The sequence below is a fragment of the Flavobacterium sp. N2270 genome (assembly GCF_025947225.1).
GTDB lineage: Bacteria > Bacteroidota > Bacteroidia > Flavobacteriales > Flavobacteriaceae > Flavobacterium.
In genome coordinates this window covers 1,499,456-1,614,798 of sequence record NZ_CP110005.1, presented here as the reverse complement: position 1 = coordinate 1,614,798, position 115,343 = coordinate 1,499,456, and the positions used below count along the sequence as shown (strand labels likewise).

107 protein-coding genes (2 of these 107 running past the window's edge) are annotated in these 115,343 nt (G+C 30.3%); 58 read left to right on the top strand and 49 right to left on the bottom strand.

Annotated features, from left to right (window positions below):
* Nucleotides 1–354, bottom strand: the beginning of a protein-coding gene (locus tag OLM55_RS07505; protein WP_264558299.1) for an HAL/PAL/TAL family ammonia-lyase. 1,164 nt of this gene lie to the left of the window's left edge; only the first 354 of its 1,518 coding nucleotides appear in the window; the start codon lies at nt 352–354; its stop codon lies off the left edge, out of view.
* A gap of 113 nt (nt 355–467) precedes the next feature.
* Between OLM55_RS07505 and OLM55_RS07500 the strand changes: the two genes are divergently transcribed.
* On the top strand, nt 468–1,715 hold the full coding sequence (locus OLM55_RS07500; protein WP_264558298.1) for an NAD(P)/FAD-dependent oxidoreductase: 1,248 nt from the start codon (nt 468–470) through the stop codon (nt 1,713–1,715).
* Between the two features lie 43 nt (nt 1,716–1,758).
* Here the strand turns inward: OLM55_RS07500 and OLM55_RS07495 are convergent, their stop codons facing one another.
* From OLM55_RS07495 to trxA, 5 genes are all read right to left on the bottom strand, one after another.
* Nucleotides 1,759–2,340 (bottom strand): hypothetical protein, encoded by a 582-nt coding sequence (locus OLM55_RS07495; protein ID WP_264558297.1) that lies wholly within the window; start codon nt 2,338–2,340, stop codon nt 1,759–1,761.
* 76 nt (nt 2,341–2,416) lie between these two features.
* Entirely contained in the window at nt 2,417–3,025 is a 609-nt protein-coding gene (locus OLM55_RS07490; RefSeq protein WP_264558296.1) for a hypothetical protein, read from the bottom strand.
* 74 nt (nt 3,026–3,099) lie between these two features.
* On the bottom strand, nt 3,100–3,315 hold the full coding sequence (locus tag OLM55_RS07485; RefSeq protein ID WP_264558295.1) for a DUF2892 domain-containing protein: 216 nt from the start codon (nt 3,313–3,315) through the stop codon (nt 3,100–3,102).
* A gap of 16 nt (nt 3,316–3,331) precedes the next feature.
* Complete coding sequence (locus OLM55_RS07480) at nt 3,332–3,721, bottom strand: rhodanese-like domain-containing protein (RefSeq protein WP_264558294.1); 390 nt, start codon at nt 3,719–3,721, stop codon at nt 3,332–3,334.
* A gap of 46 nt (nt 3,722–3,767) precedes the next feature.
* Nucleotides 3,768–4,070, bottom strand: a complete 303-nt coding sequence (trxA, locus tag OLM55_RS07475) for a thioredoxin (protein ID WP_264558293.1) — start codon at nt 4,068–4,070, stop codon at nt 3,768–3,770.
* 133 nt (nt 4,071–4,203) lie between these two features.
* On the opposite strand from trxA, the gene hemN reads away from it, so the two are divergent.
* From hemN to OLM55_RS07425, 10 genes are all read left to right on the top strand, one after another.
* A complete protein-coding gene (gene hemN / locus OLM55_RS07470; RefSeq protein ID WP_264558292.1) occupies nt 4,204–5,568 on the top strand; it encodes an oxygen-independent coproporphyrinogen III oxidase in 1,365 nt (454 codons plus the stop codon).
* A gap of 131 nt (nt 5,569–5,699) precedes the next feature.
* Nucleotides 5,700–7,055: a DEAD/DEAH box helicase gene (locus tag OLM55_RS07465; RefSeq protein ID WP_264558291.1), complete on the top strand. Its 1,356-nt coding sequence runs from the start codon at nt 5,700–5,702 to the stop codon at nt 7,053–7,055.
* An 82-nt stretch (nt 7,056–7,137) separates the two neighbouring features.
* Complete coding sequence (locus tag OLM55_RS07460; protein WP_264558290.1) at nt 7,138–7,710, top strand: pentapeptide repeat-containing protein; 573 nt, start codon at nt 7,138–7,140, stop codon at nt 7,708–7,710.
* 165 nt (nt 7,711–7,875) lie between these two features.
* Complete coding sequence (locus OLM55_RS07455; RefSeq protein WP_264558289.1) at nt 7,876–9,711, top strand: DUF262 domain-containing protein; 1,836 nt, start codon at nt 7,876–7,878, stop codon at nt 9,709–9,711.
* A 143-nt stretch (nt 9,712–9,854) separates the two neighbouring features.
* Nucleotides 9,855–10,268, top strand: coding sequence for an MFS transporter (locus tag OLM55_RS07450; RefSeq protein ID WP_264558288.1), 414 nt, complete (start codon nt 9,855–9,857; stop codon nt 10,266–10,268).
* A 48-nt stretch (nt 10,269–10,316) separates the two neighbouring features.
* A complete protein-coding gene (locus OLM55_RS07445; protein WP_264558287.1) occupies nt 10,317–12,161 on the top strand; it encodes a PLP-dependent transferase in 1,845 nt (614 codons plus the stop codon).
* Between the two features lie 131 nt (nt 12,162–12,292).
* A complete protein-coding gene (locus OLM55_RS07440; RefSeq protein ID WP_264558286.1) occupies nt 12,293–12,829 on the top strand; it encodes a DUF2975 domain-containing protein in 537 nt (178 codons plus the stop codon).
* A 3-nt stretch (nt 12,830–12,832) separates the two neighbouring features.
* The gene (locus OLM55_RS07435; RefSeq protein ID WP_264558285.1) at nt 12,833–13,045 is read left to right on the top strand and encodes a helix-turn-helix domain-containing protein; all 213 of its coding nucleotides are present in this window, start codon (nt 12,833–12,835) and stop codon (nt 13,043–13,045) included.
* Between the two features lie 95 nt (nt 13,046–13,140).
* Nucleotides 13,141–13,455, top strand: coding sequence for an HPF/RaiA family ribosome-associated protein (locus OLM55_RS07430; protein WP_264558284.1), 315 nt, complete (start codon nt 13,141–13,143; stop codon nt 13,453–13,455).
* Between the two features lie 140 nt (nt 13,456–13,595).
* Nucleotides 13,596–14,099 (top strand): hypothetical protein, encoded by a 504-nt coding sequence (locus OLM55_RS07425; RefSeq protein ID WP_264558283.1) that lies wholly within the window; start codon nt 13,596–13,598, stop codon nt 14,097–14,099.
* 74 nt (nt 14,100–14,173) lie between these two features.
* Here OLM55_RS07425 and OLM55_RS07420 read toward each other — a convergent pair whose 3' ends face one another.
* Complete coding sequence (locus tag OLM55_RS07420) at nt 14,174–16,804, bottom strand: valine--tRNA ligase (protein ID WP_264558282.1); 2,631 nt, start codon at nt 16,802–16,804, stop codon at nt 14,174–14,176.
* 286 nt (nt 16,805–17,090) lie between these two features.
* Between OLM55_RS07420 and OLM55_RS07415 the strand changes: the two genes are divergently transcribed.
* Nucleotides 17,091–17,519: a DUF1573 domain-containing protein gene (locus tag OLM55_RS07415; RefSeq protein ID WP_264560609.1), complete on the top strand. Its 429-nt coding sequence runs from the start codon at nt 17,091–17,093 to the stop codon at nt 17,517–17,519.
* A gap of 40 nt (nt 17,520–17,559) precedes the next feature.
* Here the strand turns inward: OLM55_RS07415 and OLM55_RS07410 are convergent, their stop codons facing one another.
* The gene (locus OLM55_RS07410; RefSeq protein WP_264558280.1) at nt 17,560–18,909 is read right to left on the bottom strand and encodes a retropepsin-like aspartic protease; all 1,350 of its coding nucleotides are present in this window, start codon (nt 18,907–18,909) and stop codon (nt 17,560–17,562) included.
* Between the two features lie 121 nt (nt 18,910–19,030).
* Between OLM55_RS07410 and OLM55_RS07405 the strand changes: the two genes are divergently transcribed.
* Nucleotides 19,031–20,224: a pyridoxal phosphate-dependent aminotransferase gene (locus tag OLM55_RS07405; protein ID WP_264558279.1), complete on the top strand. Its 1,194-nt coding sequence runs from the start codon at nt 19,031–19,033 to the stop codon at nt 20,222–20,224.
* A 74-nt stretch (nt 20,225–20,298) separates the two neighbouring features.
* Here the strand turns inward: OLM55_RS07405 and OLM55_RS07400 are convergent, their stop codons facing one another.
* Nucleotides 20,299–28,485 carry a T9SS type B sorting domain-containing protein gene (locus OLM55_RS07400; protein WP_264558278.1) on the bottom strand — a complete coding sequence of 2,729 codons (8,187 nt, stop codon included), beginning with the start codon at nt 28,483–28,485 and terminating at the stop codon, nt 20,299–20,301.
* A 6-nt stretch (nt 28,486–28,491) separates the two neighbouring features.
* On the bottom strand, nt 28,492–28,881 hold the full coding sequence (locus OLM55_RS07395) for a hypothetical protein (RefSeq protein ID WP_264558277.1): 390 nt from the start codon (nt 28,879–28,881) through the stop codon (nt 28,492–28,494).
* Between the two features lie 193 nt (nt 28,882–29,074).
* On the opposite strand from OLM55_RS07395, the gene OLM55_RS07390 reads away from it, so the two are divergent.
* Nucleotides 29,075–30,100, top strand: a complete 1,026-nt coding sequence (locus OLM55_RS07390; RefSeq protein WP_264558276.1) for a M28 family metallopeptidase — start codon at nt 29,075–29,077, stop codon at nt 30,098–30,100.
* A gap of 72 nt (nt 30,101–30,172) precedes the next feature.
* Here the strand turns inward: OLM55_RS07390 and glyA are convergent, their stop codons facing one another.
* Entirely contained in the window at nt 30,173–31,447 is a 1,275-nt protein-coding gene (gene glyA / locus OLM55_RS07385) for a serine hydroxymethyltransferase (RefSeq protein WP_264558275.1), read from the bottom strand.
* A 112-nt stretch (nt 31,448–31,559) separates the two neighbouring features.
* Between glyA and fahA the strand changes: the two genes are divergently transcribed.
* Both fahA and OLM55_RS07375 read left to right on the top strand, forming a co-directional pair.
* Entirely contained in the window at nt 31,560–32,846 is a 1,287-nt protein-coding gene (gene fahA, locus OLM55_RS07380; protein WP_264558274.1) for a fumarylacetoacetase, read from the top strand.
* A gap of 172 nt (nt 32,847–33,018) precedes the next feature.
* The gene (locus tag OLM55_RS07375) at nt 33,019–34,200 is read left to right on the top strand and encodes a hypothetical protein (RefSeq protein WP_264558273.1); all 1,182 of its coding nucleotides are present in this window, start codon (nt 33,019–33,021) and stop codon (nt 34,198–34,200) included.
* A gap of 31 nt (nt 34,201–34,231) precedes the next feature.
* Here OLM55_RS07375 and ytxJ read toward each other — a convergent pair whose 3' ends face one another.
* A complete protein-coding gene (gene ytxJ, locus OLM55_RS07370; protein WP_264558272.1) occupies nt 34,232–34,621 on the bottom strand; it encodes a bacillithiol system redox-active protein YtxJ in 390 nt (129 codons plus the stop codon).
* Between the two features lie 162 nt (nt 34,622–34,783).
* Between ytxJ and clpB the strand changes: the two genes are divergently transcribed.
* The 4 genes from clpB to OLM55_RS07350 all read left to right on the top strand — a co-directional run bounded on the left by clpB (nt 34,784) and on the right by OLM55_RS07350 (nt 40,880).
* On the top strand, nt 34,784–37,372 hold the full coding sequence (gene clpB / locus OLM55_RS07365) for an ATP-dependent chaperone ClpB (protein ID WP_264558271.1): 2,589 nt from the start codon (nt 34,784–34,786) through the stop codon (nt 37,370–37,372).
* A 168-nt stretch (nt 37,373–37,540) separates the two neighbouring features.
* Nucleotides 37,541–38,029 (top strand): T9SS type A sorting domain-containing protein, encoded by a 489-nt coding sequence (locus OLM55_RS07360; RefSeq protein WP_264558270.1) that lies wholly within the window; start codon nt 37,541–37,543, stop codon nt 38,027–38,029.
* An 11-nt stretch (nt 38,030–38,040) separates the two neighbouring features.
* Entirely contained in the window at nt 38,041–39,393 is a 1,353-nt protein-coding gene (locus OLM55_RS07355; protein WP_264558269.1) for a hypothetical protein, read from the top strand.
* A 128-nt stretch (nt 39,394–39,521) separates the two neighbouring features.
* Complete coding sequence (locus OLM55_RS07350; RefSeq protein WP_264558268.1) at nt 39,522–40,880, top strand: WG repeat-containing protein; 1,359 nt, start codon at nt 39,522–39,524, stop codon at nt 40,878–40,880.
* An 88-nt stretch (nt 40,881–40,968) separates the two neighbouring features.
* On the opposite strand, the gene OLM55_RS07345 is transcribed toward OLM55_RS07350, so the two are convergent.
* The gene (locus OLM55_RS07345; protein WP_264558267.1) at nt 40,969–43,170 is read right to left on the bottom strand and encodes a M1 family metallopeptidase; all 2,202 of its coding nucleotides are present in this window, start codon (nt 43,168–43,170) and stop codon (nt 40,969–40,971) included.
* A gap of 125 nt (nt 43,171–43,295) precedes the next feature.
* Between OLM55_RS07345 and OLM55_RS07340 the strand changes: the two genes are divergently transcribed.
* Genes OLM55_RS07340 through OLM55_RS07325 form a run of 4 tightly spaced genes read left to right on the top strand, consistent with a single transcriptional unit; the run spans nt 43,296 to nt 47,390 of the window.
* Complete coding sequence (locus tag OLM55_RS07340; RefSeq protein WP_264558266.1) at nt 43,296–43,847, top strand: GNAT family N-acetyltransferase; 552 nt, start codon at nt 43,296–43,298, stop codon at nt 43,845–43,847.
* Nucleotides 43,848–43,853: 6 nt separating this feature from the next.
* On the top strand, nt 43,854–44,996 hold the full coding sequence (locus OLM55_RS07335; RefSeq protein ID WP_264558265.1) for an ATP-binding cassette domain-containing protein: 1,143 nt from the start codon (nt 43,854–43,856) through the stop codon (nt 44,994–44,996).
* Between the two features lie 11 nt (nt 44,997–45,007).
* On the top strand, nt 45,008–46,543 hold the full coding sequence (locus OLM55_RS07330) for a hypothetical protein (protein WP_264558264.1): 1,536 nt from the start codon (nt 45,008–45,010) through the stop codon (nt 46,541–46,543).
* A 1-nt stretch (nt 46,544) separates the two neighbouring features.
* Nucleotides 46,545–47,390 carry an aldose 1-epimerase family protein gene (locus OLM55_RS07325; protein ID WP_264558263.1) on the top strand — a complete coding sequence of 282 codons (846 nt, stop codon included), beginning with the start codon at nt 46,545–46,547 and terminating at the stop codon, nt 47,388–47,390.
* A 28-nt stretch (nt 47,391–47,418) separates the two neighbouring features.
* On the opposite strand, the gene OLM55_RS07320 is transcribed toward OLM55_RS07325, so the two are convergent.
* Nucleotides 47,419–47,700 (bottom strand): hypothetical protein, encoded by a 282-nt coding sequence (locus OLM55_RS07320; RefSeq protein ID WP_264558262.1) that lies wholly within the window; start codon nt 47,698–47,700, stop codon nt 47,419–47,421.
* 150 nt (nt 47,701–47,850) lie between these two features.
* Nucleotides 47,851–48,525: an OmpW/AlkL family protein gene (locus OLM55_RS07315; RefSeq protein WP_264558261.1), complete on the bottom strand. Its 675-nt coding sequence runs from the start codon at nt 48,523–48,525 to the stop codon at nt 47,851–47,853.
* Nucleotides 48,526–48,663: 138 nt separating this feature from the next.
* Here OLM55_RS07315 and smpB point away from each other — a divergent pair, with 138 nt between their 5' ends.
* Nucleotides 48,664–49,116 (top strand): SsrA-binding protein SmpB, encoded by a 453-nt coding sequence (gene smpB, locus OLM55_RS07310; protein WP_264558260.1) that lies wholly within the window; start codon nt 48,664–48,666, stop codon nt 49,114–49,116.
* Nucleotides 49,117–49,133: 17 nt separating this feature from the next.
* Nucleotides 49,134–49,496 carry a helix-turn-helix domain-containing protein gene (locus OLM55_RS07305; protein WP_264558259.1) on the top strand — a complete coding sequence of 121 codons (363 nt, stop codon included), beginning with the start codon at nt 49,134–49,136 and terminating at the stop codon, nt 49,494–49,496.
* Here the strand turns inward: OLM55_RS07305 and OLM55_RS07300 are convergent, their stop codons facing one another.
* Nucleotides 49,497–50,138 (bottom strand): protein-L-isoaspartate(D-aspartate) O-methyltransferase, encoded by a 642-nt coding sequence (locus OLM55_RS07300; protein ID WP_264558258.1) that lies wholly within the window; start codon nt 50,136–50,138, stop codon nt 49,497–49,499.
* A 155-nt stretch (nt 50,139–50,293) separates the two neighbouring features.
* On the opposite strand from OLM55_RS07300, the gene OLM55_RS07295 reads away from it, so the two are divergent.
* From OLM55_RS07295 to OLM55_RS07255, 9 genes are all read left to right on the top strand, one after another.
* Nucleotides 50,294–51,262 (top strand): Gfo/Idh/MocA family protein, encoded by a 969-nt coding sequence (locus OLM55_RS07295; protein WP_264558257.1) that lies wholly within the window; start codon nt 50,294–50,296, stop codon nt 51,260–51,262.
* A gap of 52 nt (nt 51,263–51,314) precedes the next feature.
* Nucleotides 51,315–52,205, top strand: a complete 891-nt coding sequence (locus tag OLM55_RS07290; protein WP_264558256.1) for a 3-hydroxyacyl-CoA dehydrogenase family protein — start codon at nt 51,315–51,317, stop codon at nt 52,203–52,205.
* A gap of 74 nt (nt 52,206–52,279) precedes the next feature.
* Nucleotides 52,280–53,497 carry a DUF1015 domain-containing protein gene (locus tag OLM55_RS07285; protein WP_264558255.1) on the top strand — a complete coding sequence of 406 codons (1,218 nt, stop codon included), beginning with the start codon at nt 52,280–52,282 and terminating at the stop codon, nt 53,495–53,497.
* A 97-nt stretch (nt 53,498–53,594) separates the two neighbouring features.
* Nucleotides 53,595–54,059 (top strand): hypothetical protein, encoded by a 465-nt coding sequence (locus tag OLM55_RS07280; protein ID WP_264558254.1) that lies wholly within the window; start codon nt 53,595–53,597, stop codon nt 54,057–54,059.
* Complete coding sequence (locus OLM55_RS07275) at nt 54,059–54,712, top strand: YggS family pyridoxal phosphate-dependent enzyme (protein ID WP_264558253.1); 654 nt, start codon at nt 54,059–54,061, stop codon at nt 54,710–54,712. The genes OLM55_RS07280 and OLM55_RS07275 overlap by 1 nt, the downstream gene beginning before the upstream one ends.
* A 73-nt stretch (nt 54,713–54,785) precedes the next feature.
* On the top strand, nt 54,786–56,147 hold the full coding sequence (locus OLM55_RS07270; protein WP_264558252.1) for an exonuclease domain-containing protein: 1,362 nt from the start codon (nt 54,786–54,788) through the stop codon (nt 56,145–56,147).
* Between the two features lie 29 nt (nt 56,148–56,176).
* Nucleotides 56,177–57,019: an ion transporter gene (locus tag OLM55_RS07265; RefSeq protein WP_264558251.1), complete on the top strand. Its 843-nt coding sequence runs from the start codon at nt 56,177–56,179 to the stop codon at nt 57,017–57,019.
* Entirely contained in the window at nt 57,012–57,938 is a 927-nt protein-coding gene (gene miaA / locus OLM55_RS07260) for a tRNA (adenosine(37)-N6)-dimethylallyltransferase MiaA (RefSeq protein ID WP_264558250.1), read from the top strand. Before OLM55_RS07265 ends, miaA begins: the two co-directional genes overlap by 8 nt.
* Before the next feature lie 7 nt (nt 57,939–57,945).
* Nucleotides 57,946–58,683 (top strand): acyl-[acyl-carrier-protein] thioesterase, encoded by a 738-nt coding sequence (locus OLM55_RS07255; protein ID WP_264558249.1) that lies wholly within the window; start codon nt 57,946–57,948, stop codon nt 58,681–58,683.
* Between the two features lie 32 nt (nt 58,684–58,715).
* Here the strand turns inward: OLM55_RS07255 and OLM55_RS07250 are convergent, their stop codons facing one another.
* The 13 genes from OLM55_RS07250 to OLM55_RS07190 all read right to left on the bottom strand — a co-directional run bounded on the left by OLM55_RS07250 (nt 58,716) and on the right by OLM55_RS07190 (nt 73,911).
* Nucleotides 58,716–59,414, bottom strand: coding sequence for a response regulator transcription factor (locus OLM55_RS07250; RefSeq protein ID WP_264558248.1), 699 nt, complete (start codon nt 59,412–59,414; stop codon nt 58,716–58,718).
* 11 nt (nt 59,415–59,425) lie between these two features.
* Entirely contained in the window at nt 59,426–61,009 is a 1,584-nt protein-coding gene (locus OLM55_RS07245) for a sensor histidine kinase (protein ID WP_264558247.1), read from the bottom strand.
* A 71-nt stretch (nt 61,010–61,080) separates the two neighbouring features.
* Nucleotides 61,081–61,668 (bottom strand): dephospho-CoA kinase, encoded by a 588-nt coding sequence (gene coaE / locus OLM55_RS07240; RefSeq protein WP_264558246.1) that lies wholly within the window; start codon nt 61,666–61,668, stop codon nt 61,081–61,083.
* A gap of 3 nt (nt 61,669–61,671) precedes the next feature.
* Nucleotides 61,672–62,670, bottom strand: a complete 999-nt coding sequence (locus OLM55_RS07235) for a glycosyltransferase (RefSeq protein WP_264558245.1) — start codon at nt 62,668–62,670, stop codon at nt 61,672–61,674.
* A gap of 80 nt (nt 62,671–62,750) precedes the next feature.
* Entirely contained in the window at nt 62,751–66,074 is a 3,324-nt protein-coding gene (locus tag OLM55_RS07230; RefSeq protein ID WP_264558244.1) for a T9SS type A sorting domain-containing protein, read from the bottom strand.
* A 186-nt stretch (nt 66,075–66,260) separates the two neighbouring features.
* Nucleotides 66,261–67,451: an enoyl-ACP reductase FabV gene (gene fabV / locus OLM55_RS07225; protein ID WP_264558243.1), complete on the bottom strand. Its 1,191-nt coding sequence runs from the start codon at nt 67,449–67,451 to the stop codon at nt 66,261–66,263.
* Nucleotides 67,452–67,516: 65 nt separating this feature from the next.
* Nucleotides 67,517–69,169: a DNA repair protein RecN gene (gene recN / locus OLM55_RS07220; protein WP_264558242.1), complete on the bottom strand. Its 1,653-nt coding sequence runs from the start codon at nt 69,167–69,169 to the stop codon at nt 67,517–67,519.
* 23 nt (nt 69,170–69,192) lie between these two features.
* Nucleotides 69,193–70,086, bottom strand: coding sequence for a DUF4835 family protein (locus OLM55_RS07215; protein WP_264558241.1), 894 nt, complete (start codon nt 70,084–70,086; stop codon nt 69,193–69,195).
* Nucleotides 70,076–71,287 (bottom strand): bifunctional phosphopantothenoylcysteine decarboxylase/phosphopantothenate--cysteine ligase CoaBC, encoded by a 1,212-nt coding sequence (gene coaBC / locus OLM55_RS07210; protein WP_264558240.1) that lies wholly within the window; start codon nt 71,285–71,287, stop codon nt 70,076–70,078. The genes OLM55_RS07215 and coaBC overlap by 11 nt, the downstream gene beginning before the upstream one ends.
* 10 nt (nt 71,288–71,297) lie before the next feature.
* The gene (locus OLM55_RS07205; protein WP_264558239.1) at nt 71,298–71,612 is read right to left on the bottom strand and encodes a DNA-directed RNA polymerase subunit omega; all 315 of its coding nucleotides are present in this window, start codon (nt 71,610–71,612) and stop codon (nt 71,298–71,300) included.
* Between the two features lie 10 nt (nt 71,613–71,622).
* Nucleotides 71,623–72,417: an outer membrane protein assembly factor BamD gene (locus OLM55_RS07200; protein WP_264558238.1), complete on the bottom strand. Its 795-nt coding sequence runs from the start codon at nt 72,415–72,417 to the stop codon at nt 71,623–71,625.
* Nucleotides 72,418–72,512: 95 nt separating this feature from the next.
* Nucleotides 72,513–73,391, bottom strand: coding sequence for a 4-hydroxy-tetrahydrodipicolinate synthase (dapA, locus tag OLM55_RS07195; protein WP_264558237.1), 879 nt, complete (start codon nt 73,389–73,391; stop codon nt 72,513–72,515).
* A gap of 1 nt (nt 73,392) precedes the next feature.
* Entirely contained in the window at nt 73,393–73,911 is a 519-nt protein-coding gene (locus tag OLM55_RS07190; protein ID WP_264558236.1) for a DUF6913 domain-containing protein, read from the bottom strand.
* A 49-nt stretch (nt 73,912–73,960) separates the two neighbouring features.
* Here OLM55_RS07190 and OLM55_RS07185 point away from each other — a divergent pair, with 49 nt between their 5' ends.
* Nucleotides 73,961–74,743 (top strand): 5'-nucleotidase C-terminal domain-containing protein, encoded by a 783-nt coding sequence (locus OLM55_RS07185; protein ID WP_264558235.1) that lies wholly within the window; start codon nt 73,961–73,963, stop codon nt 74,741–74,743.
* Nucleotides 74,744–74,753: 10 nt separating this feature from the next.
* Nucleotides 74,754–75,668 (top strand): bifunctional metallophosphatase/5'-nucleotidase, encoded by a 915-nt coding sequence (locus OLM55_RS07180; RefSeq protein ID WP_264558234.1) that lies wholly within the window; start codon nt 74,754–74,756, stop codon nt 75,666–75,668.
* A gap of 690 nt (nt 75,669–76,358) precedes the next feature.
* Here the strand turns inward: OLM55_RS07180 and OLM55_RS07175 are convergent.
* From OLM55_RS07175 to rpsF, 6 genes are all read right to left on the bottom strand, one after another.
* Entirely contained in the window at nt 76,359–77,045 is a 687-nt protein-coding gene (locus OLM55_RS07175; RefSeq protein WP_264558233.1) for a lysoplasmalogenase family protein, read from the bottom strand.
* Nucleotides 77,038–79,038 (bottom strand): NAD-dependent DNA ligase LigA, encoded by a 2,001-nt coding sequence (gene ligA, locus OLM55_RS07170; RefSeq protein WP_264558232.1) that lies wholly within the window; start codon nt 79,036–79,038, stop codon nt 77,038–77,040. The genes OLM55_RS07175 and ligA overlap by 8 nt, the downstream gene beginning before the upstream one ends.
* A 14-nt stretch (nt 79,039–79,052) precedes the next feature.
* On the bottom strand, nt 79,053–79,526 hold the full coding sequence (locus OLM55_RS07165) for a DUF6495 family protein (RefSeq protein ID WP_264558231.1): 474 nt from the start codon (nt 79,524–79,526) through the stop codon (nt 79,053–79,055).
* 124 nt (nt 79,527–79,650) lie between these two features.
* Entirely contained in the window at nt 79,651–80,094 is a 444-nt protein-coding gene (rplI, locus tag OLM55_RS07160; RefSeq protein WP_264558230.1) for a 50S ribosomal protein L9, read from the bottom strand.
* 68 nt (nt 80,095–80,162) lie between these two features.
* Nucleotides 80,163–80,459 (bottom strand): 30S ribosomal protein S18, encoded by a 297-nt coding sequence (rpsR, locus tag OLM55_RS07155; protein WP_264558229.1) that lies wholly within the window; start codon nt 80,457–80,459, stop codon nt 80,163–80,165.
* Nucleotides 80,460–80,462: 3 nt separating this feature from the next.
* The gene (gene rpsF, locus OLM55_RS07150; RefSeq protein WP_264558228.1) at nt 80,463–80,804 is read right to left on the bottom strand and encodes a 30S ribosomal protein S6; all 342 of its coding nucleotides are present in this window, start codon (nt 80,802–80,804) and stop codon (nt 80,463–80,465) included.
* Nucleotides 80,805–80,954: 150 nt separating this feature from the next.
* Between rpsF and OLM55_RS07145 the strand changes: the two genes are divergently transcribed.
* Complete coding sequence (locus tag OLM55_RS07145; RefSeq protein WP_264558227.1) at nt 80,955–81,650, top strand: LytR/AlgR family response regulator transcription factor; 696 nt, start codon at nt 80,955–80,957, stop codon at nt 81,648–81,650.
* Here the strand turns inward: OLM55_RS07145 and priA are convergent.
* The 6 genes from priA to menD all read right to left on the bottom strand — a co-directional run bounded on the left by priA (nt 81,647) and on the right by menD (nt 88,756).
* Nucleotides 81,647–84,097 carry a primosomal protein N' gene (priA, locus tag OLM55_RS07140; protein WP_264558226.1) on the bottom strand — a complete coding sequence of 817 codons (2,451 nt, stop codon included), beginning with the start codon at nt 84,095–84,097 and terminating at the stop codon, nt 81,647–81,649. The two genes, OLM55_RS07145 and priA, sit on opposite strands and share 4 nt — an antisense overlap.
* 80 nt (nt 84,098–84,177) lie before the next feature.
* The gene (locus tag OLM55_RS07135; protein ID WP_264558225.1) at nt 84,178–84,744 is read right to left on the bottom strand and encodes a chalcone isomerase family protein; all 567 of its coding nucleotides are present in this window, start codon (nt 84,742–84,744) and stop codon (nt 84,178–84,180) included.
* 26 nt (nt 84,745–84,770) lie between these two features.
* Nucleotides 84,771–85,697: a YihY/virulence factor BrkB family protein gene (locus OLM55_RS07130; protein WP_264558224.1), complete on the bottom strand. Its 927-nt coding sequence runs from the start codon at nt 85,695–85,697 to the stop codon at nt 84,771–84,773.
* Between the two features lie 3 nt (nt 85,698–85,700).
* Nucleotides 85,701–86,558: a carboxylating nicotinate-nucleotide diphosphorylase gene (nadC, locus tag OLM55_RS07125; protein ID WP_264558223.1), complete on the bottom strand. Its 858-nt coding sequence runs from the start codon at nt 86,556–86,558 to the stop codon at nt 85,701–85,703.
* Nucleotides 86,559–86,673: 115 nt separating this feature from the next.
* Nucleotides 86,674–87,015 carry a DUF2853 family protein gene (locus OLM55_RS07120; RefSeq protein WP_264558222.1) on the bottom strand — a complete coding sequence of 114 codons (342 nt, stop codon included), beginning with the start codon at nt 87,013–87,015 and terminating at the stop codon, nt 86,674–86,676.
* An 88-nt stretch (nt 87,016–87,103) separates the two neighbouring features.
* On the bottom strand, nt 87,104–88,756 hold the full coding sequence (menD, locus tag OLM55_RS07115) for a 2-succinyl-5-enolpyruvyl-6-hydroxy-3-cyclohexene-1-carboxylic-acid synthase (RefSeq protein WP_264558221.1): 1,653 nt from the start codon (nt 88,754–88,756) through the stop codon (nt 87,104–87,106).
* Between the two features lie 73 nt (nt 88,757–88,829).
* Here menD and OLM55_RS07110 point away from each other — a divergent pair, with 73 nt between their 5' ends.
* The gene (locus tag OLM55_RS07110) at nt 88,830–89,327 is read left to right on the top strand and encodes a GNAT family N-acetyltransferase (RefSeq protein ID WP_264558220.1); all 498 of its coding nucleotides are present in this window, start codon (nt 88,830–88,832) and stop codon (nt 89,325–89,327) included.
* Here OLM55_RS07110 and OLM55_RS07105 read toward each other — a convergent pair whose 3' ends face one another.
* Nucleotides 89,328–89,915, bottom strand: a complete 588-nt coding sequence (locus tag OLM55_RS07105; protein ID WP_264558219.1) for a glutathione peroxidase — start codon at nt 89,913–89,915, stop codon at nt 89,328–89,330. It abuts the gene before it with no gap.
* 109 nt (nt 89,916–90,024) lie between these two features.
* On the opposite strand from OLM55_RS07105, the gene OLM55_RS07100 reads away from it, so the two are divergent.
* Nucleotides 90,025–90,435 carry a potassium channel family protein gene (locus OLM55_RS07100; protein ID WP_264558218.1) on the top strand — a complete coding sequence of 137 codons (411 nt, stop codon included), beginning with the start codon at nt 90,025–90,027 and terminating at the stop codon, nt 90,433–90,435.
* An 11-nt stretch (nt 90,436–90,446) separates the two neighbouring features.
* Here OLM55_RS07100 and ccsA read toward each other — a convergent pair whose 3' ends face one another.
* Together ccsA and OLM55_RS07090 are read right to left on the bottom strand one after the other, a co-directional pair.
* Nucleotides 90,447–93,581: a cytochrome c biogenesis protein CcsA gene (gene ccsA, locus OLM55_RS07095; RefSeq protein WP_264558217.1), complete on the bottom strand. Its 3,135-nt coding sequence runs from the start codon at nt 93,579–93,581 to the stop codon at nt 90,447–90,449.
* A gap of 98 nt (nt 93,582–93,679) precedes the next feature.
* A complete protein-coding gene (locus tag OLM55_RS07090) occupies nt 93,680–94,411 on the bottom strand; it encodes a biotin--[acetyl-CoA-carboxylase] ligase (RefSeq protein WP_264558216.1) in 732 nt (243 codons plus the stop codon).
* A 94-nt stretch (nt 94,412–94,505) separates the two neighbouring features.
* On the opposite strand from OLM55_RS07090, the gene rsfS reads away from it, so the two are divergent.
* The 7 genes from rsfS (at nt 94,506) to OLM55_RS07055 (ending at nt 100,014) form a co-directional block, all read left to right on the top strand.
* A complete protein-coding gene (rsfS, locus tag OLM55_RS07085) occupies nt 94,506–94,877 on the top strand; it encodes a ribosome silencing factor (protein WP_264558215.1) in 372 nt (123 codons plus the stop codon).
* Nucleotides 94,878–94,882: 5 nt separating this feature from the next.
* A complete protein-coding gene (gene ftsH, locus OLM55_RS07080; RefSeq protein WP_264558214.1) occupies nt 94,883–96,805 on the top strand; it encodes an ATP-dependent zinc metalloprotease FtsH in 1,923 nt (640 codons plus the stop codon).
* Nucleotides 96,806–96,913: 108 nt separating this feature from the next.
* Nucleotides 96,914–97,522, top strand: coding sequence for a lactate utilization protein (locus OLM55_RS07075; protein ID WP_264558213.1), 609 nt, complete (start codon nt 96,914–96,916; stop codon nt 97,520–97,522).
* Nucleotides 97,523–97,525: 3 nt separating this feature from the next.
* Entirely contained in the window at nt 97,526–98,332 is an 807-nt protein-coding gene (locus tag OLM55_RS07070) for a phosphatidate cytidylyltransferase (protein ID WP_264558212.1), read from the top strand.
* Entirely contained in the window at nt 98,322–98,975 is a 654-nt protein-coding gene (locus OLM55_RS07065) for a phosphatidylserine decarboxylase family protein (protein WP_264558211.1), read from the top strand. Before OLM55_RS07070 ends, OLM55_RS07065 begins: the two co-directional genes overlap by 11 nt.
* Nucleotides 98,975–99,256 (top strand): acyl-CoA-binding protein, encoded by a 282-nt coding sequence (locus tag OLM55_RS07060; RefSeq protein WP_264558210.1) that lies wholly within the window; start codon nt 98,975–98,977, stop codon nt 99,254–99,256. Before OLM55_RS07065 ends, OLM55_RS07060 begins: the two co-directional genes overlap by 1 nt.
* Nucleotides 99,253–100,014 (top strand): superoxide dismutase, encoded by a 762-nt coding sequence (locus tag OLM55_RS07055; RefSeq protein ID WP_264558209.1) that lies wholly within the window; start codon nt 99,253–99,255, stop codon nt 100,012–100,014. The genes OLM55_RS07060 and OLM55_RS07055 overlap by 4 nt, the downstream gene beginning before the upstream one ends.
* Before the next feature lie 56 nt (nt 100,015–100,070).
* On the opposite strand, the gene rocD is transcribed toward OLM55_RS07055, so the two are convergent.
* On the bottom strand, nt 100,071–101,315 hold the full coding sequence (gene rocD / locus OLM55_RS07050) for an ornithine--oxo-acid transaminase (protein ID WP_264558208.1): 1,245 nt from the start codon (nt 101,313–101,315) through the stop codon (nt 100,071–100,073).
* Between the two features lie 205 nt (nt 101,316–101,520).
* Between rocD and OLM55_RS07045 the strand changes: the two genes are divergently transcribed.
* Nucleotides 101,521–105,915: a CUB domain-containing protein gene (locus tag OLM55_RS07045; protein WP_264558207.1), complete on the top strand. Its 4,395-nt coding sequence runs from the start codon at nt 101,521–101,523 to the stop codon at nt 105,913–105,915.
* A gap of 35 nt (nt 105,916–105,950) precedes the next feature.
* Here the strand turns inward: OLM55_RS07045 and OLM55_RS07040 are convergent, their stop codons facing one another.
* Entirely contained in the window at nt 105,951–106,499 is a 549-nt protein-coding gene (locus OLM55_RS07040) for a DUF1697 domain-containing protein (protein WP_264560608.1), read from the bottom strand.
* Nucleotides 106,500–106,570: 71 nt separating this feature from the next.
* Here OLM55_RS07040 and rlmD point away from each other — a divergent pair, with 71 nt between their 5' ends.
* The 3 genes from rlmD to OLM55_RS07025 are packed head-to-tail and all read left to right on the top strand — an operon-like array spanning nt 106,571 to nt 109,158.
* On the top strand, nt 106,571–107,986 hold the full coding sequence (gene rlmD, locus OLM55_RS07035) for a 23S rRNA (uracil(1939)-C(5))-methyltransferase RlmD (protein WP_264558206.1): 1,416 nt from the start codon (nt 106,571–106,573) through the stop codon (nt 107,984–107,986).
* Nucleotides 107,987–107,993: 7 nt separating this feature from the next.
* A complete protein-coding gene (locus OLM55_RS07030; protein ID WP_264558205.1) occupies nt 107,994–108,497 on the top strand; it encodes a DUF6452 family protein in 504 nt (167 codons plus the stop codon).
* The gene (locus OLM55_RS07025; protein ID WP_264558204.1) at nt 108,469–109,158 is read left to right on the top strand and encodes a DUF6048 family protein; all 690 of its coding nucleotides are present in this window, start codon (nt 108,469–108,471) and stop codon (nt 109,156–109,158) included. Before OLM55_RS07030 ends, OLM55_RS07025 begins: the two co-directional genes overlap by 29 nt.
* Nucleotides 109,159–109,211: 53 nt before the next feature.
* On the opposite strand, the gene OLM55_RS07020 is transcribed toward OLM55_RS07025, so the two are convergent.
* The 3 genes from OLM55_RS07020 to OLM55_RS07010 all read right to left on the bottom strand — a co-directional run bounded on the left by OLM55_RS07020 (nt 109,212) and on the right by OLM55_RS07010 (nt 111,318).
* Nucleotides 109,212–109,838, bottom strand: a complete 627-nt coding sequence (locus OLM55_RS07020) for a hypothetical protein (RefSeq protein WP_264558203.1) — start codon at nt 109,836–109,838, stop codon at nt 109,212–109,214.
* A gap of 74 nt (nt 109,839–109,912) precedes the next feature.
* Nucleotides 109,913–110,146, bottom strand: coding sequence for a hypothetical protein (locus OLM55_RS07015; RefSeq protein ID WP_264558202.1), 234 nt, complete (start codon nt 110,144–110,146; stop codon nt 109,913–109,915).
* A 5-nt stretch (nt 110,147–110,151) separates the two neighbouring features.
* Nucleotides 110,152–111,318 carry a THUMP domain-containing class I SAM-dependent RNA methyltransferase gene (locus OLM55_RS07010; protein ID WP_264558201.1) on the bottom strand — a complete coding sequence of 389 codons (1,167 nt, stop codon included), beginning with the start codon at nt 111,316–111,318 and terminating at the stop codon, nt 110,152–110,154.
* Between the two features lie 143 nt (nt 111,319–111,461).
* On the opposite strand from OLM55_RS07010, the gene OLM55_RS07005 reads away from it, so the two are divergent.
* From OLM55_RS07005 to OLM55_RS06975, 7 genes are all read left to right on the top strand, one after another.
* Nucleotides 111,462–112,226: an SAM-dependent methyltransferase gene (locus tag OLM55_RS07005; protein WP_264558200.1), complete on the top strand. Its 765-nt coding sequence runs from the start codon at nt 111,462–111,464 to the stop codon at nt 112,224–112,226.
* A complete protein-coding gene (locus OLM55_RS07000) occupies nt 112,226–112,936 on the top strand; it encodes a ZIP family metal transporter (protein WP_264558199.1) in 711 nt (236 codons plus the stop codon). Before OLM55_RS07005 ends, OLM55_RS07000 begins: the two co-directional genes overlap by 1 nt.
* 168 nt (nt 112,937–113,104) lie before the next feature.
* Nucleotides 113,105–113,917: an N-acetylmuramic acid 6-phosphate etherase gene (murQ, locus tag OLM55_RS06995; protein WP_264558198.1), complete on the top strand. Its 813-nt coding sequence runs from the start codon at nt 113,105–113,107 to the stop codon at nt 113,915–113,917.
* 20 nt (nt 113,918–113,937) lie between these two features.
* Nucleotides 113,938–114,402 (top strand): hypothetical protein, encoded by a 465-nt coding sequence (locus OLM55_RS06990; RefSeq protein ID WP_264558197.1) that lies wholly within the window; start codon nt 113,938–113,940, stop codon nt 114,400–114,402.
* Complete coding sequence (locus OLM55_RS06985) at nt 114,402–114,629, top strand: DUF6095 family protein (protein WP_264558196.1); 228 nt, start codon at nt 114,402–114,404, stop codon at nt 114,627–114,629. Before OLM55_RS06990 ends, OLM55_RS06985 begins: the two co-directional genes overlap by 1 nt.
* Complete coding sequence (locus tag OLM55_RS06980; protein ID WP_264558195.1) at nt 114,616–115,191, top strand: DUF1572 domain-containing protein; 576 nt, start codon at nt 114,616–114,618, stop codon at nt 115,189–115,191. The genes OLM55_RS06985 and OLM55_RS06980 overlap by 14 nt, the downstream gene beginning before the upstream one ends.
* Before the next feature lie 23 nt (nt 115,192–115,214).
* Nucleotides 115,215–115,343: the start of a DNA topoisomerase IV gene (locus OLM55_RS06975; protein ID WP_264558194.1), read on the top strand. 261 nt of this gene lie beyond the right edge of the window; the window shows 129 of its 390 coding nt (coding positions 1–129); it begins with the start codon at nt 115,215–115,217; its stop codon lies off the right edge, out of view.

The following is a 115,343-nucleotide window of genomic DNA, read 5'->3' as shown; positions in this document are numbered from 1 at the left end:
TAAATGAATTACAGAAGGATGAACTCCTGAATTTCCTAACGAAAGTGTATTTAAACGAGCTAAAATTGCTGATTTAACGTTTACAGGACTTAAAGGTTTTCCTGTACCAGATGAATGACTTCTAATTAAATTATACTGTAATTGAATTCTATCTTCATCTTTGATTCTATATTGAGCCATTGGTCCAAAACCAGTATTTACTCCATATATAACCTTGTTTGTAGAAAATTCTTTTAAAAAATTAAAGCTCTCCATTACACGGTTTTGAACCGCATCACTTACTTCAACTTCTTTATTTTCAAAAACTATCGTTTTAAATTCCTTTAAACTCAAATACTCATTAATAATACTCATTCAATTATACTATTTATTAGCAGAAAACTTGTCTTCTGCTTTTTTATTTAAAATTTATGTGCTTAATTTGATGTGGCAAATATAATATAATTAAAAATAAAAATAGAGAATTAATGACTAAAGAAGAAGTAGATGTTTTAATTATAGGTGCGGGCCCTTCGGGTTGTGTTTCTTCGTCTTTTTTACATAAAAACAACATTAAAGTTAAAGTTGTTGAAAAAACTAAATTTCCACGACTTGTAGTAGGCGAAAGTTTAATTCCTAGAGTTATGGATCATTTTGATGAAGCTGGCTTATTACCTGCTTTAAACAAAATGAATTTTGAAAAAAAATTAGGCGCAAGATTCATTAGAGGTGAAGAAATTTGTGTTTTTGATTTTAGTAAAAAATTTGGCGAAGGTTGGGATTGGACTTGGCAGGTTCCAAGAGCCGATTTTGATAAAACACTAGCTGACGAAGTAATTAATAAGGGAATTGATTTAGAATTTGAAGCCGAAGTAACTGCTGTTAGATTTGAAGGAACAAACTCAATTACTACAGTTAAATCTAAAAACGGAGAAGTTAAAGAAATTCACGCTAAACACATTATAGACTCTAGCGGATATGGTAGAGTTTTACCTCGTTTGTTAGATTTAGATACGCCTTCTGGTTTAGATCCACACTCTTCTATTTTTTCACATGTTGTAGATGTTAATCGACCTGAAGGTGAAGAAGGTACTTTAATTTCATTTGATATTTTAGAAACTGAAGTATGGTTATGGGTTATTCCATTTTCAAATGGAAATACAAGTCTTGGTATTGTAGCACCTACTACTTATATAAATTCGCTTTCAGAAAATAAAGACAATGCAGAAGCCTTAAGAAATGCTATTCAATTATCTGAATTTTATATTAAAAGATTTGGTAATACAGAATTTCTTTTTGAACCAATAAAATTAGAAAACTATTCTCGATCTGTTAAGAAAATGTACGGCGATGGTTTTGTTTTAACCGGAAATAGTTCTGAATTTTTAGATCCAGTTTTTTCATCGGGAGTAGCTTTTGCTACCGAATCTGGAATATTAGCTGCAAAATTAATTATTAAAGAATTAAATGGCGAAAAAGTAGATTGGGAAATAGAATATTCCAAATACATGAAAGATGGAATTGGTGTTTTTACAACTTATGTAAAAGAATGGTATACTGGAAATTTACAAACCTTATTTTTCCACCAACCTGAAAACCCTGAAGTAAAAGAAAAAATATGTGCTGTTTTAGCCGGTTATGTTTGGAATAAAGAAAATTCTTTTGTTAAAAAACACGACAATGTTATTAAAAACATGGCTTATATGATTAATCTTGAAAAAGAAAAACAACAATAAAAAAAAACCTAGTATAATACACTAGGTTTTTTTATTCTTTTATTTATAAAAATCGTTTAAGTTGAATTGATAAGTTTTTAGCTAATTTTTCATAAGCATTTGTTACTCTACTGCTTAAATTATTATTAAAATGTTCTTTTTCAATTCCAATTACTTTTTCAAACATAACCTTCGTAAGAACTTTATTTGGGTTGTTTGTTTCAAAAACTGAAATGATTACTGAAATTTTTGAAGGCTCCATAAAGTATCCTGGATAAATCCAAACAGTACTTATGTTCATTGTATACTTAGTTTCATTGTTTTCTAAAAGTATAATTTCTCCATTAGAAAAACGATTATTAAAATAACTTATAAAAGCTGGTTGATATTTAGATGTTCTGCTTTCAAACCATTCTTTTTTAAATTCTTCTGCCTTTCCTTCTTCATTTTTTCTTTTATCCATTTTTTCATTCAAATACATCTCTTCTGATGCATATCCATGAACTTCAATATGTGAATAATCAAACGTAATATTATACTCTGAAATTCCTTTTAGATTTTTAAGATTACCACTTATTGTTTTATAGCGCTGAGCAAAACTAAATGATGAGATAAGAACAATAAATAATAACGTAGACTTTTTCATTATTGAATTTTAAAAAAACGAAAATAAAAAAAGCCTAGTAATAATTACTAGGCTTTTTAAAATTATTTAAAAAAAATTATTTTACATTTTTCAAAATTAATGCTGCTAATGTTTTTCCTGTTTTAGCAAAACCTTCTCTAATTCTATCTTCATTACTAAATGATCCGCCAAAAACATCTCCAGGTGCGTTTTCACTAGTTAATTCTAATAAAACATTACTTCTGTTTGCAGTTTCAACAAAACGTAAAACTGTAGTTACTTTAGCTCCTTTTTTAGCCATAACAACGTTATAACCTGGGTACATCCAAACAACATCAACAATTAAAGTATATTTAGCACTTTTTAAACCTTCTTGAAAAGTAAGATCTTTCTTCTTTTTAGTCAAAACAATATTTACTAATTCAGTAAATTTTGGTTGCCAAGCTAATTCTTTACTTGCTTCCCATTTTTTTGCCCAAGTATCACCGTTCCCTTTTGCTTTTTCATTTAAATCAGCAGTTCTTTCTGCAACATATTGATCTTCAGTTAATTCTTCTTTCATTAGTTTTAAGTTTTCATAAGAAAACTCTACATTAACTTCTTTTTGACCAGCTAAAAATTTATAATCTCCACTTTTAACTTTTACTTTCTGTGCCATTCCAATTGAAGAAACCAATAACACTGCTAAAATTGCAATTTTTTTCATTATAATTTGATTTAGATTAAATATTATGTAAATAAAATATTATTTTTTTATATAAAAAACTTTTAAGGAAAAAATTATTTTTTCTTAGCTTTTACTTTACATGTATTTATTCCAAAAACCGTGTATAAAGGACAAAACTGTATAGAAGAAGTAAGAATTAATACTAAACCAACTGCTAATAATCCCCATTTTAAATTTCCATCAAAAGAACCTGAAAGCGCTAAAATAACACCTATAATTCCAAGGATAATTCGCAAAAAGCGATCTCCATTACCAACATTTTTTTTCATAATTATTTTGTTTTAATTAGTTTTCAATTGGTTTATCTGCTTGTTTCCAGCTTGTAATACCACCGTCTAAGTCTGAAATATTTTTAAAACCCTGAACTTTTAATTTAGAAGCAGCTTTTGCACTTCTTCCACCTGATTTGCAATACACCATAACAGGTTTTTCTTTATCAAGTTTTGCCATTTCAGCATCAAAATTATCGTCCATAACATTAACATTTATTGCATTTGGCAAATGTCCTTCAGCAAACTCTTCTGGTGTTCTTACATCAACCAATTGTACGTTTTCAACGTCTAATTTTTGTTCAAATTTATCTGAATTTAAAAGCTCAACTCCATCTGTTTTAGTTTTTAAACAAGAGACTAAAGAAAATACTACTAATGCTAAAAAGGCAATTTTAAATTTCATAGGTAATAAGATTATTATTTATTTTGGAAACTAATATACAAAAAAATTAATTTAAATGTTCACGAATTATTTTAACCAAATCATTTCTACCTAAAACTCCAGATTGTCTCCATAACATTTGTCCGTTTTTAAACAAAAGCATTGTAGGAACACCTCTTACCATAAACTCAGAAGCTAAATCTTGATGTTGATCTACATTAATTTTAATAATTTTTACATCATCTTTTAAAACCGCTTTTACTTCTTGTAAAATTGGAGCTAAAGTTTTACAAGGTCCGCACCAATCAGCATAAAAATCTACTAATGTTAATTGTTCCTGACTTATTATTTCATTAAATTTTGCATTCATAATTTTAAATTTTAAACAAATTTACAACAACAATTAATCCAAATATGTAATATATGTTACATTTATGACAATATGACAATTATCATTTTTTATTGTTTTGTACTAAATTACTTTTGATTTAAATTCTCAAAGCATGCAATCTTCATTAGTACAAAAATATAATGTTCCAGGACCAAGATACACCAGTTATCCTACGGTGCCTTATTGGGAGGAAAATACATTTTCGTATTCTAATTGGAAAAAATCCTTAATAGAAACATTTAATCAATCTAATTCTACTGACGGAATTAGTCTTTATATTCACTTACCTTTTTGCGAAAGTTTATGTACTTTTTGTGGCTGTCATAAGCGAATTACAAAACGTCATGAAGTAGAAAACCCCTATATTAAAGCAGTACTAAAAGAATGGGAATTATATTGCGATTTGTTTGATGAAAAACCTCTAATTAAAGAAATTCATTTAGGCGGAGGAACTCCAACCTTCTTTTCTCCTGAAAATTTAAAAACTTTAATCTATGGAATTACTAAAGAAAGTATCATTGCAAAAGACCATGAATTTAGCTTTGAAGGCCACCCCAACAATACTTCACGCGAACATTTACAAACTTTGTACAATTTAGGCTTTCGTCGAGTGAGTTTTGGTGTGCAAGATTATTCTGAAAAAGTACAAAAAGCCATTCATAGAATTCAACCATTTCATAATGTGGCAAAGGTAACACTTTGGGCAAAAGAAATTGGCTACACTTCTATCAGTCACGATTTGGTTTTTGGTTTACCTTTTCAAACACTTGAAGATGTTTTAGATACAATTGATAAAACCAATTCTCTTCATCCAGATAGATTAGCATTTTACAGCTACGCTCACGTGCCTTGGATAAAAGGAAACGGTCAACGAGGTTTTAATGACGAAGATGTTCCTAAAGATGATGCAAAACGCCAATTGTATGAGCAAGGTAAAATTCAACTAGCAAAACATGGTTTTCACGAAATAGGAATGGATCACTTTGCATTAGAAAACGATTCTATGTTTACTTCTTTTAAAGAAGGAAAACTACATCGTAATTTCATGGGTTATACAACTACTAATACCAAATTAATGATTGGATTAGGCGTTTCGTCAATTAGTGATAGTTGGACAGCATTTGCTCAAAACGAAAAGGTTTTAGAAGATTACTATGCGCGTTTAGATAAAGATGAAATCCCAGTATATCGCGGACATATTTTAAATAATGAAGATTTAATCATTCGCAGACATATTTTAAACATTATGTGTCAATTTCAAACTTCTTGGCATAATGAAAGTGACCAATTTCCAGAATTAGAAGCTGTTGTAGAGTCTTTAAAAGAAATGGAAAAAGACGGTTTGTTACAGTTTAACAAAAATCAATTAATTGTTTTAGAAGAAGGAAAACCGTTTGTTCGTAATATTTGCATGGCATTTGACCTGCGTTTAAAACGAAAAGCACCACAAACGCAATTGTTTTCCATGACTATTTAGGCTTTGGTAAATACAAGAAATACTTAGACCTGACAGGTTTTGGAAACTTGTCAGGTGTATAAACAACTTTCTAAATTCTAAATTCTAACTTCTGATTTTAAAATACTACCTTTGCGGCAAACGCATTATACATGAAAACATTTCAGGATTTTGATTTACCAAAATCATTACAAAAAGCTTTAGATCAATTAGGCTTTGTTGCTCCTACTCCTATTCAAGCAAAATCATTCTCGGTAATTTTATCAGGAAGAGATATGATGGGAATTGCTCAAACAGGAACAGGGAAAACTTTTGCTTATTTGTTACCCATTTTAAAGCAATGGAAGTTTCAAAAAACAGACACTCCTAGGGTTGTAATTCTAGTTCCAACACGTGAATTAGTAGTACAAGTTGTAGAAGAAATTGAAAAGTTGACCGAATTCATGTCGGTTCGTTCATTAGGAATTTACGGAGGTGTTAACATTAATACCCAACGTAAAAACTTAGCCGAAGGCGTTGATGTTTTAGTAGGAACTCCTGGTAGAGTTATGGATTTAGCCTTAGATGGCGTTTTGCGTTTTGATGTTCTTCAAAAATTAATCATTGATGAGTTTGACGAAATTTTGAACTTAGGATTCCGAGTGCAATTAACTTCTATCTTGTCGATGATGAAAACTAAAAGACAAAACATTTTATTTTCGGCAACCATGACCGAAGACGTAGATGCTATTTTAGATGAATTTTTTGAATTTCCAGAAGAAGTTTCTTTGGCTCCAAGCGGAACACCATTAGAACAAATTACTCAAAAACTATATCATGTTCCTAATTTCCTTACGAAAGTAAATGTAATTAAGCATTTATTGGCAACAGATGAAACTACCGAACGTGTTTTAATATTCGTAAACAACAAAAAGTTAGTAGATGTTGCCCACGAATTGATTAATAAAGATTTTCCTGATCAATTTGGAGTAATTCACTCTAATAAAACACAAAACTATCGTTTGCAATCGATGGCGAGTTTTCAAAGCGGCGAATTGCGTGGTTTAATAACTACCGATGTTATGGCGCGTGGTTTGGATATTTCTGATATTACTCACGTTTTCAACTTACAATTTTCGGAAGTACCAGAACAATATATTCATAGAATTGGTCGTACCGGTCGTGCCGATAAAGAAGGTGTTGCCATAAGTTTTGTTGCGCCTTACGAAGAAGATAAATTATTGGCTGTTGAAGAATTAATGAATCAAGAAATTGATGTTGTTGAATTTCCTGAAGATATTATTATTGAAGAAAAGAAATTGGAGTTTGAAAAAGACAAACGCAAGCTAAAAGGAACTTCTAAAAAACCAGCTGTTGATGAACGTGGTGCTGCTTTCCATGAAAAGAAAGACAAAAACAAAAAAGTAAACCTTGGCGGACCTTCTAAAACGAAAACCAAAAAAACGGCTCCTCGTAACCGTGCTGTAGAAGCAAAACGTGCTGCAAAGTTTAAGAAAAAGAAAAAATAATTTAATAACACTAATTAGCACTAATTTTCACTAATCATTTCGTGGTAATTCGTGCAAATTTGTGTTAAGTCAAAAAACAGTAATGGCATCAGATTACATACAAGACGAACAATACAACGGAAATCTTTTCACCGAAGAAGATATAAAGTACAAAGAGTTTGAAAACTGCACGTTTACCAACTGCGATTTTAGAGCCTGTACCTTTCAAAGTGTGTATTTTTTTGATTGTGTTTTTGTAGAATGTAATTTTAACGATACCAAAATTAATTACGTTTCCTTGCGTGGTGTTGAGTTTAACAAATGTGACTTTACCAATGTTAACTTTGCCATGACCGACCAAGTAATTTACGATTTTAACTTTACCAATTGCTTACTCGATTATGCTAAGTTTTACAAACTAAAGCTAAAAAGAATGCGTTTTATAGGCTGTAGCTTAGTGGCAGCCGATTTTATGGAAAGCGACCTTACCGAAGCCATTTTTGATAATTGCGATTTACGCCGCACCGTTTTTATAAAAACCATTGCCAACAAAGCCGACTTTTCTACCAGTTACAATTTTACCATTGACCCAGAACAAAACAAACTAAAAAAAGCACAATTCTCTACTGAGGGCTTAAAAGGTTTGTTAGAAAAATACGATTTAGTAATACATTAGTTGTTGAAAACTTAACATTTATTACAGAAAATATAGCGCCATTTAATATGGCGTTTTTCTTATATTTGAATTTATAAATTTGTACAAACGAAAACAAATACTTATAAGCGTTTATGTATAGCGCATATAAGTTAGTTGGGCAACATTTAAGAAACATCAAACTAAATGATAAAAAATCATACTAAAACAGATAATTGGAGTGTCGAAAATTTAGTTAATGCTATAACCGATAATTCGAATAAGAATAAAATTTTAATTCCAAAGTTTCAAAGAACTTTAGTATGGAGACCAAATCAAAAAAAGGAATTTGTAGATTCAATTAAAAATGGTTTCCCTATAGGAGCCTTACTTCTATATAAAACAAAAACTGAATCTGACATCACTTACTACACGCTAATTGATGGACTTCAAAGGTCAACAACCTTAAAACAATATTCAGAAGCACCAACAAGTGATTTATTCTTTGATGATACCAATATAGAAACTTCTATAATTAAAGACTTAAAAAATTTAATAGACAATACTGTTGAAATTGAAGATTTAACAGAGTGTATTGTCAAATGGATTACTAGTTTAAAAGGTTTTGAAGAATCAAAAGGCTTTAGTTCATTCTCTTTATCTGATCATTTAAATGAAACTTTAGAATTAAATAAAGATCTGTCAGGAATAAAGGAAATGACGCAAAAACTTGTGCCTTATTTGGAAAAAATTAAAGACGATTCCAATATTTCATCCTTTAGTATTCCTATATTGATTTATAGTGGTCCAGAAGAAAATCTACCCACAATTTTTGAAAGACTTAACTCAAGAGGTACACAATTAAGTAAATATCAAATTTATGCAGCTGCTTGGCAACATTATGAATTATTTACAATTTCAAATACAGAGATTATTGATAAAATCAAAAAGAAATATGAACTTCTAATAGAAGAAGGTTATGAAGTAGAAAACTATGATGGTTCTAAAAAATTCTATACAACAAAGTTCTCTAAATTTGAATACTTATTTGGTTTAGGCAAGTTATTAGCAGATAAATATGTTTACCTTTTTTCAGGTAATTCCAAATCAGAACAAGAGGACTCTATTGGTTTCAATATTACAAATATCTGTTTAGGCAAGCCTTTTAGCGAAATGAATCTTTTGCCAAAATTTCTTGCTGAATACAAACTTGAAGATTTTGAAAAATGCATTTTCAATTCAATTGAATTTGTCAATGATTGTTTAAAAGGACAAATCGCATTGAAAATGAATACTACAAAAAGAATTTCAATTGTACACACAGAAATGCAAATAGTTTCAATGATTGGTAAAGCATTTCATTCACGCTATGATGAAAACTTAAAAGAAAAAGATAATTGGAAAGATTCAAAAACCAAATTAAAAAAGAATCTTAAATTTCATTACCTATTTGATATTTTAAAAGAATCTTGGAAAGGTTCAGGAGACACAAGAGCTTATAACTTAATAACCTCTGATCGTTATGAAAATGAAATTAGCAAAAAACAATGGGAAAATCTTTTTGAGGAGTGGCTAGAAAATGACTTACTTAAAAAAGAAAAAACAAGAGTTAATATAAAAGATAGTTCTATTCTTTTTTACAAATATTTGTACACTCATACACTTTCTGCATACGAAGAATTATCAGATAAATCGTTTGACATTGAACATCTAGTTCCTGTAGGTAGATTAAAAGCATTAGCAACTGATAATGGTCTACCAATAAGTGCTTTTCCAAACCTTTGCTTACTAGACAGTAACTTAAACAGAAAAAAAGGAGACGAAACTTATTATGAACATTATGATAAATTAATTGAAAAGGAAGAAAAAACAGAAGAACAAGCTAAAATTGAATTGAAAAATATTGAGGGCTATTCTTTCACAGAAGAAAATGATCTTGAGTTTGTAAAAACAGACTTTACTTCTGAAAACTATGTTACTTTTCTGAAAAACAGATTTAACGTTGTGACAGAAAAGTTTTATGAACATTATGAAATTAAATAAAAACTATTGCCAACAATGACTATAAGTAATTGCTTGTTCTCGCCTACTTCTGAAAATCCTCACGGATTTTCAGTTTGGTGTGTACTTGCAAAGTTAAGTGCTAACCCACGCAACTACTCATAGCCGAAACCGTTAAAAGCACCATGCAAGAAAAAATCAAAACACTTAAAATCATACACCTTGCCATTTGTGGTGGTGTTATACTAGCTTATGTTATTTTAGGGCAAATAACCTCGTTAGAAGCATTAAAACTTCCCGAAATAGATAATGATTCCATTATATATTTACTAATTCCATTTATGGCATTTTCAGTAAGTAACGTATTGTTTAAATCACAATTAAAAAAGGCACATCCAAAAGCCAGTCTAGAAGAGAATTTACCTGTTTACCAAACTGCTTGCATTATGCGTTGGGCAATATTAGAAGGTGCAGCTTTTGTTTTGTTAATCTTAAAAAAAGAATTTATCGTTTTTGGTATATTGCTAATTGCTTACCTCCTATTTTTACATCCTACAGAAGAGAAAATTAAGAAAGATTTAAACATTTCTCATTTTTAAAACTTAAGCATTTAACGTAACTTGCAGGCTTATCTAATAACGATACTCATGGAAGACCAAAATATGCTCAATTTTATAACAAATGTATTAGAAAATATGCCAACAGGCTGGTTAAACATTACCACGCATCGTTTGGATATTTATGAAGAAAAATTAGCCAAAACACAGTTTTTAGAGCAATTTGAAAACTTGTTTACAAGCAATAATGCTCAAGCAACTGCTTTAAATGAATTACCTACAGCTTACGATTATATTCGTTTAGGTCATCCTTTATCGTGTGTTTTAGAATGGGCAATTGCAAAATCGCATCAACTAAATGCTGAAAATGTAATTAGTTTTTCTTCTCAAACCATGCCTATTTTGGCTATTCTAAGAAAAAATGCTTTAGCAAATAAAAACACCCAAATTCTTTACACCGATAATCTACCTTCTTGTTTTGATGCAAATATTTTAAAGCAAGTATATGGTTATACTTTTGAAGTAAAACAAGTTCAAAATGCTGATGAAGTTGCTACTTTTAACGGAAGTACCGTTTTTATTTCTAATCCAAAAAAAATAGAACCTTTACAGTTAAACGAAAAAATTGATTTTTATATTAATTTATACGAAAATCTTGGAAGTGTTTTATTGGTTAATGGCAAACAAAACGAAAGTTACATTTCTGAAATTCAGCATGTAAGAAGAAGAGAAACCATTGCAATGACACCAGCCAATTGTTTTACTGCGTTAAAAATGATTATTGGCCAATCTCATTTTGAAAATACAAGCAGTAATGTTGCTGCAGATAAGTCAAAAGTGCTTCAATCAATAAAAGAAATCACAAAAGCGAGTACAAAAGCATTAGTTGCTTCAAGTGGTTTGTCTATTCAGTATGCCATTTTAATGGGATTAGTCGATGATGCTTTAGAAAAACACAAAGGAAAAGCTATTAAAATTATTGTGCCACCTAATTGCTATGGCGGAACAAACGATCAAGCAAGACGAGTTGCTGCCAGCATTAATAATGTTGAAATTGTCGATTTACATGTCGATGGCGGAAACGATATGGTGCAAAGCATTGATACTGTTTTAGCTAAAATAGCTAATGAAGATGCTGTTCCATATATTATTGCTGAAATTCCAACCAATCCAAGAGTTGAAGTTCCAAATCTTTTGCATTTAAAAGAAGTTTTAAGCGCTAAGCGTACTACTGCAAATGGAGCAACTGCCATTGAACCTGTTTTTATTTTAGATCAAACGTTTTGCCCTAATGTACACTTTTTAGGAGAAGATGATATGCTTTCAAGCGTTAAAACCATTTCGTTTGCAAGTGGTTCTAAGTTTCCTAGTGGCGGAAAATGTACTTCTGGTTACTGTGTAGGAAATAAAAAAGCCGAAGCCTTAATTGAAAAAATAGAAAAGCATTTATTACTTTGTGATAATGAAGCTACTCCGCTACAGTATGAAATTTTAGCAGAACAATTGCCTTCAATGAATCAACGAATTAACGATGCGTATAAAAACACGCGCGAGTTTGTAAATTTCATTCATGAAAAATTACCAACGGCTAAAATCAATTTCGTATCTGAAGAATTAGCGGCACAAGGATTTACACCATCTGTATTTTCATTAGATCTTCCAACAAAAGGAGCTACCGATGAAGAAAGAGAAACGTATAAAAGAGCGTTGAATCTTAAGTTGATTAACTTAATGATTACTGAAATTCCTAATGAAAGTAAATATTGTGTTAGTTACGGACAATTAAAAGGGTGTTATTGGACTATTCCTGCAACTTCTACACAAGGAACTACAAAAGAAGGCGACAAAGATTATATTGCTCGTGTGGCACTTTCTGCCAATATGGATTTAGAATTACACAAAAAAGTCTTTTTAGATTTTGTAGAAAGTATTTAGAAAATAGATCATTAGTAAACATTAAAAATCCTGATTCATCATCAGGATTTTTTTTTAATAAATAATTAATTTTTATTGTTTATCAATAAATATTTATTATTTTTGACCTTTATTTTAAATCATAATCGATTATGACAAAAACAAACAACTTCGTATTTAAAGCCTTAACAATTGTAGCTTGGATCATATTTGTTGGTCTGTGTATTGAAGCAGGAGGCTTAGTGGTTAATTTCTTTTTCAGCATTTACAAACCAGATTTTGTCCAAAATCTATATCAAAAATTAGATTTGAGTGAAATGTATGAAAGCAACAAATGGATTTTTTATAGTATGTATAGTTTTATTCTCTTTATTTCAATTTTAAAAGCAGTCTTATTTTATGTAGTTGCTAATCTGGTTACCAAAATTGATTTATCAAAACCGTTCAACAATTTTGCTTCAAAACAAATTTTACAAATTAGTTATTATACATTTTCAATTGGACTTATAAGTCACATCGGACAACAATCTGCAAAAAACTTAATACATTATGGTTTTGTTACAAATAACTTAAATCAGTTTTGGGCAGACAGTGAAGCATTTATTTTAATGGCAGCAGTAATTTATATAATTGCTCAAATTTTTAAGAAAGGTATTGAAATTCAAAACGAAAACGAACTAACTATATAAGTTATGGCAATTATTGTAAACTTAGATGTAATGATGGCAAAACGAAAAATGTCGTTAAATGAACTTTCAGAAAAGGTAGAATTAACATTGTCAAATCTTTCTATATTAAAAACTGGAAAAGCTAAAGCAATTCGATTCAGCACACTAGAAGCGATATGCAAAGCATTAGAATGTCAGCCTGGAGATATTTTAGAATATGAAATGGAAAGTAAATAAAGTATTATAAAATAAAGTTAATCTCAATGAAAAATTTGTTGTTTTGAATGAAAATTCGTAAATTCAATTAATTATTAATCTAATATTTAAACTATATGATTGTACAAATTAACACCGATAAACATATTGAAGGTTACAGTAGAATGAATGAATTTTTCTCTGAAGAAGTAAAAAAAGAATTTGCTCGCTTTGATAATAAAGTAACACGAGTTGAAGTACATTTTGGAGATGAAAATGGAGATAAATTTGGTAAAAACGACAAACGTTGCCTTATTGAGGTTAGAGTTGAAGGAAAAAGCCCTATTGCTGTTACAACTCATGCTGATAAATCAGAAAAAGCGTTTAATGAAGCAATTGTTAAAGTAAAACGCTCACTTGATAATACTTTTGAGAAAATGCGCGGACATTAATAAATAGAAAACGGACAACACTTTAGTTGTCCGTTTTTATTTTAAAAACCTTTATTGTACTAATATCGCTTTTTGTATCTTCGCCCAAAATTACGAATCTAGTTGAAGAAGATTCGGAAAACTTTAGAAAACAATTAATTATGTCATATCAAGTTTGTTCTTGCGAAGGTTTAAATCCGAAATGTGAAAAATGTTTTGGTAGTGGTTACATGAAAGTTAAAAATTCAGTAAAAACGGAAACCAAAAACAAAAAAATAATTTCTAAAGACCATCTAAAACCAGAAGTATTACTTTCAAATGATACAACGAACTTGCATCACAAAGAAATTCAAAATATTGCCGATAAAATTATTGCAACTTTAGATTTAAAATCGATGCAACAAATGCGAATGCTTCATTCTATTCCTTTTAACACTACCACTTTTCGAAGAGATTTTAAAGATAAGTTTGTAAGTTTTGGAATTATGGAAGAAGAAAAACGTGCTTTAAGAAGTGAATTAGATAAACTTGCGAAAGAATTGACTAAAAATAAATTTCAAGCTAATTTTAAATTCAATCATTTACTATCAGATATTGACATTGATGTAACTTCAAACCGACAGCTTAAAACCTTATTACGACAATATAAAAAGCTTAATAAATAAAATAAAAAAGGACAATCTTATCGATTGTCCTTTTTTTATTGAGATTCTGAAACAAGTTCAGAATGACAGTACGTTTATTTTAAACTAGCCAAACTTTGTTCAATTGTAGCAATCTTAGCTAAAGCATCAGCTTCTTTATTTCTTTCGTTTGCAATAACTTGTTCTGGTGCACCAGCCACAAATTTTTCATTATTTAATTTTCCTTGAACCGATTTTAAGAAACCTTGTGTGTATTTCAATTCAGCTTCTAATTTTTCAATTTCTGCAGCTACATCAATATTTCCAGCAATAGGAATAAAGTACTCATTCGATTTTACTCTGTAAGTTAAAGTTCCATCAACTGCTTCATTAACGTATTCTAAACTTTCAACATTACCTAACTTAAGAATAACTGCATCAAAAGTAGTCGCTACTTTTTCATTATTGATTACTTTTAAATCGATAACATCTTTAAACGAAATGTTTTTCTCTTTACGAATGGTTCTAATTCCAGAAATAACTTCAGCTGCAAAATCAAATTCAGTAATTAAATTTGCATTTGTATCTTTCATGGTCGGCCATTCTGAAATAATCAACGCTTGCTCTGGAGTTCTTTCAGCAATATGTTGCCAAATTTCTTCCGTTAAGAAAGGCATGAATGGATGTAATAATTTCAAATTAGCTTCTAACAATTCGATGGCTTTATCAAAAGTAGCTCTATCAATTGGTTGTTGGTAACCTGGTTTAATAATTTCTAAGAACCAAGAACAGAAATCGTCCCAAACCAATTTATAAATACTCATTAAAGCATCTGATAATCTGTATTTTTCAAAGTTATCTTCAATTTCCGCTAATGTTTGTTGCAACTTGGCTTCGTACCAATCGATTGCGATTTTAGATGCCTCTGGTTGTGCAATATCTGCTACTTCCCAACCTTTAATTAATCTAAAGGCATTCCAAATTTTATTAGCGAAAGCTTTACCGTTGTTACATAACTCCTCATCAAACATAATGTCGTTTCCGGCTGAAGCACTTAAAAGTAATCCAACTCGAACGCCATCAGCTCCAAATTTTTCAATTAATTCTAATGGATCAGGTGAATTCCCTAATGATTTTGACATCTTACGACGTTGTTTATCACGAACTAAACCTGTTAAATACACATTATTAAATGGTTTTTTATCGGTGTATTCGTATCCTGCAATAATCATACGAGCTACCCAGAAAAATAAAATATCTGGACCTGTTACTAAATCATTTGTTGGATAATAGTAGTTGAATTCTTCATTTTCTGGATCTAAAATCCCACCAAAAACAGCCATTGGCCATAACCATGAAGAGAACCAAGTGTCTAATGCATCCGCATCCTGCTTTAAGTTGGCAGTGGTTAAAGCAGCGTTTCCTGTTCTTTCTTTGGCTAAAATTAAAGCCTCTTCAATATTTTCTGCAACTACGAAATCTTCTTTACCGTCACCATAGAAATACGCTGGAATTTGTTGTCCCCACCAAAGTTGACGCGAAATATTCCAATCTCTGATATTTTCTAACCAATGACGGTATGTATTATTGAATTTACTTGGATATAACTTAATTTCTTCTGTTTCTAAAACCGCTTTGATGGCAGGTTTTACCAATTCTTCCATTTTTAAGAACCATTGATCCGATAATCTTGGTTCGATAACCGCTTTCGTTCTTTCTGAAGTTCCTACTTTATTCATGTGGATTTCAGTTTTCACTAAAACTCCAGTTTCTTCTAATGCTGCCGCAACATTTTCACGAGCTACAAAACGATCTTGACCTTCAAATTGTAATCCGAAACTATTTAGCGAAGCATCTTCATTGAAAATATCGATGATTTCAAGATTGTGTTTGTTCCCTAATTCTTTATCGTTAACATCGTGAGCTGGAGTTACTTTTAAGCAACCTGTTCCAAATTCAATATCAACGTATTCGTCTTCAATAATAGGAATCACTCTATTACAAATTGGAACAATAGCTTTTTTACCTTTTAAATGTGAAAAACGCTCGTCATTAGGATTGATACAAATGGCAGTATCTCCAAAAATGGTTTCCGGACGTGTTGTTGCAATGGTTAAAACATCGTTTGAACCTTCTACTTTATAGTTGATGTAATATAATTTTCCTTGACGTTCTTCGTGAATTACTTCTTCATCAGATAAAGTCGTTTTCGCTTCTGGATCCCAATTTACCATTCTGTAACCGCGGTAAATCATGCCTTTGTTGTATAAATCCACAAAAGATTTGATTACAGAAGCAGACATATCTGGGTCCATAGTGAACTTCGTTCTGTCCCAATCACAAGAACATCCTAATTGCTTAAGTTGCTCTAAAATTGTTCCACCGTATTTGTCAGTCCAATCGTATGCGTGTTTTAGAAATTCTTCGCGCGTTAAATCGGCTTTGTTTATTCCTTCCGATTTTAATTTTGCTACTACTTTTGCTTCGGTTGCAATAGATGCGTGATCTGTTCCAGGAACCCAACAAGCGTTGAATCCTTTAAGTCTAGCTCTACGAATTAGAACATCTTGAATGGTGTTGTTCAACATGTGTCCCATATGCAGCACTCCTGTCACGTTTGGTGGAGGAATTACTATTGTATAAGGAGTTCTATTGTCTGGTTTTGAATGAAAATAGTTATTTTTCATCCAGTAATCGTACCATTTTTGTTCTACTTCTTTTGGATTAAACTGTGCTGGAATTGACATTATTAAATTTATTTAATTTGTTTATTATTTTGTTTTACAAAAACGAAAATGGTTTTCTAAATAGCCCTGATAGCAGCTTGCTACCTTGTAGCGCGAATAGCAGGAAAATGGATCCCAAAAAAGCCAAACCTTTCGCTTCAAATGCATTAAATTTAAAGTTTGGTATTGTTTTTGCAATTAACTATTTGCAAAAGTAACGATATCAGCTAAAATAAAAAAGCATTTATATATTTGTTCTTTGCGAGAAAGTGATTAAATTTACAGAAACCTATTAATTAAAAAAATGATGAAAAAATTACTTGGATTGATTACTGTTTTAGTTATTAGTTTTAGTTCATATGCTCAAACTGGTGCAAAAATAGAATTTAAAGAAGAAACCATTAATTATGGTGAAGTTGTAAAAGGTGTTGATGATGGAATTCGTGTATTTGAATTTACAAATACTGGAGATGCTCCTTTGATTATTTCTAATGTAAAATCGAGTTGTGGATGTACTGTTCCTAGCAAGCCTAAAGAGCCTATTTTACCTGGGCAATCAGAAAAAATTACGGTTCAATACAATATGAACCCAGGTCCTATTAGTAAAACGATTACCGTTGAAAGTAATGCAGTTAATAAACCAAATGGTGTGGTGCCATTAAGAATAAAAGGAACTGTTATTGTTAAAGAAGTGGTTAGTCCGCTTGAGAAAAAGAAAAGTTTTCCTCAATCGTAACAAATAAAAAAAATCCCGATTTAAATTGGGATTTTTTATTTTATAATAATTTCTCCAGTTGGAATTTAAATTTTAAAACTTGTCCTTCTCTTTGAACTTCTATTGTTATTTCTTTTCCTTCTTCAGATTGAAATAAATTAGTTATTTTTTGAATAGAATACTGATAAGCTTTTTTATTATTTATACTCAATATTATATCCCCAACTTTTAAACCAACTTTATACGCAGGTGAATTTTCTCTAATTCCATAAATTTCAAAAACTGGTTTTAATTCATATTTTACATCAAAATATATTGCTTCTTCAGATTTTATAAAATCACTAGAAGATAATTGATTTAAATGAGTTTTTCCACTATTAGCGTTTTTTAACTTGTAATTTCTCTGTGTGGTTTTTATCCATTGTATGCCATTATGATGTAGTTCTATCCCAGACATATTGTAATTAAAAGAATCGTTATAATAACTATTTTTCTTAAAGAACAATTCTTGAGTTTGATAATTAATAAACCAGTTGAAACGCTTTATTAATTCACCTCCTAATGATCCGTTTCTTTTTTTAACAAAATCTAACTGACTTAAGGATAAACTATCAGGAAAAGAAACTAATGCTTGACTAAAGTTATAATTAGAAAAACTTAATTTATTAATTCTAGAACGTTTTCCTTTTATGTCTCCGCCTAGTCCTCTTCCAAGAAAATCTAAAAAATATTTTCTTGAACAATTAATAGAATCGTTCTCAAATAACCATAAACCATCTCCTAAACCTGTGTCAAATAATAATTTAAGCTTAAATGAATTTTCATCTAATTTAGAATTTAAACTTACATAAGGTTTATCATTTATAAGGTCAAATTTAATTTTAGAGTATTTTTTTATTTTTCTTTTATTTAAAATATTTTCGTTCTTATGAAGTATTATTTTTTGTTTTTGATAATTAACTTCAACTAAATAATCTTTAAAAAAACTATATCCAATTATCCCATTAATAGGCAATCCAAGCTTATTAACAATATGAATATCACTATCAGTAACTAATAATACTTCAAAATCATTATTTGTAAACTCATTTATTTGGAGTTTATTTTTATTTGAGACATATGCATCAATAGTTTGACCAATACCAAGACCTTTTAATTTTATTTTTCGAGTCTCAAAAAACTCAATAGAATCATTTTCCGGATAACTAAACAGTACATTTAAATCTGAGCCCGTATCTAAAAGCATACTCAGAGTTACATTGTTAACTAAAACATCAATAATTATTAAATTATTTGATAATTCAAAAGGAATAATAATTTTATCCTTTTTCGAATTCCATTCAATTTGAGAAGACATTGAATGAAATGAAAAAAGTGTTAACAAAATAAGTTTTATAATTTGAAATTTCATTATTACTCTTTATATAAATGTAAGAAAATAATTAATCGAAATGAAATGAAGTGTGAAATATTATGATTTAGCTTTTAGAATTCTAAAATTAATTGCAATTTTGCTAATCAAAACAAACAAAATGCCAAAAATATCTCAAAAAGGTGTGCAAATGCCAGAATCGCCAATTAGGAAATTGGTTCCTTATGCTGAAATTGCTAAGAAAAAAGGAAATAAAGTATATCATTTAAACATTGGTCAGCCAGATATTAAAACTCCCAAAGTAGCATTAGACGCTGTTAAAAATGCAAATTTAGAAGTTTTAGAATATTCTCATTCTGCAGGTTTTGAAAGTTATAGGGAAAAACTTTCTCAATATTATAAAAACCAAAATTTACCAATAGAAACTGAAAATATTATTATTACAACTGGTGGTTCTGAAGCTTTATTATTTGCTCTAGGAAGTACTATGGATGCTGGAGATGAAATTATTATTCCAGAACCATTTTACGCAAACTACAATGGTTTTTCTGTTGCATCTGGTGTTAATGTAGTTCCTGTAATATCAACAATTGAAACTGGTTTTGCATTACCACCAATTGAAGATTTTGAAAAATTAATTACTTCCAAAACGAAAGCAATTTTAATTTGTAATCCTGGTAATCCAACTGGTTATTTATATTCGGAAGCTGAAATTGCTCAATTAGCTGAAATTGTAAAAAAACATGATTTATTTTTAATTGCTGATGAAGTTTATAGAGAATTTACCTATGATGGTTACAAGCATTTTTCAGTTATGAATGTTGCTGGATTAGAAAATCATGCTATTATGATTGATTCTGTATCAAAAAGATTCAGCATGTGTGGAGCAAGAATTGGTTGTATTGTTTCTAAAAATAAAGACTTAATGGCAGCCGCAATGAAGTTTGCACAAGCTAGATTAAGTCCGCCTACATACGCTCAAATTGCAAGTGAAGCTGCTTTAGATACTCCTCAAAGTTATTTTGATGAAGTTATTTCAGAATATAAAGAAAGAAGAGATATCTTAATCTCTGAATTAAAAAAAATAGAAGGAGTTCAGGTCGCTACACCAAAAGGAGCATTTTATTGTATTGCTAAACTTCCTATCAAAAACGCTAATGATTTTGCTCAATGGCTGCTTGAATCATATGATTTAAATGGAGAAACGGTTATGGTTGCTCCTGCTGCTGGTTTTTACTCTTCTCCAAACGTTGGTTTAGACGAAGTTCGTATTGCCTATGTTTTAAAGAAAGAGGATTTAGTTCGTTCTGTTGAAATTTTAAAAGAAGCATTAAAAGTGTATAATACACTTTAAAATAAAAATTAATTCTAAATATAAAAAAGCAGTACCAAATGGTACTGCTTTTTTATTTTATTTAATTTCTTGTTTTATCTAATCAATGAGAAGTGAGCTTTAAATTCTCTCTGTTGTCCATTCTCATCAAATTCTATTGTAAACCAGTAATCTGTAGATGGTAATTGTTTATTGTTAAACGTACCGTCCCATCCATCTCCAGTAGTACTTATCTGCTTGATTAATTTACCATATCTATCGAAGATGTATAACTTCGCTCCTGGTTGATTCTTCAAGCCTATTACATTCCAATTATCATTAATTCCATCTCCATTCGGTGTAAAATATTTTGGGTAATCTATTACTGTAACCGTTTGGGTCATATAAGTACATCCTTGAGTATCTACAACTGTAATAGTATGAACTCCTGCACTTACTCCAGTGAAAATATTTGACGATTGTAATTCCTCATCATCTATCTGATACATAATTGTACCATTTCCGTCTGGAACACTTACAACAATTGTAGCATTATCTGTAAATGCATTGGTTACTGTTGTAGTAAATGATGTTGCCGGATTCGTCTCTATTACTGTTCCGAATACTCGCTCTGATACACATCCTGTCAAAGTATTTGTTGCAATTACAGAATAACTCCCTGCTCCATATGTATCATCTACTTCATAACTTGTTGATGTAGCTCCTGAGATAATACCGCCTTCATAATACCAAACAAAGGTATGTGTAGCATTACTTAAACCTGTATGGAAATAATATGTTTGGAATGTATTTCCTGATGAATCAACACAAATAGCACCATCTTCTAATACTGGTATTGGCAATGGATTAACTCGTACTCGAACAACAATTGGTGTTCCTGAACAATCATTTAATGTTGGAATAATTGTATAATCAACATATCCCGCAACATTTGTAATTGTAGTCAATTGTTGTACAATTGGAACTCCAAATGCAATTGTTCCATCTGATGCTCCTGTTACTCCTACAGCATTAACTGTATAATTAAAAACAGTTGCTGGATCCATTGCTGATACTGGAATATTTGTTGATCCTCCACTACAAATTGGAGCATGTGTTGGATTTCCTAATATCTCTGGTGTTGGATTTACGGTTATAGTCACTGTAACTGAAGTACCTGGACATCCATTTAAAACTGGTGTAACTGTGTAAACGGCAGTTCCTGAAGTGGTTAAACTTGTAGTAGACAATACTTGTTGAATACTTGTTCCACTTCCTGAAGTAGCTCCTATAACGCCTGACTGACTTACTGTCCAATTAAATACTGTACCTGCTATTGAACCACTAAACGAAATATTAGTTAGTGTTCCTGAACAAATAACATCTGAAGTTGGTGAAGCAACAACATCAGGAATAGGATTTACAAGAACCCTAACCTCTACTGGTGTTCCTGAACATCCATTTGCTGTAGCAATTACGGTATAAACTACTTCTCCAACTGAGTTAGATGTAGTTGTTAATAATTGATTAATTGTATTTCCTGTTCCACTTGATGAACCACTAACCTGAGCTCCAACTGCATTCCATGCAAATGTAGCACCTACAACATTACTCGTTAAAATAATATCCGTTGTAGAACCTGAACAAATACTTGGTGTATTATTGACAAAAGTTACTGTTGGACGTGGAGATATAATAACACTTGTTGTAACAGAATTAGAAGAACACGCTCCATTAGAAGGAATTGAATAAGTAACTACATAATTTCCAGGTGTACTTAAACTTGGATTTATCTCCCCAGTATTTATGTTTATTGACAATCCTGTAGTTGACGAATATATCCCTCCGGTATAATTTCCAGTACCACTAATGATAACTAACTCAGATGTGTTTGAAACACAGTACTGAGGTTGAGCGTAACTTATAGAAGCTGTCGGCAATTGTGAAATATTAACTGTAGCAACACTTGTTGAATTAACACATGGTGCTGTTCCTGTTAAAGTATAAGTAAACGTACTAGTTGTAGCGCCTGATGCAGGTGTATATGTTCCTGCTCCTGCATTAAACGTTCCACCTGTTCCTGTTGTTCTAGTCCACACTCCTCCTGTTTGTTCACCTGTTATTAAACTGAATAAATCAATTGATGCTACACTACTATCACAAATCGTTGTTGAACCACTTGTTCCTGTATTAGGCTGTGGATTTATATTTACTGTAGCAACACTTGTTGAATTGACACATGGTGCTGTTCCTGTTAAAGCATAAGTAAACGTACTAGTTGTAGCGCCTGATGCAGGTGTATATGTTCCTGCTCCTGCATTAAACGTTCCACCTGTACCTGTTGTTCTAGTCCAAACTCCTCCTGTTTGTTCACCTGTTATTAAACTGAATAAATCAATTGATCCTACACTACTATCACAAATCGTTGTTGAACCACTTGTTCCTGCATTAGGCTGTGGATTAATATTTACTGTAGCAACACTTGTTGAATTAACACATGGTGCTGTTCCTGTTAAAGTATAAGTAAATGTACTAGTTGTAGCGCCTGATGCAGGTGTAAATGTTCCTGCGCCTGCATTAAACGTTCCGCCTGTACCTGTTGTTCTAGTCCACACTCCTCCTGTTTGTTCACCTGTTATTAAACTGAATAAATCAATTGATGCTACACTACTATCACAAATCGTTGTTGAACCACTTGTTCCTGCATTAGGCTGTGGATTTATATTTACTGTAGCAACACTTGTTGAATTAACACATGGTGCTGTTCCTGTTAAAGTATAAGTAAACGTACTCGTTGTAGCGCCTGATGCAGGTGTATATGTTCCTGCTCCTGCATTAAACGTTCCACCTGTACCTGTTGTTCTAGTCCAAACTCCTCCTGTTTGTTCACCTGTTATTAAACTGAATAAATCAATTGATCCTACACTACTATCACAAATCGTTGTTGAACCACTTGTTCCTGCATTAGGCTGTGGATTAATATTTACTGTAGCAACACTTGTTGAATTAACACATGGTGCTGTTCCTGTTAAAGTATAAGTAAATGTACTAGTTGTAGCGCCTGATGCAGGTGTAAATGTTCCTGCGCCTGCATTAAACATTCCGCCTGTACCTGAACTTTGAGTCCATGTTCCGCCTGTTTGTTCGCCTGTTATTAAACTGAATAAATCAATTGATGCTACACTGCTATCACAAATCGTTGTTGAACCACTTGTTCCTGCATTAGGTTGTGGATTTATATTTACTGTAGCAACACTTGTTGAATTTACACATGGTGCCGTTCCTGTTAAAGTATAAGTAAACGTACTAGTTGTAGCGCCTGATGCAGGTGTATATGTCCCTGTTCCTGCATTAAACGTTCCGCCTGTACCTGTTGTTCTAGTCCACACTCCTCCTGTTTGTTCACCTGTTATTAAACTGAATAAATCAATTGATGCTACACTGCTATCACAAATCGTTGTTGAACCACTTGTTCCTGCATTAGGCTGTGGATTTATATTTACTGTAGCAACACTTGTTGAATTGACACATGGTGCTGTTCCTGTTAAAGTATAAGTAAACGTACTAGTTGTAGCGCCTGATGCAGGTGTATATGTCCCTGTTCCTGCATTAAACGTTCCGCCTGTACCTGAACTTTGAGTCCATGTTCCGCCTGTTTGTTCGCCTGTTATTAAACTGAATAAATCAATTGATCCTACACTACTATCACAAATCGTTGTTGAACCACTTGTTCCTGCATTAGGCTGTGGATTTATATTTACTGTAGCAACACTTGTTGAATTAACACATGGTGCTGTTCCTGTTAAAGTATAAGTAAACGTACTAGTTGTAGCGCCTGATGCAGGTGTATATGTTCCTGCTCCTGCATTAAACGTTCCACCTGTACCTGTTGTTCTAGTCCAAACTCCTCCTGTTTGTTCACCTGTTATTAAACTGAATAAATCAATTGATGCTACACTACTATCACAAATCGTTGTTGAACCACTTGTTCCTGCATTAGGCTGTGGATTTATATTTACTGTAGCAACACTTGTTGAATTGACACATGGTGCCGTTCCTGTTAAAGTATAAGTAAACGTACTAGTTGTAGCGCCTGATGCAGGTGTATATGTTCCTGCTCCTGCATTAAACGTTCCGCCAGTACCTGTTGTTCTAGTCCAAACTCCTCCTGTTTGTTCACCTGTTATTAAACTGAATAAATCAATTGATCCTACACTACTATCACAAATCGTTGTTGAACCACTTGTTCCTGCATTAGGCTGTGGATTTATATTTACTGTAGCAACACTTGTTGAATTAACACATGGTGCTGTTCCTGTTAAAGTATAAGTAAATGTACTAGTTGTAGCGCCTGATGCAGGTGTAAATGTTCCTGCGCCTGCGTTAAACGTTCCGCCTGTACCTGTTGTTCTAGTCCAAACTCCTCCTGTTTGTTCACCTGTTATTAAACTGAATAAATCAATTGATGCTACACTACTATCACAAATCGTTGTTGAACCACTTGTTCCTGCATTAGGTTGTGCATTGATTGTTATGCTTGTTGTAACAATAACAGCTGAACATCCAGCTGAAGCTGGAATTGTATAAGTTACTGTATATGTTCCCGCTGTACTTGTACTAGGCGTAATAGCTCCTGTAGATGAATTAATACTTAATCCAGCTGTCGAACTATATGTTCCACCTGTGTAAGAACCAGTTCCTGACAACGTTACTGTTTGTGCTGAAGTAGTACTAGTACAAAATGGGGTTGAATAATTTATTATTGCTGTTGGTGGAGTACAATTATTTGATGTACATATTAGAGTACTAAATGTAAAACACGTTCCCGTACCTCCAGTTGGAGTAAGTGTAAGTGTAACATTATCCCCCGGAACCAAACCAGAAACTGTATAAGTTAATACATTTCCAATAGCACCTGCATTTACTATTGTCCCAGAATTTATTTGATAACTAATATTATATCCTGTAGCTCCAGTAACAGCTGTCCAATTAAACTCAACAGCACTTGTAGTAGCAGAACCACAAGTAATTACTGGAGCTAATTCTGCATTAATGTTTACTGTAGCAACACTTGTTGAATTAACACATGGTGCTGTTCCTGTTAAAGTATAAGTAAATGTACTAGTTGTAGCGCCTGATGCAGGTGTAAATGTTCCTGCGCCTGCGTTAAACGTTCCGCCTGTACCTGTTGTTCTAGTCCACACTCCTCCTGTTTGTTCACCTGTTATTAAACTGAATAAATCAATTGATGCTACACTACTATCACAAATCGTTGTTGAACCACTTGTTCCTGCATTAGGCTGTGGATTTATATTTACTGTAGCAACACTTGTTGAATTAACACATGGTGCTGTTCCTGTTAAAGTATAAGTAAACGTACTAGTTGTAGCGCCTGATGCAGGTGTATATGTTCCTGCTCCTGCATTAAACGTTCCGCCTATACCTGTTGTTCTAGTCCACACTCCTCCTGTTTGTTCACCTGTTATTAAACTGAATAAATCAATTGATGCTACACTACTATCACAAATCGTTGTTGAACCACTTGTTCCTGCATTAGGCTGTGGATTTATATTTACTGTAGCAACACTTGTTGAATTGACACATGGTGCCGTTCCTATTAAAGTATAAGTAAACGTACTAGTTGTAGCGCCTGATGCAGGTGTATATGTTCCTGCTCCTGCATTAAACGTTCCGCCTGTTCCTGTTGTTCTAGTCCACACTCCTCCTGTTTGTTCACCTGTTATTAAACTGAATAAATCAATTGATGCTACACTACTATCACAAATCGTTGTTGAACCACTTGTTCCTGCATTAGGCTGTGGATTTATATTTACTGTAGCAACACTTGTTGAATTGACACATGGTGCCGTTCCTGTTAAAGTATAAGTAAACGTACTCGTTGTAGCGCCTGATGCAGGTGTATATGTTCCTGCTCCTGCATTAAACGTTCCGCCTGTACCTGTTGTTCTAGTCCAAACTCCTCCTGTTTGTTCACCTGTTATTAAACTGAATAAATCAATTGATGCTACACTACTATCACAAATCGTTGTTGAACCACTTGTTCCTGCATTAGGTTGTGGATTAATTGTTATGCTTGTTGTAACAATAACAGCTGTACATCCAGCTGAAGCTGGAATTGTATAAGTTACTGTATATGTTCCCGCTGTACTTGTACTAGGCGTAATAGCTCCTGTAGATGAATTAATACTTAATCCAGCTGTCGAACTAAATGTTCCGCCTGTGTAAGAACCAGTTCCTGACAACGTTACTGTTTGTGCTGAAGTAGAACTAGTACAAAATGGGGTTGAATAATTTATTGTTGCTGTTGGTGCCGCTCCAATAGTTACACTTGTTGTCGCAGTTACTACAGAGGCACAACAAGAACTACTAGGAATAGTATAAGTTACTGTATATGTTCCTGGTATGCTTGTACTAGGAGTGATAGCCCCTGTTGACGAATTAATACTCAATCCAGCAGTTGAACTAAATGTTCCGCCAGTATAAGGACCTGTACCAGATAAAGTAACTGATTGTGCTGTAGCAATACTTGAGCAAAATGGAGCACCTGTATAAGTAATTGTAGCAGTCGGACAAACAGCTGTAACATTTACGACAACATTTCTATTATATTGACAACCATATTCATCAGTAACAGTAAAAGTATATGTAAAAGCACCCGCTGTCGTAAATGGTCCTAAATTAATATCATTAGACAATTCATTACCTACACACGGACCCGGTGCTGGACATGATGGACCAGGGTTATTAACCACAACATTAGTTGTTGTTTGAGCTGGTACAGCAGGACCTGTGCCAGAATGGCTCCATGTTGCGGTAACTAAATCAGGTGTTTCTGATAATAAATTTGCATAACAAGATGATGGAAAAGTTAAAGACCAATTTGATAACACACCATCATCAGAACTAATATTATCAGTTACTCTTAAAGTCCATACTCCATTTAAAGCAGCTCCATTTAAAGCTGTAAATGGGGTTGTTGATGTGTAGGTTTGTGGTATATAATAACCTCCTCCTGTTTCACATACTCCTGTATAAGCACATGTTCCGTTTACTGTTGGAGGAGCAGCTGTTGTACTAGCTACAGCTGTCCAAGAGGCACCACCTGTATTCACAACAGAGTACGTTGCAGGACAACCTGCAACACCATCAGTAGCTCCATTTGAGCAAGCTCCAAAATGACCTGGAAATGACGGCGCATGCTGGTCAAAAAGTAAAACAGATTCACCCGTTGGAGAAATTAATGTAATATCTAAATCTCCTGTATATGAATGTTCCATATCAAAAGTTACTGTTGGATAACATCCAGCTGTCATAGTAGCACCTGGTGGAAACAATCCTGAAAAATCTAATGTAGAATTATAACTTGAGCCAGATCCGTCAGGCAGATTAATTGGCCCCGAAATTACTGAAGGCGTAGATTGAACAATAGTTTGCGATAATGCTTGACCATCTAAGGTAATTGAACTACCACAATTCACAGAAACTGGTGTACCAGATGTTCCTGTAAAAAGAGGTGTTGGCATCACACGTACCGTTCTTGTAACAGAATTAGAACTTAAACAACCGAGCGGATCGGTGGCAAAATTATTATTCCTAACTCTTAATCTAACTAAGTATAAACCTCCAGTGGTTGGAAAAGTATGGTTTGTTGTTGGTGTTGTTGTAATGTTTGTTGTACCATCACCCCAATCCCATTCATATCTAACTAATGAGCCACTTGGGGTTGTAGAATTTGATGCATCGAAAGCGACAGTTGTCGAGCCTGGGTTCAATGAATTTGATGAACAAATACTTACATTTGACGAATTTACTAAAGCAGCAGTAGGTGGAACACAAGGTGTAACACATGAAATTGTCGCTGTCCAGCCTGCATATTGAAAACTTCCATCTGAAATAAATCGAAATGAAACACAACCATCAGGACTAGTAGATGTAACCACAAAAGCGCCTAATGTCCCACAAAACCTATCACTTTGCGTGCCTGCAGCCCCTACTGCATTAGCGTGCCATAAATCTAAATAGTCATAACAAGATGAAAAACCAGATTCAGTATCAAAAGCTGTAAAAGAAACCCTAATTTTATCTGTTGGAGTAGTTGGACAAAAAGTAATTGTACTATTTTGAGACGCAGCATAATTACCCGTTCCTCCACCGTCTCTAAAGGTCCCCGAACATGTTGTTTTTGTTCCATTAGCACCATTTGCCATTGTATAAGTTTGACTATATAATGAAAAGTCAAATAACAAAACAATCCCTAAAACTAATAAGTATTTTTTTTTCATAGTAAATTATTTAATAGTTATTAGTTTGTTTTTTAAATCTTGATCAAAAACATATATATACCATAATTCTGTTATGGTATATATATCTTTCACTTTACTAGATAAACTATCAAAAAAAGATAGACCTTCTTTATAATAGTCATAATAGTTAAGGTCTATATTCTTATAATTTTCAATTTCACTAGATGGTATATCTTTTATGACCGCTAAGTCAGATTGAGAATAACTATAAATAGATGGTTTGTTTTCTAACTTGTAGGATAAATCAAAAATTTTAACTTTTTGTTTTAAAACACAGCCTGGCGGAAGGTTATATTCAGAAATTGAAGGAGCCTGAGCCATTATGAAGTTAAAACTCAGTAGTGCAATAAGCAATAGTAGGTTAGTTTTTTTCATATATTTAACATATTTTATAGATTTTCGGATGAAATTTAAACCAATTTTAACAAATTGACAAATTTTTTTAACGTTTTTTTTAACATAATTTAGACACGTTAAGTAATTGAAATAAATTTAATATTTTTAAATTGTAACAAAAACGATAAACTTATAACTAATAGTTATAAGTATATGTATAACAAAAAGAATTATGAGAAAAATATTTATTCCTATTACGGTTTTATGGCTTTTGGCCTCTAGTTGTGCTTCAACAAAAAACTCTAAAACCAATATTGCTGATGTTTCAAAATACATGAACTCAATTACAGCAAATGAACTTAGTGATCATTTATACATAGTAGCTTCCGATGCTATGGAAGGTAGAGACACAGGAACAAAAGGCCAAAAAGAGGCTGGAAAATACTTAATTGAACAATATACTAAAAATGGCATTTCATTTCCTGTTGAAGCTGAGAATTGGTATCAAAAAGTACCTTCTGAATTTATGGCAAAAGGTTTTGCTCCTAAATTACCAGATTCAGAAAATATTTGGGCCTTTATAAAAGGATCTGAAAAACCAGAAGAAATTGTTGTTATTTCTGCTCATTATGACCATGTAGGAATGAAAAATGGTGAAGTATATAATGGTGCAGATGATGATGGCTCTGGGACGGTAGCTTTATTAGAAATTGCACAAGCTTTTAAAATGGCTCAAAAAGAAGGTCATGGTCCAAAAAGATCCATTTTATTCTTACATGTAACTGGAGAAGAACATGGACTACATGGTTCTAGATATTATTCAGAAAATCCGCTTTTTCCTTTAAAAAACACAGTAGTAGATATTAATATTGACATGGTTGGCCGTCGCGACACACTTCATCCAAATACTAATAATTATATATATGTTATTGGTTCTGATAGACTAAGTAGTGAACTTCATACTATTAATGAAGAAATGAATGCAAAATATACAAATCTAGAATTAGATTATAAATACAATGATAGAAACGACCCTGAACGTATTTACTATCGTTCAGATCATTATAATTTTGCTAAAAAAGGAGTTCCAGCAATATTCTTCTTTAATGGAATTCATGAAGATTACCACAAAGCATCTGACACACCTGATAAAATTGAATATGATGCATTAGCAAAAAGAGCGCAACTAGCGTTTACTTTAGCTTGGGAAATTGCAAATAGACCTGAAAAAATAAAAGTTGATAGAGACGGAAAATAATTCTAGCTCGATTTTAAACTATAAAAAAACTCCTGAAAATTTCAGGAGTTTTTTTTTCAATATTTTTTGGAACTAAAAAACAAACATTGCTCTTTCTCCCATTAATTCATTCACCTCATCAGCAACTTGCTCTATAACATCTTCATCTGTATGATTCATTATTACTTTATCAATTAAAGCAACAATAGTTTCCATATCACTTTCTACTAAACCTCTTGTAGTAACAGCTGGAGTTCCAACTCTAATACCTGAAGTTACAAATGGTGATTTATCATCAAATGGAACCATATTTTTATTTACAGTAATTTCAGCTTTTACTAGTGCGTTTTCTGCTTCTTTACCTGTGATATTTTTATTTCTTAAATCAATCAACATCATGTGGTTATCAGTCCCTCCAGAAATGATGTCGTACCCTCTCTTAACAAACGCTTCAGCCATAGCTTTTGCATTTTTTTGAGTTTGTAAAGTATATCTGAAAAATTCATCTGTTAAAGCCTCACCAAATGCAACCGCTTTAGCTGCTATAATATGCATTAAAGGTCCACCTTGATTTCCAGGAAAAACCGACATATCTAATACGTGTGACATCATTCTAATATCTCCTTTTGGTGTTTTTAAACCCCAAGGATTTTCAAAATCTTTGCCCATCATAATCATTCCACCTCTTGGACCTCTTAAAGTCTTATGAGTAGTAGTTGTAACAATATGACAATGCGGAATTGGATCTGATAATAATCCTTTAGCAATCATACCTGCAGGATGAGAAATATCAGCTAATAATAAAGCACCAACACTATCTGCAATTTCCCTAAAACGAGCAAAATCCATATCTCTAGAATAAGCCGAAGCACCAGCAATAATCATTTTTGGTTTTTCAGCCAAAGCAATTTCTTGGATTTTATCGTAATTTAAAACTCCAGTTTCTTTATCAACACCATAAAAACTTGGTGTATATAATTTACCTGAAAAATTAACAGGTGAACCGTGAGTTAAATGTCCTCCATGAGATAAATCAAAACCTAAAATCTTATCGCCAGGCTGCAAACAAGCTGCAAAAACAGCAGTATTTGCTTGAGAACCTGAATGAGGTTGAACATTTACATATGCTGCGCCAAAAAGCTCTTTTGCTCTATCAATTGCAATTTGTTCTACAATATCAACAACTTCACAACCACCATAATAACGCTTTCCAGGATAACCTTCTGCGTATTTATTAGTTAAAACAGAACCTGCTGCTTCCATTACTTCATCACTTACAAAGTTTTCTGAAGCAATAAGTTCTAATCCGTGAATTTGTCTGTCTTGTTCGTCAAGAATAAGGTCAAAAATTTGTTCGTCGCGTTGCATTGGTATAAATATTCGTTAAAATTAGGTCAAAATTACGAAAAAGGTTTGTTAAATTGATAGTAAACTTTATATTTGGTTTATAATTTTTCAACAACAAATTAACATATAAAATATGTCAAACATAGCAAACGATCCAAAAAGAACATCATGGATAAATGTTCCTCAGAACAGTGATTTTCCAATTCAAAATATTCCTTTTGGTGTTTTTATAACAAAGAATGACGATATTACCATTGGTACCCGAATTGGAGATACAGCAATTGACATGGGAGCTCTACAAAGATTAGGTTATTTTAAAGGAATCGAATTAACGGATGACATGTTCATGCAAGATACTTTAAATGACTTTATTTCTGATGGAAAAAAAACTTGGCGTTTAGTAAGAAATAGATTGGCTGAATTATTTGACCAAAACAACCCATTACTTCGTGATAATGTAAAAGAAAGAGAAATTATTCTTTTTGAAATGAGCGAAATTGAAATGTTACTTCCTGTACAAATTGGTGATTATACCGATTTTTACAGCAGCAAAGAACACGCTACAAACGTTGGTAAAATGTTTCGTGACCCAGAAAATGCATTATTACCAAATTGGTTACATATACCTGTAGGTTATCATGGTAGAAGTTCTACAATTGTACCAAGTGGTGTTCCTGTAAGAAGACCAAACGGACAAACTTTACCAACTGGTGAAACTACTCCTGTATTTGGTCCGTCAAAATTAGTAGATTTTGAATTAGAAACTGCTTTTATTACTACAGATGCTAACGTAATGGGAGAACCTATTCCTGTTAATGAAGCTGAAGATTATATTTTTGGAATGGTATTATTCAATGACTGGAGTGCACGTGACATTCAAAAATGGGAATATGTTCCACTAGGACCGTTTTTAGCAAAAAACTTTGCTTCTTCAATCTCTCCATGGATTGTTACCATGGATGCATTAGAACCATTTAGAGTAAAAGGACCAGAGCAATCTCCTACTCCATTACATTATTTACAACAAGAAGGAAATCATTCATTTGACATTAATTTACAAGTAGGTATTCAACCAGAAAATGGAGAAGAAACTATTGTATCGAAATCTAACTTTAAATATATGTACTGGTCAATGGCTCAGCAACTCGCTCACCATACAATTAACGGATGTAGAGTTAATTCTGGAGATATGATGGGAAGTGGTACAATCTCAGGACCAACTCCTGATAGTTATGGTTCAATGCTTGAATTATCTTGGGGCGGAAAAAACACAATTCCTATGAAAGATGGAACAGAAAGAAAATTCATTAACGATAACGACACTGTTATTATTAAAGGTTATTGTCAAAATAATGAAGTTAGAATTGGCTTTGGTGAATGTTCAAGTAAGCTATTACCTGCTGTTGAATTGAAATTCTAAAACTTCTTTAATTAAAATACTAAAACTCCGAAAATTATCTTTCGGAGTTTTCTTTTTTTTAGCCCTGATGGAAGTGGCATCCTTTTTGTTTTATCAAAAAAAAACAAAAAGATAAAACGTACAGCAGGAAATAGCTTCAAAAAAATTATCTTTGAAAAATAAACATTTACATATGAAAAAAATTACTCTTTTATGTATTGCAACATTATTTATTGCATGTGGTGTTAAACAAACACAAACACTTTTAAGCAACGGAAATTATGATGCCGCAATAGACAATGCAATAAATAGTTTAAGTTCTAACAAAACTTCAAAAGGAAAACAAGATTATGTTTATTTATTAGAAGAAGCTTTTGCAAAAGCAAAAGATAGAGATATAAACAGCTTAAATCTTTTAAAAAAGGAAAATAATCCTGCAAATTACGAACGCATTTTTAACTTATATATACAACTTAGAAATCGTCAAGAAAGAATAAAACCTCTTTTGCCTTTACCACTTCACAAAGAAGGTAGAAATGCAATTTTTCCAATGGATGATTATTCAGATCAAATTGTAAGTAGTAAAACTAATTTATCTGATTACTTATATAACAATGCGAAAAAACTAATGAATTCATCTAATAAAATGGATTTTAGACAGGCTTTTGATGATTTGAATTATTTAGATAAGTTGAGTCCAAATTATAAAGACGTAAGAGCTTTAACCGATCAAGCGCAATTAAAAGGAACCGATTTTGTTCATGTTTATACAAAAAACGAAACAAATATGGTAATTCCAGCTCGTTTACAAGACGATTTACTTGACTTTAGCACCTATGGAATTAACGATAAATGGACGGTTTACCATAATAATCGTCAAAAAAACATTAATTATGATTTTGGGATGATTGTTAACTTTAGACAAATTAATATTTCTCCAGAACAAATTAAAGAGAAACAATTTATCAAAGAAAAACAGATTAAAGACGGTGTTAAAACACTATTAGATAGTAATGGAAATGTAGTAAAAGACAGTATAGGAAACCCTATTAAAGTTGATAATTTTAAAACAATATCAATTAGTATTTATGAATTTACACAGTTTAAATCGTGCCAAGTAACGGCAAAAGTTGATTATATTGATTTTAGAAATAATCAATTAATAGATGCATTTCCTGTAACTAGTGAATTTATTTTCGATTATATCTATGCAAATTATAATGGAGATAAGCGTGCTTGTGAGGATTCTTATTATCAATATTTTGACCGTAGAGCAGTTCCTTTCCCTTCGAATGAACAGATGGTCTACGATACTGGTGAAGATTTAAAAGCCAAACTTAAGAGCATTATAACCAATAATAAGTTTAGACGATAACAAAAAAGTCCTGCAAATTGCAGGACTTTTTTTATACAAATTTATTTAAAACATCAGCTTCAATATCACTATGAGTTGAACTAAAAATAGCTACTCCATCTTTTACCACAATTAACTGAGGTGATTGATGCGCAACCTGAAAACGTTCTGCAATTTCATTAGAAATGTTTCTATGGTTTAATAAATCTAAGAAAAAAGGTTCCATTTGCTCTTTACTAAAATTGTACTCATTTTCAAACTGCTTTAAAGCAAATCTACTTATACTACAACGCGTACTGTGCTTAAACAAAATAACTGGCTTTTCATATGACAAAGCAATAGCTTCGTCTATTACTTTTAAATCATCTAACTGATTCCAATTTATTTTTGATGAAGAATTTGTTTCTTCATTTGACCCAAATATGTTATTAAAAAAGCTCATTTTGTCTTATTTTATGACATATTGACTGTTTTTTATGATAAATATCATATAAAACAAGACATTTTGTCGTTATATTTGTAGAGGTACACTTATTGATTTCTACGTTACAAATTTACATGAAATATTTCAAATAAAAAGTAATACAACTAACACATACAACGAATGAACTTAAATAATTTAACCATTAAATCGCAAGAAGCTTTGCAACAAGCACAGCAAATTGCACAGGCTTTAGGGCATCAACAAATTGAAAATGAACACGTTTTTAAAGGCTTATTAGAAGTTGATGAAAATGTAACTCCTTTTCTACTTAAAAAGCTAAATGTAAACATCGATCTTTTCAAAAAAGTATTAGATAGTACTTTACAAAGTTTTCCAAAAGTAACTGGAGGAGAAATTCAATTATCTCGTGACGCATCTCGTATGTTAAACGAAGCTATTGCTATTGCTCAAAAAATGAAAGATGAGTATGTTTCAATAGAGCATTTAGTATTGGCTATTTTCAAGTCAAAAAGTAAAGTAGCTCAAATTTTAAAAGATCAAGGAGTAACTGAAAAAGAATTAGAAAGTGCCATTGCTGAATTAAGAAAAGGAGAAAATGTTACTTCTGCATCTGCTGAAGAAACATATAATGCGTTAAATAAATACGCCAAAAATTTAAACGAATTAGCCCGTAACGGAAAATTAGATCCTGTAATTGGTCGTGATGAAGAAATTCGTAGAGTTTTACAAATTTTAACACGTAGAACAAAAAATAACCCAATGCTTGTAGGAGAACCAGGTGTTGGTAAAACTGCAATTGCAGAAGGATTAGCTCATAGAATTGTAGATGGCGATGTGCCTGAAAACCTAAAAGACAAAATTATCTATTCATTAGATATGGGTGCATTAATTGCTGGTGCAAAATATAAAGGAGAGTTTGAAGAACGATTGAAAGCAGTTGTAAAAGAAGTTACTTCTGCCGAAGGTGATATTGTTTTATTCATAGATGAAATTCACACACTTGTAGGTGCAGGTGGTGGTGAAGGCGCAATGGATGCTGCAAATATTCTAAAACCAGCTTTAGCTCGTGGCGAACTTCGTGCCATTGGAGCAACAACTTTAGATGAATATCAAAAATATTTTGAAAAAGACAAAGCTCTAGAAAGACGTTTTCAAAAAATCATAGTAGACGAGCCAGATACTGAAAGTGCCATTTCAATTCTTCGTGGAATTAAAGAAAAATACGAAGCACATCATAAGGTTAGAATTCAAGATGATGCTATTATTGGTGCAGTGGAATTATCACAACGATATATTACCAATCGTTTTCTTCCGGATAAAGCAATTGATTTGATGGATGAAGCAGCTTCAAAATTACGAATGGAAATCAATTCTAAACCTGAAGAATTAGATGTTTTAGACAGAAGAATCATGCAATTAGAAATTGAAATTGAAGCCATAAAACGCGAAAATGATGAAACGAAATTAAAATCGTTAGGTTTAGATTTAGCCAACTTAAAAGAAGAGCGTAATGAAATTTTCAGCAAATGGAAATCTGAAAAAGATGTTGTTGATGCCGTTCAAAACGTAAAACAAGAACTTGAAGATTTTAAACTAGAAGCAGAACGTGCAGAACGCGATGGCGATTATGGAAAAGTAGCAGAGATTCGTTACGGTAAAACTAAAGAAGCGCAAGAACGATTAGACGCCTTACAAAAACAATTAGCTGAAAATCAAGACGGCACATCATTAATTAAAGAAGAAGTAACTCGTGAAGATATTGCAGAAGTTGTTGCAAAATGGACAGGTGTTCCTGTAATGAAAATGCTTCAAGGTGAAAGAGAAAAACTTTTAAAATTGGAAGACGAACTTCACCAAAGAGTTGTAGGACAAGAAGAAGCTATTGAGGCAGTTAGTGATGCTGTTCGAAGAAGTCGTGCAGGATTACAAGACATGAAAAAACCTATTGGCTCATTTTTATTTCTTGGAACAACAGGTGTGGGTAAAACCGAACTCGCAAAAGCTTTAGCCGAATATTTGTTTGACGATGAAAACGCAATGACTCGTATAGACATGAGTGAATACCAAGAACGTCATAGTGTAAGTCGTTTAGTTGGCGCACCTCCTGGATATGTAGGTTATGATGAAGGTGGTCAATTAACAGAAGCTGTTCGAAGAAAACCATATTCGGTTGTTTTATTAGATGAAATTGAAAAAGCACATCCAGATACTTTTAATATCTTATTACAAGTTTTAGATGAAGGAAGATTAACTGATAATAAAGGACGTGTTGCCGATTTTAAAAACACAATTATCATTATGACTTCTAACATGGGAAGTGATATTATTCAAGAAAAGTTTGAAAACTTAAAAGGTAGCATTGAAGATGCTACAGAAGTTGCCAAAAAAGAGGTTTTAGGTTTATTAAAACAAACCGTTCGTCCAGAGTTTATCAATCGTATTGATGAAATCGTATTATTTACACCTTTAACTACTGAAAACATTAGAAAAATTGTTTCTATTCAGTTGAAAAACGTAACTAAAATGCTTGCGCAACAACAAATTACAATGGACGCTACAGAAGAAGCCATTGATTATTTGGCATTAAAAGGTTTCGATCCACAATTTGGAGCAAGACCCGTAAAACGTGTTATACAGCGAGAAGTGTTAAATGCATTATCAAAAGATATACTAGCTGGAAAAATTACAACCGATAGCATAATTCTTTTAGATAGTTTTGAAGGACAATTGGTTTTTAGAAATGAATAATTAATTTTTCATTACATACTTTTTTTAAGCACTTAACATGATTAAAATTATGTTAAGTGCTTTTTTTTTAAATAAAAACAAGAAAAACAGGTATTTATACGCATAAATCAACAATAATATTCCTTTATTTTTGACAATAAACTAATAATTCATTAAAAACTAACTACAATGAAAACAAAAAAACTCTTATCATTTTTAACAATTGTGTTTTACTTAGGTATTTCCAATTGTCATGCTCAACAATCCCCTACTTCATCAGGAGGAGATTTAACGGGTTCAAACGGCTCAGTTGCTTACTCAGTTGGACAAATAGTTTATACAACTAATACAGGTTCAAATGGTTCTATTGCTCAAGGTGTTCAACAACCTTATGAAATTTCAGTAGTATTAGCTTCTGAAGATTTTTCAGAATTAGTAAATGATTTAATTGTTTTTCCAAATCCTTCTACTGATGTATTAACAATCAATATGTCAAATACAAATGGATTGGAATTAGATTACACAATTATAGATATGACAGGTAAAGTCTTAAAATCTAAAAAAAACATTGAAAATCAAACAAGTATTATTGTTTCTGACCTGCCATCAGCAATTTATTTTTTGCAAATTACAAACAAAAATAAAGAAGTTAAAACTTATAAGATTATTAAAAAATAAAACAAATGATTATGAAAAAAATATACACAATTGTCGCTACAGTACTTTTATCCATTAGTGTTTTTGCACAAGCTCCAGAAAAAATGAGCTACCAAGCTGTTGTAAGAGACGGTAGTAATAACTTAGTGGTATCAACAGTAGTAGGAATGCAAATAAGTATTCTTCAAGGTTCTTCTACGGGAACAGCAGTTTATGTTGAAACACAAACACCAACTACAAACGCAAACGGATTAGCAAGTCTTGAAATTGGTAGTGGAACCTTAGTATCTGGTTCATTTAGCACTATTGATTGGTCTACTGGAAATTATTATATTAAAACAGAAGTAGATCCAACAGGAGGAACAGCTTATACTATTACTGGGGCTAGCCAATTATTAAGTGTACCTTATGCAATGTATGCTAAAAGTACTGCTGGAGTTGTTGGTGCACAATGGACAACAAATGGTAATAACATTAACAATACTAATTCAGGAAGTGTTGTTGTTGGTTCAACGTTATCTAATTCTAATTTAAAATTTTACGTAACGAATAATGCCTCTCCTAAAATGGGTATTGGAAACAATGGAGGTTTCAATAATGTTAATTCTGGAGAATTACATTTTGCTGAGGACACAAATTACTCATCAGGTGAATGTGGAATAAAATTTCAACATAACGGAAGTTTAAATAATTTGTATTTAATTGGTGGTTGTTCTGCACCAGATACTATTGCAAGATTTAATAGAAGTGGATATTCAAACATGAGACAACTTAGATTAGGACTAAACTACAACTCTAATCCAACTACTCAACTTTCAGTTGATGGAAATTCTGATTTTACAGGAAATGTTACAATTACAGGAGATTTAAATGTAACTGGAAACATTGCTAAAGGTGGTGGTACTTTTAAAATTGATCATCCATTAGATCCTCAAAATAAATACTTAGTACATAGTTTTGTTGAATCTCCAGAAATGATGAACATCTATTCAGGAAATGCTAAGACAGATGCAAATGGTTATGTTACCGTAATAATGCCAAGTTATTTTGAAGCAGCTAATAAAGATTTTAGATACCAATTAACAACTATTGGAACTTTCGCTCAAGCAATTATTAAAGAGAAAGTTTCTGGAAATAAATTTGTAATTCAAACAAGTACACCTAATGTTGAAGTAAGTTGGCAAGTAACAGCTGTAAGAGCTGATAAATTTGCTAATGAAAATAGAATTGTTCCTGAAAAAGAAAAAGAGTTTAAAGGCACTTATTTACACCCAGAATTATATGGTGCAGGTAATGAGCAATCAGAAACTTTTGCTAGAAACCAACAATTAATTAAAGAGGCAATCGCTAAAGATAATACTATAAAAAATGCAGACGGTCAATAATTAAAACCGAATAGTAATTAATCCCCAAAGGAATAAAATCTTTTGGGGATTTTTTTTAATTAAATCCTTTAACAAAAGTTATCTAAAAAAAGAAAATCAATTTCTTATATTTGAATTTTTAAAAAAATATGAAAAAAACCTTACTTTTTTTATTGCTTTTTATAAGTTATAATGCAATAAGTCAGAAATATAATATTCCCTTTAGAAAAGGAAATCTTTGGGGAATTAGTGATAAAAATGGCACTCTATTACTAGAACCAAAATACGATTCTATTAACCCAAATATGTCTAACTTTAGATGGTTCATTTATAAAGACAATAAAGTAGGAATTCTTAATGACGATAACAAAGAAGTTTTAACACCAACTTACGATTCTATTTTCAGAAAACCAGTTCACAGCACTTATAACGAGTTTATAGTATATAAGGATAGTCATGTAGGATATGCTGATATAGATGGAAACTTCATACTCCCTATACAATATAAAATTATCAAAAAAGCCGATAATGATAGTTATAACAGATTACCTTTAAAGTTTTTTGTACAAAATGAAACAGAAATAAACTACAAGTTAATCAATACAAATACTACTGAAATTTTAACTAACATTCAGTTCTTCAAAGAAACAAATAATGGACTTTACATTATTCAAAAAGAAAATAAAGTAGGAGTTTATAATACTGTAAAAAACGAATGGAAAATAGCAAATACTTTTGATAGTATAAAGTACTTTAGTCATAAAGCCTTTCATGAGCCTAAAGAAGCTTATGAAAATATCAAATACTATGGAATTAAAAATAAAGTGTATTATCTATTTACAAGAGATTTTGAGCAGATAAATACTAAAATCAACAACTTTGAAGATTTTTTTGAACCTTTAAATGAAGAAAATTACGATTATATTGTAGAAGGAACAGTAAGTTCTAGTGATTTTGAAACTAAATTAGTTACTGGTGAAGCTTTTGTAGAAAACAATTCTTACTTATCAAAAGATCATTACAAAACACGTTTAAAAATTGAAATTATAAAAAATAAAAAAAAATACAGTATAATCACTAATAATATTGGTTTCAATTCAAAAAAAACAAAACAATATGATGAAATTAAACTTATTAAAAAGACTTACAACAATACTTATGATTGCAACTTTGCTCTAGTTAAAAACAAATTGAAATGGCAAATTTTAGATTTAGTAAAAAATGAAGTCATTCCAAATATTGAGTTTGATTCGGATGAGTTTCACAACTCTTATAAAGATGCATTGGTTTTAAAAAATAATTCAAAAATAGGAATTTGTATACTTAACGAAAGTAATCATGAAGAATCATATATTATTATCATTAATCCAGTTTATGATTCATTATCAACTATAGAATATATTAATTCTTTAGATGATAGTTATAAATTTTTCAAAGTATATTATTTTAAAAAAGATGGGAGAGTTTGCCCTGTTGGAAGCAATGGAATCAATTATTATAGAGATTAATCTAATTAAGATCAATTAATCTAAAAACTGAATAAAAAAAGAGCTTCATAATTGAAGCTCTTTTTTATAAATAATTTTATTTTAAAACTTAATTTCTTGTGAAGTCAAAACTCTGACCGTTAAAACTCAAGTTAAAGCTTTTTTTATCTTCTGAGAATTTAACTTCTAAACCTGCCTCTTCAAAACCAAACACATTATTACCCATATCTTCTAAAGGTAACGGTTGCTGACCTGAAGCATTTAAAATTAACTGATCATCTTCTTCAACAAACTCTACAGTAATAGGAATTTGTTTACTCGAAAATGAGCCTGTATAAGCGCTTAGTTTTCCAGGTGCTGGCGGAACAAATCCTTCCGTTTTCCATTTATTATTTGCATCATTAAAATCTGGCAAAACATTATCTGGATCCACTACAATTGTTTTTAATTCTTCCGTAGAATCAAAACTAAATGACCAAGAAGTATTTCTTTGCCAAATTTCTACAGGTAAATTAACACGTGTTTTTACTCCACTAACTGTTTCTACTTCTAAAACAACTGGCATTGCCATTTTTTCTAAGTTATCAATTGTAATAATAGCCCCATTTGCCGGATTATTTTTTACATATTTAACATCAGTAACCGCTTGATCAAGTCTCCAGTTGTTTAAAATCCAACCTCTCCAAAACCAACCTAAATCTTCACCTGAAGCATTCTCCATAGTTCTAAAGAAATCATCAGGAGTTGGATGTTTAAACGCCCAATTTTTTATATATGTTTTAAAAGCATCATCAAAACGATCAATTCCTAAAACATGTTCACGTAAAATAGCTAATGCTGTACCTGGTTTCATATAAGCTAATAAACCTAAGTTTCGTTCTTTCATTCCGTCTGGAGCGGTATAAACGGGTTCTAAACTTGGCTTAGTCATCATTTCTGCCATTAGGTGCATATTGAACTTCTTATCTTGATATTCGCCAGCATTAAAATCTTCAGCACTAACACCATTAATAAAAGTATTAAAACCTTCATCCATCCAAGCAAATTGTCTTTCATTTGAACCTACTATCATAGGAAACCATGCGTGACCAAATTCATGATCTGTAACTCCCCATAAAGAAGATCCTTTTGAAGAATATTTACAAAAAACAATTCCTGGATATTCCATTCCACCCTCGTTTCCTGCAACATTTATTGCAGCTGGATAAGGATATTCAAGCCATCTTTTTGAGTAACCTTCAATACTTCCTTTTGTATATTCAGTAGAACGGCTCCACGCTTTTTGACCTTCACTTTCTTCAGGATAAGCCGAAAGCGCCATTGATTTTTTTCCGCTAGGTAAGTTAATACGTGCTCCATCAATAATAAATGAAGCCGAAGAAGCCCAAGCAACATCTCTTGAATTAGTCATTTTAAACTTCCACGTTTTAGTTGCTGAAGTTTTGCTTGCTCTTTTAACATCTTCTAAAGAACGAATCATCACTGTACTTTCGCTTTCTTTCGCTTTATTCCAACGGTTTTGTTCTTCTTTACTCATTACTTCTGAAGCATTTGTAATTTCACCAGAACAAACTACAAAATGATTTGCAGGAACAGTTAATGCCATTTCAAAATCTCCATATTCACAGTAAAACTCACCTGCTCCTAAATAAGGTTGTGTATTCCAACCTCTTACATCATCATAAACTGCCATTTTTGGATACCATTGAGCAATTGTATAAATAGTTCCGTTTTTAGTAGGCAAATAGCCCATTCTATCTGAACCATATTCTGGAGAAATAAAAGAAAAATTAATTGCAATCTTTAATTTTCCACCATTAGCTTTTAAAGGTTTATCTAAATACACTTTCATGCGTGTATCTACAATTTCATATTTAGAAGCTTTCCCATTAATTGTTAACATGCTAATTTTATGTCCACCATCAAATTCTTCTCCTTTTGCTCCATTTCTTGATCCAGATACTGGTACAACAGCATTTCCACGAGAATCTTTTGCAAATAAGTTTTGATCTAAATACATCCAAATATAACTTAACTCATCTGGACTATTATTTGTATATGTTAAATTAACCGAACCTTTTATTTCATTCGTAGCTTCATTTAATGAAGCTGTTAATTTATAATCGGCTTTATTTTGCCAATATTTAGCCCCTGGTTTCCCACTTGCGGAACGCGTTTCCGAAGCATTTTTTGTGTAGAAATTTGGAGCAAATGCATCGTAATAACTATAGTTAGAATTTTGTGCAAATACACTAGAAAACCCTAAAAAAAGTAACGTAAAAACAGATGCTTTTAATAAAAATTTTTTCATAATTTATTATTTTTTGATTGTCTTATTAATTTTAAAATTAATAATTTTTATATTTAACAAATTAACAAAAAAAGAAGCAATAATTATTGACATCTTTAATTTCGCATCTTAAAATTTTCTTAAAAATGCTTTTTACACCTTTTCCTATACTAGAATCAGAACGTTTACGTTTTAGAAAACTAACCGATGATGATGCTCCAGAAATTTTTAAATTAAGAAGCGACCCAAAAACAATGGAATTTATTCCAAGACCATTACTTATTGATTTAGATGGTGCTTTAGCACATATAAAGGTAATTAATGACAATATTGATGCAAATAAAGATATAAATTGGGCTGTAACCGAAAAAAACAATGACAAATGCATTGGAATAATGGGGTTTCATAGAACGCAACCCGAACATTTTAGAACCGAATTAGGTTACATGATTCTTCCTGACTTTTCCGGAAAAGGTTATGTTACTGAAGGTGTGAATACAATTCTAGATTTTGCTTTTAATCAGTTACATTTTCATTCTATTGAAGCAGTAATAGATTCAAGACATATAGCTTCTGAACGTGTTTTAATTAAAAATGGCTTTTCTAAAGAAGCTCATTTTAAAGAAAATTTTTACTATAATAATGAATTTACAGATACAGTAATTTATAGCCTACTTAAACGAAATTTTATTAAATAAAAGAATATGACCGAATTTGAAAAACAATACAACGAAGTTAAGGTTCTTCTAGAATTTAACGATTTCAATCAAACCATAAAGAGAGTCATCGATTTTACCTTGGATACAGAAAACATAGATTTTTATAAAAAAACAAATGATTTTTTAAACTGGTACGATTTAAACGAAACTAGAACAGAAGAAAAGAAAGAAAAATTAACGGTATTATTAAATGAACTCTATTCTTTTTTAAGTTTTAAAGAATGTCACAATCATAAAACAATAATTTTGGTTAAAAATTTAGTAAAAGAATATAATTCTTCTTTTAAATTAGGGCCAATTGATTTAGATATTAAAACTGGTGAAATTATTGGTTTAGTTGGTGAAAACGGAAATGGAAAAACAACTTTATTACGTAGTTTATGCGGAGAATTACATCCAAGTTCTGGAAATATAACTTATCATTTTCAACATGATGGATTATATGATTTAAGATCAAAATTGGTTTATATACCTCAAAGAACAGATACTTGGCGAGGTTCTATGTATGAAAACTTAGAATTCACAGCGAGTTGTTATGGGTATTCTCCCGAAGAAAATAATTTAGTTGTTGATTTAGTAATTACACGATTAGGTTTACGAAAATTTAGAAATCATTTTTGGAACAATCTATCATCTGGTTACAAAATGCGTTTTGAACTAGCTCGAATGTTATTGAGAAAACCAAAAATTTTATTAATTGATGAACCGCTTGCTAATTTAGATATTTTAGCACAACAAACGATATTGGATGATTTTAGAAATATTGCCAATTCAGCTTTTAGACCAATAGCAATTGTACTAAGTTCACAACAATTATATGAAGTAGAAAAAACGTCGAACCAAGTCGTTTTCTTAAAACAAGGTTCACAAAAAAACTTAAACACAGAAAATGATGTAACTAAACATTGTATTATTGAATTTGAAAGTGAATTAAATTTAAGCGAATTAAAACAAGCCTTTTCATCAATAGAAATTATTTCGTTAGAACAAAATGGAGGAACTTTTATAGCTACTTTCCCAGAAGGGATTGAAATGAACGATTTTCTAAAAGTTGTTATCAATCAATCAATTTCTATATCATATTTACGAAATATTTCAAATTCAACGCGTCGCTTTTTTGTGAACTAAAAATAAATATCATGTTTAAAAATATACAAAAAAACTTATTATTAAAATATCCATTACTTTGGAATACCAAATTTGTTCCAATGCTTTTAATTGGATTTATTATTCATATTCTCTTTTTTGGATTAGGCTATATTGATGGAACCATTGATTTTTCAAATAAAATATTTGTAGACATAGAAGTTACCGCAGTGTTATTTGGCGTTTTATTAGTAATAATAATCACTATTTTGTGGTTAGTTAATTACTTCAAAAACAATTCTCTAAAATCTTATTATAGTAAGTCTAAAAATGCTTTGTTTTATGAATGGGTTCAAATTTTTATCATTTGTTTACTTTTAACCACTTTTTATATTCCTTTTAACTTTGGAAAACAATTACACCAACGCAGTTATTTTTCATTAGAAGAAACAAAAAACCGTTGTGAAACAATAAGTCTTGCTGATATTTTTATTGATGGTCATTTTGCTGAAACAGAAATTGACTCTGTTTTAAAAACTAATTTGACCCAAGAAGAAATTGATTCTCTTGGTCCAAATTTAAATGAACGATTTTATGAAGTTAATAACGGAACAAATGATACAAATTACATTAAATTTCATAAAAACCATGTCGTTTTTAATCAAAAAAAATACGATGATGAATCCTTGTTAAACAGGGAAATTTATGAGTTTTCAGTTATTTCTAATGAACAAGATTCTGTTAATAATTTAAAAGTAAAAAACTGGTTACATTCTAATAATCAGGAAGAAATAAAACAATTAATGACAAATTATTTAGAGTTAATTCATGAACATAATTTATTAACTAATTTAAGTGTTAAAAGTTGGTTTGAAAGCACATATAAAGCTCCAAATTTCATAAGTTTTTTATATATTTTTCCATATTTAGATAAAACTGAAGCTGAATATGATTACAACTATAACACTACATACGAAAAAGCATTTTCTAATAACAAAAAGGCTGTTAAATATTCTAAATATTATGTACAACAAGATGTTTTAAAAAAGAAATACAATATTGTTTCAAATGCATATACCAATTCATTTATAGAGTTTGAAGCGTTACTTGCCTTTTTTTATGGAGCTTTAGTTTTTTCGCTTTTAATTTTTTCATTTAAAGTTACATCAGGTAAAAGTTGGTTAATTGCAATTGTCGTTACTGGCGTTTTAAATATTATTTATGGAATTTTTGCAGCTGTTTCTGGCTCAGGAGAAATATATTCTTACTTAATGCTATTTACCCTTATTGGAATACTGTTTTATTTTATATCAATCTGTTTAAAGAAAAGAAAAAAAGAATACAGTAGAATTACATTAAATTTATTACTCTGGTCATTTTTTATGATAATTCCAATTATCTATTTTTTAATCCAAGAGTATTATCAAGCAAAAAAGTATTCATATGAATACATCCATAATTCGCCTGAATATAATTGGCTGAGAGATCATGTAGTGCACATGTTTACTATAAATTTTATTATAGCAGTTGTTGCTTTATTCTTTTTGTCAAAAATGATTAGAAACTGGAAAGGAATAGCAGAAGATTAAAATGAATATTAATATTTCAAACAACAGTATTTCAGCATCTATAAATAGTTTAGGTGCTGAATTAATTTCATTATCTAAAAACGATTTCAACTATATATGGAAAGTTGATGTACAATTTTGGAACAAAACTTCTCCCGTTTTATTTCCTATTGTGGGAAGTTTAAAGAATAATGAGTTTTCTATAAATGAAAAAAAATATTCGTTAAACAGACATGGTTTTGCTAGAGATTTAGAATTTGATCTGGTTGAACAAAAGGAAACTTCTGCTCTATTTTGTTTACGATCAAATGAGTCTACTTTAAAAAATTATCCGTTTGATTTTGAATTATTCATAAACTATGAACTTAAAAATGAAACACTTATTATTTCTTATAAAATAATTAATCTTTCCGAAACGAAAATGCCTTTTAATATTGGCGCACATCCTGCGTTTAATTTACCATACAAAACCAATGAGTATTCTTTAGAATTTAATGCTTTAGAAGATTTTAAAACACATCAGTTAGAAAATGGTTTATTCTCTGGAATTACTAAAAAAATTAATAATATTAAGGGTAAGATAATCCTGTCGGAAAGTTTGTTTGAAAAAGATGCATTGGTATTTAAAAACATAAAATCGACATCTGTAAATCTCAAGCATTTAGATAACGATTACTTAAAAATAAGCTTTTATAATTTTCCTCATTTAGGAATTTGGAAAAAAACAAATGCTCCTTTTTTATGCATTGAACCTTGGACGGGCTATGCTGATAACATTAATAGTAAAGGTAATATTTACCAAAAAGAAAGCATTCAAGAATTACACTCAAATGCTATATTTGAGTGTAAAATGAAAATTGAGATATAAAAAACCTGTTTTTCAACAGCATTTTTTATTAAATTATTTTGTAAATTCTATTTACAGGTATAACAACTCCTTGTTTTAAAATAACTCTATTATCAGTAACTCCCCATATTGTAGTTTCAACCATTTTATGAGACAAGTCATCTTCAAAATATATTTTTATTTTAACATGTTCTAGGTTTCCTAGAGTAAGAGCTCTATCTAAGTCTTGTTTTCTTTGTTTTACTTCGTCCATTTCCTCTAAAACCTCAGTATTAGGAAATGATAAAGAAGATATTAACTCTTTATCTATGATTTGATATTCTGTAGTCATGATTGTAAGATTAGTTTATTGGGTAATACTAAAATTAAACAATTTCTTTAAATAATCTTACTTTTTAATATGAAAATTATTTAAAACATTTTAACTTAAGTAAAAAAGCCCCGTAAAAACAGGGCTTTTAACTAATCAAAATCAGGTGAATTAGAACTTCATTCCAATACCAAAACCTAATAACCATGGATCAATATCAACTTCAGCAGGAATACTTAATCCTGGAGCTAAATTTGAAGCATCAACAGTTACATCTGTACTTAAGAATAAACGTTTTGCGTCTACGTTAATAAAGAACTTATCATTTATCATTAAATCAAAACCTATCTGAGCTGCATATCCTAATGCATTATCGTAAGAAACATCAGCAACATCACCAGACTTAACATTATAAAACAGTGTATAATTTAATCCTGCACCAATATATGGTTTAAATACTTTTTCACTTGAAGTATAAAAATGGTATTGGGCAGTTAATGTTGGAGGTAATAACCAAACACTTCCTAAATCTACATTACCCGCAGCGCTATTTACAACACCTACATCATGTTTAGATGTTCCTAAAATTAATTCTGCAGCAATATGATCTGTAAAGAAATAAGTAAAATCTAATTCAGGAATAAATGTATTAGAAAGTGTAACATCACCACCTATAATACCAACCTTAGAATCTTCATTTGGCACTACACCAACACCTCTTAACCTTACTAATAAATCACCTTTACTAACTCCTTTAATTGCGTTATTACTAACTTCTTCTTGAGCTGACATGAAAGTCACATTCATTAATGACATTGCCATTAAAGCAAAAACTATTTTTTTCATTTTTATTTGTTTTTAATTATTACACAAATTTACCGCTACATTACTACTCAAATAATGACAAATATCATAGATGAAAAAAAAATAAAACTTATTTAAAATATTACAGAAAGTTAGAAATTATTATACATTTGTAGTCCTATGCAAAAAAACGCAAACATACTTAACAAAAGAGCTCGTTTTGATTATGAAATACTTGATAAATACAATGCAGGTATAGTATTAACCGGAACAGAAATAAAATCTATTCGTTTAGGTAAAGCTTCTATTGCCGAAAGTTTTTGTGAATTTAACAATGGCGAACTTTTTTTAATAAATGCTACTATAGAAGAGTATTTATACGGCACCCATTATAATCATAGAGCTAAAAGTGAACGAAAATTACTTTTAAACAAAAAAGAGTTAAAAAAATTAAATAAAGATAGTGACAATAAAGGCTTAACTATTGTACCTCTTCGTTTGTATACTAACGAAAAAGGTTTGGCCAAAATTGAAATTGCACTTTGTAGAGGTAAAAAGAATTATGATAAACGTGAATCATTAAAAGAAAAAGACACTAAGAGAGATATTGATAGAATTAAGAAGAGTTTTTAACTTTTAAACCTATTCTTTTGAAAGAATTACTTAAAAATGCTAGAATAGAAAAGCAGTTTTCTACAAGAAAACTAGCTGAACTTACTTCAATTGATCAAGCGTTGATTAGTAAATTTGAAAATGGAAATAGAATTCCTACAAAAATTCAAATTCAAAAACTTGTTGAAATCTTAAATCTTAACCTAAAAACAACTTTAGTTGCTTGGTATAAGGTTAAACTACAAAACGAATTTGATCTAAACCCTTTTGTAATTCAAGCCATTACCGAACTTTTCAACGAAAAAGGATTTGATATTGTAAAACAAGAAAACAAAGCCGAAATAGCTTCTATTTTAGATGAAATTGAAATTCTAAAACAAAAACTTACTAATTTAAAATAGTTAGTTTTTATCTTCTAAAAGCGGCACAAATCTAAACTCACCATATTCGTGTTTTTCAAATTGAGTTTCGTTTTTACGAATCAGCATTGTCATAATTTGGTTTTCTTCGCCTAATGGGATGACCAGCTTTCCTCCAACTTTTAATTGTGCCATTAACGGTTGTGGAATAAAAGGTGCTCCAGCAGTAACAATAATACTATCAAATGGAGCAACTTCTGGCAATCCTTTATAACCATCACCAAATATTAGTTTTTTGGGGTTAAAACCTAATTTTGGTAATAATAACGAAGTTCTTTTAAACAATTTGTTTTGTCTTTCAATACTGTAAACTGTTGCTCCCATTGCACATAAAACAGCTGTTTGATAACCACTACCTGTTCCAATTTCAAGAATTTTATCATCCTTTTTAATGTCTAACAATTCGCTTTGAAAAGCAACCGTGTAAGGTTGTGAAATAGTTTGGTCGGCACCAATAGGAAACGCTTTATCTTGATAAGCAAAATTTTCAAAACTTGAATCTAAAAACAAATGACGAGGAATTAATCGTATAGCATCTAATACATTTTTAGATCTAATTCCTTTTTCCTCTAGCAGTTTAGCCAATTGATTTCTAAGTCCTTGATGTTTTGATGTATCGTTCAATTTGAGGTAGTTTTGTTTTTGTAAAAATATACCAAAAAAATCAAAATACAAACGCAATTTCAACAGATAAACACAAAGTATAATCTCTTAAACTTTTAAACCTATAAACTTTTAATCTTTAAACTAAAATAGTACTTTTGATAAAATTTAGTTTTATGATAAAAATTGGCGTACTAGGTGCTGGTCATTTAGGAAAAATACATTTACGATTATTAAAACAATCAGAAAAATACGAATTAGTTGGGTTTTACGATCCATTTGAAGAAAATGCAAATAAAGTTGCAGCTGAATTTGGTTATAAAAAATTCGACACAATTGCAGAATTAATTGCTGCAGTTGATGTTGTTGACATTGTAACTCCTACTCTTTCTCATCATGATTGTGCGGTAGAAGTTATAAAAGCTGGAAAACATGTTTTCATTGAAAAACCAATTTCTAATACGGTTGCTGAAGCAGAAGAAATAATGGCTTTGGCAAAAGAATATAACGTAAAAGGACAAGTAGGTCATGTGGAACGATTTAATCCTGCGTTTACTGCAGTAAAAAATCAAATCCAAAACCCAATGTTTATCGAAACACATCGTTTAGCCGAATTCAATCCACGTGGCACAGATGTCCCTGTAGTTTTAGATTTAATGATTCATGATATTGATGCCATTTTAAGCGTTGTGAAATCAAAAGTAAAATCGGTTCATGCTAGTGGCGTTTCGGTTTTAAGCCAATCGCCTGATATTTCAAATGCGCGTATCGAATTTGAAAACGGTTGTGTTGCCAATATTACTTCGAGTAGAATTTCTATGAAAAACATGCGTAAATCGCGTTTTTTCCAAAAAGACGCCTACATCTCAGTTGATTATTTAGATAAAGTTTGTGAAATTGTAAAAATGAAAGATGCACCTGAAGTTCCTGGCGATTTTGACATGATTTTACAAAATGCAGAAGGCGAGAAAAAACAAATCTATTTTGACAATCCAACTGTTGAACCAAACAATGCCATTTTAGATGAGTTGAATGCTTTCGCAGATGCAATAAACAACAATACAACTCCCATTGTAACTTTAGAAGACGGAACGGAAGCACTTCGTGTTGCTTACATGATTATTGATTCAATGGAAAAAAATTAAAAAAAAATTCAATTTATAAATTGAATAAAATCTATATTTTAAATAAAACAAAATGAAACAAATAGCTGTAATTGGAGCAGGTACAATGGGTAACGGAATTGCGCACACATTTGCTCAGTCAGGATTTACTGTAAAATTAATCGATATTTCTGAAAAATCATTGGAAAAAGGAATGGCAACTATTGCTAATAACCTAGACAGAATGGTTTCTAAAGGTGTTATTTCAGAAGATGATAAACACAAAACGATTTCAAACATCATAACTTATACCGACATTAAAGATGGTGTTGTAGGATGTGATTTAGTGGTTGAAGCTGCAACAGAAAATGTAGGTTTAAAAATGAACATTTTTAAGCAATTAAGTGACGTTTGTGACCATAATGTAATTTTAGCTTCAAATACTTCTTCTATTTCTATTACTCAAATCGCTGCACAAGTGGTTCATCCAGAAAGAGTAATTGGAATGCACTTTATGAATCCGGTGCCAATTATGAAATTGGTTGAGATTATTCGTGGTTATTCTACTTCAAATGAAGTGACTAAAATAATCATGGATTTATCTGTTAAATTAGGAAAAACTCCAACAGAAGTTAACGATTATCCTGGTTTTGTAGCCAATAGAATCTTAATGCCAATGATTAACGAAGCTATCGAAACTTTATACAACGGTGTTGCAGGTGTAGAAGAAATTGATACGGTTATGAAATTAGGAATGGGGCACCCAATGGGACCATTGCAATTAGCTGACTTTATTGGACTTGACGTATGTTTAGCTATCTTAAATGTAATGTACGACGGATTTAAAAATCCTAAATATGCACCTTGTCCGTTATTAGTAAACATGGTAATGGCTGGAAAACTTGGAGCAAAATCTGGGGAAGGTTTCTACGATTATGCAGAAAGCAGAAAAGCAGAGAAAGTTTCTTCTCAATTTAGTAAATAATTAACAATGGATAGTTGACAATTGATAATTTGAATTAATTATCAATTGTTAATTGTCAATTATCAATTGCATGAATGAGTAAAATAATTCCTTTTAAAGCAGTTCGTCCTACAACCGATAAAGTTGGACTAGTAACCTGTAGAAACTACGAAGACTATAGTGCTGCTGAGCTTGCTGCTTGGTTAAACTTTAATCCGTATTCCTTTTTACACATTATAAATCCGGCGTATCAAAATGTACACAACATTAGTTTAGAAAAACGTTTTAAAGGAGTTGCAAATAAATTTCAAGATTTTAAAAACAACCGTGTTTTTATTGAGGATGAAATTCCAGCATTTTATTTGTACGAAATAAAAACAAAAAATGATGTTTTTACGGGTATTATTGCTGGTGCATCGGTTGAAGATTATAAAAATGATGTCATTAAAAAACACGAAGACACGTTACAATATCGTGTAGAAATGTTTAAAGATTACTTACATCAAACACGTTTTAATACAGAACCTGTTTTAATCACCTATCCAGATAGTATTGAACTAAATACTTGGATTCTACTAAAAAAGAAAAACAGAGCCATTTATGAATTTTCTACAACCAATAAAGAAAAACATACACTTTGGAAAATAGATACGCAAAGCGATATCGATTGGCTTGAAAATCATTTTGAAGAAATTCCGAATTTATATATTGCCGATGGTCATCATCGTTCGGCTTCAGCTGAGTTGCTTTTAGAACAAGACCAACATTTAGGCAATCCTAATTTGAATTACTTTATGAGCTTTTTAATTGCCGAAAGTAATGTGAAAATTTATGAATTCAACAGAATTATTCGTGATTTAAACGGATTTACCAAAGAAGCTTTTTTGGAAAAATTAGCAGAAAATTTCGAAATTGAATCTAAAGAACAAGAACTTTGGAAACCGCAAAATAAGAAAGAATTTGGAATGTATTTAGATGAAAAATTCTATGCTTTAGTATTCAAATATAAAGAACAACGAGAAGGAATAAAACAAAAACTTGATGCTCAAATTTTATACGATACTGTACTTCAGCCTTTATTAGGAATTGGCGATTTACGTAACGACGAACGTATTGATTACATTTCTGGAAAGCAATCGGTTACGGCAATTAAAGAAAAGGTTGATGATGGCGAATTTGCTGTTGGATTTATGCTGTATCCATCCAACATTAATGAAATTAAAGCTTTTGCCGACAATAATTTAATTATGCCTCCAAAAAGTACGTACATTGAACCTAAGTTTAGAAGTGGACTTGTGGTGTATGAACTTTAGAAAAAAGAACCAAGAGAAAAGAGAAAAGAGAAAAGAAGAAAGAGGATAGGCACAAACTTGTCATTCTGAGGAACGAAGAATCTCATATTACTTATAAATGAAAAAAATATTTTTGTTATTCTTTTTTACTTCATTTTGCTTTTCGCAAAGTGAAAAGTTTTCAGTTTCTGAAATTGATAGTATTGCTAAAACTTCAAAAAACAAAATTCAATCAAGTGGGATTATTAAGAAAAATAAAAAAACAATAGGAGAATTTAATTTAACAGAGATTTTTTTTAATAAAAAACCTATTTATTCAAGCTACGGAGAAAACACAATTGATAAAGTATATAAGATAAATCATTTTTATGAATTATATTTTTCAAATGAAAATCCAATTTTAGTAAAAATATCTATTTCGAGAATTAATAAAAAAACTAATATTGAAGAAAAATTTAAAGTAGAATTAAGTGAAAACAATCTTTATTCTTTCAAAGAAATATCAAATCCATTTTCATTAGTTCTAAGACTTAAAATTAATTCATTACTATTTGATATTATCAACCATAAATATCCTAACTAATGCCAATAGTAACAAACCTAAACAACATAAAATCTTCATTACCTGAACATGTAACTTTAGTTGCGGTTTCAAAAACAAAACCTAATGCAGATATTTTAGAAGCCTACAATGCTGGTCAACGCATTTTTGGAGAAAACAAAATCCAAGAAATGGCTGAAAAATGGGAACAAATGCCAAAAGACATTCAATGGCACATGATAGGTCATGTACAAACCAACAAGGTAAAATACATGGCGCCATTTGTGAGCTTGGTTCATGGTGTTGATAGTTTTAAACTTTTGAAAGAAATCAATAAACAAGCGGCAAAAAACAATAGAATCATAGATTGCTTACTTCAGGTTTTTATAGCCGAAGAAGAAACTAAATTTGGTTTAGATGAAAAGGAATTGAATGAGATTCTTATTTCTGAGGAGTTTAAAGAACTTAAAAATATAAAAATTGTTGGCTTAATGGGAATGGCTACATTTACAGATAATCAAACGCAAATTGAAAAGGAATTTAAAAATTTGAAAGCCATTTTTGACAAACTGAAAACTGAAAACTATCAACTGAATACTCTTTCAATGGGAATGTCTGGCGATTATAAATTAGCTATCTCATGCGGAAGTACAATGGTTCGAATAGGAAGTAGTATCTTTGGCGGAAGGAATTAATTGAAGATTGATAATTAACGATTTTTGATTTAAGAATAAAAAAACTGAATACTAACAACTGAACACTGAATACTTGTATTGCATACTCGACATAGAAACCACTGGCGGACAATATAATGAAGAAGGAATTACCGAAATAGCCATTTACAAATACAATGGTCATGAAGTAGTAGACCAATTCATTAGTTTAGTAAATCCAGAAAAACCAATTCAACCTTTTGTGGTAAAATTAACTGGTATTAATAATGCCATGCTTCGTTCTGCACCAAAATTTCATGAAGTTGCAAAACGTATTATTGAAATTACCGAAGGTTGTATTATAGTAGCTCACAATACTGTTTTTGATTACCGAATTTTAAAAACTGAATTTAGAAGATTAGGATACGATTTTAAAAAACAAACACTTTGTACAGTAGAATTATCCAAAAAATTAATTCCAGAGCAAGAATCTTATAGTTTAGGAAAATTGGTGCGTTCATTAGGAATTCCGGTAACGGACAGACATAGAGCAAGCGGAGATGCATTAGCAACTGTAAAGCTATTTAAACTTTTACTTTCTAAAGATGCAACTAAAGAAATTGTAAAGAGTTTTATTAAAACAGAAGTAAAATCGGGATTAAGTCCAAAATTATTAGATTTAGTAGAAACAATGCCTTCAAAAACAGGAATTTACTACATTCATAATGAAAAAGGCGATATCATTTACATTGGTAAAAGTAAAAACATCAAGAAAAGAATCAATCAGCATTTTACAGGAACAAGCACAAAAAGCAAGAAAATGCAACGCGATGTTTACGCCGTAACTTTTGAAGAAACAGGGAGTGAACTTATTGCATTATTAAAAGAAAGTGAAGAAATAAAAATCAATAAACCCATTTATAATAGAGCACAACGAAAAACTTTATTTCCGTGGGCTTTGTATGTTGAAAAGAATGAGAAAGGATATTTAGCAATTAAAATTGCAAAATCTGACGGAAGAAAAAAAGAAATTACCTCTTTTACAACTTCACAAGATGCAAAAAATGCTTTGTTTCGCATGACAGAGCAATTTAATCTTTGTCAAAAAATAAACGGTTTATACGATACTAAAAAAAGTTGTTTTCAATATGATATAGAACAATGTTTTGGCGCTTGTATAGATAAAGAAACTCCTGAAAACTATAATGTTCGAGTAAAAGAATGTATTGCAAAAAATTCTTTTGAAAATCAAAACATGGTTGTAGTTGATGTAGGAAGAAATAAAAGTGAACGAACTGCCGTATTAATTGAAAATGGAGTGTATAAAGGTTATGCTTTTTATGATTTAAATTATCAAATTTCTAATATTGAGATATTGAAAAAAATCATCATTCCAATGCAAAATAATAAAGATGTACGAACAATTATTCAATCGTACATTAGGAAAAAGAAAGCTTTAAAAATAGTACGGTTTTAATTGATTATATTTGTTTTTATTTAATTGAAATGTTAAGAGTAAAACCTTTTTTAGAAAAATTAAGACAAAAAGTCTACATTATCATTTATGGAACAAATACTGTTTCTGGAAGGCTTTTTGATTTAATTCTTTTAGCAGTTATTGTTTTGAGTGTTATTTTAGTAATGCTAGAAACTGTTGAAGGTTTTGATACTAACTACCATGATGAAGTTGTTTTTTTAGAATGGACTATAACTATTTTTTTTAGTATTGAATACATACTTCGAATAATAACTACTAAAAAACCTTTAAGATATATATTCAGCTTTTATGGAATAATTGACTTAATCGCTGTTTTACCAATGTATCTTTCGCTTTTCTTAACAGGTACAAGTGTTTTAACTATAGTTAGAGCATTTAGATTATTACGATTATTTAAAATTCTAAACCATCCTAAGTTTACCGGACAATCTTTACATTTAAGAGAAGCTTTAATTGCAAGTAGAAACAAAATATTAGTGTTTATTTACTTTGTTTTAATTAGTACTGTTTTTATTGGTTCATTAATGTATGTTGTGGAAGGAAAGGAAAGTGGATTTACAAGTATTCCAATGAGTATTTATTGGACAATTGTAACACTTACAACTGTTGGCTATGGCGATATTTCTCCAGTAACTCCATTAGGACAATTTATAGCTTCATTTGTAATGATTTTAGGTTATGGAATAATTGCCGTTCCTACAGGAATTGTATCAGCTGAAATTGCAATGCAACCTACCCATAACGAAGATAATGTTGATGACACAATTAGATGTGCTGTTTGCAATATAGATAATCAACCAAAAAATGCCAATTATTGTTATAACTGCGGAAACACTTTATTAGATGGCTAATTACCTGATTACTATTATTGGTCCAACAGCAATTGGAAAAACAGCTTTAAGTATTCGATTAGCGCAATATTTTAATTGCGATATTATTTCGTGCGATAGTCGTCAATTTTACAAAGAAACTTCCATTGGTACAGCTGTTCCATCAAAAGAAGAGTTAGCTGCAGCTAAACATCATTTCATTCAAAATAAATCCATTTTAGACAATTATAATGTAGGCGATTTTGAACGTGATGCGATTGAAAAACTTGATGAATTATTTCAGGAAAATAATGTTCAAATAATGGTTGGTGGTTCGGGTTTATATGTAAACGCCATATTAAATGGTTTTGATGATTTTCCAAGTATTGATGAATCTATTCGAACTCAATTAAATAATAATTTTAATGAAAAAGGATTAGATTATTTGGTAGAAACTTTAAAAGATTTAGATTTAGATTACTATAATTTTATTGCAGAAAATAATCCGCAGACTTTTAAAAATCCGCAACGAATGAAACGCTTTGTTGAAGTTTGCATTGGAACCGGAAAACCTTATTCGTCGTTTTTAAAAAAGAAAAGCAACACGCGTAACTTCACTCCTATTATTATTGGTTTAGAAGCTGACAGAGAAGTTATGTACAATAGAATTGAACAACGCGTTGATATAATGATGAATGAAGGTTTGTTAAAAGAAGTTGAATCAGTTTTTATTCATAAAAATTTAAATGCATTGCAAACTGTTGGCTATAGAGAATTATTTGATTATTTAGACAACAAAACAACTTTAGATACTGCAATTGAAGAAATTAAGAAAAACACACGCCGTTTTGCAAAAAGACAACTTACTTGGTTTAAACGAACTGAAAACGCTATGTGGTTTGATTATTTAGAAGATCGGAAAAATATCATAAATAAAATAGAATCAATAATTACCAAATAGAATTTAAATGCCAATAGCTCCAAATTTTACTTCAATCCTAGAACAAGAATACGAAATCAACTTTTTACTTTGTTATCCAAATGGTTTTTTAAAATATACTGAACTTTGCAATTTACTTCAAATAACAGCAGGCAATCATGCCGATTTAGGAGGAATTAGCTATTTAGATATGCAAGCGCATCATCAAGCTTGGGTAATGAGTAGAATGCGACTAGAAGTGGAAAAACTTCCTAAATGGGGAGATAAAGTTATCATTAAAACTTGGATTAAAACTTTAGAAAATTCACGATCAATTCGTTGCATGGAAATGTATTTAAATAATGAAAAAATAGTGGGTTGTGAAAGTTATTGGGCAGTTATTAATACAAAAACTAGAAGACCCGATAATTTAGAGTTACCTCATAATCATTTTGAAAAATTCAATATAAATGCTACAAATCAAGATACAATAAAAATTGAAATTGATGAAAATGCGCAAGAAATAGGAATTCGAAAAGTTGTTTTATCTGATTTAGATATTGTAAATCATGTAAACAATGTTAAATATATGGAATGGTGTTTTGATGTTGAAAATCCAGAACGTCTTTTAAAACAAGAGTTAAAAGCAATGGATATTAATTTTATGCGCGAATTAAATTTAGGAGACGAAGCTATCATTAAAGAAAGTAAAATGGAAAAAAAATCTATTTATACTATAGAAAAAGAGAACAAAAAAGCATACGCACTTAAAATAGATTGGAAATAAAAAAAGCGCCTTAACAGCGCTTTTTTATTTCATTATTTTCTTACTACTAATCTAAAACCTTCGCCGTGAATATTTAATATTTCAACGTTTTCATCTTGCTTTAAATATTTTCTTAGTTTAGCAATGTATACATCCATACTACGAGAAGTAAAGTAATTATCATCTCTCCATATCTTTGTTAATGCTAATTCTCTTGGCATTAAATCATTTTCATGTAATGCTAACATTTTCAGCAACTCACATTCTTTTGGAGAAAGCTTTATTGGCTCTTCTTTTAAATAAGTTAAAAATCTTAATTTAGAGTTTAAATGAAAATTACCAATCATAAATTCAAACTTAGTTGTATCTGGTTTTATTTCAGAAGCTTTTCTTGTCATGATGGCTTTTATCTTCATCAATAAAACTTCAGAATCAAAAGGTTTATTTAAATAATCATCTGCACCAACTTTATATCCTTTTAAAACATCTTCTTTTAATGTTTTTGCAGTTAAAAATATAATTGGTACTTCTTGATTTTTCTCACGAATTTCTCTAGCTAAAGTATAACCGTCTTTATAAGGCATCATAACATCAAGAATACAAAGATCAAAAACCTCTCTTTTAAACTTTTCAAAACCTTCCATACCATTTTTAGCTAAAGTAACATCGAAGTCATTTAACATTAAATAGTCTTTTAATATAGCTCCGAAGTTAGGATCATCTTCTACTAATAAAATTTTTCTAGCTTCCATATTTTTATTTTTTAATTTATTAATGGCATTTTAATTGTAAAGGTACTACCCTTTCCTTTTTCACTTTCTACGAATATTTCTCCGTTATGGTCTTCCACAATTTGTTTAACATAAGCTAAACCAAGACCATGACCTTTTACGTTATGTAAATCTCCGGTGTGCTCTCTATAGAATTTTTCAAAAACTCTTTTTTGAGCTAATTTATTCATTCCTGAACCTTGATCTTTAATCTTAATTAAAATTGAATCTTTAACATTTTCTGTATAAATATCAATTATAGGCGCTTCAGGTGAATATTTAATTGCATTATCTAAAATGTTCACTAACACATTTGTATAATGAGTTTCATTTAACAAAATTGTTGTTCTGTTGGCATTAAAATGAACATTGATTTGTCCATCTCTATCTTCAACAATAAGTCCAACATGGTCAATTGCAACTTCTATTATTTCATTTACATCTCGTGGCTCTTTAGAAATATCTAATTCATTTTTTTCTAATCTAGAAATTCTAAGAACATTTTCTACTTGAGCATGCATCCTTTTATTTTCATCTTTAATCATTTTTAGATAACGCATTACCTTTTCTTGATCATTGATTATTTTTGGGTTTTTTATAGCATCTAAAGCTAAATTTATTGTTGCAATAGGTGTTTTAAACTCATGCGTCATATTGTTTATAAAATCAGTCTTTATTTCTGAAATTTGTTTTTGCTTAATTAACTGATTTAATGCACTTGAATAGGTTAAAACAATAATTAAAGTAAACAATAACGACAATGAAGTAATTCCTAATATAGAAGAGAAAACAAATTTATTCTTATGAGGAAATGAAACCAATAATTGGTACATACTTTTATTCTCATTGTCTTGAAAAATTGGAATTCCGTAAGTTGAAGTTTTATCATACTTAAACCTATCTGAACGGATTTTTGTTGCTAAACCGTTACTGTAAATCCCAAACTCAAAAGGTGTTTTTACACCATATTTATCTAGTTCTTCTTTTAGTATTTTTTGCAATTTTTCATTTGAAACTCTATCTTGAATAGGCCTTTGAGCAACCATATCCTTGAACATTACTTCAAACTGAGCTTTATCATAAGCTGTTACATTACCTGTCTTTTTTATAGTAACATCGGGCATTTTATTTAATTCAATTAATGAATTATCAATTCCGTTACCACTATAAATTTCAGTTTTTCTATTAGATACTATATTGCCAACATTTAAACTGTCGGCTTTTTTATCAAAGAACGATCCATTAATACCATAATTTTCTGCAACTACAGTATTAGTATAAATTATAGTTTCATTAGTATTGGTATTTCTTTCATAAAAAAATATTTCTTTTAAAACATTTCTTTCTGGTTCTTCACCAATACTGTCTTTTAATCTATTATATTCTGTAATAAATGAAATAAACTCTTGATTGTTCAAATTTTCAGCAACGTTGCCAATAACTTGTTGAACATGATTTTTAAATTGCTCTTGATTTACAGTTAAAGAAGTATTAATCCAATATAGCTGCACTACAATTATACCGACTAATGACAAACTCATTAAAAAAACTAATAATCTAAATCTTTGTTTATTCATCGATACAAATTTAACTTTTTAACATTTCAAGTTAAATAACATTAACCAAAGATTAACATTAAATGAGATTTTTATGAATTCTTTAAAACTTCAATTATGTTATCAATTTCCTTTAAAGTAGCCTCTAATTTAATATTATTAACAATAAAATTACTACTTTTTTTCTTAATTTCATCAGATAATTGATTCTTAATACGCTCTTTAACACTAAGTTCATTAGAATTATCTCTAAGAATTGTTCTTTGAATTCTAATTTCTTCAGGAGCTGTAACTAAAATAACAGCATCACAATCTTTATCACCTCCAGTTTCAAATAAAATAGCAACTTCTTTTATTATAAATGGATGTTTACTATGTCTTTTTAGCCAATTCGTAAAATGAGTTTTTACTTTGGGATGAATAATTTCATTTAATTTCTTTAACTTTTGAGGGTTATTAAAAACAATTGATGCTATTTTTTTACGGTCTAATTTATTTTTATTGTCTAAAACGTTTTCAGAAAAAATGGAAGAAACCTCTAAAACTACGGATTTTCGGTTCATAATTTTTTTTGCAGCTTCATCTGCTATATAAACAGGAATTCCTTTTGAAGCAAAATAAGATGCTACTGTAGATTTACCACTTCCTATTCCTCCAGTTAAACCAATAATTTTAGTCATATCTTAATTTTTAAAGAATAATTCTGGGTGTGCATCTTGAGGGCTTTTTTTAAACATAAAAATGTTAAAATACGAAATCAAAAAACCTTTTCCATAACCATAAAACTGATAAAAAGCTGCTACTAATGAATAAAATGCGATTTTTAAATTTCTATTTTCAATAAGCGATAATAAAAAAAGAGCCAGAAAATAAATTAAATATAGGATAAAGAATACTTTCATTTTAAAGAATAAAAATAAAATACTCATAATAAATCCTAAACAAAATAATGTAGGAAACCAATACGTTATTTTTGAATATTGAGGATACCATTTATTTAAAATAGGTCTCGCTTTTCCAAATTTATTTACCTGAATATAAAATTTATTCCAATTAATTCTTCTTTTATGATATACAAAAGCGTCTTTAATTAATTTTGTTTTAAAGCCTAAATTCCACAACCTAATTGACAAATCGGGATCTTCTCCTGGATGAATGTTTCCAAAGCCTTTAGAAGCATCAAAAGCTTTTTTCGAAAGTCCCATATTAAAACTTCTTGGTTGAAACTTACCAATTTTTTCACTTCCGCCTCTTATTCCTCCTGTAGTAAGAAAAGAAGTCATAGTGAAATTTATTGCTTTTTGAATATCTGAAAAACTTTCTAAAGCTTTATCTGGGCCACCAAAACAATCTACAAACTCACTGTTTAATGATTTTTCAACCTCTTTAAGGTAATTTGAAGGTAAAATACAGTCAGAATCTAATATTAAAAAGTATTCCCCTTTTGCATGTTGCATCCCATAATTTCTTGAATCGCCAGGGCCAGAATTAGGTTTAAAGAAATAAGAAATATCTAATTTTTCTTTATATTTCTTTATAACATCTTCACATTTAACTGAAGAACCATCTTCTATAATTACCACTTCAAAAGTAGTATCGAAGTCTAATAAAATTAAACTTTGAAGAAGCTCATCAATTTCTTCTGGGCGATTATATACAGGAATTATAAAAGAAAAATACATGCTTTACATTTTACACAAAGATATGTAAAATAAAAAAGTCCCACCTAAGTGGGACTTTAAAAATTATATTTAATAATTTATTATTGTTTCACAACTTTAATTGTTTTCACAGCGTTACCAACAGTTACATTTACAATGTAAGCACCAGCACTTAACTGAGACATATCAACTTGAGTTGAGTTAGCATTTATATTTCTTGAAATTACTTCTTGTCCAAGTAAGTTCATTACTCTAACTGAAGATATTTCAGAATTGTATTCTAAGTTTAGAACATCTTTCACAGGATTTGGATATGCTAAGAAAGCATTAGAATCGAATGAATCATTACTTAACACACATGCAGTTGTTAATTCAAAAGCACCTTCAGCAGTTCCAAAACCTTCTACCATTATGTAATAAGTACTAGTTCCATCAGCTGTAAAAGTAACTGTAGATTGAGTACCACAACTATCATCATTAAACATAAGTTGAGTACCACCACATGAATCAAATATTCTTAAATAACTATCAAAAGTAGTATTCGTACATAAACTTACTGTTATATCACCTGCTGCTCCATTATAAAAATACCAAACATCAGCAGAAGCATTACTACCACTATCTGTAGCACCAATACTTGTATCTCCAGTAACAACATCACCACAATTTACTTGAATTGCATTACTACATTCATCATTTGCTGGAGGTGTAGCTAAAGTAGTAAAAGAAACTGTAGACCAAGTACTATAAGTAGATCCTGCACAAACTGTTCTTACATGGAAGTAATAAGTTGTAGATTGAGTTAGACCAGTAGCGTTATACGTTTCTGAAGCATAAGGAGTACCAGAACCAGCTGGGTCTGTCGCAACCATATCTAATACATACTCATAACTACCTGTTGTAGCTGTCCAAGAAATATCAGCAGCAGCATCTGTTAAGTTTGTAACTGTTAAATTTGTAGGATTAGCACAAGCAGGAGTTTCTTCAACAATTACATCATCAATCAAGATATCGTTATAAAATGTAAAACCTCCATTAGAAACACCTGTAACAGTAAATCTAATTTGTATAGGACCTGTTATTGTTAAAGTAGTTAAATCTGTTGTAAATTCTACCCAGTTTGTACCTAAATTATCAATTACAGAATTTACAGTATTCCAAGCAGCACCATCATACACTTCAACATCTAAAGTGTTTCTTGCAGCATCATTAACGTTATTGCTGAATACAGCATATCTTAATCTTGGAGTAGTTAATGGTGCAACATCAATAAAAGGAGATAATAAAGTACTTACTTCACCATCTGTATTATCTGAACCATCCATTCCAATAAAAGTACCAGCAGCAGCAGTATGATCTGCTACAGTATTTGCACCATAATCAGCGAAACCTGCAGGTGTTGTTCCTGTCAAGCTTCCATATTCCCATGTAGTTGCCCCACCTTGTGACCAACAATTTGGAAAAGTATTAGTAGCAAATGGCTCGTTAAATGGTGCAGTATATACAGCACAAGCAGTTGTAAAATTATAAGGACCTGTCCAAGTACTATATCCGCTTCCACCACAGTCTGCTCTTACCCAAAATTCATAAGCTGTACTAGCTGTTAACACACCAGAAGGCGCTGGTAATGAACTAATATCAAAAGTAGTACCCGTTCCAGGTGCAGCAGCAGGCATTCCTGTTCCAGCAGCTTGAACAACATATTCATAATCAAATTGTAAACCTGCAGAACCATCAACCCATGATAAATCAGCTGAAGTAGCTCCAATATTTGAAGCTGACAATGTAGTTGGAGCAATACAAGCCGGTGTCATTCTAATTTCAAAATTATCTACTGAAAAATCAATATCAGCAGAACCATTTGTTGCACCTTCAACAACTCTAAATGCAAAACGAACGTCCATTCCTGCATAAGCATCTAAATCAATAATTGTAGGTGTACCTGTATTAGAAGGAACATTTGTATCGTTAAATGTATATAAAACTGTCCAATTAGTAGTTCCTGTAGATACTAAAACTTCTACAAAATCATCTGCTTCCCATGCAGTTGTTGGAGCATTTGTAGTATTCCATTGCGTAGCAGCAGCGTCAAATTTAATTTCGTAACCAGTTGCAGGAATAGTATAAAGAGGTGTTAATAACCAATCGTTAGCGCCTGTTGTCCAAATTTCATATCTAAAAGCACCAGTAGTACCTACATTTCCAAAACCATCAGCTATCCAACCTGAAGTTCCAAAAGTTGCTGGACCTGCTGTTAAATCTCCATTGTCAGCTTCTTGCCAACATTCAGGAACATAAGTTGTAAAATTTTCAAGTGTAGGAACAGTGAAAGCTCCACAAGCTGATAACACAACTGAAGCCGTGTTAGCAAACGCTCCACCATTTGTACAAGTTACTACTAATCTATAATATTTTGTAGTTGTAAAAGCTGGAGGAGTATATGAAGCTGTTGTAGCTCCAGTACCTCCTACTGCATTTGCCCATGCGTCTGCAGCACCATCATCGTCAGATTCTTCCCATTGAAAAGTTAAACCAGTAACTCCTGAACTATATCCACTTGCTACTAAAGGAGCTGGTGTTTGCCCTACTAAAAGTGTTTGTGTTGCCGGCGCCACTGTACCTGCAACTGGTGTTCCAGAACAAGGTGTTGGAGGAGTCCAAATAAATGCAGTACCAGAAGTTGGTGGCGTAACCGATGTAGAAAAAGTAACTGAAGAAGTATTTGTAGTACCTGCTGTAGTAGCATTCCAATCAGTAGTAGAAGTTCTATTATTAAAATCTGTACTTACAGAGCCTCCTAGACCAATTTGTGCTGTTTCGATATTAGCTGTAAAAACCATATTTCCATAAATAACTTCTACAATATTTGTAGTTTCATTTAAGCGAATTTGAAAACTCATGCTTTGACCAGTTGATCCATACTCAATATAATTTGTCCATTGGACAACAAAAACTCTATTTGGAGAAGAACCAATAGTTTCAATTCTAAGTTCTGCCCCTGTTTGAGCTTGTAAATCATCACCAATACCAGAAATTCTACTTCTTAATAAAGTAGGGGTAATAGTTGATGTTGAACTCAAAGGTGAATAACTACTAGTAGAAGCCATGTTTATAGATGGAGTTAGAGTACTCTGACCTAAAGAAATCCATCCGTTATTGTTTATTCCAACTCTATCAAAAACAACTCCATTGTATGTAAAGTTAAATCCAATTGGAAAACCAACACCTGTGGTAGCTGTACCTCCAGCTAAAGTTGCAGGATCTACAAATCTTTGATCATCTGATGTTGTACTTCCTAAAACAGTACCTCCAGTTATAGGAGTATAAGTCCCCGAACTTTGAGAAAACGCATATGCACTAACTTGCGCATAGGTCGAATACCCAAAGGCTATTAAAAAAGTAAATAATAATGTAATTTTTTTCATAAGTATATAATATTTTGTTAACACAAAAATACTCATTATTAGGTTATTTTTTTGTAGCTAAAGAGTTAATATCGATAAAATGTAATAAAACACCGACAAACGACAAAGGTTTGAGTGAAACTCAAACCTTTGTAACATATCCTATTTAAAATGTTAGAAATAAAACTAAATTACCTCTTTCTATTTCTAATTTATACTCTTTACTTGTACCATTTCGTTAGCATCAGCATCATAATCTACTCCTTCGAAGCCAAAACCGAATAAATTTAAGAAATCTTGCTTATAACCTGCTAAATCTCCTAATTCTACTAATGATTCAGTTGTAGATTCTTTCCATAATTTTGCAATACGTTCTTGAACATCATCACGCATTTCCCAATCGTCAATTCTTATTCTACCTTTATCGTCTGTTGGAACAGGTTTTCCTGAATACAATCTATCTGCATATAAACGCTGAATTTGTTCTATACAACCTTCATGAATTCCTTCAGCTTTCATAATTTTATATAATAATGAAATATAAAGTGGAATAACTGGAATTGCAGAACTTGCTTGTGTAACCAATGCTTTATTTACAGAAACATATCCTTTTCCGTTAATATCTTTTAATTTATTTGTAATTTCAAAAGCAGTTGCTTCTAAATGATCTTTAGCACGACCTATTGTTCCTTTTCTGTAAACTGCTTCTGTAACTTCTGGTCCAATATATGAATAGGCAATTGTTGTTAATCCATCAGCCAAAACTCCAGCTTCTTTCATAGCATCAATCCACATCATCCAATCTTCACCCCCCATTACAGTAACAGTGTTGGCAATATCCTCTTCATTTGCTGGTTCAATAGAAACATCAGAGACCTTTCCTGTATGAAAATCAACAGTTTTATTGGTAAAAGTTCCTCCAATAGGTTTTAAAGTTGAACGGTGTAAAACTCCAGTTTCAGGATGCATACGTACCGGAGAAGCCAAACTGTAAATGATTTGATCAACCTGACCTAAGTCGGCTTTAATCATATCAATTGTTTGTTGCTTTACTTCTTTTGAAAAAGCATCTCCATTAATACTTTTTGCATATAAACCCGCTTTATGTGCTTCTTGTTCAAAAGCCGCAGAATTATACCAACCTGGTGAAGCCGTTTTTCCTTCACTTGGTGGTTTTTCAAAGAAAACTCCAATTGTAGAAGCATTAGAACCAAATGCACTTGTAATTCTTGAGGCTAATCCAAAACCGGTTGAAGCTCCAATTACCAATACACGTTTTGGTCCGTTTATTTCTCCTTTTGATTTAATATATTCGATTTGATTTTTTACGTTTTGTTCACATCCTTTTGGGTGAGATGTTAAACAAATAAATCCTCTCATTCTTGGTTCAATAATCATAACTTAAATGTTAATTAGTTGAATTTGTTATTAGTTTGTTTGATTTACAAAACTATTAAAAAAAATTAGTTTAATAGTGCTTTTGCGTGATTTAAAGCCGAATCGGAAATTGATTTTCCAGATAACATTTCGGCAATTTCTTTTATTCTTTCTTCTTGCGTAAGCAATTTTAACTCAGAAACTGTTGTTTCGTTTTCTGTAAACTTATACACTTTATAATGTTGAGTTCCTTTTGCTGCAATTTGTGGTAAATGCGTAATGGCAAAAACTTGCATGTTTTTACTCATTTCCTTCATAATTTCACCAATTTTAATGGCAATTTCACCTGAGACTCCAGTATCAATTTCGTCAAAAATAATTGATGGAAGTTTGGTGTAATTTGCCATAACGGCTTTTATAGCCAACATAATTCGAGACATTTCTCCACCAGAAGCTACTTTTTTAAGCATTCCTAACTGCATTCCTTTATTTGAAGTAAATAAAGTCTCAATTGTATCTTTTCCTGATTTAAAATAAGAATCGGTAGCCGTAATTTTAAACTGAATTTGAGCATCGGGCATTCCTAAACTACTCAATATTGTTTCAATTTGAGTTGATAAGTTTCCTATGCTTTTAACTCTTCTATCAAATAATTGATTGGCAAATGCATCAACTCTGTTTTGAGCATCAGCAACTTCAGTCTCCAATTTATTAATTTGAAAATCTAAATCATCTACTTTTACAACCTTAGCATCTAATTCTTCTCGAATTTCAATTAACTCTTCAACAGAATTGACTTGATGTTTTTTCTGCAACGTATAAATAGATTGTAATTTAGTATTTACTTCTTCTAATCGTTCTGGGTTATTAATCACTTTTTCAGAAAAAGAAGAACATTCATTTATAATATCTTGAAATTCAATTTGAATGCTATTTATTCTTTCAGAAACATCTGCATAATTTTTAGATAAACCTGCAATTTTTTGCAAAGATTGTTTTACTTCATTTAGATGAACTGAAATTCCGATTTGCTCGTCATTTGAAATCTGTAATGCTTTATCTAAGCTTTCACTAATGAATTCAACATTTGAAAGTTGCTCTAATTCTTCTTCAAGCAATTCTTGTTCACCTTCTTTTAAATTAGCCAACAATAATTCATTCAACAAAAAAGTATTGTATTCTTGTTCTTTTGAAAGATTTTCTTTTTCTGCTTTAAACTGATTTAATTGTTTTTTTATAGAATTAAATTGTTTTAATTCTTTAGTATAATGAACAATTATTTCGGCGTTATTCGCTATTGCATCAACGATTTCTAATTGGTATTCTTCATTTAGAATTTCTCTTGTTTGATGTTGCGAATGAATGTCAATTAAAAAATTTGAAAGTTCTTGAAGAACATTTAAATTAACCGGACTATCATTAATAAAAGCTCTTGATTTACCAGAAGGTAAAATTTCTCTTCGAATGATTGAATTGTCTTCATAATCTAAATCGTTTTCAATAAAAAAGTTTTGAAGATTATAATTTTTCAATAGAAAATGAGCTTCAATAATACATTTTTGCTCATTATCTTTTAAAACTGATAAATCAGCTCGATTTCCCAAAACTAAACCTAAAGCTCCAAGAAGAATTGATTTACCTGCTCCTGTTTCACCTGTAATAATAGAAAAATTGTCAGAAAAATCAATTTCTAACGATTCTATTAAGGCATAGTTTTTTATAGTTAACGATAAAAGCATTTGAAAAATAGATTGAAAACAAATTAATTAATCTTGTTCCATTTTACAGAATTCAATGGTGAAATTCTATTTAGTGTTTCAATTAACTGCGCATTATTTGTAGCTGGTCCGCCAGAGAAAATACTTACAATTTCATCTGCTTTAGCATCAAAAAAAGTTCTAGTTAATAAAGCATTTGGTCTGCTTTTTTGAATTTTAGCAATTGTTTCAATTGAAACGGCAACTCCGTCTTTTCCTTTTGACAAATTATCTGCCATTAAGTCTAAGCCTTCAAAATGGTATTGATACAATGATTTTCTGTAGGGTTGAAATGTATTTGAAAGTAAATCAGAAATTAAGAAATAACGATTAGAATTTCCGCCATCTGATTGATTCCATCCTTTATACCCGCTAGATTGGGCAATATTCACAATATTAGAAGCTATTTCTAATTGTTTTGTTCCTCCTAAATCTTCAAAGGAATCTTTATCTAAACCAATTATCATGTTTGAATAAAATGCTAAAACAGATATTAAATTAGAGGTATAACTGTTTTGGTCATAAATTAATTGTTCAAATTCAATGTATCGAAAATTAAAATCTTTATCATTTATATTCAATATAGGTGATTCGTAAGTTGAATTAAAAATAGGTCTAGAAGACTGAATTTGTAAAGTAGACTCAAAATTATTAGAATTATACTTAGCAATATTTATAAAAAAGTTACAAGTAATTTTTTCATTTTGCTTGTATTCTTTAGCAGTCCATTTTGTTGTATTTAAAAACTCTATAAGTTGTTTTTCTAAATTTTTAAATATTTGAGGATTTACATCTGTCATTCTATCATAATTAATAGATACAGTTGCGTTTAACTCTTGCGAAAACAAAGATTGAAAACTAATAAAAGCTAATAATACAAATACAACTCTACTTTTCATAATGTTTAATAATTATGTTAACAATATCTTGAGCAACAGCTTCTTTAGACTTTAAATCCATTGGCAATTCCTTAAAATTTTTATCAATAAAAGTTACTTTATTAGTAGAATGGCCAAAACCAGCACCTTTATCGTTTAATGAATTTAAGACAATTAAATCTAAATTTTTCTTTTTAATCTTACCTATTGCATTCTCAATCTCATTTTCCGTTTCTAATGCAAAACCTATTAAAAATTGATTTCTCTTCTTCTCACCTAAAGTAGCTAAAATATCTTGAGTTTTCTCTAATTCAATTGTTAAATTAGTTTCTTGCTTTTTAATTTTTTGAGAAGCAACATTTTTAGGTCGGTAATCAGCAACAGCCGCAGCAGCAATAGCCACATCTACATTTTCAAAATTAGCATGGCATGCATCGTACATTTCTTGAGCTGAAACTACTTTTATTAATTGAATAGAATTGTCCTTTAAAACTTGATTACTTGGTCCAGAAACTAAAATGACTTCCGCTCCTTTATTAGCGGCTTCTTCAGCTATATCGTAACCCATTTTACCAGAAGAATGATTTCCTATAAAACGTACAGGATCTATTGCTTCGTATGTTGGGCCTGCTGTAATTAATATTTTTTTTCCTTTTAGAGGTAATTTTGACAATAAATCATTTTCTAAAAATGAAACTATATTTTCTGGCTCAGCCATTCTACCTTCACCAGACAAACCACTTGCTAGTTCGCCGCTTTCAGCTGGGATAATAGTATTTCCAAATTGTTTTAATTTAGAAAAACTTGATAAGGTTGAAGGGTGCTTGTACATATCCAAATCCATTGCAGGTGCAAAGTAAACCGGACATTTAGCAGATAAATAAGTGGCAATCAAAAGATTATCGCAATTACCATTTGCCATTTTAGACATGGTATTTGCAGTGGCAGGTGCAATAATAAATAAATCAGCCCAAAGAGCTAAATCTACATGATTATTCCACATTGCTTCTTTATCGTCTTCATTAAAAAAATCTGAATATACCTGATTTTTAGAAAGAGTTGACAAAGTTAATGGAGTTATAAAATCCTTAGAAGCAGGTGTCATTATCACTTGGATATGTGCACCTGCTTTTATAAATAGTCTAACAAGATGTGCTGTTTTATAAGCAGCGATACCACCAGAAATTCCTAGTAAGATTTTTTTACCGCTTAGTACAGACATAGTTTTTGTATTATTTTGTATCTCTATAATAGATTTTTTCTTCTAACCACTCTTGTACCGCTAATGCGTGTGGCTTTGGTAATTTTTCGTAAAATTTAGAAACTTCAATTTGTTCTTTATTTTCAAAAATTTCCTCTAAACTATCATTATATGTAGCAAATTCTTCCAACTTTTCAATTAACTCTTTTTTAATTTCAGTGTTAATTTGTCCTGCTCTTTTTGCCATGATTGTAATCGCTTCATAAATGTTTCCTGTTGGAGCTTCAATTACATTTTTATCATATGTAATTGTGTTTACTGAAGCATTTGTCTTTTTTAAATCCATGATTTAAGTCTTATTTAGAAAATTGTTGTAACTCTTTGTCAATACTTGCAGCCATTTCATCTGCCTCCGCTTTAAACTCTGTAGCGCTATTAAATTTTATTAAACTATTAAAGGTTGTCTTTGCATAATTTAATCTTTCTTCCTTTTTATATTCAACACTATTAATTGCAAGTTTATAAGCAGAATCTAATCTATAAAATAATGCTTGCTCTTTATATGGTGTTCCAGGATAATCTGCAATAAATAATTCTAATGCTTTTAATGCTCCTTTATAATCTGAAATAGTATTATATTGTTTTGCAATTTCAAAAGCTTTCATTTCCATCTTCTCTCTTAATTCTTTAACATAAGCATTAGCTTGTGGTAAATATTCAGAGCTTGGATAAGTATCTATAAACTTTTGCATTTTACTAATAGCTTTTTCAGAATCTGTTTGATCTAAACTATATACAGGTGATAATTTATAAAAACATTCCGCTCCTAAAAATGCTGTTTCTTCTCTTTTTTCACTTTTAGGGTAAGTTGCAACAAAATTTTCTAACTGATATCCAGCTAAATAATATTGTTTAGAATCATATAATGCTTTAGAATACAAATAGAACATACGCTCTGCTTGAGGTTTACCTCTATAAACTGGAGCAACTTGTTCGTATAGTCTTATTGCTTTTGTATATTTTCCTTTTTCATACATTGTATTTGCCATCTCACTCTTTACAGAAACATCGTCGCTTTTTAAAGCTTTTTGATATGGACTACAAGATACAATACTTAATACTAATAAAAGAAATCCTAAAAATTTATTCATTGATTGTTATTTTATGCTTTATATTCAGTTAAAACAACCCCTAAAAAAGCAACTGCAAATTTAGTTATTATTTATCTTCTAAAAAAATATTTTTTTTAACTTAAACTATTTGTGAATTTATTGATTCTAGAAGCTAAATCTTCATTTACATTTACAAGCGGCAATCTTACTGTGTTTTCAGACAAACCCAATGATTTAAATACTTCTTTAATTCCGCCAGGGTTACCTTGTTCAAAAATCATATCAATTGAATCTGCTAATAAGTAATGTAATTTATAAGCTTCATCTACTTTTCTATTTAACCCTAAACGTACCATTTCGGAAAATTCTTTTGGAAAACCTTCTCCAATAACCGATATAACTCCTGCTCCTCCAGCCAAGACCATAGGTAAGGTAATCATATCGTCCCCAGAAATTACTAAGAAATCTTTTGGTGCTGTTTGAATTAATCTCATTGCTTGAACAATATCTCCAGCCGCTTCTTTAATTGCAATAATGTTATCAAAATCCTTTGCTAATCTTACAACAGTTGAAGGCAACATATTACTTGCCGTTCTTCCTGGAACATTATACAATATAATTGGTAATGGCGAAGCTTCAGAAATTGCTTTAAAATGCTGATAAATTCCTTCTTGCGTAGGTTTGTTATAATATGGAGAAACTGACAAAATAGCATCAAAACTTGATAAGTCTCTTGTATTTAATTCTTCAACTACTTTAGCAGTATTATTACCTCCAACACCAAGAACTAAAGGCAATCTTTTATCATTAGCTTTAACAATTGTATCAATCACTAATTGCTTTTCATCACTTGAAAGCGTAGCAGACTCAGCTGTAGTCCCTAAAACTACTAAATATTCTACACCGCCGTTAATTACGTGATTAACAATTCTTATTAATGCTTCTGTATCAACAGAAAAATCTTTTTTAAATGGAGTTACAAGTGCAACTCCTGTTCCTATAAATTTGTTCATATTATAGTTTATTTAGTATTTTAAGGTATTTAAATAATTCGGAAATAAATTCTTTATATTGACTTACGCTTGTATTAATCATAAAATGGTTTACCCTTTTATCGATAGTTGAAAAACCAACTTTAAAATGAGCTTTTGATGCTTTTGAAACAAGTAACAATGAAGGTCTTTCAACTTCATAATAGTTAATTAATAAATCAAAGGGTTGATCTAAAAAGACATTGACCTCATTTTTACTAATTTCTCCATTAATTTTCATGTCGTTTCTTGTAAAAAAAAGTTCTTTAACTACCTCTTTTTTAGAAACTTTCTTCTTAAAAAGAAGAATTTTGATATTTTTTTGTTCAACTCCATATTGTTCGATTTCTTTTTTAAGAGAATCAATGTTTGAAAAATAAGACTCATCTATAATAACACCTACTGTATGAATTTTATTAATAGAAACGTCTAAGTCAGCACTAGTCAACTTAGAAGAAATAATTTTTTTAAGAAAAAAATCCTTAATTATTTTAGAAAACATAGTAATTTTACGTATTCAACAAAAGTAAAAATTTAAACCTATTTAAGGTATGGTAAAAGTAAAAAAGATAAAATTATGTTTATACAATTTTGTTATATTATTAACATTATCGATGCTTTTTGCATGTTCTTCTAAAAAATACAACAATTACCACACTTCTGCTGTACTTTTAAATGTATCCGATAGTATTCCACTTGATGAACAAATTCAAAAATTCATAAATCCATATAAAACACACATTAATAAAGACTTAGATAGCATACTGGCTTATAACCCCATCACTCAAGACAAAAGTAAAGGACAATGGGAAACAAATATTGGAAATTTTTTTGCTACTACAGCATTAGATTTATCTAGACCTATTTTCCAAAAAAGAGAAAACAAAACAATAGATTTTTGCATGTTAAATCATGGCGGAATTCGCGCAATTATTCCTGCTGGAAATGTAACTTCTAGAACTGCCTATGAAATTATGCCCTTTGAAAACAGCATTATGGTTGTTGGTTTAACCGGAAAAGAGGTTTTAGAATTAGCAAACTATGTTTTAATTGAGAAGAAACCCCACCCACTTGAAGGGATTGTAATTAAAACGAATGATGATTATTCCAAAGTACTTTCTATTAAAATAAACAATATACCGCTTGACGAAAACAAAATATATTATGTTGCTACTTCAGATTATCTTGCAAATGGAGGTGATAACATGATTTTTTTCAAAAACAGTGCTTTAAAATATGATTTAGACTATAAGTTAAGAAACTTATTTATTGATTATTTTAAGAAAATAGATACACTTCCAAATATTACAACAAAACATGTTATAACTGAGTAAAGCTAAAGAAATGAAAAGAAGAGATTTTATACAAAAAACAGTTGCAAGTTCGGCTTTATTATCAATTGGAGGTTTGTCTTTAAGTAGTTTTAATGCGATTAAAGAAACTAAGATCACCATCTTACACACAAATGATGTTCATAGCCATATAGACCCTTTTCCTGCAGATCATCCAAAAAACGCAAATCAAGGAGGAGTTGCTAAAAGAGCCACTTTAGTTGAAAAAATTAGACGCGAAGAACCAAATGTTTTACTATTAGATGCTGGAGACATTTTTCAAGGAACTCCCTATTTTAATTATTATGGTGGCGAATTAGAATTCAAACTTATGAGCATGATGAATTATGATTTAGCAACAATGGGAAATCATGATTTTGACAATGGCATTGAAGGATTTTACGCACAATTACCACATGCAAAATTTGATTTTGTATCAGCTAATTACGATTTTAAAAATACTATCTTAAACGATATTGTAAAACCTTATAAAGTTTTTAAAAGAGATGGTGTAAAAATTGGGATATTTGGACTTGGTGTAGAACTTGATGGTTTAGTGGACAAAAAGTTATACAAAGAAACCGTTTATAATGATCCTATTGAGGTTGCAAAAGACATTACAAAAACTCTTAAAGAAAAAGAGAAATGCGATTTAGTTATCTGCCTTTCTCATCTTGGTTTTAAATACAAAAACGAACCAAATAAAGTTTGTGATATAATTCTAGCCCAAAAAACCAAAGACATCGATTTAATTATTGGAGGACATACACATACTTTCCTAGACAAACCGATAATTGAACAAAACGCAGAAAACAAACCTGTTTTAGTAAACCAAGTTGGCTGCTACGGAATAAATTTAGGTCGTATTGACTTTTATTTGTCTAATGATAAAAAATATGATTCTTTAACAAAAAATATTATTGTTTAATTTTTTCTAAATCTCTGTTTACAAAGTAATTTATTAAAAAATAGTACATTGGTAATTCAAACAAACAACTCAAGTAAACTAATGGTTTAAATTGAAAGTAATATGCGTTAATTACTGCAAAAAAATCTGAAATAAACAAACACATTAAAGTAGCAACTAAAAATTTACTACTTATAGTTTTTCTTTTAAAAAGATTATAAAAACTTAATATTAAAACACTTAACAGTACCACTACATAATTTAGAAATAAATAATAGTGGTGAAATTTAGTTTTAAAGAGAAAAGTGGATGTTATTTTTGTTAAAATAAACAATAAAACTAAAATCGTAATTATTACTCCAAAGTATTTATCATAAGGAGTTCCTTTTATTAAAAGCTTAGAATCCTTTACAATTAAATATAGTAAAATAAACAATATTATAAGATACATTGCTATTGAAAGCTCATGAAAGAAGTTTTCTCCAAATAAATTTATATTATCACTAATAAATAAAAGCCCTATAATATAAAAATGCAAAGGACTTTTTTTTACCTTTGATTCCGCCACGTAGTGATAAGTTATTGACGTTAAAATGATAGGTTTAAAAAACAAAATAGTTTCTTTATCCTCTATTATTCTAAAAAAAAATAAATAAAGAATATATGATAAAAAATGAAGAATTAATGATGGACTAATCTTTTTCATATTAATTACTTTAATTGTTTTTGTCTTTCAATAAAATATCGAGTATAAAAATAATATGATATAATTTGAGAAAGAATATTTGCCAATTTAAAAATCATCAATGGAAATAGATTTTTATTTAAAATAAAAAAAATATCAGAAACAATAAATAAAGAAACACCAATTATTAAATAAAAGTTTACTTTAGAATTTTCATTTACATACAAAAGGGTTGCAAAAACACCCATAAAAACCAATTCAATACCAAATAATAAAAAGTAAATAAATTCTACATTAGAACTGGTATCCAATACATTCAATATACTAATCATTAGGTATATTAAGAAAAAAAGTATTATTATAAAAGATAAATCCGATTTATTGATTTTATTTCTTTTTAAAAAATTAACAATATCCTTAAATAAAAAAAATAAGACAATTAAATAAGGAGTTAAAAAAACAAAAAGACCTAAAACATAATAATCATCTATATTTATCAAATAAAGCATATCGCCAATAAAAAAAGTGACTAATGAAAGTACAAATAAATTATTTAACCTCCCTTTTGATTCTATATAGTAATAAACAAAAATTGAAGGAATAATTACTGGCTTGGTTAATAAAGCTAAATATTCATTATTAATCAAAACTGAAATAAAATATAAGATACCAGCTATACAAAAAAGAACAATAGAAGGATTTTTTTTAATCATTAATTAGTTTGTTAAATTCTTTTTCATTTATAATTGTTATTCCTAATTTATTTGCTTTTTCTAATTTTGCTGGCCCCATATTATCACCTGCAATAACATAATTTGTTTTTGAAGAAATAGAGCTCCCTACTTTACCTCCATGATCTTCAATTGCTTTTTTCAATTCGTCTCTAGAATATAATTCAAACACTCCAGAAACTACAAAAATTTTATTTTCCAATACATTTGAAATAAATGTACTATTTTTTTCATTCATTTCAAGTTGTATTCCTTTAATTTTTAATCTGTTAATAATTTGAACATTTGTTTTATTCTCAAAAAAAGCAACAACACTTTGTGCAATTTTTTCACCAATTTCATCAACAAGCATTAAATCTAACAACGTTGCATGAGCAATAGCATCGATGTTTTTATAATGTTTAGCCAATTTTTTAGCAACCGTTTCTCCAACATATCGAATTCCTAAAGCATACAAAACACTTTCAAACGGAATTTTCTTCGAATCAGCGACACCTTTTATTAAATTATCTGCAGATTTTTCAGCCATGCGTTCTAACGGAAGTATTTGTTCTTTCGTTAAATCATATAAATCAGCATAATCATTAATCAACCCTGCATTAAACAACAAAGCAACAGTTTCTCCTCCAAGTCCATCAATATCCATTGCTTTTCTTGAAATAAAATGCTGAATTCTACCAATAATTTGTGGCGGACAACCATAAAAATTTGGGCAATAATGATTTGCTTCACCTTCAGTTCTAACTAATTCTGTTTGACACTCAGGACAATGCGTAATATAGTTAATTTTTTCAGAATCAGGTTTTCTCTTACTTAAATCAACCGAGATAATTTTTGGAATAATTTCACCTCCTTTTTCAACAAAAACAGTATCATTTATTCTAATGTCTAATTTTTCAATTTGATCAGCATTATGCAATGAAGCACGTTTTACGATTGTACCGGCTAATTGTACCGGCTCTAAATTAGCTACAGGAGTAATTGACCCTGTTCTTCCAACTTGATATGAAATAGAGTTTAAAACAGTACTCACTTGTTCTGCTTTAAATTTATAAGCCATTGCCCAACGTGGAGATTTTGCTGTATAACCTAACTCTTCTTGCTGAAAAACTTCATTTACTTTAACTACAACACCATCAGTTTCATAAGGTAAATTATGCCTGTGTGTATCCCAATAGTTTATAAACTCAAAAACTTCATCTATGTTCTTAACATGTTTTGATTGCTCTGGCACTTTAAAACCAAGATTTCTTGCTAATTCTAATCCTTCAAACTGAGTATCTACAACTTTATCATCTGTAATTATAGTATATAATAAACATTCTAACGGCCGTTTAGCAACTTCAGCACTATCTTGCAATTTTAAACTTCCTGATGCTGTATTTCGTGGATTTGAATAGGGAGCTTCTCCAATTTCTATTAACTCTTGATTCATTTTTTCAAAACCTTCAAAAGGCAAGACAATTTCACCTCTAATTTCAAAAAAATCAGGATAATCCCCTTTTAATTTCAAAGGAACCGATTTAATTGTTCGAATATTATTCGTTACATCATCACCTTGAAAACCATCTCCTCTAGTAACTGCCTTTTTTAAAACACCATTTTCATAGGTAATACTTATAGAAGCCCCATCATATTTAAGCTCACAAACGTATTCTAAATGAACGTCGCCAAGAACTTTTTGACAACGTTTTTCCCAATCCAATAAATCTTCTTTAGAATAGGAATTATCCAAAGAATACATTCTGAATTTATGTTTTGTAGTCTCAAAATTCTTAGTAATAGCACCTCCAACACGTTGAGTTGGTGAATTTTCATCGAAAAATTGTGGATTTTGCTCTTCTAATTCTTGCAACTCTTTCAATTTAGTATCAAACTCAAAATCAGAAATAGTTGGTTTATCCAAAACATAATAATTATAATTATGTAGTTCTAATTCTTTTCGCAGTGCTAGAATTGACTCTAAAGTATTCATATAAAAACAATTATTTATTTTGCTAGTAACGCTTCAAACTTACTAAACAATTCACCTTTACTTATTATTCCACCTTTTTTAATAATTTCAAAAAGTGATTCATTTCTTCCTGCTGAAATATCTTTTTTTCCTTGTTGAATTTCTACTGAATCAGAAAAAACATTCTCGCTTAACCAATTGATTCCTTCCGCAGATAGAAAGTCGGTTGAAGAATCTGTAGAGTTAATGACATATGAATAAACATTGCTATCTATACATTTAAAAAGGAAAATATAATTTTTAGAAAAATGATCAATATACTTAACATTATCTAATGCTTTATCCCAAATCATATCAGAAAAAACATCTATTTCTTGTTCTGCAACTAAAGGTTTATTCTTTTTTAAATCATCCCATTCTTTTTTATCAATTGACTGAGTTGCCAAGAAATTTATAAATTCGGGATGTAATTCTTCTAATTGTTCCTTCGTTAATCTTGCATATTTCATGTAAAATATCTTTATGTATTGTAAATTAAGGTAAAATCACTTCTTTTTCAATACAATTTTATGGTGTAAATATAAAAAAAAAGCTCCGCAATGTGCGGAGCTTCAATTATTTTTTGAAATTAAATTATGCTTGTTCAGCAACAATTTCATAAGCCAATTCAACAATCACATCTCTATGTAATCTTACGTTAGCATTGTATTTTCCAACACGCTTAACGATTCCACTTGAAATGAATTTCTTGTCGATATCATGACCATTACTTGATAAAACTTCTGCGATGTTTGCATTAGTTACAGAACCAAATAATTTTCCACCACCAGCTTTAACAGCAATTTTAATTTCAAGAGCTTTTAATGATTCAGCAATTTTATTTGCATCGTCAACTAATTTTTGCTCTTTGTGTGCTTTTTGTTTTAAGTTCTCAGCTAACACTTTCTTAGCTGAAGGAGTTGCTAAAGAAGCAAAACCTTGAGGAATTAAATAGTTACGACCATAACCGTTTTTAACAGTTACTACATCATCTTTAAATCCTAAATTAGGTACATCTTGTTTTAAAATAAGTTCCATGTTGTTGTCCTTATATTATGAGAAGTTAGGTTTCATTAAATTGAAAACCAACAACTTTTATTTAATTATTATTTTAATAAATCGGCCACGTATGGCATTAAAGCTAAGTGACGTGCTCTTTTAACAGCTACAGACACTTTTCTTTGATACTTTAATGAAGTACCTGTTAAACGTCTTGGTAAAATTTTACCTTGTTCGTTTACAAACTTTAATAAGAAATCAGCATCTTTATAATCGATATATTTAATACCTGATTTTTTAAAACGACAGTATTTCTTTTGTTTGTTAGTTTCAATATTTAATGGCGTAAGATATCTAATCTCTCCGTCTTTCTTTCCTTTTGCAGATTGCTCTAATGTAGACATAACTTAGTTTGATTTAGATTTTAATTTTTCTCTTCTTCTTTCTGCCCATGAAATAGCGTGCTTATCTAACGATACATTTAAGAAACGCATAATACGCTCTTCACGTCTTAATTCAGTTTCGAAAGCGATAATAATATCAGCTGGCGCTTGGAATTCAAATAAGTGATAAAAACCACTTTTTTTGTGTTGGATTTCGTAAGCTAATTTTTTTAAGCCCCAATCCTCTTTTGATACCATCTTTGCTCCTCTAGAAGTAAGAAAATCTTCAAACTTACTTACTGTTTCCTTTACCTGTACTTCAGATAAAACGGGATTCAAGATGAAAACAGCTTCATAATGATTCATAATATGATTATTTATTGTTAAATTGGGTGCAAAAATAGACAAATTATTTATACTAACAAAACCTATTTTAAATATTTCTCAAATTTAAAATATTTAACTTGTTTTATTAAGTTTTTTACTATACATTTAACTCATCTAATAGAATATCTTATGAAGCTGAATTGTATAGTTGTTGATGATAGCGCCATTCAAAGAATGACAATTACAAAACTTGTAAACGAATCTACTAATCTAAACCTTGTAGGAGATTTTGCAAATGCTCTTGAGGCTAAAAATGCTATCAACAACAATGTTGTTGATTTAATTTTTTTAGATATTGAAATGCCATTAATTAATGGTTTTGACTTGTTAGATGGATTAAGAGTAAAACCCCAAATTGTTTTCATTACTTCTAAAGCTGATTATGCCGTTAAGGCTTTTGATTATGAAGCTACTGATTTTCTTCAAAAACCAATCTCCAAAGAACGCTTCTTAAAAGCTGTTAAAAAAGCATTGGAACTACACCAATTAAGAAACGAAACTCCCGAAGACCAAGGAGAAACCATTATTATTAAAAGTAATCTTAAAAAACTAAAAATTTATACTTCAAAAATTAAATGGGTTGAAGCTTTTGGCGATTATATTAAAGTTATTACCGATGAAGACAGTCACTTAGTTTTATCTACGATGAAAGCTTTTGAAAAAGAATTACCTGAAGGTAAATTTATTAGAGTACATAAATCATATATTGTAAACTTAGAAAGAGTTGAAAAATTCAACAGTAAATTTGCTGAAATTGGCAAAACCAAAATACCAATTAGTAGAAATAAAAAAGAAGTAATTTCTGAAGCAATTGAAAAACTTTAATAATTATCAACATTTACAATAACTCGTATTGACCTGTATTGAGCAATTGCATCAAAACTCATTAATATCTTATTAATTTTTTGCTTACTATTGCCTAAATGCGCTGTGGTAGGAATTTTAATTAAAATAGTTCTAATAAACTCGTTTCTAATTTTACTAATCGCAGGTTCCTCAGGTCCAAGTACTGTCATGTTTAAACTTTGATTCAACACACTATACAACCACATTGAACCTTCTTTTAGTTTTTCATAATCTCTATGCTTTAACGTAAGTTTCAACAACCTCACATATGGAGGATATTTAAAGTTTTTTCGTTCGTAAATTTGCTCTTTATACATAGCATCATAATTATTACTTAAAACTTGCTGCAAAGTATTATGAAAAGGATTATACGTTTGAATCATTACTTTTCCAGGCAAGTCTTTTCTTCCTGCTCTACCAGAAACCTGAACAATCATTTGAAAAGCTCTTTCGTAAGCTCTAAAATTGGGTTGATTCAATAAATTATCGGCATTTAAAATTCCAACTAAGGTTACCTTATCAAAATGAAGACCTTTTGCTAACATTTGAGTTCCAACTAAAATATCAATTTCCTCATTTCTAAAAGCATTGATGATTTTTTCATAACCATGTTTTCCACGAGTTGTATCTTGATCCATTCGACCAATATTTTTATCTGGAAAAAGTTGTTTTAATTCTAATTCAATTTGCTCAGTACCAAAACCTTTTGTGGACAACTCAACCGAATGACAACTATGACAATGCGTAGGATTGGCAATGGAATAACCACAGTAATGGCATCTTAGTTGATTTTTAAACTTATAATAGGTTAAACTTACATCGCAACTTGGACAATGCGAAACATGACCACAGGTTTTACATTCTACATAAGGTGAAAAACCTCTACGATTTTGAAAAAGAATTACTTGTTCGCCATTTGCAAGAGTTTCTGATATTTGTTTTATTAAATCATCTGAAAAGTGTCCAGTCATTTTCTTTCGAAAATATTTGTCTTTTAAATCAATCAGTTCAATTTCAGGTAAAACTACATTTCCATATCGTTTTTTCAGTTGAACTAAACCGTATTTATTAGACTTACAATTATAATAACTTTCAAGACTTGGAGTTGCACTTCCTAACAGCACTTTTGCCTTAAACTGATGAGCTAAAACTATAGCAGCATCTCTAGCATGATATCTTGGTGCTGGATCTTGTTGCTTAAAAGTTTGTTCGTGCTCTTCATCAACAATTATAAGTCCTAAATTTGAAAAAGGTAAAAACAAAGCGCTTCGAACTCCAATAATAATTTTTGCTTTTTCGGATTTTTCAATCAAATGATTCCACACTTCTACCCTTTCATTATTTGTATATTTCGAATGAAAAACAGCTACTTGATTTCCAAAATAATCGGTTAATCGTTGAACCAATTGTGTGGTTAAAGCAATTTCTGGCAGAAGAAACAAAACCTGTTTATCTTCTTTAATATATTCTTCTATTAACTTTATATAAATTTCGGTTTTACCCGAAGCCGTAACTCCGTGTAATAAATTAACATCGAAATTTTGAAAATTATCTTTTATAGAATTTAAAGCAATTTGTTGAGCCTCACTCAAGGTAAAGTTTGCATTCTCATTCTTATTAAACACAACTCTATCTTCATTAATATAATAATCTTCGAAGATTTGTTTTTGAATAAGTGAGTTTATAATTGAAGTTGAACTTTTTGAAGTTTCTAACAATAACTTTACTGAAATTGGCTTTTTTGTAGTTGCTTTTAATTGAAAAAAACTTAAGACCAATTCCCTTTGTTTTTTAGCCCTACTTAACGATTCTAATAACTCCGATAATTTATCTTGATTATCGTAGTTTTCGTGTAATTGAATATATTTGGTTTGCTTTGGTTTATATTGCTCCTTGATTTCTTCTTGTAAAAGGATTACACCTTTTGCAATTAAAGCGTTTATCGTATTAAAAATATTCTTCTTATTAAGAATACTTACAATCTCATTAATTCGTAATGACGATTGAATTTTTAAAGCTTCAACGATTAAATATTCATCATCTTTTAAATCAATTTCAATTAAATCAGCTTCATTATTTAAACTAATTAATGTTTCACTTTCGATTATAAAGCCAGAAGGAAATGCGCACTTATATACTTCGCCTAACGAACACATGTAGTAATTTGCAATCCATTTCCAATGTTCAATTTGAAAAGAGTTCACTACTGGTTTTTCGTCTAAAATTTGAAGAATTTCTTTTGCTTCATATAACTGAGGCGGATTATTGTTTTTACCTAATACTAAACCTGTATAAATTTTAGTTTTTCCAAACGGAACAGCAACACGCATCCCAACTTGAATGTATTCAAATTCAGCTTCAGAAACTTGGTAGGTAAAATTTTTTGAGACTGCAATAGGCAAAACCGTCTCTATGAAATACTGCATAAAACAAAGATAGTTTGAAAAAAGACAAAAAAAAAGCACCTTCAAATTGAAAGTGCTTTTTGTATGCTGTTATTAGAAAATTACTTTCCTAACATTCCGTCTTTTAAATCTTTATCAGCAGGTTTTGTTCCTAACCAAATACCGAATAACGCTTTTTTAAAGTCATGACCATCGATAGTTCCTTTTTTAACTCCGTTTTTTAATACCACTACGCCTTGTCCAGGAATATTTGCAATAATAAAAGTATCTCCTTTTTTAATTTCTTCTTTAAAAAAACCTTTGAATTTATCAATTTTAGCTTTTAAAGGAGCTGTGTTTTTATTTGTAGAGTTTTCAAATCCTTCATTAACAGCATCTATCATTTTTTCTGAAGTTATCATTCCAGAAACAATATCTAATTTTATTGCTCCAGCACCTTTACTATCTGTAATGTCTTTTGCATTTGAACTTTTTGTTGGTAAATACAAAGATCCAACATATAAATCAATCCACATTTTTTCTCTAAGACCAGCTCCATTTAACGCAAGAGACTCACCTTCGACAGTTAATTTTGAATCAATTTTTACACCAGAAACTGTTTGTTGTGCATTAGCAGAGAAAATTCCTGTAAAAGCAACTAATAATAATGTTAAGATTTGTTTTTTCATGATTGTTCTTTTTTTAATAATTTTTGTTAAATATATAATTTTTTTCTTTTTAATTTAGTGATGGTTGCATTTATTTCAAATCCTAATAAGAGAACCATACAATTTATCCAGATATAAAACATTAAAACAAGAAGTGTGCCAATTGACCCATACAACTCATTATATTTTGAAAATTTCACTACATAAACACCAAATAAATAGGAAGATAGAATAATTAAAAGAGTAGTGAAAACTGCTCCATAACTAATAAATGTAACATCTTTTGTCTCCCTCGTACCAAATTTATATAAAATTGATGTAGCAATAAGTATCATTAAGACTACAAAAAGATATCTTCCCCAAATAATTAAATAAACATCATCTGAAATAAAACCAGTTGACTTTACTTTTTGAATAAAAACCTCAAAAACGACAATTGCAGCAACAGTAATAAGCAACAAAGCCGTTAGAGTTAATGAAATAGCTAAAGCAATTAAATATTGTTTTACAAAACCTCTAGATAAAGTTATATGTGCTGACATTTCAAATCCTCCAAGGATAGCATTAATGCCATTTGTCATTAACAAAATAGAAATAATTATACCCGAAGAAAGTAAACTTTGATAACTATTACTCATAATATCTGTAAGAATAACCTGAATAGCATCAAAGGTTGTGGGCGGAACACCTTGCTCTACAAAGTATAAAAAATCTTCTTGAAAACCTTCAATAGGAATATATGGAATTAAGTTTAAGATAAATAATGCAAACGGAAATAGTGCCATAAAAAAGCTAAAAGCAATAGCACTTGCTCTATATGAGAAAGCTCCTTTGAAAATTCCTAAAACATATAGTTCTAAAATATCATATAAAGAAAGTCCCTGCAAAGAAGACAATGATACTTTCTTAGTTAAAAAAACCAATTGTTTAACAACGGGGATTTTATTTAGCTTGCTTTCTATTTCTTCAGACATATATTAAATTGCCTTTAAACTTAAATCTAAATTATAAACAGAATGTGTTAAAGCACCAGATGAAATAAAGTTAACTCCACAATCTGCATATTGACGAATAGTTTCTCCGTTTATATTGCCAGAAGATTCCGTTAAACATTGATTTCCAATTAAAGCAACAGCCTCTCTTGTGGTATCATAATCAAAATTATCTAGTAAAATTCTATACACGTTTTCAGAAGCCAATATTTCTTTCACTTCCTCTATATTTCTAGCTTCTACTATAATTTTTAAATCTTTATTATGTTCCTTTAAATAAGCATTTGTTTTTGAAATAGCTTTAGAAATTCCACCCGCAAAATCGATATGATTGTCTTTTAACATTACCATATCATACAAAGCAAAACGGTGATTTTCTCCACCTCCAATTTTTACAGCCCATTTCTCTAGAGCTCTAATTCCTGGAGTTGTTTTTCTTGTATCTAATACTTTTGTTTTCGTTCCTTCTAATAAATCAACAAATTTCTTGGTTTTTGTTGCAATAGCGCTCATTCTTTGCATTGCATTTAAAACTAATCTTTCAGCTTTTAAAATGGCCTGAGAAGTTCCGTAAACATGGAAAACAACATCTCCATACTTCACAAGATCTCCATCATTAAAGAATGTTTCCACTTTCATTGTTGGCTCAACATAATGAAATACTTGTTTTGCAAAATCAATTCCTGCAATAATACCTTCATCTTTAACTAATAATTTTGCACTACCTTCTGCTTCAATTGGAATACAGGCTAATGAACTATGGTCGCCATCGCCTACATCTTCTCTAATTGCATTTGCAATAATTAAATCTATTTCTTGTTGAAATTGTTCTTGTGAAATCATAATAAAAAATTGTTTTGCTAAAGTAGCAATAAGTAATAGAATTTAAAAATAATAGTACAATTTTGGCATAAAAAAACCCAAGCATTGCCTGGGTTCATATTACTTTTATAATCTATTATTTATAAACAGATTCTTTTTTGAAATGTAAAGTCAATAAGTAGTAAACTACTGCTCTATATTTATTTCTATTTGAACGTCCGTATTTTTCAATAACAGCATCAATACCTTTATCTAAGTCTGCACTATCTTTTAAACCTAATTTTTTAATTAAAAAATTATTCTTAACAGTTGCTAATTCTTTTTCATCAGTACCAGAAACTGTTGAAGCATCAGCATTATAAATAGATGGACCACAACCAATAGTTACTTTAGTTAATAAATCCATATTTGCAGTCATACCACATTTATCTTTTAAATCAGCAGCATATTTTGCAATTAAATCGTCTCTTTTACTCATAATTATAGTTTTTAGTGTTAAGATTTACCCAAATTTAATATTTTTTTAGCAATTACTAAAACATAAAAGCTAATATTATTTTAAAAAATTATAGTTTTTTAAAATAATTTAATAAAACCTCGTTGTTTAACTTTTCAGGTGTACATATTTCTAATAAACTAGGCTGTTCGTTTGAATTAAAAAAATCATTCAACAACTCTTTTAAATTATTTTTCTCATTAGCTGAGAAATATTTAAAACCGAACATTTCAGCCAAATGATTAGCTTTCAAACTATGTGATGTTTCAAAAAACTCATTAAAAACTCTATCTTCTTTATGACCGGGTAAAATTCTAAAAATTCCACCTCCAGAATTATTAATTAAGATGATTTTAAAATTCTCTGGAATGTATTTATTCCACAAAGCATTACTATCGTAAAAAAAGCTAATATCACCTGTAATTAAAATCGTTGCTTTTTTTGAAGTTGTAGCGGCTCCAACTGCTGTTGATGTACTTCCATCAATTCCACTTGTTCCTCTATTGCAATAAACTTCAATATTTTTATCTAACTCGAATAATTGCAAGTAGCGAATAGCCGAACTGTTGCTTATTTGCAAATTTACATTTCCATTTAATTTTTTAGCAATTAATGCAAAAACACAAAAGTCCGAAAAGGGAACTGTAGCAAGATATTCGTTATGCTTTAACTTTCGTAAAGCTATTATATCAGACATTTCTTTTGCGTAAGAACTCGAAACTAAATTACATTTCAAATACAATTTAGTAAAAAACTCGTTTGCATTTGTTTTAAAATGATTTGTCAAACAACCATAAGTATCATAAGCTCTCAATTCATCAATATGCCAATGCTCGTTAGGTTGATATTTTCGTAAAAATGCTTTTATTCTTTTAGAAACTACCATTCCGCCAAAAGTAACTAAGATTTGAGGCTTAAAATGCTCAAAATCTTCAGTAGTAAATGGAGTAATTATTGCATCAATATTTGAAATAAATGTTTCATTATGAAGGTTTGAAGTTGCTTCAGTCATTACAACAACCGATTCGTCTTTTACCAATTGTTCAATTACAAAACTATCAATAGAATTGGGTTTTAATTCTCCAACTAAAATAAGTTTTTTGGAAGCTGAATTCCATTTTGAAATAAATTCTTCAGTTATATCAAAATTTATTTTTTTTTCTGCAATTGGAATGATATTAGGAACAACATTTAATTCATTTACAGTACTATATAAAGGCTCTTCAAAAGGAACATTAATATGAACTGGACCTTTATTAGTCATCGAAATATTTAGAGCTTCATTGATTTTTATATCATTTTCAGTAGAAGCAGTTTCTTGCAAGTTAGCACTGTATAAAATGTGATTTGCAAAAACATTTTCCTGACGAATAGTTTGCCCATCACCAATATCAATTTTATCATGAGGTCTATCTGCACTGATTACTACAAGTGGAATTTGACTATAAAATGCTTCGGCTACAGCCGGATAATAATTTAATAAAGCAGAACCCGAAGTACAAACAACTGCAACTGGTTTATTAATTTGTTGGGCAATTCCTAATGCAAAAAAAGCGGCACATCGTTCATCAACAATGCTATAACACTTAAAGTTTGGATTATTAGCAAATCCTATTGTTAATGGAGCGTTTCTTGAGCCTGGTGAAATAATTATATGTTCTACGCCTTTAGCTTTACAAATTTCTATGACACTTTGCGCTAAAGGAATTTCTGGATAAATCATTTTATATTTACTAAGTGGTAAAGATACAAAGTTGCAAAGGTTTTAATACATTTACAACTCAAAATTGTTATTAATGGAAATTTCTATTCGACCTTATAAAGAAACTGATGCTCAAGCTATTTTAGAAGTCATCAATTTTAATATTTTAAATTCTACTGCTTTGTATGATTATAACATAAGAACTTTAGAACAACAAACAGATATATTAAAAGAAAAAATAGATAAAAACTTTCCTGTAATTGTTGCTGTTTTAAATGAAAAAGTAGTTGGTTTTGGCTATTATAGTGAATTTCGTTTTAGAGAAGCTTACAAATATACTGTTGAACATTCTGTTTATGTCAATAAGGATTTCCAAGGAATGAAAATAGGTCATTTACTCATGGAAAAACTTATTCAATTAGCTAAAAAACAAAAACTTCACACTATGATTGCCGTTATAGATTCGGAAAATGAAAACAGCGTGAAGTTTCATGAAAAATACGGATTCAAAACCGTTGGAATCATTAAAGAATCGGGCTATAAATTTGACCGATGGTTAGATTCTGTTTTCATGCAATTGATTTTAAAATAATTATTTTCCTTCAATCCAATTGATAATTTTTTCATCTGTAGGTAAAGTTCTTGGCGAAATGATCATATCTAACTGACCTTCTTCGTTTAAAAGATATTTTTGAAAATTCCATTCTACTTCACTATCTGCAACTCCATTTTTAGCTTTTTGAGTTAAAAATTGATACACAGGATGCATTTCTTTTCCTTTAACCGAAATTTTATTCATCATAGGAAAACTTACACCATAATTACGCTCACAAAAAGTGGCAATTTCATCATTTGTTCCTGGTTCCTGACTCATAAAGTCATTTGCTGGAAAACCAATAATAACAAAGTTATCGTCTTTATACTTATCATAAATAGCTTGTAAATCTTTATATTGTGGAGTTAACCCACATTTTGAAGCTGTATTTACAACCATTATTTTTTTTCCTTTTAAAGAATTAAAATCAAAATCATTACCTTCTAAATCTTGTACTTTAAATTGATGAATAGAAGCTCTTTCCATTGTATTGTTATTTGTTACTAAATTTTTATTTAAACTCTCTTGTTGCTTACAACCTATAATAGTTAATGCAAATGCAAATAATCTAAAAATATTTTTCATTTTATATAATTTATTACCCAAAGTTAACTCATTTGAATTTCAAATTCTACTAAACAACTCTTAAATATCAATTAAATTATTTAATTTAGCCCAGAACAAAGTAATAAATATGTTTTTCTTAAGAACTTTAATTTCATTTTTAAAAGATGACGAATACAGAGATTTATTAATTACCACGATATTAATAATTTTCTCTGGAACTTTTGTTTATCACCATTTAGAAGGCTGGGGCTATATTGATTCTTTCTATTTTTCTGTAGTTACACTAACCACAATTGGATATGGTGATTTTTCTCCTCAAACAGATGAAGGAAAGCTCTTTACTGTTTTGTATATAGTTATAGGCATTGGAATGATTTTAAGTTTTATTAATACCATTCAGCATCATTACACTTATATGAAGCATAAAGAAAAAAGAGAAATATTAAAAAATAGAGCATTTAAAAGACCTGAAGATAATTTGAATGCTAGAATTGATAAAAAAATAGAAAAAATGATAGAAGAAAAAAAGGAGCATTAAGCTCCTTTTTTTTATTTATTATAATATTTTTTATATTTAAAATAAGAAATAACACTAAGTAAAATAACAGTTGCAACTGAATAATAAATAAAACTTGGTGTTACCACTTTATCTCCACTAGCATATGAATGTAACCCTGTTAAGTAAAAGTTTACTCCGAAATAGGTCATCAAAATAGAATAAAAAGCAAAAATACTCATAACGTTATAAATCCATTTACTTCTAAGCCCAGGAACAAAACGAGCATGAATTACAAAAGCATAAACCATAATACTTATTAAGGCCCAAGTTTCTTTTGGATCCCAGCCCCAATAACGCCCCCAACTTTCATTAGCCCATTGTCCGCCTAAAAAGTTCCCAATTGTAAGCATTACTAAACCAACAGTAATTGCCATTTCATTAATATAGCTAATTTCATCAATAGCTAATTTCATTTTTTCTTTATTTGATTCATTTGTAAAAATGATTAACAATAAAGCAACTAAACCTAATATCATTCCTAAAGTAAACGGCCCATAACTCGCAACAATAACTGCTACGTGAATCATTAACCAATACGAATTAAGTACAGGAACTAGGTTTGCAATTGCCGGATCCATCCAATTCCAATGAGCAATCATTAAAATCATTGAAGCTACAAATGCAGTTGAAGCAACTGTAAGTTGTGATTTCCTTCCAAATGCTAAACCAAAAAACATGGTTGCCCAACCCACATAAATCATACTTTCATAAGCATCACTCCATGGTGCGTGACCTGAGATATACCAACGTGCAATTAATCCTAAAGTATGAAGAATAAAGAAAAACCCAATTAAAACATGGAAAAACTTAACTGTATTTTTAACAAATACTGATTTTGTAAACAACTGAATTATTGTAAAAATCAGCATTAAAACACCAGCAATCATATACAAATAAAACAATCTTTTAAAAATATCGTACTTATTATAAGTAATTTCAGCTTTTACCTTACTATCCGAAGGCATTACATTAGCACCATACATTTTTTGATAGCGTTCTAAACCTACTAATAACGAATCTGGTGTATTATAGTTTTTGGTTTCAGTCGCTTTTGAAACAGCATCTAAATAATAAGGAATTAAATTTTTTATATTATCTAAGTCTGTACCTGTAGGTTCGTTTAATTCTAAAAAAGACACCCATTTATTCGTTTTATCATTTGGTACAGGATAAACTCTAAGAATTTGTCCGCTCAATGCATCATATAAAAGATTTACTTTTTTGTCAGTATCTATAAAGTCTTTTTCAAAATTACTTGGCACAATAGCTTTGAATGCTCTTTCTAAATAAGAGGATAACTTATAGTTCCCTTTTTCATCGAAGAAATCAGCTAATGCAGCATACTTTGCCTCTTTTTCAACTCCAACAATTTTTCTTAAACTATCATTTCCTCTTTTTAAATAAACAATTGGAATGGTATACCAATATCTTGGAAATTGCGTCATAGAAATAAAAACCTGATCGGCATTCATCCCTTCAAAAGTATCGCTCTTTGAAACTTTACGAAGTAATTCAGAAGAGAACGTATTTATAGGCTTCATTCTTCCGCCCGCATCTTGAATAATAGTATATCCAAATTTTGAAGCATGTTCTTCTGAAACTTTATATTTTTCAATTATTTCTTTTGCTTTTGCAGCATCATCTTCTGCATGGCTATGATTTTGTGAAAATCCGTTAAATGAAAACAAAAACAATAAAATTAATAAAGCTTCTTTTTTAGCTTTCACTTTATCTAATTTTCTTTTTAAATCACCAAAACGAGTATTTTTATCGAATAAAATAACCATTAAGGCAAAGTAAAGTAAAAAATAACCTATGTAAGTTATCCATGTACCTACAGCATCATGACTTACAGATAAAACAGTTCCTTTTTCATCTTGATCAAAAGAGGCTTGAAAAAACCTAAAACCTCCATAATCTAAAATATTATTCATAAAAACACTGTCTTTAAACGTTGTATTGTTTTCGGTATCAATAATTTCTAATTTACTTTTAAATGATGCATAACTTTTTTCGGTACCAGGATATTTATCGGCAATAAAATCATCAACTTTTATACTAAAAGGCAAAGTATATACTTTACTTCCAAAAAATAAAGAAAACTCTAAATCACCAAGTTTAACCGATTGTGGTGTTCCTTGTTTCCCTTTTGAACCAACAAGAGTTAGTGTTTCTTCTAAACCTTGACTTTTGACTTTTACAATTAAAGCATCATCCGTTTGCTTATCCTTATAATCATTATTTGATTTGTAAGTTATTGTTCCTTTTTCAGCAGGTTCTGGAAAAACAAACTGTGAACCTCCAATATTATACAACGAACGTAACATTAAGGGCTGAACAGAATCTTTTACAACATTTCCTTGCATTTTATCTGCCATGCGCATAAAAGTTCCTTCAAATGGAGTTTGAATTAAGTAAGCTCCGTCAACATTTGAAATATTTATTGCGCCTTCAGTAAATTTATTAAAAGCAAAAAGGACATTGTGAATATTTTGAACTTCACCTTCTTTTAAATAATGTTCGTGACGATTTCCATCGCCAGATTCGACCATTTTAAAATACTGAATTCCGTTTTCTGATGGCGTAATGGTTTCACTAGCATTCATAATAAAATCGACATATTCAATTTCAAATGGAATAGCATTAAATTCATTTTTAATTGAAAAGTCATTATCAGTAGCTTGAGAAAAATATTGATTATGCTCGAATGTTTTTCGTTTCATTTCGCCTTTGTACTCACCATCTACAAAAGTGGTTAGAAAAGTTTTGTCCGAATAAAAAACATTTTCAGTTGCCCCTTCTCTAATTGGCATTAATCCTTCATAACTAATATATCTAGTTACAAATGCACCTACTAGAATAAAAATAAAAGATAAATGAACTAAAAGCGTTGACCATTTTTCTTTTTTATACAATTGATATCTTTGAATATTTCCAAAAAAATTAATTACAAAAAACACCATAATAGTTTCAAACCACCATGCATTATAAATAAGTATTCTTGCTGTTTCAGTATTGTATTCACTTTCAATAAAAGTACCAAAAGCCATTGCAACTGCAAATCCAATAAATAAGACAGCCATTAAACGTGTAGAAAATAAGAAAGCGTATATTTTTTTATCCATTTGATTGTAGTAATAGTAAAACGGTTACAAATGTACTTAAAAAGAAAAACTTTTAAATAAGTTTAACAAAGCTTTACGCAATTTTAAGAATTGTAAAATTAATATAACATCTTTACTTCTTTTAAATCAAATTCCTTAATTGAATCATTTTCTAACATGATTTGAAGTTTTCCAAATTTGGAAACACCTTTAATAATCCCCATAAACTGATGATTATCAACATCTAAAAAAACAGAAGGAATATTTTTTTTAAATAAATTATTGTGATATTCATCCCAAAAATCTTTTTTAACATTATTTGTAATTTGAGCACAATGGATTTTTAATTGATAATGAATTTCTTCTAAAATTAAGTTTTTATCGAATTCCTTATTATTTAAAATGGCTAAAGAAGAAGCTTGAGGTAAATCTTCAAAATGCAATTGATTTATATTTAATCCAATACCTACAATTGAAACAATTTCATTATTGCCTTTAAAAATATTTTCAATTAATATGCCAGCTATTTTTTTTTGCTCTGACAAAATGTCGTTCGGCCATTTAATCGCTAAATTATTTATTTTAAATTTTTCAAGTGTTTTTATAATTGAAATAGAAACTAACGTATTTAAAACAAAAACAGAAGAAGCGTCTACAACAACATCTTTTATTAACATGCTAAAAGTTAGGTTTTTACCCGTTTCAGAATTCCAAACAGCACCAACTTGTCCTTTCCCTTTTGTTTGATTCTCTGTACAAACAATTGTAAAATTTTCTACATATTGATTCATAATCAACTCCTTTAAAAATGAGTTTGTAGATTCTATGGCATTGAGTTTGATAATATTCATTTAAGTAAAATAGCAAAGAAAAAATTTAATCTTTTGTTAAGGTTCAAAATTAAAGACAAAAAATGATAACTTTGCATAAACATAAAAAAATTAAATGAGTACTAAAAATATAAGTAACGACGATTTATTAGCAAATATCATAAAAGGAATTGAAGATGTAAAAGGAGCTGATATTGATATTTTAGATTTAAGAGGAATTGACAATACTGTTTGTGACTACTTTGTTTTATGCAACGGAAATTCAAACACACAAGTAAATGCCATTACAAATTCAATTCAAAAAGTAGTTTCTAAGGAATTAAAAGACAAACCTTGGCATGTAGAAGGCAGCGAAAATGGTGAATGGGTACTTATGGACTATGTAAATATAGTTGTACACGTTTTTCAAAAACACATTCGTGAGTATTACAACATTGAAAGTCTTTGGGGTGATGCAAAAATAACTTCTATTGAAAGTAAATACTAAAAAACATGTCAGATAATAAAAAAAATTCGAAGTTTAAACTTAGTCCTTGGGCTATTTACGGACTTATTATAGGTTTATTTTTACTTATCAATATATTCGGGAATGGCTTTGACTTTAATAGTCCTAAACAAACAACATTATCTAAATTTTATCAATATTTAGATTCAAATCAAGTTGAAAAAGTTGTTTTTTCAAATACTAAAGCCTCAATAATCTTAAAAAAAGAAGCTTTAACTACAAAAACACATTCTAAAGTTAAAGATGGTACTTTTGGAAAAATAAACGAAAAAGGACCTCATTATATCATTGAAATTGGAAATAGTGAACTATTTCAAAAAACACTAGAAGAAGCTAGACAAAAAGGATTAATTTCAGAATATGAAAAAGAACCAGAAAGTGCTTGGGGAGAAATAATATCATTGTTACTTCCTATAATACTTATAGTTGGACTTTGGGTATTCATGATGAGAAGAATGTCTGGTGGTTCTGGAGGCGGAGGCGGTCAAATATTTAGTATTGGTAAATCAAAAGCTAAATTATTTGATGAAAAAAATGATGTTAAAGTTACGTTTGAAAACGTAGCAGGACTTGAAGGTGCAAAAGAAGAGATTGAAGAAATTGTTGAATTCCTTAAAAATCCAGAAAAATATACATCAATTGGTGGTAAAATACCAAAAGGAGCATTACTAGTTGGACCTCCAGGAACCGGTAAAACATTATTAGCAAAAGCCGTTGCTGGCGAAGCAAAAGTTCCTTTCTTTTCTTTATCAGGATCAGATTTTGTTGAAATGTTCGTTGGTGTTGGTGCTTCTCGAGTAAGAGATTTATTCAAACAAGCCAAAGAAAAATCTCCTGCAATTATTTTTATTGATGAGATAGATGCAGTAGGTAGAGCCCGTGGTAAAAGCAACATGTCAGGCGGAAACGATGAAAGAGAAAACACATTAAACCAGTTATTAACTGAAATGGATGGTTTTGGAACAAATACAAATGTTATTGTACTAGCAGCAACAAATAGAGCTGATGTTTTAGACAAAGCATTAATGCGTGCAGGACGTTTTGATAGACAAATTTATGTTGATTTACCGGATGTTAGAGAACGTAAAGAAATTTTTGAAGTTCACTTAAAACCTATAAAAAAAGAAGAGGAATTAGATACCGAATTTTTGGCAAAACAAACACCTGGTTTTTCGGGAGCAGATATTGCTAATGTTTGTAACGAAGCAGCTCTAATTGCTGCTCGTAAAAATAAAAAAGCAGTAAACAAACAAGATTTCTTAGATGCTGTTGATAGAATTGTAGGTGGATTAGAAAAGAAAAATAAAATTGTTACTCCTGCAGAAAAAAGAGCGATTGCTATACACGAAGCAGGTCATGCAACTGTAAGTTGGATGCTTGAACATGCAGCACCACTTGTAAAAGTGACTATTGTTCCTAGAGGGCAAAGTCTTGGAGCAGCATGGTATTTACCAGAAGAACGTTTAATTGTTCATCCAGAGCAAATGTTAGATGAAATGTGTGCTACTATGGGAGGAAGAGCAGCTGAAAAAGTTATTTTCAATAAAATTTCAACCGGAGCTTTAAGTGATTTAGAAAAAGTTACAAAGCAAGCTCGCGCAATGGTAACTATTTATGGATTAAATGATAAATTAGGAAACGTTACTTATTACGACTCTTCAGGTCAAAGTGAATATAATTTTTCAAAACCTTATTCTGAAGAAACAGCTCGAATTATAGATAAAGAAATCTCTGAATTAATTGAAGGTCAATATGACAGAGCAATTCAACTTTTGGAAGAAAATAAAGATAAACTAAATCAATTAGCTGATATTTTAATTGAAAAAGAGGTAATATTTAAAGATGATTTAGAAGCAATATTTGGAGAAAGAACTTTCAATAAAGACATTGAAACTAATACTGAAGAATAACTAAATTCAGTTTATTTAACATTATTTAAAAAATCTTAGTCTTCTAATAAAAAGAACTAAGATTTTTTTTATCTTTGATGCTTACTATAATTTACCTACTAAAGATAAATGAGTCTTTTTAGAAAAATTTTTGGAAGCTCAAGTGAAACTTCAAATAGTGAAAAGGACAAAGAACAAAAAAGTCCTTACACTCCTGAGGTTAATTTACCTGTGGACGAAATGTTTACTCACCATTTTCAAAAAAATGGTGGCAAATTTATATATTGCGAAAACCTAGAAGAAGTTTCTGAAAATTTTTTAAATATTTTAGAAGAAAATGACTGGTTTGAATGTAATGTTTTATGTTATGAACCTGCGTTAAACCATTTGATTGAAGAGAACAAACTAGGCATTGTTAAAAACACTGATGAAGCCAATTTTTTCTTTTCAACTTGTGAAAGTTTAATTGCTGATGATGGTTCAATATTATTTTCTTCAAATCAACTAAAGCATAATAAGCCCAATGAACTTCCTATTAATATGGTAGTTTTCGCAACCACTAGCCAACTTGTTCCTAATAAAGGTGATGGAATGAGGCATATGAACAAAAAATATAACAGAGAGTACCCTACTAATATTACTACCATAAAATTCTTTGAAGAAGCAAAAGAGGAAGATTTTTTACATTATGGAAGTTGCCATAAAAACCTTTACTTACTTCTGTTAGAAGATTTATAGAGTATGAATGAAACATTAAAAAGAGCTCTTTCCGGAGCAGTTTATATAATTCTATTATTAAGCTGTATTTTATATTCTAAAGAAAGTTTAGCTATACTTTTTTCTATTTTATTAGTTTTTGGCGTTTATGAATTTGCAAAGATGACTTCTGTAAATTTTTATGCAGGAATAGTAATTGCAGGTTTTTCATATTATTTACTTTATAATGAATCTTACAATGTTTTAATTAACAATTGTATCACTATTTTTACTGTATTAATTTCAGCCAGACTTTTATATTTTTTATTTCAAAAAAAAGACAAAGAGTTTGACATTGTTACTCAATACTTAATTTTAATTGGTTATATAATTTTCCCTTTTATCTTAACGAATTATGTTCCAATAGGCCAAAAAGGCTATAATTCAGATATTCTTATTAGTATATTTATATTAATTTGGACAAATGATACTTTCGCTTATTTAGTTGGAAAGAATTTTGGAAAAAACAAACTATTCCCTTCTGTTTCTCCCAAAAAAACTATTGAAGGTTTTATTGGAGGACTACTATTTTCTGTAATTGGCGGAATATTATTGGCCAAATACTTCATAGAAGCTAAGTATGTTTATTTTTGGATTATAATTGCTATAATAGTAAGTATATTTAGTACTTTAGGAGACTTAATTGAGTCTAAACTAAAAAGAGTTGCTGGAGTTAAAGATAGTGGCACTATCATGCCCGGCCATGGCGGAATACTAGATCGATTAGATAGTATTATATTTGTAATTCCATTTATTAATTTGTTTTATTTAATTTTACGTTATGTTTCATAAAGAAGGTTCAAAAATAATTTTCATTACATTACTTTTAGTTGTTGGTGTAATTTTTTTAAGTGATGCTTTTATAACTATTATATGGTTAAAAAGTCTAATCTTACTTTTAGCTATATTCTTTTTAGTAATGGTTTTACAATTTTTCAGAAATCCAAAAAGAGAAATTGACAATAGTGATAACCACATACTTGCCCCTGTAGACGGAAAGGTTGTAGTAATTGAAGAAGTTTTTGAACCAGAATACTTTAAGGATAAAAGATTAATGGTTTCTATATTTATGTCTCCAATAAACGTACATGTTACCCGTTATGCTTTAAATGGAGTTGTAAAATATAGCAAATACCACCCTGGAAAATATTTAGTAGCATGGCACCCAAAAGCTAGTGAAGAAAACGAAAGAACTACTGTTGTTATAAATAACAGGGTCTACGGGGAAGTAATGTATCGTCAAATTGCAGGAGCTTTAGCAAGAAGAATTGTAAATTATGCCGAAGTAGGAATGAGAGCGATACAAGGTAAAGATGCTGGTTTTATTAAATTTGGATCAAGAGTTGACTTATATTTCCCTATTGGAACAGAAATTAATGTAAAGTTAAATGATGTTGCTGTAGGAGGAAAAACTGTAATCTCAAAGAAAAATTAATGACAAGAGAAGAGTTAGAAATATTATTTGATGAAGCATTTAGTAATGCTCAATTAATACCACAAGATTCTGTACCACAAGATTTACAGTTGGTTTTGTATGGCTTATATAAACAAGCAACTAGTGGAAATACTAAAAGTATGCATTTTCAAAACACTCAAGACATAAGAAATGCATTTAAACTTAATGCGTGGATGCAAGTAAAACATCTTAGTATTGAACAAGCAATGGAACAGTATATTGAAATCATTAATAATTTAATGAAAGAAAGAAATATATGAAAAATCATGTCTTAGTTATTGTATTTTCAATACTTTTTATTTCTTGTAAAAATGATAACAACCTAGTTGAAGTACAAATTCCTGAACCAGAAATTATCGATGAAAAAACTTCAAATTTTGGAAACCCAAATGACATAAAAACTGAAACCGGACCTTTTGAGTTAGTTCAACTAAAATACAAATTTGAAGATTTTTCGCCAAACTTAGATGGAAGAACAATGGAAACTCATTATTCTAAACATCTATTAAGTCATGCAAACAAATTAAACAAAATTGTAGCCGAAAACAAATGGTCGAAAAAAACAAAAATTGAAGACATTTTACTTAATTTAGATATAAATAATGCTGAATTAAGAAAAAGTGCAGGTGGTTACTATAATCATAATTTATTCTTTGAAAACTTAGCACCCAAATCTGACCTAAAACCAAGTGACACTTTAACAATGGCTATTGACAAACATTTTGGTTCGTTTGATGACTTTAAACAAAAATTTATTGCAACAGCATCAAACCTTAATGGTTCTGGATGGACATGGCTAATTCTTAATAAAAAAGGTGATTTAGAAATCGTTACAACTATAAATAATGACAACCCTTTAATGAAAGATGCTTTAATAAAAGGAACTCCTCTATTTAATATCGATACATGGGAACATGCCTATTATTTACAATATCAAAACAGAAAACTAGAATATCTAAAGAAAGTTTTTGAATTGTTAAACTGGGACTTAATCAGTAAAAAATACGAATCATTATAAATAAAAAAAGCTCTGAAATTTCAGAGCTTTTTTATTATAAATTTGTTGATGCAATTTTATTTCTCAAATTGTTTTAAAGTATTAACAATTATAGAAACACAATCTAATAATTGCTCTTCATTCATAACCAATGGTGGAGCAAAACGAATAATATTACCATGTGTTGGTTTCGCTAATAAACCATTATCTCGTAAAGCCATACAAATATTCCAAGCAGTTTCACTATCTTCAGTATCATTAATTACAACCGCATTTAAAAGACCTTTACCTCTTACTAATGTAGCAACAGAACTTGTTTCAATAAATTTAGCTAATTCTGAACGGAATAATTTCCCTAGTTTCTCAGCATTTTCTGCTAATTTTTCATCCTTAACCACATCTAAAGCAGCCATTGCAACAGCAGCAGCAATTGGGTTACCACCAAATGTTGAACCGTGTTGACCCGGTTTTATAACATTCATAACTTCATCATTAGCTAAAACTGCAGAAACTGGGTAAGCTCCACCAGAAAGCGCTTTTCCTAATATTAAAATATCAGGATGCACGTTTTCATGATCTACAGCTAATAATTGACCTGTTCTAGCAACTCCAGTTTGCACTTCATCTGCAATAAACAATACATTATTAGCTTCACATAACGCTTTAGCTTTAGCTAAATAACCTTCACTTGGCACATAAACTCCTGCTTCACCTTGAATAGGCTCAACTAAGAATCCTGCGATATTTTTTGAAGATGTAATTGCTTTCTCTAAAGCATCTAAATCATCATAAGCAATTTTAATAAATCCAGCTGTATAAGGACCAAAATTTTTACGTGCATTTTCATCATTTGAAAACGAAATAATGGTTGTTGTTCTTCCGTGGAAATTATTTTCGCAAACAATTATTTGTGCTTCATTTTCATTAATTCCTTTCTTTTCATAAGCCCATTTTCTACAAATCTTTAACGCTGTTTCAACCGCTTCGGCACCTGTATTCATAGGTAAAACCTTATCAAAGCCAAAATATTTTGTTATATATTCTTCGTAAACACCTAATTTATTGTTATAAAATGCTCTTGAAGTTAAAGTCAATGTTTTTGCTTGCTCCATCATTGCATTTACAATTTTTGGATGACAATGTCCCTGATTTACTGCTGAATAAGCCGATAAAAAATCGTAATATTTCTTACCTTCTACATCCCAAACATAAACACCTTCACCTTTACTTAAAACAACAGGGAGTGGGTGATAATTGTGTGCTCCGTACTTGTCTTCTAATTTAATTGCTTCAGCTGAACTCATTTTTTCTAAAACTGACATACTTTTTTATTTTTATTGATTTTGTAATCTCAATTCCTTCTTTTGGAGAGAAATCATCCTTGTTTTCACAAAAATACAAAATGAAAGCATTTTTATAAAGAAAAGAAAGTATTAATTTTTAATTTGTAAATCATTGTTTAAATATTACTATTAAATTATCAAAATAATCTTTTATATTTGAAATTCAAATGATTATGAACCAACTATGATAAAAAAAATACTATTAATACTTTTTTATTGTTTCAGTACTCTTACATGTTATGCTCAAACTTGGGAAATTACTCCAAACAATCAATTTGACTCTTTTTTTCAAGAAGCTTATACTACCTATCCGTCTATTCCAAGAGGAATCCTTGAATCTATAGCTTACACCAAAACACACATTCAACATATTGAACCAGAATATGGAATTCCAAGTTGTACCGGATTGCCTTATCATTTTGGAGTTATGGGTTTAGTTGAAAATGGAAAAAATTATTTTAGAAATTCGCTTGAAAAGGTAGCATCAATTTCAAAATATAGTGCAAAAGACATAAAAAACGATCCTAGAATTAACATTCTTGCTTTCGCGAAAGCATATAATGAATTGTTAGAAATTAATAATCTGAAAAACGAACCTATTCAAAAACAACTAAAGGTTATTGATGAATTATCTGAAATTCCAAATAACCAAAATACAGCTAATAATTTTGCTTTTGACACACAAGTCTATTCTATATTAAAAAATTTATTAGATCCGAAATTTCAAGAAGCTTATAATTTGCCAAAATATGAATTCAGTCTTGAAGAAGTTTTTGGTGCTGAAAATTTTAAAATATTAAACTCAACGAACGTTTTAATTAATAATGAAATAATAAACGGACAACGATATAATTCTAATTATAGTCGATTAGCTCCGCCGTGTAATGATGTCTCTGGAAGTTTTCCCTATACGGTTTTGTCAGCTGCTGCAGATCCTTCTAATTATAGCTCAAGAAGTGGAACCGCAATTACTCACGTTACAATTCATACGATGCAAGGTTCCTATGCTGGTGCTATTTCTTGGTTTCAAAATCCTTCAGCAAATGTTTCTGCTCATTATAATATGAGAGCTTCAGATGGACAAATTACTCAATCAGTTTGTGAAATTGATAAAGCTTGGCATGTTAGTAATTCAAACCCATACGCAGTTGGAATTGAACATGAAGGATACATTGACGATCCAACTTGGTATACAAATGTAATGTATCAAAAATCGGCAGTTTTGACCAAAGATATTGCAGCTAGAAATGGAATTCCAATTATTAGAACATATGATAAAAATGGTGATATTGGTGTAAATTCGATAAGTGATGGCTGTTTTAAAATAAAAGGACATCAGCATTTCCCATCACAAACACACGTTGATCCAGGACCTTATTGGGATTGGAACAGGTATTACGATTTAATTAATGATGCTGTAAGTGCAACTTCGATAACTTACACAGCTTGTAGCGGAACTATTTATGATTCTGGAGGTTCAACTGGAAATTATGGAAATGACGAACGTATTTTTTATAAAATTCAACCAACAGGTGCAACAAGTGTAACCTTAAATTTCACTTCCTTAAATTTAGAAACAAATTATGATTATTTATACATCTACGATGGAGATTCTCACAATGATCCATTACTAACTGTATTAAACGGTACAACACTACCTCCAAGTATTACAGCTAATAGTGGAAAAATGCTACTTGAGTTTAGAACAGATTGTGCGACAGTAGCATCTGGATGGGTTGCTAATTATTCATGTAACTCTAATACAGTAGCTTGCGAAATGCCAACAGGATTGAACGAAAGCAACATGAATCATAATAGTGTACAATTAAATTGGAATACTGTTACAGGCGCATTGAGTTATGAAATATCATTTAAACAAACTTTAGAGTCTACTCCTACTATTTATACTTCAACTACTAATAGTAAAGTTATTTCTGGTTTAGCTGCTGGTGGACAATACATTTGGACTGTAAAATCTGTTTGTGGTGCTGGTGTCAAATCAATAGCTAATTCAAATGAGTTTACAAATTCTAGCACTATAACCAATATTGTTGACACAAATTGCTCTGGAACTTTTACCGATACTGGAGGAATTTTAGGAGGTTATACGAATAACGAAAACTATACTTATACTATTTCACCAACTGGTGCTTCATCAGTTACATTATCGTTTAGTGCTTTTAATATTGAAAACAATTACGACTTCATTCGCATATATGATGGTCCAACAACAGCTTCTACTCTACTTGGAACATACACCAATACAAACACACCTCCAAATATCACTTCTTCTGGAGGAAGTTTAACAATTAAATTTACTTCTGATAATGCTACAACAAAATCGGGTTGGGTAGCTAATTGGACATGTGCTTCGTCTTGCAGTTTACCAAGTACTCCAACATTATCTTTAAGTCCAACAACAATTTGTTCAGGAGAATCGAGTACACTTACAATTACAGGAAATTTAAATGATGCTACGCAATGGAATGTTTATTCTGGTTCATGTGGAGGAACTTTAGTCGGTTCAACGGCTAGTTCTACTTTTAGTATTAACCCAACAAGTACGACTACCTATTATGTTCGAGGAAATGGCGGTTGTGTTTCAGGAGGAAGTTGCGCTTCAATTACACTTAATGTAACAACCGCTCCGGAAATTAATATTTCTGGAAACGGAACTTCAATTCTAAGTGGAGACTCAACACCTGCATTAATTGATGATACTGATTTTGGCCTAATCAACAGTACAACAATCACCAAAACATATACTATTGATAATATAAATGGTTATGCTGACTTAAATATTAGTTCAATTGTAGTTTCTGGGACAAATGCTAGTAATTTCACAGTTGGAAACATCACTTTGCCAAAAATAATCGCAGTTGGAAACTCAACCACATTTACAGTTACATTTACTCCAACAGACATTGGTTCTAGAACAGCAATTATTACTGTTAATAATAATGATTGTGATGAAAGCGCATATAGTTTTACTGTTTTAGCCAATCTAAATTGTGGCGATATTACAACCACTTGGAACGGTTCTAGTTGGAATAACGGAAATCCTGCACTTACAAAAGCAATTATTTTTAGTGGAAATTATTCTTCAACTGGAAGTATATTAGGTTGTTCTGCAACATTAACATCTAATGCTCAAGTTACAATTAACACCAATCATACTTTGATTTTGAATGATGCTATTACAGTTAATTCAGGTTCATTATTAACAATTGAAAATAACGGAGCCTTGCGTCAAGTAAACGATGTAGCCAATTCTGGAAATACAATAGTAAAAAGAAATTCAACTCCAATGGTTCGTTTGGATTATACCGCTTGGTCATCTCCTGTTTTAAATCAAGAATTACAAGCTTTTTCACCTAATACGTTATCGAATAGATTTTACGAATATTTGTACACCGGAACAACAACTGCAACCGCTTATCAAACAGTTAATTCTTCTAATAATTTTGAATCAGGAAAAGGATATTTAATTAGAGTCGCTAATAATTGGTCAACATCTACTCCAACAACTTATAACGGACAATTTAATGGTGTTCCTGCAAACGGAACTATGAATATTCCTGTTGGAATAGGCTATAATTTATTAGGTAATCCATATGCTTCACCAATAAGTGGAAACTCGTTTTTAGGGCAAAACCCTTCAATAAACGCATTGTACTTTTGGACACATACAGTGGCTGCTTCTGGCGGAACTTATCCTGCAAACAACTTTGCTTCTTATACCACTTTAGGCGGAACAGCAGCCGCAGCTGGAGGTTTAATTCCTAATGGAACAATTAATACAGGGCAAGGTTTTTACATAAATAAATCAACTGCTGGAAATGCTTTGTTTAAAAATAACCAAAGAGTGAATGCTGCAACAAGTTCGCAATTTTTTAGAACTATTGAAGAGCCTGAAACACATCGTTTTTGGTTAAATTTAAATGATGACACAACCAATTACAATCAAATTCTTATTGGTTATACCGAAAATGCTAGTCATGGTATTGATGCACAAATTGATGGTGAAGTATTAGATAAAAGTCAGTCGTATTTGTTTAATATAATTAATGATGATGAATATGTAATTCAAGGTAGAGGTTTGCCTTTTTCAGATGAAGATATTGTTCCTTTAGGAATTGAAATCAAATCTTCTGGAAACTATTCAATTGCTTTTGAAAATGCAGATGGTTTATTTTCTAATCAAGAAATATATTTAAAAGACAATCAAACAAATACAATTCACAATATTAAAGAAAATACGTATTCTTTTTATTCTGTTTCAGGCAATACAACAAATCGCTTTGAAATAGTTTATAAAAATGTAGTTTTAGGAAATGAAGATTTTGAATTGAATCAACTTCAAGTTTATTCTGCAAATGAAATTATTTCAGTTCATTCAAAAAACGAAACAATTAAAGAAATAATTGTATTTGATATTATTGGTAGAGTGTTATTTCATAAAAAGAATGTTGATTCAAATACATTTGAAATTCGAAATCTAACAACTCAAAACCAAACTCTTTTAGTAAAAGTAACAAGCAGTTCCAATAAAGAAAAAACGGTAAAAATTATGCACTAAAACAAAAATCCGGAAGCAATTACTTCCGGATTTTTTTATACTCTTTCGTTGTACATTTCCAATAACTTCGTAACTGTGTTCCAATTTCGAATGGTTGCCGTAACGCTTAGTTTCTTTTCTATATATTTTTGATCAAACTTAGTCTTCCCTGCTCCTATGGCATATTTTATAAAAATTCTTGGTCCGTCTATTTGTGCTGCATCAGGTTTAACCATGCTCATTTTTAAATCATTTATAGAACCATCTGCCAATTCTTTTGAAATAAAAGCCACATATAATTTCTTCGTATCTGCTTCAGGTTCCTTTAAAAATTGATTGTTTTTAAAACAAGCTTCTAAATCTGCTTTTCCTATTACAACCGTTGGAACTTCATGACCAAAAGTTTTAAAAATTTCTTGTTTAATTTTAAAACCAACACTTGGTGCGTTTTCTTCATCTGTATCAACAAATACATTTCCCGATTGAATATATGTTTGCACGTTTAAAAATCCGATATTTTCTAGGGCTTTCTTAAGCACATCCATTTTCATCATATTGTGTCCAGAAACATTTATTCCGCGAAGTAAAACCAAGTGTGTAAACATGTGTTTGTGTAAATTTGCCATAAAAGTAAAATAATTTATTAAAAACAACTAACAATCCTTATTTTTGCGTCATGGGAAAGAGAAGAACAGAAAAAATCGTTTTTGAAAACGTAGAAGTCCTAGACGCAGGAGCGAAAGGCGTATCGGTGGCAAAAGCACCTGACGGAAAGGTAATATTTTTACCAAATGTGGTACCTGGTGATGTAGTTGATATACAAACTTTAAAGAAACGCAAAGCCTATTACGAAGGCAAAGCAATAAAAATTCACTCAAAATCTAAACATAGAATTGAACCTGTATGTGAGCATTTTGGTGTTTGTGGGGGTTGTAAATGGCAAAACATGAATTACAACCAACAATTATTTTATAAAAATCAGGAAGTTCAAAATAATTTGAAACGAATTGGTAAAATTGAATTGCCTGAATTTGAAGAAATTTTAGGTTCGAAAGAACAATTTTTCTACAGAAATAAAATGGAATTCGGTTTTTCTAACGCACGTTGGATGACTGATGAAGAAATTCAATCGGGAAAAGAATTTGATAATAAAAATGCGCTTGGTTTTCATATTCCAAGAATGTGGGATAAAATTTTAGATATTGAAAAATGTCACTTACAACAAGATCCTTCAAATGCCATTAGAAATGAAGTTCGTTCTTTTGCTAATGAACATAATTTAACATTTTTTAATCCAAGAGAACACAGCGGTTTATTGCGAACATTGATGATTCGTACAGCTTCAACTGGAGAAATCATGGTGTTAATTCAGTTTTTTGAAAACGATAAGAAAAATATTGAATTAATCTTAAATCATTTAGGTGAAAAATTCCCTGCTATAACTTCATTATTATATGTGGTAAATAGCAAACCTAATGATACCATTTACGACCAAGAAGTAGTTTTATTTAAAGGTCGCGAATACATTTTAGAAGAAATGGAAGGTTTACATTTTAGTGTAAATGCTAAATCTTTTTACCAAACCAATTCTGACCAAGCATATGAATTATACAAAATAACTAGAGAATTTGCTGGATTAACTGGAAATGAACTGGTTTATGATTTATATACTGGAACTGGAACAATTGCTCAGTTCGTTTCTAAACAAGCTAAAAAAGTAATTGGAGTTGAAGCAGTTCCTGACGCTATTAAAGATGCAAAAGCAAATGCAGTTCGCAATAATATTACCAATTGTGAGTTCTTTGTTGGTGATATGAAAAATGTATTTAATGACGAATTTATAGCACAACACGGACAACCAGATATTATTATTACCGATCCTCCAAGAGATGGAATGCATAAAGATGTTGTTGCCCAAATTTTAAAAATAGCTCCCGAAAAAGTAGTTTATGTAAGTTGTAACAGTGCTACACAAGCGCGTGATTTGGCTTTAATGGACGAAAGATACAAAGTAACTCGTGTGCGCCCTGTAGATATGTTTCCGCAAACGCACCATGTTGAAAATGTTGTACTTTTGGAAAAAAGAAAATAAATTGGATATGAAAAAATATTTCATTCTTACATTCATAACTCTATTTGCTTTTTCATTTTGGAATTGCGAAAAAGATGATATTTGTTCAGACAGCACTCCAACTACTCCAAGAGTTGTAATTGAATTTTACGATGCTTCAGACCCAACTGAGTTAAAAACCGTTACTAATTTAGGGATTATTGCTCCTGGTTTTACAGATGGTTTTGGCTTTAATGGAGTTAGTATAGCTACAGCACCATTAAAAACTACAAACGACACAACAACACTTCAATTTATTGAAAATGGTAGTGATACTGATACAGGAAATGATAATATAGATGAAATAATTTTCAACTATACACGTCAAGAAATATATGTATCAAGAGCTTGCGGTTACAAAACTAACTTCACACTTGACGCTACAACTGGAGTTGTTTTAACAACTGATGCTGATAATTGGATACAAAGTATAACTATTGAACAACCTTCTATTGAAAACGAAAATGAAACACATATTAAAATATACTTTTAGTCTTTTTATTGTATTGTTTTCAATAATTGGAAATGCTCAAACAAAAGACACAACAAAGATTGCTCAACGATATGGTTTGCGTGTTGGTATTGATTTACATCGATTATCTAAATCGTTTTATGATAAAGATTATCAAGGCTTAGAAATTGTGGGTGATTACAGAATATCTAAAAAATTCTATATCGCTGGAGAATTAGGTAATGAAGATAAAACAACTGATGACGATAGGTTTAACTTTACTTCAAAAGGAACATATTTTAAAGTTGGTTTTGATTATAATGCTTATGAAAACTGGTTAGACATGGAAAACATGATTTATGCAGGTATGCGATTTGGAATTAGTAGTTTTAGCCAGACTTTAAACACGTATACTATTTATGATTCAACAAATTATTATGGAGAAAACACAATTGTTTCTGGCGAAAATTTTAATGGACTAACAGCAAGTTGGCTAGAAGTTGTAGGTGGTGTTAAAGCAAAAATTGTAAATAATTTTTATTTAGGTTTTTCTGTTCGAATAAATTACTTAGTTTCAAACAAAAAACCTGATAATTTTGATAATTTATACATTCCAGGTTTTAATAGAACCTATGATGGAAAATTTGGAGCAGGTTTCAACTATACATTAAGTTACATGATTCCTATTTATAAGAAGAAATAAAAAAAAGAGCCTAAATCTTAATTTAGACTCTTTTTAAAAACTTAAACTGATACTTAATCAATATCTTCTAAAACATTAACATCAACTGTTCCTGTAATAGTAAGTTCATTATCAGAATCATTATTACTTCCATTCACCACAAAAGAATAATCAAATCTCAATCTATTTGTAGTATCATTAAAACTATAATTTGTAACTGACACATTACTTATTCCGTAAGTTACAGGATCATATAATCTGAAATAATCATTCAATAAAAAATAAGTATAATCATCTGAAATTACAGCATATTCTTGTATATCAAAATCATGTAATGTTACAGTTTCTGTTGGCAAACCTGCATCTGTAACATTTAATTCAAACTCCACATACGTTTCTTGGTAAGTATCATCTGGCGCACTTAAAAAACGAGCTACATAAAAATCTAAATCATCTCCACTTCTATACATTGAGTTATAATCATCAACATAAGCAACTGAAGTAAATTTAAAGACTTCAGAATTCGTAAATGGTAAACCATCAGGTCTTGTTCCATCTAAAGACATAGAAATTGAACCGTACTTTGTTAATTCAGAGAAACCTTCTCCGTCTTTACCGTCTTCACCATCACAACTTGTGATGAAAAAAGAAGCAATAACTAAAGCAATAATTTTAGTTGAGTTTTTTAAAAATTTTTTCATTATATTTGTTTTATAGTTATACTATTAAAGTTACAAAAAAAATGTTAAAAAAACATAATGTTTTAAGAAAAATTTTATTTCACTTCCTTGACTCCTTTTATAAACAACCATTTTACAAATAGTTTTTCGCCTTCATTCGTTTTAACTGCTTGGTATTTTGGAGCAATTAGTAATGAAATCATAAATGCTGTTCCAGCAATCCATAAACCAACTAAATTGGTGAAATTCATAACTAATAAATACGTTGGCACATAAATCCCTGTAAATCCTAAAAAGTTATATAAAAGGGCTTTAGTTGTCTTACTCATATCTTTTAATCTTCATCATTGTTCATATACTTTCCTTTTTTACTACCAGCATACATTTCATATTTAACTAAACGAGCTTCTAACTTACCGTTGAAAAGTTTAATTTTTCTTGAAGGACGCAATCCTACAAACTTCAATGCATCTAAATTTGCTGTAATAAACCAAGCATTAGTATCAGAATAACCTTGTTTTAAAGTATCACCAATTTCTCTGTAAAAACGCTCCATATCAATATCTAAACGTTCTCCGTAAGGTGGATTGAAAACCATATGTAAAGGTCCGTCTGTTTCTTTTTCCGTTTCAAAAAAGTTGGCTTGTTTTATAGTAATGTATTCTGCCAAATTAGCATTTTCTATATTATCCTTTGCCTTAGAAACAGCACTTGGTGCTTTATCATAACCTGTAATACTATAATGAAACTCGCGTGTTTTTTTCAATAATGATTCTAAAATATTATCAAATAATTGACTGTCCCAATCATTCCATTTTTCAAAAGCGAATTCTTTTCTATTAATATTTGCTGGAATATTACAAGCAATCATTGCTGCTTCAGCCAAAATAGTTCCACTACCACACATTGGATCAATAAAATGAGAAGTTCCATCCCAACCAGAAAGCATCAGCATACCTGCTGCTAAAACTTCATTAATTGGAGCAATATTTGTAGCTGTTTTATAACCTCTTCTGTGTAAAGATTCACCCGATGTATCTAATGAAACTGTAACTTGATCTCTATCTATATGTACATGAATTCTTAAATCTGGAAAATCTTTATCTACACTTGGTCTTTTTCCTTGATTATCTCTAAACTGGTCTACAATAGCGTCTTTCGATTTTAAAGCAACGTATTGACTATGGTTAAAATGATCTGAATGTAAAGTAGTATCAATTAAAAACGATTGGTGTGCCGAAAAATAATCAGACCAGTCAATCGATTGAATTCCTTTATACAAAGCTACATCGTTAACAGCTTTAAATGTTTTAATGGGTTTTAATATTTTTAAAGCAGTACGCAATCCTAAATTTGCCTTGTACATAAAACCTTTGTCTCCCATAAAAGTAACTACACGAACTCCTTGTTCTACTTTTTGAGCACCAAGTTGTGTTAATTCTTTCGCTAATAATTCTTCAAATCCAAATAAGGTTTTGGCAACCATTTTAAAATTTTCCATCTTCAAAATTCAATTTCAATTGCAAAAACCAATTGCAAAAGTGTAAAATGTTCTTAAAACCAAAATCTAAAAGCCTAAAAATTGGAATTAAAGTGCAAAAATACACTAAATTTGCAACTTAAATCAATTTGAAGAGTAACTTAATGTCAACAATCAACAATCAACAATCTGAAATTAACAATCAACAATCAAATAGTTGGTTTGCTTCATGGTTTGATACACCTTATTACCATATTCTATATAAAGATAGAGATTATGAAGAGGCGCAACAGTTTATGGACAACCTTACTCATTATTTAAATTTACCTGAAGAAGCTAAAATATTAGATTTAGCTTGTGGTAAAGGTCGACATTCTATTTATTTAAATTCGCTCGGTTTTGATGTAACTGGTTCTGATTTATCTGAAAATAGCATCAAAGAAGCTTCAAAAGATGCAAATGACACTTTACATTTTAAAGTGCACGATATGCGCGATTCTTTTGAAGAAAAATACGATGCAATCTTTAATCTTTTTACCAGTTTTGGTTACTTTGAAAACGATGCAGATAATCTTAAAACCTTAATTTCAATCAAAGAAAGCCTTACCGAATATGGTTTTGCAGTGATTGATTTTATGAATGTGGATTTTGTAATTGACAATTTGGTTCCATCAGAAATTAAAACAGTTGAAGGAATTGATTTCCATATCAAAAGATATGTAAAAGACAATCATATATTTAAAGAAATAGATTTTGAAGACAAAGGAGAAAAATTTCACTTTACCGAAAAAGTTCAAGCGCTTCGATTGGCTGATTTTGAAGCCATGATGGAAGAAGCAGGTATTTTTCTTTTAGATGTTTTTGGCGATTATAAATTAAGAACATTCTACAAAAATCAATCAGAACGTTTAATAATGATTTTCAAATAATGATCAATTCAATATATATACTTCCTTTATTATCCGTAATTTTAGGTTACGTTATTGCAATTTTCTTTCGTCCAAAAAGCAAAAAGAATTTAAAATTACTATTAGCCTTCAGTGGTGCTTTTTTATTGTCTCTTACAGTAATGCATTTATTACCTGAAGTATATGAGGCCGACTTACACCATGAGGCTGAGCACCATCATCATCATTCAAGTGCAATAGGCATTTATATTATGATTGGAATTGTGTTCCAAATCATTTTAGAATATTTCTCAAAAGGAGCTGAACACGGACACGTTCACGGCCATGATAAAATGGAAACTATTCCGTGGTTATTGTTTTTCAGCTTGTGTTTACACGCACTTTTAGAAGGAATGCCAATTAGCAATCATAATCATTTAGCTTATGGAATTGCAATACACCACTTCCCTATTGCAATTATTTTAACAACGTTCTTTAGTAATGCAATGCTAAACAAAAAAGCCATTTTCTTTTTTATGATTGTTTTTGCATTCATGACACCATTAGGAACTATTTTATCTGAAAGTTTACCCTTTTTAAAAGAATATTATGCACAAATTTCAGGAATCGTTATTGGTATTTTATTCCACATTTCATCAACTATAATTTTTGAAAGTAGTGAAGGTCATAAATTCAATTTAGCCAAACTTACAGTTATAGTTTTAGGAATTGTAATGGCTTATTTTATATAGATTTCTTGGGCGTTTCCTCCATTTCATTTCGGTCGGGCTTTCGGCTGCACACGGTGCTTGCCTCTATCCCTAACGCAAAAGAAAGTATTATTAAATCAAAATTGATAAATCATCATTACTTAAATCAAAAAACTTTGTAACTTAGCTACTTTGTTACTCAATACTAAAATGGATTTTACCAAGACAACCGAACAAGCTTCCAATTACCAACATTTAGAAAAAATGTCGGTCAATGAGTTGTTACAAAACATTAATAAGGAAGATAAAACGGTTCCTTTTGCAGTTGAAAAAGCCTTACCACAAATAGAAAAATTGGTTACTCAAATTGTAACTAAAATGAAACAAGGAGGTAGACTATTTTATATAGGCGCTGGAACATCGGGAAGGCTTGGTGTTGTTGATGCTTCAGAATGTCCACCTACGTTTGGTGTTGCTTTTGACACGGTAATTGGTTTAATTGCTGGCGGTGACGAAGCTATTCGTAGAGCAGTTGAAAATGCAGAAGACAATACTGAACAAGCTTGGATTGATTTAGAATCATGTTTAATTACAAATAAAGATGTTGTTGTAGGTATTGCTGCATCAGGAACAACTCCTTATGTTATAGGTGGATTAAAAAAATGCAACGAAAACAATATTATTACTGGTTGTATTACTTGCAATGAAGGAAGTCCGTTAGCTAAAGTCGCTCAATTTCCAATTGAAGTTGTTGTGGGTCCAGAATTTGTAACTGGTAGTAGCCGAATGAAAGCAGGAACAGCACAAAAACTTGTACTTAATATGCTTTCAACAGCAACCATGATTCAACTAGGTAAAGTAAAAGGCAATAAAATGGTCGACATGCAATTGAGCAACGACAAATTAGTTGACCGAGGAATTAAAATGATTATGGAAGAAATTCCGGTTACCTATGAAATGGGAGGAATATTATTAAAAAAATACGGAAGCGTTAGAAATGCAATATTAAATTATAAAACATAAAACCACAAAACTATTAAACTATGAAAGCATTAATTTTAACTTTTGGATTATTATTTACAAGTTTACTTTTTTCACAAGAAATATCAACTGAAAACAAAAAATACTATGTAGACGGAATTCACGTTTACAAACATGAAATAAAAACTGTTTTAGCTGCAAATCCAGCTGCGCTAAACTTATTTAACAAAGCAAAAAGAAAAGAAACTTGGGGTGGCGTTTTAATAGGTAGTGGTATTGCTTTATGTGTTGCAGACGCAGTTAAAGGTGCAGTTTCTGATGAAACTTATCCATCTGTTTTAACCTATACTGGTATTGGGCTTGTTGCAGTTTCAATTCCAATTATGTCTGGTAAAAATAAAATGAGAACAGAAAGTATTGAAATGTACAATAACGGATTAGAGCCTAAAGCAAAAACATTAGGTTATAATTTCAACATGAACTTTATCACCAATCAAAACGGAATAGGGTTAAATATTACTTTTTAATGCCAACAAATAAAAAAATATTACTTAAAGGAATTCAGTTTTTATCAGGAGCTTTACCTCTTTTGTTTATGGGACCAGTAGTAATTAATAGTTCCTTTAAAAATAAAGAAAACCCTTTATATCCTTTTATTTTAGGGTTAGGTATTTTTCTTTGTGCTGCGGCTATTTTTTGCATGTTTAAAGGAATCAATTTAATCATGAAAAGTTTGTTTGATGGAAACAAGTAATATTTATTTAGTTAGTGTAAAAAAGCAAATGCTGTATTACAAAACAGTAGCTGAAAAAGCCATTGAGCAATTAGAAGCAGAACAATTATTCATTTCAGTAAATGAAGACACAAATTCTATTGCTACTATTATGAATCATATGGTAGGAAATATGTTATCTCGCTGGACAGATTTTCTTACTTCTGATGGAGAAAAAGAATGGCGCACTCGCGATGCTGAGTTTGAAAACCCTACCATGACTAAAGAAGAACTTTTGAATAATTGGAACAAAGGTTGGGATTGTTTTTTTAACGCAATTAACGAATTAAAACCAGAGCAACTATCACAAATTATTTACATTCGAAACGAAGGGCAAACCGCTTTAGACGCTATAAATAGACAGCTTGCTCATTATCCTTATCATATAGGTCAAATTGTTTTTTACGCTAAAATGCTTAAAAAAACGGAATGGAATAGTTTATCAATTCCAAAAAACAAATCAAACGAGTACAATGCTGATAAATTTTCAAAAGAAAAAACCAACAAGCATTTTACAGATGATGAATTAAAGAAACTACAATAACAAGATCAATTTTAAAACAAATTATGTTCTTCATAAAAAAAACCTTAACGAATTCCTTAGTATTAATTACCCTTTTATTAATGACTTCTTGTTACCAACAAGAGCGAAATTGTAAAGACTTCAAAACAGGTAAATTTGAATCAGAAATTACA

Excerpts from the sequence above, each read along its gene's own strand:
- OLM55_RS07480 (WP_264558294.1), bottom strand. The coding sequence starts at position 3,721 with ATGAAATTTAAAATTGCCTTTTTAGCATTAGTAGTATTTTCTTTAGTC.
- coaBC (WP_264558240.1), bottom strand. The coding sequence starts at position 71,287 with ATGTCTGTACTAAGCGGTAAAAAAATCTTACTAGGAATTTCTGGTGGT.
- OLM55_RS07495 (WP_264558297.1), bottom strand. The coding sequence starts at position 2,340 with ATGAAAAAGTCTACGTTATTATTTATTGTTCTTATCTCATCATTTAGT.
- OLM55_RS07105 (WP_264558219.1), bottom strand. The coding sequence starts at position 89,915 with ATGAAAAATATTTTTAGATTATTTGCATTTGCATTAACTATTATAGGT.
- priA (WP_264558226.1), bottom strand. The coding sequence starts at position 84,097 with ATGCAGTATTTCATAGAGACGGTTTTGCCTATTGCAGTCTCAAAAAAT.
- OLM55_RS07015 (WP_264558202.1), bottom strand. The coding sequence starts at position 110,146 with ATGAGTAAGACAACTAAAGCCCTTTTATATAACTTTTTAGGATTTACA.
- OLM55_RS07175 (WP_264558233.1), bottom strand. The coding sequence starts at position 77,045 with ATGATTAAAAAAAATCCTTCTATTGTTCTTTTTTGTATAGCTGGTATC.
- OLM55_RS07345 (WP_264558267.1), bottom strand. The coding sequence starts at position 43,170 with ATGAAAAAATTTTTATTAAAAGCATCTGTTTTTACGTTACTTTTTTTA.
- rplI (WP_264558230.1), bottom strand. The coding sequence starts at position 80,094 with ATGGAACTTATTTTAAAACAAGATGTACCTAATTTAGGATTTAAAGAT.
- OLM55_RS07400 (WP_264558278.1), bottom strand. The coding sequence starts at position 28,485 with ATGAAAAAAAAATACTTATTAGTTTTAGGGATTGTTTTGTTATTTGAC.
- OLM55_RS07025 (WP_264558204.1), top strand. The coding sequence starts at position 108,469 with ATGAAACACATATTAAAATATACTTTTAGTCTTTTTATTGTATTGTTT.
- OLM55_RS07190 (WP_264558236.1), bottom strand. The coding sequence starts at position 73,911 with ATGTTTTCTAAAATAATTAAGGATTTTTTTCTTAAAAAAATTATTTCT.
- OLM55_RS07030 (WP_264558205.1), top strand. The coding sequence starts at position 107,994 with ATGAAAAAATATTTCATTCTTACATTCATAACTCTATTTGCTTTTTCA.
- OLM55_RS07325 (WP_264558263.1), top strand. The coding sequence starts at position 46,545 with ATGAATATTAATATTTCAAACAACAGTATTTCAGCATCTATAAATAGT.
- OLM55_RS07185 (WP_264558235.1), top strand. The coding sequence starts at position 73,961 with ATGGTAAAAGTAAAAAAGATAAAATTATGTTTATACAATTTTGTTATA.
- OLM55_RS07020 (WP_264558203.1), bottom strand. The coding sequence starts at position 109,838 with ATGAAAAAATTTTTAAAAAACTCAACTAAAATTATTGCTTTAGTTATT.
- nadC (WP_264558223.1), bottom strand. The coding sequence starts at position 86,558 with ATGATTTCACAAGAACAATTTCAACAAGAAATAGATTTAATTATTGCA.
- OLM55_RS07315 (WP_264558261.1), bottom strand. The coding sequence starts at position 48,525 with ATGAAAAAAATAGTTTTTGCTTTAATGGCAATGTCATTAATGAATGTG.
- OLM55_RS07395 (WP_264558277.1), bottom strand. The coding sequence starts at position 28,881 with ATGAAAAAAACTAACCTACTATTGCTTATTGCACTACTGAGTTTTAAC.
- OLM55_RS07410 (WP_264558280.1), bottom strand. The coding sequence starts at position 18,909 with ATGAAATTTCAAATTATAAAACTTATTTTGTTAACACTTTTTTCATTT.
- OLM55_RS07215 (WP_264558241.1), bottom strand. The coding sequence starts at position 70,086 with ATGAAAAGTAGAGTTGTATTTGTATTATTAGCTTTTATTAGTTTTCAA.
- OLM55_RS07355 (WP_264558269.1), top strand. The coding sequence starts at position 38,041 with ATGAAAAAAATATACACAATTGTCGCTACAGTACTTTTATCCATTAGT.
- OLM55_RS07500 (WP_264558298.1), top strand. The coding sequence starts at position 468 with ATGACTAAAGAAGAAGTAGATGTTTTAATTATAGGTGCGGGCCCTTCG.
- OLM55_RS07255 (WP_264558249.1), top strand. The coding sequence starts at position 57,946 with ATGCCAATAGCTCCAAATTTTACTTCAATCCTAGAACAAGAATACGAA.
- rsfS (WP_264558215.1), top strand. The coding sequence starts at position 94,506 with ATGAGTACTAAAAATATAAGTAACGACGATTTATTAGCAAATATCATA.
- rpsR (WP_264558229.1), bottom strand. The coding sequence starts at position 80,459 with ATGTCTACATTAGAGCAATCTGCAAAAGGAAAGAAAGACGGAGAGATT.
- OLM55_RS07285 (WP_264558255.1), top strand. The coding sequence starts at position 52,280 with ATGAGTAAAATAATTCCTTTTAAAGCAGTTCGTCCTACAACCGATAAA.
- murQ (WP_264558198.1), top strand. The coding sequence starts at position 113,105 with ATGGATTTTACCAAGACAACCGAACAAGCTTCCAATTACCAACATTTA.
- OLM55_RS07375 (WP_264558273.1), top strand. The coding sequence starts at position 33,019 with ATGAAAAAAATTACTCTTTTATGTATTGCAACATTATTTATTGCATGT.
- OLM55_RS07060 (WP_264558210.1), top strand. The coding sequence starts at position 98,975 with ATGACAAGAGAAGAGTTAGAAATATTATTTGATGAAGCATTTAGTAAT.
- OLM55_RS07405 (WP_264558279.1), top strand. The coding sequence starts at position 19,031 with ATGCCAAAAATATCTCAAAAAGGTGTGCAAATGCCAGAATCGCCAATT.
- OLM55_RS07265 (WP_264558251.1), top strand. The coding sequence starts at position 56,177 with ATGTTAAGAGTAAAACCTTTTTTAGAAAAATTAAGACAAAAAGTCTAC.
- OLM55_RS07280 (WP_264558254.1), top strand. The coding sequence starts at position 53,595 with ATGAAAAAAATATTTTTGTTATTCTTTTTTACTTCATTTTGCTTTTCG.
- OLM55_RS07070 (WP_264558212.1), top strand. The coding sequence starts at position 97,526 with ATGAATGAAACATTAAAAAGAGCTCTTTCCGGAGCAGTTTATATAATT.
- OLM55_RS07200 (WP_264558238.1), bottom strand. The coding sequence starts at position 72,417 with ATGAATAAATTTTTAGGATTTCTTTTATTAGTATTAAGTATTGTATCT.
- fahA (WP_264558274.1), top strand. The coding sequence starts at position 31,560 with ATGTCAAACATAGCAAACGATCCAAAAAGAACATCATGGATAAATGTT.
- OLM55_RS07465 (WP_264558291.1), top strand. The coding sequence starts at position 5,700 with ATGAAAACATTTCAGGATTTTGATTTACCAAAATCATTACAAAAAGCT.
- OLM55_RS07075 (WP_264558213.1), top strand. The coding sequence starts at position 96,914 with ATGAGTCTTTTTAGAAAAATTTTTGGAAGCTCAAGTGAAACTTCAAAT.
- OLM55_RS06985 (WP_264558196.1), top strand. The coding sequence starts at position 114,402 with ATGCCAACAAATAAAAAAATATTACTTAAAGGAATTCAGTTTTTATCA.
- OLM55_RS07350 (WP_264558268.1), top strand. The coding sequence starts at position 39,522 with ATGAAAAAAACCTTACTTTTTTTATTGCTTTTTATAAGTTATAATGCA.
- OLM55_RS07460 (WP_264558290.1), top strand. The coding sequence starts at position 7,138 with ATGGCATCAGATTACATACAAGACGAACAATACAACGGAAATCTTTTC.
- hemN (WP_264558292.1), top strand. The coding sequence starts at position 4,204 with ATGCAATCTTCATTAGTACAAAAATATAATGTTCCAGGACCAAGATAC.
- OLM55_RS07005 (WP_264558200.1), top strand. The coding sequence starts at position 111,462 with ATGTCAACAATCAACAATCAACAATCTGAAATTAACAATCAACAATCA.
- OLM55_RS07330 (WP_264558264.1), top strand. The coding sequence starts at position 45,008 with ATGTTTAAAAATATACAAAAAAACTTATTATTAAAATATCCATTACTT.
- OLM55_RS07055 (WP_264558209.1), top strand. The coding sequence starts at position 99,253 with ATGAAAAATCATGTCTTAGTTATTGTATTTTCAATACTTTTTATTTCT.
- OLM55_RS07485 (WP_264558295.1), bottom strand. The coding sequence starts at position 3,315 with ATGAAAAAAAATGTTGGTAATGGAGATCGCTTTTTGCGAATTATCCTT.
- OLM55_RS07100 (WP_264558218.1), top strand. The coding sequence starts at position 90,025 with ATGTTTTTCTTAAGAACTTTAATTTCATTTTTAAAAGATGACGAATAC.
- OLM55_RS07455 (WP_264558289.1), top strand. The coding sequence starts at position 7,876 with ATGATAAAAAATCATACTAAAACAGATAATTGGAGTGTCGAAAATTTA.
- OLM55_RS07320 (WP_264558262.1), bottom strand. The coding sequence starts at position 47,700 with ATGACTACAGAATATCAAATCATAGATAAAGAGTTAATATCTTCTTTA.
- OLM55_RS07435 (WP_264558285.1), top strand. The coding sequence starts at position 12,833 with ATGGCAATTATTGTAAACTTAGATGTAATGATGGCAAAACGAAAAATG.
- trxA (WP_264558293.1), bottom strand. The coding sequence starts at position 4,070 with ATGAATGCAAAATTTAATGAAATAATAAGTCAGGAACAATTAACATTA.
- OLM55_RS07180 (WP_264558234.1), top strand. The coding sequence starts at position 74,754 with ATGAAAAGAAGAGATTTTATACAAAAAACAGTTGCAAGTTCGGCTTTA.
- OLM55_RS07235 (WP_264558245.1), bottom strand. The coding sequence starts at position 62,670 with ATGTATTTTTCTTTTATAATTCCTGTATATAATCGCCCAGAAGAAATT.
- ccsA (WP_264558217.1), bottom strand. The coding sequence starts at position 93,581 with ATGGATAAAAAAATATACGCTTTCTTATTTTCTACACGTTTAATGGCT.
- OLM55_RS07230 (WP_264558244.1), bottom strand. The coding sequence starts at position 66,074 with ATGAAAAAAATTACATTATTATTTACTTTTTTAATAGCCTTTGGGTAT.
- OLM55_RS07360 (WP_264558270.1), top strand. The coding sequence starts at position 37,541 with ATGAAAACAAAAAAACTCTTATCATTTTTAACAATTGTGTTTTACTTA.
- OLM55_RS07425 (WP_264558283.1), top strand. The coding sequence starts at position 13,596 with ATGTCATATCAAGTTTGTTCTTGCGAAGGTTTAAATCCGAAATGTGAA.
- OLM55_RS07040 (WP_264560608.1), bottom strand. The coding sequence starts at position 106,499 with ATGTTTACACACTTGGTTTTACTTCGCGGAATAAATGTTTCTGGACAC.
- OLM55_RS07440 (WP_264558286.1), top strand. The coding sequence starts at position 12,293 with ATGACAAAAACAAACAACTTCGTATTTAAAGCCTTAACAATTGTAGCT.
- OLM55_RS07130 (WP_264558224.1), bottom strand. The coding sequence starts at position 85,697 with ATGTCTGAAGAAATAGAAAGCAAGCTAAATAAAATCCCCGTTGTTAAA.
- recN (WP_264558242.1), bottom strand. The coding sequence starts at position 69,169 with ATGCTTTTATCGTTAACTATAAAAAACTATGCCTTAATAGAATCGTTA.
- OLM55_RS07165 (WP_264558231.1), bottom strand. The coding sequence starts at position 79,526 with ATGAAATATGCAAGATTAACGAAGGAACAATTAGAAGAATTACATCCC.
- OLM55_RS07295 (WP_264558257.1), top strand. The coding sequence starts at position 50,294 with ATGATAAAAATTGGCGTACTAGGTGCTGGTCATTTAGGAAAAATACAT.
- OLM55_RS07490 (WP_264558296.1), bottom strand. The coding sequence starts at position 3,025 with ATGAAAAAAATTGCAATTTTAGCAGTGTTATTGGTTTCTTCAATTGGA.
- rpsF (WP_264558228.1), bottom strand. The coding sequence starts at position 80,804 with ATGAATCATTATGAAGCTGTTTTCATCTTGAATCCCGTTTTATCTGAA.
- OLM55_RS07245 (WP_264558247.1), bottom strand. The coding sequence starts at position 61,009 with ATGAATAAACAAAGATTTAGATTATTAGTTTTTTTAATGAGTTTGTCA.
- OLM55_RS07065 (WP_264558211.1), top strand. The coding sequence starts at position 98,322 with ATGTTTCATAAAGAAGGTTCAAAAATAATTTTCATTACATTACTTTTA.
- OLM55_RS07335 (WP_264558265.1), top strand. The coding sequence starts at position 43,854 with ATGACCGAATTTGAAAAACAATACAACGAAGTTAAGGTTCTTCTAGAA.
- ftsH (WP_264558214.1), top strand. The coding sequence starts at position 94,883 with ATGTCAGATAATAAAAAAAATTCGAAGTTTAAACTTAGTCCTTGGGCT.
- rocD (WP_264558208.1), bottom strand. The coding sequence starts at position 101,315 with ATGTCAGTTTTAGAAAAAATGAGTTCAGCTGAAGCAATTAAATTAGAA.
- ytxJ (WP_264558272.1), bottom strand. The coding sequence starts at position 34,621 with ATGAGCTTTTTTAATAACATATTTGGGTCAAATGAAGAAACAAATTCT.
- OLM55_RS07090 (WP_264558216.1), bottom strand. The coding sequence starts at position 94,411 with ATGAATATTATCAAACTCAATGCCATAGAATCTACAAACTCATTTTTA.
- coaE (WP_264558246.1), bottom strand. The coding sequence starts at position 61,668 with ATGACTAAAATTATTGGTTTAACTGGAGGAATAGGAAGTGGTAAATCT.
- clpB (WP_264558271.1), top strand. The coding sequence starts at position 34,784 with ATGAACTTAAATAATTTAACCATTAAATCGCAAGAAGCTTTGCAACAA.
- OLM55_RS07275 (WP_264558253.1), top strand. The coding sequence starts at position 54,059 with ATGCCAATAGTAACAAACCTAAACAACATAAAATCTTCATTACCTGAA.
- fabV (WP_264558243.1), bottom strand. The coding sequence starts at position 67,451 with ATGATTATTGAACCAAGAATGAGAGGATTTATTTGTTTAACATCTCAC.
- OLM55_RS07450 (WP_264558288.1), top strand. The coding sequence starts at position 9,855 with ATGCAAGAAAAAATCAAAACACTTAAAATCATACACCTTGCCATTTGT.
- OLM55_RS07145 (WP_264558227.1), top strand. The coding sequence starts at position 80,955 with ATGAAGCTGAATTGTATAGTTGTTGATGATAGCGCCATTCAAAGAATG.
- OLM55_RS07430 (WP_264558284.1), top strand. The coding sequence starts at position 13,141 with ATGATTGTACAAATTAACACCGATAAACATATTGAAGGTTACAGTAGA.
- dapA (WP_264558237.1), bottom strand. The coding sequence starts at position 73,391 with ATGAACAAATTTATAGGAACAGGAGTTGCACTTGTAACTCCATTTAAA.
- OLM55_RS07000 (WP_264558199.1), top strand. The coding sequence starts at position 112,226 with ATGATCAATTCAATATATATACTTCCTTTATTATCCGTAATTTTAGGT.
- OLM55_RS07135 (WP_264558225.1), bottom strand. The coding sequence starts at position 84,744 with ATGAAAAAACAAATCTTAACATTATTATTAGTTGCTTTTACAGGAATT.
- OLM55_RS07250 (WP_264558248.1), bottom strand. The coding sequence starts at position 59,414 with ATGGAAGCTAGAAAAATTTTATTAGTAGAAGATGATCCTAACTTCGGA.
- OLM55_RS07445 (WP_264558287.1), top strand. The coding sequence starts at position 10,317 with ATGGAAGACCAAAATATGCTCAATTTTATAACAAATGTATTAGAAAAT.
- OLM55_RS07205 (WP_264558239.1), bottom strand. The coding sequence starts at position 71,612 with ATGGATTTAAAAAAGACAAATGCTTCAGTAAACACAATTACATATGAT.
- OLM55_RS07420 (WP_264558282.1), bottom strand. The coding sequence starts at position 16,804 with ATGTCAATTCCAGCACAGTTTAATCCAAAAGAAGTAGAACAAAAATGG.
- miaA (WP_264558250.1), top strand. The coding sequence starts at position 57,012 with ATGGCTAATTACCTGATTACTATTATTGGTCCAACAGCAATTGGAAAA.
- OLM55_RS07390 (WP_264558276.1), top strand. The coding sequence starts at position 29,075 with ATGAGAAAAATATTTATTCCTATTACGGTTTTATGGCTTTTGGCCTCT.
- OLM55_RS07290 (WP_264558256.1), top strand. The coding sequence starts at position 51,315 with ATGAAACAAATAGCTGTAATTGGAGCAGGTACAATGGGTAACGGAATT.
- OLM55_RS07110 (WP_264558220.1), top strand. The coding sequence starts at position 88,830 with ATGGAAATTTCTATTCGACCTTATAAAGAAACTGATGCTCAAGCTATT.
- rlmD (WP_264558206.1), top strand. The coding sequence starts at position 106,571 with ATGGGAAAGAGAAGAACAGAAAAAATCGTTTTTGAAAACGTAGAAGTC.
- OLM55_RS07010 (WP_264558201.1), bottom strand. The coding sequence starts at position 111,318 with ATGGAAAATTTTAAAATGGTTGCCAAAACCTTATTTGGATTTGAAGAA.
- OLM55_RS06980 (WP_264558195.1), top strand. The coding sequence starts at position 114,616 with ATGGAAACAAGTAATATTTATTTAGTTAGTGTAAAAAAGCAAATGCTG.
- OLM55_RS07045 (WP_264558207.1), top strand. The coding sequence starts at position 101,521 with ATGATAAAAAAAATACTATTAATACTTTTTTATTGTTTCAGTACTCTT.
- smpB (WP_264558260.1), top strand. The coding sequence starts at position 48,664 with ATGCAAAAAAACGCAAACATACTTAACAAAAGAGCTCGTTTTGATTAT.
- ligA (WP_264558232.1), bottom strand. The coding sequence starts at position 79,038 with ATGAATACTTTAGAGTCAATTCTAGCACTGCGAAAAGAATTAGAACTA.
- OLM55_RS07340 (WP_264558266.1), top strand. The coding sequence starts at position 43,296 with ATGCTTTTTACACCTTTTCCTATACTAGAATCAGAACGTTTACGTTTT.
- OLM55_RS07415 (WP_264560609.1), top strand. The coding sequence starts at position 17,091 with ATGAAAAAATTACTTGGATTGATTACTGTTTTAGTTATTAGTTTTAGT.
- OLM55_RS07120 (WP_264558222.1), bottom strand. The coding sequence starts at position 87,015 with ATGAGTAAAAGAGACGATTTAATTGCAAAATATGCTGCTGATTTAAAA.
- glyA (WP_264558275.1), bottom strand. The coding sequence starts at position 31,447 with ATGCAACGCGACGAACAAATTTTTGACCTTATTCTTGACGAACAAGAC.
- OLM55_RS06990 (WP_264558197.1), top strand. The coding sequence starts at position 113,938 with ATGAAAGCATTAATTTTAACTTTTGGATTATTATTTACAAGTTTACTT.
- menD (WP_264558221.1), bottom strand. The coding sequence starts at position 88,756 with ATGATTTATCCAGAAATTCCTTTAGCGCAAAGTGTCATAGAAATTTGT.